This is a genomic window from Arthrobacter sulfonylureivorans (genome assembly GCF_047607445.1).
GTDB classification, from domain to species: Bacteria; Actinomycetota; Actinomycetes; order Actinomycetales; family Micrococcaceae; genus Crystallibacter; species Crystallibacter sulfonylureivorans_A.
The window spans coordinates 1-114340 of sequence record NZ_JBLKRT010000009.1; the positions used below are offsets into that span (position 1 = coordinate 1).

107 protein-coding genes and 1 pseudogene (1 of these 108 cut by a window edge) are annotated in these 114340 nt (G+C 67.0%); 71 read left to right on the forward strand and 37 right to left on the reverse strand.

Going from position 1 to position 114340, the window contains the following annotated elements:
* The 23 genes and pseudogenes from ACMX2H_RS05950 to glmM all read left to right on the forward strand — a co-directional run.
* Positions 1–203 (forward strand): annotated as a pseudogene (locus tag ACMX2H_RS05950) (EscN/YscN/HrcN family type III secretion system ATPase); the annotation flags it as partial.
* 2 nt (positions 204–205) lie between these two features.
* Positions 206–628 (forward strand): flagellar FliJ family protein, encoded by a 423-nt coding sequence (locus ACMX2H_RS05955; protein WP_414959617.1) that lies wholly within the window; start codon positions 206–208, stop codon positions 626–628.
* The gene (locus ACMX2H_RS05960) at positions 625–1548 is read left to right on the forward strand and encodes a C40 family peptidase (RefSeq protein ID WP_414959618.1); all 924 of its coding nucleotides are present in this window, start codon (positions 625–627) and stop codon (positions 1546–1548) included. Before ACMX2H_RS05955 ends, ACMX2H_RS05960 begins: the two co-directional genes overlap by 4 nt.
* Entirely contained in the window at positions 1545–3251 is a 1707-nt protein-coding gene (locus ACMX2H_RS05965) for a flagellar hook-length control protein FliK (protein ID WP_414959620.1), read from the forward strand. Before ACMX2H_RS05960 ends, ACMX2H_RS05965 begins: the two co-directional genes overlap by 4 nt.
* A 13-nt stretch (positions 3252–3264) precedes the next feature.
* Positions 3265–3801 carry a flagellar hook assembly protein FlgD gene (locus ACMX2H_RS05970; RefSeq protein ID WP_414959622.1) on the forward strand — a complete coding sequence of 179 codons (537 nt, stop codon included), beginning with the start codon at positions 3265–3267 and terminating at the stop codon, positions 3799–3801.
* Between the two features lie 90 nt (positions 3802–3891).
* Positions 3892–5088 (forward strand): flagellar hook protein FlgE, encoded by a 1197-nt coding sequence (locus ACMX2H_RS05975; RefSeq protein ID WP_414959623.1) that lies wholly within the window; start codon positions 3892–3894, stop codon positions 5086–5088.
* A 211-nt stretch (positions 5089–5299) separates the two neighbouring features.
* A complete protein-coding gene (locus ACMX2H_RS05980) occupies positions 5300–7174 on the forward strand; it encodes an HNH endonuclease signature motif containing protein (protein ID WP_414959625.1) in 1875 nt (624 codons plus the stop codon).
* Positions 7175–7461: 287 nt separating this feature from the next.
* Positions 7462–7779, forward strand: a complete 318-nt coding sequence (locus tag ACMX2H_RS05985; RefSeq protein WP_136784872.1) for a flagellar FlbD family protein — start codon at positions 7462–7464, stop codon at positions 7777–7779.
* Positions 7780–8601 (forward strand): motility protein A, encoded by an 822-nt coding sequence (locus tag ACMX2H_RS05990; RefSeq protein ID WP_136784871.1) that lies wholly within the window; start codon positions 7780–7782, stop codon positions 8599–8601.
* Positions 8598–9683: an OmpA/MotB family protein gene (locus tag ACMX2H_RS05995; protein ID WP_414959628.1), complete on the forward strand. Its 1086-nt coding sequence runs from the start codon at positions 8598–8600 to the stop codon at positions 9681–9683. Before ACMX2H_RS05990 ends, ACMX2H_RS05995 begins: the two co-directional genes overlap by 4 nt.
* 216 nt (positions 9684–9899) lie before the next feature.
* On the forward strand, positions 9900–10808 hold the full coding sequence (locus ACMX2H_RS06000) for a flagellar motor switch protein FliM (RefSeq protein ID WP_414959630.1): 909 nt from the start codon (positions 9900–9902) through the stop codon (positions 10806–10808).
* Positions 10805–11503, forward strand: coding sequence for a flagellar motor switch protein FliN (fliN, locus tag ACMX2H_RS06005; protein WP_136784869.1), 699 nt, complete (start codon positions 10805–10807; stop codon positions 11501–11503). Before ACMX2H_RS06000 ends, fliN begins: the two co-directional genes overlap by 4 nt.
* The gene (gene fliO / locus ACMX2H_RS06010; RefSeq protein ID WP_414959632.1) at positions 11504–12436 is read left to right on the forward strand and encodes a flagellar biosynthetic protein FliO; all 933 of its coding nucleotides are present in this window, start codon (positions 11504–11506) and stop codon (positions 12434–12436) included. It begins immediately after the preceding gene.
* Between the two features lie 2 nt (positions 12437–12438).
* A complete protein-coding gene (gene fliP / locus ACMX2H_RS06015; protein WP_414959730.1) occupies positions 12439–13302 on the forward strand; it encodes a flagellar type III secretion system pore protein FliP in 864 nt (287 codons plus the stop codon).
* A 2-nt stretch (positions 13303–13304) separates the two neighbouring features.
* Positions 13305–13580, forward strand: a complete 276-nt coding sequence (gene fliQ / locus ACMX2H_RS06020; RefSeq protein WP_136784867.1) for a flagellar biosynthesis protein FliQ — start codon at positions 13305–13307, stop codon at positions 13578–13580.
* The gene (locus tag ACMX2H_RS06025) at positions 13580–14338 is read left to right on the forward strand and encodes a flagellar biosynthetic protein FliR (protein ID WP_136784866.1); all 759 of its coding nucleotides are present in this window, start codon (positions 13580–13582) and stop codon (positions 14336–14338) included. Before fliQ ends, ACMX2H_RS06025 begins: the two co-directional genes overlap by 1 nt.
* Positions 14339–15517 (forward strand): EscU/YscU/HrcU family type III secretion system export apparatus switch protein, encoded by a 1179-nt coding sequence (locus ACMX2H_RS06030; RefSeq protein ID WP_414959635.1) that lies wholly within the window; start codon positions 14339–14341, stop codon positions 15515–15517. It abuts the gene before it with no gap.
* Entirely contained in the window at positions 15517–17571 is a 2055-nt protein-coding gene (locus tag ACMX2H_RS06035) for a flagellar biosynthesis protein FlhA (protein ID WP_414959637.1), read from the forward strand. The genes ACMX2H_RS06030 and ACMX2H_RS06035 overlap by 1 nt, the downstream gene beginning before the upstream one ends.
* Positions 17546–19036 carry a hypothetical protein gene (locus tag ACMX2H_RS06040; protein ID WP_414959639.1) on the forward strand — a complete coding sequence of 497 codons (1491 nt, stop codon included), beginning with the start codon at positions 17546–17548 and terminating at the stop codon, positions 19034–19036. The genes ACMX2H_RS06035 and ACMX2H_RS06040 overlap by 26 nt, the downstream gene beginning before the upstream one ends.
* Before the next feature lie 164 nt (positions 19037–19200).
* Positions 19201–19461, forward strand: a complete 261-nt coding sequence (locus tag ACMX2H_RS06045) for a carbon storage regulator (RefSeq protein ID WP_414959641.1) — start codon at positions 19201–19203, stop codon at positions 19459–19461.
* Positions 19462–19925: 464 nt separating this feature from the next.
* Complete coding sequence (gene rplM / locus ACMX2H_RS06050; protein WP_364644394.1) at positions 19926–20369, forward strand: 50S ribosomal protein L13; 444 nt, start codon at positions 19926–19928, stop codon at positions 20367–20369.
* Positions 20370–20406: 37 nt separating this feature from the next.
* Positions 20407–20901 (forward strand): 30S ribosomal protein S9, encoded by a 495-nt coding sequence (rpsI, locus tag ACMX2H_RS06055; protein ID WP_414959642.1) that lies wholly within the window; start codon positions 20407–20409, stop codon positions 20899–20901.
* 207 nt (positions 20902–21108) lie between these two features.
* Complete coding sequence (glmM, locus tag ACMX2H_RS06060) at positions 21109–22500, forward strand: phosphoglucosamine mutase (RefSeq protein ID WP_414959643.1); 1392 nt, start codon at positions 21109–21111, stop codon at positions 22498–22500.
* A gap of 24 nt (positions 22501–22524) precedes the next feature.
* Here glmM and ACMX2H_RS06065 read toward each other — a convergent pair whose 3' ends face one another.
* From ACMX2H_RS06065 to coaA, 4 genes are all read right to left on the reverse strand, one after another.
* Positions 22525–23505 carry an SMP-30/gluconolactonase/LRE family protein gene (locus tag ACMX2H_RS06065; protein WP_414959644.1) on the reverse strand — a complete coding sequence of 327 codons (981 nt, stop codon included), beginning with the start codon at positions 23503–23505 and terminating at the stop codon, positions 22525–22527.
* Between the two features lie 199 nt (positions 23506–23704).
* Entirely contained in the window at positions 23705–24103 is a 399-nt protein-coding gene (gene mscL, locus ACMX2H_RS06070; protein WP_414959645.1) for a large conductance mechanosensitive channel protein MscL, read from the reverse strand.
* A 64-nt stretch (positions 24104–24167) separates the two neighbouring features.
* Entirely contained in the window at positions 24168–24980 is an 813-nt protein-coding gene (locus ACMX2H_RS06075; RefSeq protein WP_414959646.1) for a M15 family metallopeptidase, read from the reverse strand.
* Between the two features lies 1 nt (position 24981).
* On the reverse strand, positions 24982–25959 hold the full coding sequence (gene coaA, locus ACMX2H_RS06080) for a type I pantothenate kinase (RefSeq protein WP_414959647.1): 978 nt from the start codon (positions 25957–25959) through the stop codon (positions 24982–24984).
* A 175-nt stretch (positions 25960–26134) separates the two neighbouring features.
* Between coaA and glmS the strand changes: the two genes are divergently transcribed.
* Both glmS and ACMX2H_RS06090 read left to right on the forward strand, forming a co-directional pair.
* Positions 26135–28036, forward strand: a complete 1902-nt coding sequence (gene glmS, locus ACMX2H_RS06085) for a glutamine--fructose-6-phosphate transaminase (isomerizing) (RefSeq protein WP_414959648.1) — start codon at positions 26135–26137, stop codon at positions 28034–28036.
* 240 nt (positions 28037–28276) lie between these two features.
* A complete protein-coding gene (locus ACMX2H_RS06090; protein ID WP_414959649.1) occupies positions 28277–28627 on the forward strand; it encodes a holo-ACP synthase in 351 nt (116 codons plus the stop codon).
* A gap of 3 nt (positions 28628–28630) precedes the next feature.
* Here ACMX2H_RS06090 and ACMX2H_RS06095 read toward each other — a convergent pair whose 3' ends face one another.
* Positions 28631–29194, reverse strand: coding sequence for a dihydrofolate reductase family protein (locus ACMX2H_RS06095; protein WP_414959650.1), 564 nt, complete (start codon positions 29192–29194; stop codon positions 28631–28633).
* Between the two features lie 193 nt (positions 29195–29387).
* Here ACMX2H_RS06095 and ACMX2H_RS06100 point away from each other — a divergent pair, with 193 nt between their 5' ends.
* On the forward strand, positions 29388–29774 hold the full coding sequence (locus ACMX2H_RS06100; protein WP_414959651.1) for a VOC family protein: 387 nt from the start codon (positions 29388–29390) through the stop codon (positions 29772–29774).
* Positions 29775–29798: 24 nt separating this feature from the next.
* Here ACMX2H_RS06100 and ACMX2H_RS06105 read toward each other — a convergent pair whose 3' ends face one another.
* Together ACMX2H_RS06105 and ACMX2H_RS06110 are read right to left on the reverse strand one after the other, a co-directional pair.
* Complete coding sequence (locus ACMX2H_RS06105) at positions 29799–30164, reverse strand: TfoX/Sxy family protein (protein ID WP_414959652.1); 366 nt, start codon at positions 30162–30164, stop codon at positions 29799–29801.
* Between the two features lie 9 nt (positions 30165–30173).
* Positions 30174–31853: a glycoside hydrolase family 10 protein gene (locus ACMX2H_RS06110; RefSeq protein WP_414959653.1), complete on the reverse strand. Its 1680-nt coding sequence runs from the start codon at positions 31851–31853 to the stop codon at positions 30174–30176.
* A gap of 290 nt (positions 31854–32143) precedes the next feature.
* Between ACMX2H_RS06110 and glgX the strand changes: the two genes are divergently transcribed.
* The 7 genes from glgX (at position 32144) to mgrA (ending at position 43428) form a co-directional block, all read left to right on the forward strand.
* Positions 32144–34522 (forward strand): glycogen debranching protein GlgX, encoded by a 2379-nt coding sequence (gene glgX, locus ACMX2H_RS06115; protein ID WP_414959654.1) that lies wholly within the window; start codon positions 32144–32146, stop codon positions 34520–34522.
* Positions 34519–36825, forward strand: coding sequence for a malto-oligosyltrehalose synthase (gene treY / locus ACMX2H_RS06120; protein WP_414959655.1), 2307 nt, complete (start codon positions 34519–34521; stop codon positions 36823–36825). The genes glgX and treY overlap by 4 nt, the downstream gene beginning before the upstream one ends.
* The gene (gene treZ, locus ACMX2H_RS06125; RefSeq protein WP_414959656.1) at positions 36822–38624 is read left to right on the forward strand and encodes a malto-oligosyltrehalose trehalohydrolase; all 1803 of its coding nucleotides are present in this window, start codon (positions 36822–36824) and stop codon (positions 38622–38624) included. Before treY ends, treZ begins: the two co-directional genes overlap by 4 nt.
* Before the next feature lie 9 nt (positions 38625–38633).
* Complete coding sequence (locus tag ACMX2H_RS06130) at positions 38634–39809, forward strand: DUF6226 family protein (RefSeq protein ID WP_414959657.1); 1176 nt, start codon at positions 38634–38636, stop codon at positions 39807–39809.
* A gap of 56 nt (positions 39810–39865) precedes the next feature.
* A complete protein-coding gene (locus tag ACMX2H_RS06135; RefSeq protein WP_414959658.1) occupies positions 39866–41518 on the forward strand; it encodes a bifunctional ADP-dependent NAD(P)H-hydrate dehydratase/NAD(P)H-hydrate epimerase in 1653 nt (550 codons plus the stop codon).
* Between the two features lie 338 nt (positions 41519–41856).
* Positions 41857–42279, forward strand: a complete 423-nt coding sequence (locus ACMX2H_RS06140) for a hypothetical protein (RefSeq protein WP_414959659.1) — start codon at positions 41857–41859, stop codon at positions 42277–42279.
* A 108-nt stretch (positions 42280–42387) separates the two neighbouring features.
* On the forward strand, positions 42388–43428 hold the full coding sequence (gene mgrA, locus ACMX2H_RS06145) for an L-glyceraldehyde 3-phosphate reductase (protein ID WP_414959660.1): 1041 nt from the start codon (positions 42388–42390) through the stop codon (positions 43426–43428).
* A 100-nt stretch (positions 43429–43528) separates the two neighbouring features.
* On the opposite strand, the gene ACMX2H_RS06150 is transcribed toward mgrA, so the two are convergent.
* Positions 43529–43930: a PLDc N-terminal domain-containing protein gene (locus ACMX2H_RS06150; protein ID WP_414959661.1), complete on the reverse strand. Its 402-nt coding sequence runs from the start codon at positions 43928–43930 to the stop codon at positions 43529–43531.
* A 425-nt stretch (positions 43931–44355) separates the two neighbouring features.
* Here ACMX2H_RS06150 and ACMX2H_RS06155 point away from each other — a divergent pair, with 425 nt between their 5' ends.
* From ACMX2H_RS06155 to ACMX2H_RS06165, 3 genes are all read left to right on the forward strand, one after another.
* Positions 44356–44772, forward strand: coding sequence for a hypothetical protein (locus tag ACMX2H_RS06155; RefSeq protein ID WP_414959662.1), 417 nt, complete (start codon positions 44356–44358; stop codon positions 44770–44772).
* Positions 44773–44858: 86 nt separating this feature from the next.
* Positions 44859–46028: an AI-2E family transporter gene (locus tag ACMX2H_RS06160; protein WP_414959663.1), complete on the forward strand. Its 1170-nt coding sequence runs from the start codon at positions 44859–44861 to the stop codon at positions 46026–46028.
* 39 nt (positions 46029–46067) lie between these two features.
* On the forward strand, positions 46068–46733 hold the full coding sequence (locus tag ACMX2H_RS06165; RefSeq protein WP_414959664.1) for a GAP family protein: 666 nt from the start codon (positions 46068–46070) through the stop codon (positions 46731–46733).
* A gap of 14 nt (positions 46734–46747) precedes the next feature.
* On the opposite strand, the gene ACMX2H_RS06170 is transcribed toward ACMX2H_RS06165, so the two are convergent.
* Both ACMX2H_RS06170 and ACMX2H_RS06175 read right to left on the reverse strand, forming a co-directional pair.
* Entirely contained in the window at positions 46748–47593 is an 846-nt protein-coding gene (locus ACMX2H_RS06170; RefSeq protein WP_414959665.1) for a class II glutamine amidotransferase, read from the reverse strand.
* 27 nt (positions 47594–47620) lie between these two features.
* A complete protein-coding gene (locus ACMX2H_RS06175) occupies positions 47621–48007 on the reverse strand; it encodes an SHOCT domain-containing protein (RefSeq protein ID WP_414959666.1) in 387 nt (128 codons plus the stop codon).
* A gap of 486 nt (positions 48008–48493) precedes the next feature.
* Between ACMX2H_RS06175 and ppk2 the strand changes: the two genes are divergently transcribed.
* Positions 48494–49306: a polyphosphate kinase 2 gene (gene ppk2 / locus ACMX2H_RS06180; protein WP_414959667.1), complete on the forward strand. Its 813-nt coding sequence runs from the start codon at positions 48494–48496 to the stop codon at positions 49304–49306.
* Positions 49307–49390: 84 nt separating this feature from the next.
* Entirely contained in the window at positions 49391–52159 is a 2769-nt protein-coding gene (locus tag ACMX2H_RS06185; RefSeq protein ID WP_414959668.1) for a cation-translocating P-type ATPase, read from the forward strand.
* Positions 52160–52203: 44 nt separating this feature from the next.
* Here ACMX2H_RS06185 and ACMX2H_RS06190 read toward each other — a convergent pair whose 3' ends face one another.
* Together ACMX2H_RS06190 and ACMX2H_RS06195 are read right to left on the reverse strand one after the other, a co-directional pair.
* Positions 52204–53478 carry a cation:proton antiporter gene (locus tag ACMX2H_RS06190; protein ID WP_414959669.1) on the reverse strand — a complete coding sequence of 425 codons (1275 nt, stop codon included), beginning with the start codon at positions 53476–53478 and terminating at the stop codon, positions 52204–52206.
* A 226-nt stretch (positions 53479–53704) separates the two neighbouring features.
* Positions 53705–54166 carry a DUF3817 domain-containing protein gene (locus ACMX2H_RS06195; RefSeq protein ID WP_414959670.1) on the reverse strand — a complete coding sequence of 154 codons (462 nt, stop codon included), beginning with the start codon at positions 54164–54166 and terminating at the stop codon, positions 53705–53707.
* A gap of 135 nt (positions 54167–54301) precedes the next feature.
* On the opposite strand from ACMX2H_RS06195, the gene ACMX2H_RS06200 reads away from it, so the two are divergent.
* On the forward strand, positions 54302–54934 hold the full coding sequence (locus ACMX2H_RS06200; RefSeq protein WP_414959671.1) for a TetR/AcrR family transcriptional regulator: 633 nt from the start codon (positions 54302–54304) through the stop codon (positions 54932–54934).
* Positions 54935–54938: 4 nt separating this feature from the next.
* Entirely contained in the window at positions 54939–57539 is a 2601-nt protein-coding gene (locus tag ACMX2H_RS06205; RefSeq protein ID WP_414959672.1) for an MMPL family transporter, read from the forward strand.
* A 40-nt stretch (positions 57540–57579) separates the two neighbouring features.
* Here ACMX2H_RS06205 and ACMX2H_RS06210 read toward each other — a convergent pair whose 3' ends face one another.
* Genes ACMX2H_RS06210 through ACMX2H_RS06225 form a run of 4 tightly spaced genes read right to left on the reverse strand, consistent with a single transcriptional unit; the run spans position 57580 to position 60005 of the window.
* Positions 57580–57891, reverse strand: coding sequence for an MmcQ/YjbR family DNA-binding protein (locus tag ACMX2H_RS06210; RefSeq protein WP_414959673.1), 312 nt, complete (start codon positions 57889–57891; stop codon positions 57580–57582).
* A 6-nt stretch (positions 57892–57897) separates the two neighbouring features.
* Positions 57898–58191: a hypothetical protein gene (locus ACMX2H_RS06215; RefSeq protein ID WP_414959674.1), complete on the reverse strand. Its 294-nt coding sequence runs from the start codon at positions 58189–58191 to the stop codon at positions 57898–57900.
* A 43-nt stretch (positions 58192–58234) separates the two neighbouring features.
* Complete coding sequence (locus tag ACMX2H_RS06220) at positions 58235–58666, reverse strand: hypothetical protein (protein WP_414959675.1); 432 nt, start codon at positions 58664–58666, stop codon at positions 58235–58237.
* 1 nt (position 58667) lies between these two features.
* Positions 58668–60005, reverse strand: a complete 1338-nt coding sequence (locus ACMX2H_RS06225; protein WP_414959676.1) for a family 4 glycosyl hydrolase — start codon at positions 60003–60005, stop codon at positions 58668–58670.
* A gap of 215 nt (positions 60006–60220) precedes the next feature.
* Between ACMX2H_RS06225 and alr the strand changes: the two genes are divergently transcribed.
* From alr to tsaD, 6 genes are all read left to right on the forward strand, one after another.
* On the forward strand, positions 60221–61531 hold the full coding sequence (gene alr / locus ACMX2H_RS06230) for an alanine racemase (RefSeq protein WP_414959677.1): 1311 nt from the start codon (positions 60221–60223) through the stop codon (positions 61529–61531).
* A 36-nt stretch (positions 61532–61567) separates the two neighbouring features.
* Positions 61568–62179, forward strand: a complete 612-nt coding sequence (gene tsaE, locus ACMX2H_RS06235; protein WP_414959678.1) for a tRNA (adenosine(37)-N6)-threonylcarbamoyltransferase complex ATPase subunit type 1 TsaE — start codon at positions 61568–61570, stop codon at positions 62177–62179.
* 138 nt (positions 62180–62317) lie between these two features.
* Positions 62318–62737 (forward strand): VOC family protein, encoded by a 420-nt coding sequence (locus ACMX2H_RS06240; protein WP_136784827.1) that lies wholly within the window; start codon positions 62318–62320, stop codon positions 62735–62737.
* A gap of 80 nt (positions 62738–62817) precedes the next feature.
* Positions 62818–63486, forward strand: coding sequence for a tRNA (adenosine(37)-N6)-threonylcarbamoyltransferase complex dimerization subunit type 1 TsaB (gene tsaB / locus ACMX2H_RS06245; RefSeq protein ID WP_414959679.1), 669 nt, complete (start codon positions 62818–62820; stop codon positions 63484–63486).
* Positions 63487–63521: 35 nt separating this feature from the next.
* Positions 63522–64049, forward strand: coding sequence for a ribosomal protein S18-alanine N-acetyltransferase (rimI, locus tag ACMX2H_RS06250; RefSeq protein WP_414959731.1), 528 nt, complete (start codon positions 63522–63524; stop codon positions 64047–64049).
* Entirely contained in the window at positions 64046–65113 is a 1068-nt protein-coding gene (gene tsaD / locus ACMX2H_RS06255; RefSeq protein ID WP_414959680.1) for a tRNA (adenosine(37)-N6)-threonylcarbamoyltransferase complex transferase subunit TsaD, read from the forward strand. Before rimI ends, tsaD begins: the two co-directional genes overlap by 4 nt.
* A 53-nt stretch (positions 65114–65166) precedes the next feature.
* On the opposite strand, the gene ACMX2H_RS06260 is transcribed toward tsaD, so the two are convergent.
* Entirely contained in the window at positions 65167–66756 is a 1590-nt protein-coding gene (locus ACMX2H_RS06260) for a chitinase (RefSeq protein ID WP_414959681.1), read from the reverse strand.
* Positions 66757–67002: 246 nt separating this feature from the next.
* On the opposite strand from ACMX2H_RS06260, the gene ACMX2H_RS06265 reads away from it, so the two are divergent.
* The gene (locus ACMX2H_RS06265; protein WP_414959682.1) at positions 67003–69303 is read left to right on the forward strand and encodes a glycosyltransferase family 2 protein; all 2301 of its coding nucleotides are present in this window, start codon (positions 67003–67005) and stop codon (positions 69301–69303) included.
* A 45-nt stretch (positions 69304–69348) separates the two neighbouring features.
* Here the strand turns inward: ACMX2H_RS06265 and ACMX2H_RS06270 are convergent, their stop codons facing one another.
* Positions 69349–70500 (reverse strand): glutamate--cysteine ligase, encoded by a 1152-nt coding sequence (locus tag ACMX2H_RS06270; protein WP_414959683.1) that lies wholly within the window; start codon positions 70498–70500, stop codon positions 69349–69351.
* A gap of 89 nt (positions 70501–70589) precedes the next feature.
* The gene (locus ACMX2H_RS06275; protein WP_414959684.1) at positions 70590–71852 is read right to left on the reverse strand and encodes a THUMP-like domain-containing protein; all 1263 of its coding nucleotides are present in this window, start codon (positions 71850–71852) and stop codon (positions 70590–70592) included.
* 144 nt (positions 71853–71996) lie between these two features.
* Between ACMX2H_RS06275 and ACMX2H_RS06280 the strand changes: the two genes are divergently transcribed.
* Together ACMX2H_RS06280 and ACMX2H_RS06285 are read left to right on the forward strand one after the other, a co-directional pair.
* On the forward strand, positions 71997–72176 hold the full coding sequence (locus ACMX2H_RS06280) for a hypothetical protein (RefSeq protein WP_136784821.1): 180 nt from the start codon (positions 71997–71999) through the stop codon (positions 72174–72176).
* A gap of 82 nt (positions 72177–72258) precedes the next feature.
* Entirely contained in the window at positions 72259–72858 is a 600-nt protein-coding gene (locus ACMX2H_RS06285; RefSeq protein WP_414959685.1) for a maleylpyruvate isomerase N-terminal domain-containing protein, read from the forward strand.
* 110 nt (positions 72859–72968) lie between these two features.
* Here the strand turns inward: ACMX2H_RS06285 and ACMX2H_RS06290 are convergent, their stop codons facing one another.
* The 3 genes from ACMX2H_RS06290 to ACMX2H_RS06300 all read right to left on the reverse strand — a co-directional run bounded on the left by ACMX2H_RS06290 (position 72969) and on the right by ACMX2H_RS06300 (position 76272).
* A complete protein-coding gene (locus ACMX2H_RS06290; protein WP_414959686.1) occupies positions 72969–74318 on the reverse strand; it encodes an MFS transporter in 1350 nt (449 codons plus the stop codon).
* 84 nt (positions 74319–74402) lie between these two features.
* On the reverse strand, positions 74403–75494 hold the full coding sequence (locus ACMX2H_RS06295) for a sulfite oxidase (protein ID WP_414959687.1): 1092 nt from the start codon (positions 75492–75494) through the stop codon (positions 74403–74405).
* Positions 75495–75525: 31 nt separating this feature from the next.
* Complete coding sequence (locus tag ACMX2H_RS06300) at positions 75526–76272, reverse strand: Crp/Fnr family transcriptional regulator (RefSeq protein ID WP_414959688.1); 747 nt, start codon at positions 76270–76272, stop codon at positions 75526–75528.
* Positions 76273–76405: 133 nt separating this feature from the next.
* On the opposite strand from ACMX2H_RS06300, the gene ACMX2H_RS06305 reads away from it, so the two are divergent.
* Positions 76406–76795, forward strand: a complete 390-nt coding sequence (locus ACMX2H_RS06305) for a VOC family protein (protein WP_414959689.1) — start codon at positions 76406–76408, stop codon at positions 76793–76795.
* A 33-nt stretch (positions 76796–76828) separates the two neighbouring features.
* Here the strand turns inward: ACMX2H_RS06305 and ACMX2H_RS06310 are convergent, their stop codons facing one another.
* The 6 genes from ACMX2H_RS06310 to ACMX2H_RS06335 all read right to left on the reverse strand — a co-directional run bounded on the left by ACMX2H_RS06310 (position 76829) and on the right by ACMX2H_RS06335 (position 83041).
* Positions 76829–78418: a DUF6297 family protein gene (locus tag ACMX2H_RS06310; RefSeq protein WP_414959690.1), complete on the reverse strand. Its 1590-nt coding sequence runs from the start codon at positions 78416–78418 to the stop codon at positions 76829–76831.
* Entirely contained in the window at positions 78415–79113 is a 699-nt protein-coding gene (locus ACMX2H_RS06315) for an ABC transporter ATP-binding protein (protein WP_414959691.1), read from the reverse strand. The genes ACMX2H_RS06310 and ACMX2H_RS06315 overlap by 4 nt, the downstream gene beginning before the upstream one ends.
* Positions 79114–79248: 135 nt before the next feature.
* Positions 79249–80007 carry an iron ABC transporter ATP-binding protein gene (locus tag ACMX2H_RS06320; protein ID WP_414959692.1) on the reverse strand — a complete coding sequence of 253 codons (759 nt, stop codon included), beginning with the start codon at positions 80005–80007 and terminating at the stop codon, positions 79249–79251.
* Positions 80004–81011: an iron chelate uptake ABC transporter family permease subunit gene (locus tag ACMX2H_RS06325; protein ID WP_414959693.1), complete on the reverse strand. Its 1008-nt coding sequence runs from the start codon at positions 81009–81011 to the stop codon at positions 80004–80006. The genes ACMX2H_RS06320 and ACMX2H_RS06325 overlap by 4 nt, the downstream gene beginning before the upstream one ends.
* Positions 81004–82035 (reverse strand): ABC transporter permease, encoded by a 1032-nt coding sequence (locus ACMX2H_RS06330; protein WP_414959694.1) that lies wholly within the window; start codon positions 82033–82035, stop codon positions 81004–81006. The genes ACMX2H_RS06325 and ACMX2H_RS06330 overlap by 8 nt, the downstream gene beginning before the upstream one ends.
* Before the next feature lie 55 nt (positions 82036–82090).
* Entirely contained in the window at positions 82091–83041 is a 951-nt protein-coding gene (locus tag ACMX2H_RS06335) for a siderophore ABC transporter substrate-binding protein (protein ID WP_414959695.1), read from the reverse strand.
* Positions 83042–83384: 343 nt separating this feature from the next.
* Here ACMX2H_RS06335 and groES point away from each other — a divergent pair, with 343 nt between their 5' ends.
* The 3 genes from groES (at position 83385) to guaB (ending at position 87176) form a co-directional block, all read left to right on the forward strand.
* Positions 83385–83681: a co-chaperone GroES gene (gene groES / locus ACMX2H_RS06340; protein WP_127511177.1), complete on the forward strand. Its 297-nt coding sequence runs from the start codon at positions 83385–83387 to the stop codon at positions 83679–83681.
* Between the two features lie 135 nt (positions 83682–83816).
* Positions 83817–85421 carry a chaperonin GroEL gene (gene groL, locus ACMX2H_RS06345; RefSeq protein ID WP_414959696.1) on the forward strand — a complete coding sequence of 535 codons (1605 nt, stop codon included), beginning with the start codon at positions 83817–83819 and terminating at the stop codon, positions 85419–85421.
* A 249-nt stretch (positions 85422–85670) separates the two neighbouring features.
* Positions 85671–87176 carry an IMP dehydrogenase gene (gene guaB, locus ACMX2H_RS06350; protein WP_414959697.1) on the forward strand — a complete coding sequence of 502 codons (1506 nt, stop codon included), beginning with the start codon at positions 85671–85673 and terminating at the stop codon, positions 87174–87176.
* Positions 87177–87231: 55 nt separating this feature from the next.
* Here guaB and ACMX2H_RS06355 read toward each other — a convergent pair whose 3' ends face one another.
* Entirely contained in the window at positions 87232–88065 is an 834-nt protein-coding gene (locus ACMX2H_RS06355; protein WP_414959698.1) for a hypothetical protein, read from the reverse strand.
* A 396-nt stretch (positions 88066–88461) separates the two neighbouring features.
* Between ACMX2H_RS06355 and ACMX2H_RS06360 the strand changes: the two genes are divergently transcribed.
* The 6 genes from ACMX2H_RS06360 to ACMX2H_RS06385 all read left to right on the forward strand — a co-directional run bounded on the left by ACMX2H_RS06360 (position 88462) and on the right by ACMX2H_RS06385 (position 98750).
* On the forward strand, positions 88462–89601 hold the full coding sequence (locus tag ACMX2H_RS06360; RefSeq protein WP_414959699.1) for a GuaB3 family IMP dehydrogenase-related protein: 1140 nt from the start codon (positions 88462–88464) through the stop codon (positions 89599–89601).
* 24 nt (positions 89602–89625) lie between these two features.
* A complete protein-coding gene (locus ACMX2H_RS06365; RefSeq protein WP_414959700.1) occupies positions 89626–91350 on the forward strand; it encodes a glycerol-3-phosphate dehydrogenase/oxidase in 1725 nt (574 codons plus the stop codon).
* Between the two features lie 71 nt (positions 91351–91421).
* Positions 91422–92315, forward strand: a complete 894-nt coding sequence (locus tag ACMX2H_RS06370) for an SURF1 family protein (RefSeq protein ID WP_414959701.1) — start codon at positions 91422–91424, stop codon at positions 92313–92315.
* Between the two features lie 5 nt (positions 92316–92320).
* Positions 92321–92815 carry a DUF3817 domain-containing protein gene (locus ACMX2H_RS06375; protein WP_414959702.1) on the forward strand — a complete coding sequence of 165 codons (495 nt, stop codon included), beginning with the start codon at positions 92321–92323 and terminating at the stop codon, positions 92813–92815.
* A gap of 126 nt (positions 92816–92941) precedes the next feature.
* Positions 92942–94531: a glutamine-hydrolyzing GMP synthase gene (gene guaA / locus ACMX2H_RS06380; protein WP_414959703.1), complete on the forward strand. Its 1590-nt coding sequence runs from the start codon at positions 92942–92944 to the stop codon at positions 94529–94531.
* A gap of 118 nt (positions 94532–94649) precedes the next feature.
* Positions 94650–98750 (forward strand): DUF4011 domain-containing protein, encoded by a 4101-nt coding sequence (locus ACMX2H_RS06385; protein WP_414959704.1) that lies wholly within the window; start codon positions 94650–94652, stop codon positions 98748–98750.
* Between the two features lie 45 nt (positions 98751–98795).
* On the opposite strand, the gene cpaB is transcribed toward ACMX2H_RS06385, so the two are convergent.
* The 3 genes from cpaB to ACMX2H_RS06400 form a co-directional block, all read right to left on the reverse strand.
* Positions 98796–99467 carry a Flp pilus assembly protein CpaB gene (gene cpaB, locus ACMX2H_RS06390; RefSeq protein ID WP_414959705.1) on the reverse strand — a complete coding sequence of 224 codons (672 nt, stop codon included), beginning with the start codon at positions 99465–99467 and terminating at the stop codon, positions 98796–98798.
* A gap of 116 nt (positions 99468–99583) precedes the next feature.
* Entirely contained in the window at positions 99584–99898 is a 315-nt protein-coding gene (locus ACMX2H_RS06395) for an FmdB family zinc ribbon protein (RefSeq protein WP_414959706.1), read from the reverse strand.
* Positions 99899–99980: 82 nt separating this feature from the next.
* Positions 99981–100604: a 5-formyltetrahydrofolate cyclo-ligase gene (locus ACMX2H_RS06400; protein WP_414959707.1), complete on the reverse strand. Its 624-nt coding sequence runs from the start codon at positions 100602–100604 to the stop codon at positions 99981–99983.
* Positions 100605–100671: 67 nt separating this feature from the next.
* On the opposite strand from ACMX2H_RS06400, the gene galU reads away from it, so the two are divergent.
* The 4 genes from galU to ACMX2H_RS06420 all read left to right on the forward strand — a co-directional run bounded on the left by galU (position 100672) and on the right by ACMX2H_RS06420 (position 104626).
* Positions 100672–101574, forward strand: coding sequence for a UTP--glucose-1-phosphate uridylyltransferase GalU (gene galU, locus ACMX2H_RS06405; protein ID WP_414959708.1), 903 nt, complete (start codon positions 100672–100674; stop codon positions 101572–101574).
* Between the two features lie 28 nt (positions 101575–101602).
* Positions 101603–102238 carry a GNAT family N-acetyltransferase gene (locus ACMX2H_RS06410; RefSeq protein WP_414959709.1) on the forward strand — a complete coding sequence of 212 codons (636 nt, stop codon included), beginning with the start codon at positions 101603–101605 and terminating at the stop codon, positions 102236–102238.
* A 103-nt stretch (positions 102239–102341) separates the two neighbouring features.
* Positions 102342–103304 carry a hypothetical protein gene (locus ACMX2H_RS06415; RefSeq protein ID WP_414959710.1) on the forward strand — a complete coding sequence of 321 codons (963 nt, stop codon included), beginning with the start codon at positions 102342–102344 and terminating at the stop codon, positions 103302–103304.
* A gap of 113 nt (positions 103305–103417) precedes the next feature.
* Entirely contained in the window at positions 103418–104626 is a 1209-nt protein-coding gene (locus ACMX2H_RS06420; protein WP_414959711.1) for an aminoglycoside phosphotransferase family protein, read from the forward strand.
* A 6-nt stretch (positions 104627–104632) separates the two neighbouring features.
* Here the strand turns inward: ACMX2H_RS06420 and ACMX2H_RS06425 are convergent, their stop codons facing one another.
* From ACMX2H_RS06425 to ACMX2H_RS06445, 5 genes are all read right to left on the reverse strand, one after another.
* Positions 104633–105301, reverse strand: coding sequence for a response regulator transcription factor (locus ACMX2H_RS06425; RefSeq protein ID WP_414959712.1), 669 nt, complete (start codon positions 105299–105301; stop codon positions 104633–104635).
* Positions 105286–106695 (reverse strand): sensor histidine kinase, encoded by a 1410-nt coding sequence (locus ACMX2H_RS06430; protein WP_414959713.1) that lies wholly within the window; start codon positions 106693–106695, stop codon positions 105286–105288. Before ACMX2H_RS06430 ends, ACMX2H_RS06425 begins: the two co-directional genes overlap by 16 nt.
* Positions 106696–106738: 43 nt before the next feature.
* The gene (locus tag ACMX2H_RS06435) at positions 106739–106945 is read right to left on the reverse strand and encodes a hypothetical protein (RefSeq protein ID WP_414959714.1); all 207 of its coding nucleotides are present in this window, start codon (positions 106943–106945) and stop codon (positions 106739–106741) included.
* Positions 106938–107291, reverse strand: a complete 354-nt coding sequence (locus ACMX2H_RS06440; RefSeq protein WP_414959715.1) for a hypothetical protein — start codon at positions 107289–107291, stop codon at positions 106938–106940. Before ACMX2H_RS06440 ends, ACMX2H_RS06435 begins: the two co-directional genes overlap by 8 nt.
* 145 nt (positions 107292–107436) lie before the next feature.
* Positions 107437–109179, reverse strand: a complete 1743-nt coding sequence (locus ACMX2H_RS06445; protein ID WP_414959716.1) for a tetratricopeptide repeat protein — start codon at positions 109177–109179, stop codon at positions 107437–107439.
* 215 nt (positions 109180–109394) lie between these two features.
* Here ACMX2H_RS06445 and ACMX2H_RS06450 point away from each other — a divergent pair, with 215 nt between their 5' ends.
* From ACMX2H_RS06450 to ACMX2H_RS06485, 8 genes are all read left to right on the forward strand, one after another.
* The gene (locus ACMX2H_RS06450; RefSeq protein ID WP_414959717.1) at positions 109395–110051 is read left to right on the forward strand and encodes an ArsR/SmtB family transcription factor; all 657 of its coding nucleotides are present in this window, start codon (positions 109395–109397) and stop codon (positions 110049–110051) included.
* On the forward strand, positions 110048–110308 hold the full coding sequence (locus ACMX2H_RS06455; protein WP_414959718.1) for a hypothetical protein: 261 nt from the start codon (positions 110048–110050) through the stop codon (positions 110306–110308). The genes ACMX2H_RS06450 and ACMX2H_RS06455 overlap by 4 nt, the downstream gene beginning before the upstream one ends.
* Positions 110309–110363: 55 nt before the next feature.
* The gene (locus ACMX2H_RS06460; protein ID WP_414959719.1) at positions 110364–110819 is read left to right on the forward strand and encodes an NUDIX hydrolase; all 456 of its coding nucleotides are present in this window, start codon (positions 110364–110366) and stop codon (positions 110817–110819) included.
* A 5-nt stretch (positions 110820–110824) separates the two neighbouring features.
* Complete coding sequence (locus ACMX2H_RS06465) at positions 110825–110956, forward strand: hypothetical protein (RefSeq protein ID WP_414959720.1); 132 nt, start codon at positions 110825–110827, stop codon at positions 110954–110956.
* Positions 110957–111004: 48 nt separating this feature from the next.
* Positions 111005–112117 (forward strand): ribosome small subunit-dependent GTPase A, encoded by a 1113-nt coding sequence (gene rsgA / locus ACMX2H_RS06470; RefSeq protein ID WP_414959721.1) that lies wholly within the window; start codon positions 111005–111007, stop codon positions 112115–112117.
* A gap of 139 nt (positions 112118–112256) precedes the next feature.
* Positions 112257–113318 (forward strand): ABC transporter ATP-binding protein, encoded by a 1062-nt coding sequence (locus ACMX2H_RS06475; RefSeq protein WP_414959732.1) that lies wholly within the window; start codon positions 112257–112259, stop codon positions 113316–113318.
* Positions 113318–114085: an ABC transporter permease gene (locus ACMX2H_RS06480; protein WP_414959722.1), complete on the forward strand. Its 768-nt coding sequence runs from the start codon at positions 113318–113320 to the stop codon at positions 114083–114085. Before ACMX2H_RS06475 ends, ACMX2H_RS06480 begins: the two co-directional genes overlap by 1 nt.
* Positions 114082–114340 carry the start of an ABC transporter permease gene (locus tag ACMX2H_RS06485; protein WP_414959723.1) on the forward strand. The gene runs 461 nt beyond the window's last position, so the window shows 259 of its 720 coding nt (coding positions 1–259); the start codon lies at positions 114082–114084; its stop codon lies off the right edge, out of view. Before ACMX2H_RS06480 ends, ACMX2H_RS06485 begins: the two co-directional genes overlap by 4 nt.

Genomic DNA, 114340 nt, shown 5'->3' on the forward strand with positions numbered 1-114340 from the left:
AGGTTCTCGCGGCCCGCAAGGCGGCGCAGGACCTGCTGGACGTGGGCGCCTACCAGGCCGGCTCCAATCCGATGGTGGATGCGGCCGTGCAGCACGAAGACGACATCAACCTGTTCCTGCAGCAGCGGATGGACGACCAAACGCCCGCCGCCCAGTCCTGGGACCAGCTGAACCGCCTGACCCGCACCCTCGGAGGTATGTAGAGATGGCTCGATCCTTCCCCCTGGCCGGACTGCTGCGGTTGCGCCAGCTCCAGCAGGACCAGGCTGCCGGCAACCTCGCCGCCGCGAACAACCGCGCCCGCGAGTCCGGTGCCCGGGTGGTGGCCGCCCGGAACGAGCTGGGCGAGATCATCAGCGAGGTCTCGGATGCTGCCACGCTCCATGCCGTGGCAGCCGCCCGGTCCTCCTCGCGCAGCATGCTGGCCGATCTGGAGAACCTGGACCGTGCCCGGCAGCACGAGGCCCAGCAGGCGCAGCAGGAGTTCCTCGCCGTGCGCATGCAGTCCGTGGGGTTGGAGAAGCTGGAATCCCGGCATGCCCAGGCCGAGGCAGTCGAAGAGCTCCGCCGCGAGCAGCTGATCCTGGACGAGTTGTCCATCGGCGCCCGGGGCGGTGACGGACGATGAGCATGACTGATGCCATGGGCCGGATCCAGCAGATCCAGTCCACCCTGACGCAGCTGGCCCAGCCGACCGTTGCCGCCGAGGCTGCGTCCGGCACCTCCGCCGGCAGCTCAACCGGGGGCAGCACGGCCAGCACCTTTGCCGACGCGCTCACTGCCGCGGCTCGCAGCTCCGCGGTCAGCGGTTCGACCGCCGTGGCCGGGAGCGCCGCGACCGGTAGTGCGGCCGAACTGATCGCCGCCACCGAGAAGTATGTGGGCCTGCCCTACGTCTGGGGCGGCAACGATGCCTCCGTCGGGCTGGACTGCTCCTCCTTCGTGCAGCACGCCTTCCGCGACATCGGCATTGACCTGCCGCGCGTCACCTGGGACCAGATGAAGGAAGGCACCCCGGTAGCCTCCATGGCCGATGCCAAGCCCGGCGACCTGCTCTTCAGCTTCGACGGCGGCCATGTGTCCATCTACCTGGGCAACGGCAAGGCCATCGATGCCCCGCAGCCCGGCGACACCATCAAGGTCCGCGACGCGTGGGAAAACGACTCCAACATCACCACCATCCGCCGCATCCTGCCCGATGAACCCACCGTCCAGGCCGCCGGCGGGTTGGGCGCCGCGGGCGGGTTGGGCGCCGCCTTTGGCGCTATTGCCGGTTCTGCGCCCGGCTCAACCGCACTGACCGCGGACCAGCAGCACGCGCTGACCGAACTGATCGGTGCGGCGCAGCTGTCCACCTCCACCGGGTTAAGCTCCATGCTCAGCGGCCAGAACGGCACCTCCGGAGCGATCAGCGCCATGCTGTCCGGCCAGACCGGTAACACCGGCCTTGCCGCCATGCTTTCCGGCCAGGGCTCCGCCGGTTCCGGACCATTGACTGATCTGCTGGCCACCGCACAGGCAGCCATGGCGACAGGACGGCGAGCATGAGCCTGCCGCTGAATTCTCTGCCTATCGCTGCCGCCGCGCCGTCCCGCGCCGGCAGCGCATCCGGTGCGCGGTCCTCCGGCTCCGGCTTCGAGTCCGCCATGCAGGACGCGCTCCAGCAGGGGGCTGCCTACAAGCCTTCCAAGCACGACGCCGCTGCCTCCACCGGGGGCCACAAGCCTGCCGGCGGGGCCACCGGGCAGACCGGATCTGCGCCGGCAGGGGCCGGCGCCGGTTCGGCACAGCCTGGTTCGGGAGCTGCTCAGCGAGGCGCCGGAACCGTGTCGGCTCAGCCCGGCGCCGGTGCCGAGCGGCCCGGCTCCGAGCGGCCTGAGGCCGGTGACAAGGCGACGACTGGGCCTTCCGCTGCCCCGTCCGGCGGTGCTCAGGCTCCTGATGGAACTGCTGCGCAGCCCGTCGATGCTCCGCTGGCCTGGCCGTTGGTGGGCGGCCACATCCTGCCCGCAGGCGACGTGCCAACCGGCGCTCTAGCCACGGGAGAAGCCGCGGGGACTGCGACCGTCCGGGCTGATGCGCTTGCAGGCCTGCCCGTGGGCACAGCAGGCGACGGCGGCACCGGTGACGGGGTTGCCACGCTGGCCGCTGCCGGCAGCGGGACCGGTGCAGCCGCTGGTGCCGGGACTCCTACTGGCCAGGCTGTGCCACAGGTTGGCGCCGGCGAGCCCGTTGCGGCCAACGCGGTTCCCGGCCTTGACCTCTCCGCACAGGGAGCCGGGAAAGCCGGAGCCCAAGGTGTGGGCACCGCAACCCCGAATGCCCTCGCCGCCGCCGGCTCAGCGGCCGTCACCGGTTCTCCGGCTGGTGGCGCTGCCTCCGCGGCACTCGCAACCAGCGCAGCCTCAGGGAGCGCGGCCGGCGTGACCGCAACCGCGGCCGTCGCGGGTGGCACTGGGGAATCACAAGACCAGACTGGGGCCCCACCCGCGCCAGGCGCCGCCCCGACCCAGCCACCGGCTCAGGCGACCGTTGCTACCCAGCTGCCCACCGGCGTCGTACTTCCTGGCCAAACCGGGCCTGGAACGGCGGCCCCAGCTGGAGCGGCTGCAGCACTCCCCGGGGCAACGGCCGCTGCTACGGCGTCGGCTTCCGCCACCAGTGTCCGCGCCGATGTGGAACAGCTGCCCGCCAACGGCCAGCTTCCGGTCGCGGCCCAGCCTGCCCCGGTGTCGCAGCCCGCGGCATCGGCTCCGACTGCGGCACCTGCTCCTGTCCCGCCGCACCAGCAGTTGCCCTTCACCGCGCAGGTGGCACGACCGCTGTTCACCCTGGCGCAGGCCAAGCCCGGTGAGCATGTGATGACCATCAGCGTCACGCCGGACAATCTGGGACCGGTCACGGTCCGTGCTCACGTGACGGGGGAGGGCGTGCGGGTGGAGCTCTTCGCTCCGAATGACGCCGGACGCGATGCCCTGCGCGCCATCATGTCCGACCTGAAGCGCGACCTCGCGTCCACCGGCATGAACGCCAACCTGGACCTGTCCAACCAGAACCGGCCCAACGATGCCCGCCCAGACATGCAGTTCGGTCCCGACGGCAGGCCCGCCGGCAGCCCGCAAGGCCAGGACGGCCGGCCGGGAGGAACCTCCGGAACATCCCCCGGAACAGGCACCGCCACGGACACCACCGATCCATCCGCCCTAAGACGTCCCTACGGGATTTCGACCAGCCTCGACGTGCTGGCCTGAGACAAGGAGAACCATGCCCACCGACTCAGTCACGCCCGTCGCGGCCACCGGGATGTACACCACGCCTCCCACCCGTGCGCCGAAGCAGACCATGGACGGCGAGATGTTCATGCACCTGCTGGTTACCCAGCTGCAGAACCAGGACCCGAGCTCGCCGATGGACACCAACCAGATGATCTCCCAGAGCACGCAGCTGGCCATGATGGAGAGCATCGCCACCATGACCACCACCAGCGAGGAGAACTTCTCGCTGCAGATGCGCGGTGTGGCCGCGGCGTTGGTGGGTCAGCAGGTGAGCTACTACGGCCAGGACGGCGCGCTGATTACCGGCACCGCCAGCTCGGTGTCCTACGCCGGGCCGGTCCCGCAGGTGATCGTCGACGGCAAGGAGATCCCGTTGGATCTGATTGCCGGGATCAACGCCGCCACGTCGGGGGAGCCAGGTTCCGGCGGAGCTGACGACGGCGCAGCCTCCTCGGGTGGATCGGGCACCTCCGGCGCCGACGCCTCGGGGACCAGCGCTTCGGGGACCAGCGGGGGCGCCGCCTGACTTGTTGTGTCCTAACTCCGCTTTCGCAAGCAACAGATTTTCCCAGTCACTGAATCACTCGTCCGTTCCACGATCCGAAAGGCGCTGATCATGCTCCGCTCGCTCTACTCCGGAATCTCCGGTCTCCGGTCGCACCAGACCATGCTGGATGTCACCGGCAACAACATCGCCAACGTCAACACCACCGGCTTCAAGGCCTCCTCGGTCCAGTTCCAGGACACCCTGTCCCAGATGACCCAGGGCGCAGGCGGCCCGCAGGCCCAGGCCGGCGGCACCAACCCGGCTCAGGTGGGTCTCGGCGTGCAGGTTGCCGGCATCTCCACCAACTTCACCCAAGGCTCCTCGCAGGCCACCGGCAAGGCCACCGACATGATGATCTCCGGCGACGGTTTCTTCGTCACCAGCAAGGGCGGCGAGCAGCTCTACACCCGCGCAGGGGCGTTTGAGCTGGACTCCACCGGGCGCTTGGTGTCGCCGGATGGCGCGATTCTGCAGGGTTGGATGGCAGTCAATGGGCAGATCCCGGTCGGCGGCCCCATCGGCCCCATCGACCTTTCCCCGGAGGCAATTTCTGAAGCGAAAGCGACCACCTCCGCAGAACTCACGGGCAATCTCCCGGCCGATGCGAAGGACGGCGACGCGTTGGTCCGCGACATTGAGATTTATACAGCTGATGGTACGAAGACGACTATGTCCCTGACCTTCACTCGCGTGAATGATGGAACCACGAACGGCTGGGCCGTGACCAACTCGAACGGCGGGGCAGCAGTGACCACGCTCGATCTTGCCGCTGACGGAACGCTGTCCCTCAATGGCGCCCAGAACGCCGTCGTCACACCAGCCGGCAACGTTGCCGTGGATCTCTCGACGCTGACCGGTTATGCCGGCATGACCACCGTCGGCTTCGAGAGTCAGGACGGCCGCGCCGCGGGCGCACTTGAGTCCTTCACGATGGCCAATGACGGAACCCTCATGGGCTCCTTCAGCAACGGCCAGCAGACTGTCGTTGGTCGTATCGCCTTGGCCAACTTCACCAACCCCGGGGGCCTCGAAAAGGCAGGCTCGTCGTCGTACCGCGCTACGGCCAACTCCGGCCAGGTTGAGCTGGGCACGGCAGGCACGGGCGGCCTTGGCACGCTGGCCGGCGGCTCGCTGGAAATGTCCAACGTGGACCTGTCCCAGGAGTTCACCAACTTGATCGTTGCGCAGCGTGGCTTCCAGGCCAACGCACGCATCATCACCACCTCCGACGAAGTGCTGCAGGAACTGACCAACCTGAAGCGCTAGCCCGGAGGCTTCAAGCCACCACCGAAGTGCAGCTGCCCGACCGTTCGCGGGCAGCTGCAGCGGCCGTCTGCACCGTTCGCAGGCGGCCGCTTTTTCTTTGCCGCGGGGGATCTCTTCCTCCGGCGTTGGTTGTCTTGCGGCCGTTCGACTATCCCTACACATTGGGTTGTTTCGATGGCGGGTCGAAAGTGTGTACGAATAAAATTGTGGTATGGCGCTTGCACCGTTGGACCGGACCGGGGAGTTGGAGGAATCCCTCGCCGGCGTGCGCGCGCTGCTGCAGGATATCGCCGCGTGTTTCACCGCTGAGTCCGGTTCGCTGAGCACCCGGGAGCTAGCGAACACGGTAGCAGCGGTCGAGGACGTTTCGAAGGTCGTGGAGTTCCTGCAGGCCGTCGGCGCCCACGCGGTGGAGCGTGCGGACATCGCCGCGAACGGGGAAACCGCAGCCAACACCGGCACCCTTGCAGACTCGCCGGATGCCGCCGGTACCGCTGTTGCCGCCGGTGCGGCGGGGTGGGCGGACCCAGCCGCGGCGATCAGTGCCGGCTCCGGAAACAGCGCCGGCGGTGGTGACGGGCCGGGTGCTCTTGACCCCGCGGGGCCAGACAACGCGGCGCCGGGCGGTGCGGGTCAGACGCAGCGGCGGCGTAAGACCGAGTTCCGGAACAACGCCGAATACCTGCGCTCGAGGCTGGGGATCAGCATCATCGAAGCCCGCCGCCGGATGCGGGTCGGCAAAGCGGTGACCGCGCCGGTGCGGTTCGACGGCGAACCCGGCACCCCGGCCCTGCCCGTGCTGGCGGAGGCGATGGCCGCCGGCGAAATCAGCGGTCATGCCGCGGCCCTGGTCACCGATTCGCTCGGCCGGGCCGGCCATGCCGCGCCCGACCCCGGGACGCTGGGAGCGATGGAAGCGTCGCTGGTCCGGCAGGCCGCCGAGACCGACACGGACACGCTGGCGATGGTCGCCAAGACCTGGGAAACAGCGGTCGACCAGGACGGTGCCGAACCCTCGGAGGAGGAACTGCGGGCCCGGCAGGGCATGTTCTACCGCGGCCGCCGGCGCGGACTGCACCAGTTCGTCATCAACACCACCGACGACCAATACGAAGCCCTCGCCACCGTGATGAACAGCGCCGCCAACCCCCGCCTCCAGTCCGACGCCATCGAAACCGCCGGCATGACCCCGTCCGAGAGCGGCACCAGGGAGACCAACACGACCGGCAGCCCGCGCGGCAACGGGACCACGGGAGCCGACCAGGCGTTCATGGCAGGCACGGCCGGTTCAGCCGAAAACGGGACCGCCGGGTCGGCAGGCGGCAGTGGCGCCAGACTTGGAACCGCAGAAACCGGGACCACCGATGCAAGCAAATCCGGCATCGACGATGGTGCCGCCCCGGACAGCATGGCCGCTGCGGATGGGGGCGGGGCGTCGGAGACCGATCCCGCCGGGGTGGATCCTGCGGTGGTTGCGGCAATGGATGACTTCACCCGGGCGCAGAAGCTGCTGGCCGGGCTGGTCGGTGCCTGCCGGATCGCGCTGAACACCGGCAGGCTCCCGGACTCCGGCGGGCACCGCACCCAGGTCATGGTCACCGCCGGCTACGAACAACTCGCCGGACTGCTCACCGGCGGCGGCAACGCGGTATTCAACGGCCCGGTCTCGGCCAAAACCGTGCGCCGGATGGCCTGCGACGCCGAGATCATCCCCGCGATCCTCGGCACCAAAGGCGAAGTCCTGGACCTGGGCCGGTCCCAACGGTTCTTCAACCGTCCGATCCGCCGGGCACTGCTCATCCGGGACAAAGGCTGCGCCTTCCCGGGCTGCACCATGCCCGCGTTCTGGACCGAAGCGCACCACATCGTGCCCTGGTGGGCCGGCGGCCGCACCGAAGTCAACAACGGCGTCTGCCTCTGCGGCCTCCACCACGACCTGATCGAGCAAGGCACCTGGAACATCACCGTCCGCGACGGCATCCCCTGGTTCACCCCACCCGACTACATCGACCCCGACCGCCAACCCCTGCGCAACACCTACTGGCAAACCCACATCCCACCCCAACCACGCTGCACACCCCAATAGAGTCGGCTCCGCCGGTGCCCCCTGCCATGGTGCGAAACGGCCGTCCGAGGGGATACACCGCCGACCAAGGGGAGGACAGGCCCACCCATGGGAGGGGCGCCGCCACCCACCGGCGCTTGAGCAGACGCGTGGCGCATTCCAATCAATAGGGATCAGAGGCTGTTCCGGCCCGTCCGAGCGGGGTGACACATCTGACAACCAGCCCGCTTAGCTAACCGCGGGGCACGCGCGGCCGAAGGTAGTAGGTAGCGGCTCACCGGAGCCCTCGAGAAACCTGGGATGGGCTGATGATCGTAGTAACGCGGCTGAATGACAGCCAGTTTGCGGTCAACCCTGACCTGATTGAGCGCATCCATGCGAACCCGGACACCACGCTGGTGATGGTGGACGGTGCAAAGTACATCGTCACCGAGACGTTGAGCCAGGTCATCGAGATGATCGCCAGCTACCGCGCCTACGTGCTGCATCTGGCCCGTGAGCTGCCGCCCTCAGTCCACCAGCACAGCCACCCCCAGCTCGGCCTTGTGCCCCCCGCGGCGCCGGCTTCCGGAGATGAATCCGGAGACTCCGGTAACACTGTGCCGCTGCGCCCTAGGAATACGTAAATGGATCCCGCAACACTTATCGGCCTCCTGCTGGCCTTCGGCTCGCTCTACGCGATGATCACCCTTGAGGGTGCGCACGTCGAGGCGCTCCTCATCCCGGCCCCCATGATTCTGGTCTTCGGCGCCACCATTGCCGTGGGTCTGGCGAGCACGACGCTCAAGGATGGACTCCAGGCGTTCAAGGCGCTGCCACGGGCCTTCACCGGCAAGGTTGCGAAGCCTCAGGTAGTCATTGACCGGGTGGTCGAGTTGGCCGAGAAGGCTCGCAGCGAGGGGCTGCTTGCGCTCGACGCGGAGGCCACCGAGGAGAAGGATCCGTTCATGCAGCGGGCGCTGCAGAACATTGCGGACGGCACCGACGGCGAGGAGTTGCGGATCCTCCTCGAAGACGAGATCAGCACGAAAGCCCGCGCCGATCGCCAGTCCTCGAAGTTCTACATGAGCATGGGCGGCTATGCGCCGACCATCGGCATCATCGGCACGGTCGTCTCGCTGACCCACGTGCTGGAAAACCTGTCCACGCCGGACACCCTCGGACCGATGATTGCGACGGCGTTCGTGGCAACGCTGTGGGGTCTGTTGTCCGCCAACTTCATTTGGCTGCCGATCGGCGGCAAGCTAAAGCGCCTGTCCGATCTGGAAACCGAGCGCATGACCCTGCTGATGGAAGGCATGCTGGCCGTACAAGCCGGCAGTCAGCCGCGTCTGCTGGGGGAGCGGTTGCGGGCCATGGTTCCTGCACATGAGATGGGCGCCGGCAAACCGGGCAAGGAAAACAAGTCCGGTAAGTCTGACGGCAAGCCAGAGGCCAAGGCGGCATGAAGTCACGGCGTCCGCGTCGGCCGCTCGAAGAAGAAGACGAGCACCCGGACGAGCGGTGGATGGCGTCCTACATGGACATGGTTACCGTCCTTATGTGTATGTTCATCGTCCTCTTCGCGATGTCCACGGTCGATGCGGCCAAGTTCCAGCAGCTGGCCAACTCTCTGGCTACCGGCTTTGGTGTGGTGCGGACCCAGACGGTCGATACGGCTGAGGGTGTAGTGGTTCCTCCGGAACTCATCGACGAAGACGGGCAAGGCTTCACCGCAGGCGACGCCGAGGAAGACACCGAAGGCGAGCAGAAGACCGATCTGGACCTGGCCATCGAGGAGGTCAGCGACCTGCGCAGCATCCAGGAGAAAATCACCAAGGGGCTGCAGGAAGAGAATTTGGAAAAGGCGGTGCGCTTCCAACTGGATGAACGCGGCCTGACCGTCCGCCTGATCGGCAGCGAAACGTTCTTCGAACCGGATTCACCCGTTCTCACGAGGCAGACCATCAGGATCCTCAATGTGGTGGGACCCGTGCTCAAGCCTGTTTCATACGAACTAAAGGTCGAGGGCCACACGGCGCAGGTGCGCCATCTGGACCCGGGGGCTCTGGACTGGGAACTCTCGTCCGAGCGCGCAGTGAATGTGCTGCGGCATTTGGTGGAGGACAGCGGCGTCGTGTCGAACCGGATCTCCGCTGTGGGCTTTGGTGAGTCCAGGCCGTTGAAGACCAGCGGGAGCGACGAGGACCTGGCGATGAACCGCCGCGTGGACATCGTGGTGCTCTCCGGCCAGCCCGAGGCCATCCGCAATCTGATGCCCGAGGTGCTCAAGGACCCGGCCGGTGCCGCCAAGGATGCTGCCGCCGAACGGGCGGAAGCGGCCAAGAAGGCTGCCGAAGCCGACGCGGCGGCAAAGGCTGCGGCCGAGGCCGAAGGCTCCGAAGGCAAGTCGGCCGAGCGGGTGGCCGGCGAGCCGGGCGCAGGAGGCTCCGGTGGTGGCGAAGTCGTGACCGGCGGCGATGGCAAGGTCGGTCCGGGCCCGAGCGCCACCTATTCACCGGCGCCCGGCGGAAAGTCCGACGATCACTGAGACGGGCGGGAAGTCCGACGGTCACATAGGCGGGCGGAAAATCGGGCAGTCGTTGACGGGCCCGCTGGCTGCTGAAGCCGGTTTGCCGGCTGAAGCGGGAGCGGGGCAGCAGTTGCCGCTGGCGCGTGCTCGCGTTGGGGAGCCCTGCGACAACCCAGGTGCATCACATTTCGCGGACTCCTAACGTCCGGGAAATCGCTGCCGATAGTGCCTGCTGTGACGGTCCAGGAACATGTGCAATCTAGCGCGCCCGAAAAGCCGGCCAGAGCCGTCGAAGTATACGACTTCCGGAGGCCGACCACACTGGCGCGCGAGCACTCGCGCGTGCTGGAACTGGCCTTCGAAACCTTCGCCCGCCAGTGGGGCACCCAGCTGACCGCAAAGGTCCGCGTGATCTGCACGGTGACCTCCGAGCAGGTCCAGATGCAGACCTACGACGAGTACGCGGCCTCGCTGCCGGCCAGTACCGCGATGGTGCTCTGCGCCCTGGATGACATCACCGGCAAAGCGGTGATCCAGTTCCCCACCAAGGCGGCGATGACGTGGGTGGACCACATGCTGGGCGGGAACGGCACCCACAACTACCCGGACCGCAAGTTCACCCAGATTGAACAGGCCCTGGTCAGCCGACTGATGGAAGATGCGCTGGAGGACCTGCGCTACTCCCTCGGCTCACTGCTGACCACGCCGATCAGCTTGGACCAGATCCACTACAACTCGCAGTTCGCCCAGGCGGCCGCCACGAACGACCTGATGATTGTGGCGACGTTCGAGATCCGCGTGGGCGATCTGGCCGCACCGGCCACGGTGGCCATCCCGGCCGAGGTGCTGCTGACCCAATTGCGCGACTCTTTCGCCCTAAGCAGCCCGGCCAACGCCCGCAAACTGCTCGAGACCCAGCTGGTGCAGATCCCCGTGGATGTTTCGCTGCAGTTTGCCCCCATGCGGGTCCGTCCGGGCCAGGTCCTTGACCTGTCGATCGGCGACCTGCTGCCGCTGCCGCACCCGCAGCACCGTCCGCTGGACGTCGCCATCAACGGCGAATGTCTGGCCCATGCCGCCGTCGGCGCCAACGGCAACCGCCTGGCCGGAGTCATTGTTACAACCGAGGAGAACGCCCGATGACACAGACCCAGACCCTGCAGGCTGCTGCCGCCGACGCGCTCCTGGGGCTGCTGCCCACCAACACCCCGCTGTACGCGGTCCGCCAGGACGAGGGCGGGCCGCTGCCCGGGCAGGTGGCCTCCGCCGTCGTCGGTTCCTTCGTGGGCGGAACGTCCGCCGATGTGGCGCTGGTGGTGGCCGATCAAGCCGCACTGGCCGCGGCCGCCGGTACGGATTCCCCACTGGTTTCCGCCGCGGACCTGCTGCGCCCGGCGCTGGAAGCGGCCACGTCGGTGCTCGGCGCCGGCGTGCTGGGGGAGGCCCACGTGGCCAACGCCGCAGCGTTGTTCTCCGACCCGGAAGCTGCGGTGTTCAAGCTCACCGGCGGAGACGGCGAGGCTGGCGGCTGGTTCGCCATCCGGCTGCGTGAGAATCATGCGGGCAACGGTGTGGACGAGTCCGTGCTGGCCAAGCTGGGGCGCATCAACAACGTGGAGATGGCGCTGACCGTGGAGATCGGCCGCACCCGGATGTCGGTGCGCGATGTGCTGAACCTGGAACCGGGCGGCGTGATTGAATTGGACCGCTCGGCCGGTGCCCCCGCAGACGTGCTGCTCAACGGCCGCCTGATCGCGCATGGCGAGGTCGTCGTCGTCGACCAGGACTACGCCGTCCGCATCACCAAGATCCTCGATGTGCCCGAAGGACTTCTCTAAATGGAGACCGTGGTCCTCGCACTGCGGGTAGCGCTCTCGCTGGCCGTGGTGCTCGGACTGCTCTGGGTGCTGCAGCGCCGCTTCAGCCGCGGCGCCCGCACCGGTGCGCGCAAGCTGGTGCGCGTAGTGGAACGTCAAACCATCGGGCCGAAGGCTTCGGTTGTGGTGGTGGACGCCGACGGCCAGCGCTTCTTGCTCGGCGTCACCGACCAGGCCGTTAATGTGCTCGACACCCGCGAGGCTCCGGCGGAGGAAGAAACGCAGCCCTCCCACCGGGCACCGCAGACCGCGTCGGACAGCTTCGCCCGGCTGCTGGAAGCGGCCACCGGCCGTGCCGCAGGCAAGGGCCACGCCGCAGGCCGCACTCCTGCACGTGCGATGGCCACTGACCGGGCAACAACCCAAACATCAGCCCAGTACGACGGCGGTGCCTCGCCGCGACGTGCCGCGGCGCCTGCCGTCGGTGCCGGTTTCACGGACGGTGCCCATGGCTCCGCTGCCGGTAACGGCCGGCCCGAAGGCATGGGCGATGCCGCCGGTCCTGCCAACCCGTTTGATGCCGCGGTGGCCGGCTATTCCGCAGCACCCGCTGCCGGATCCTTCGACCTCCCGCGCCGCGCGGCGCGTCGTGCCGCAGCGCAACCGCAACCGGTGGAGACGGAGACGTACGGCTACCACCAGTCGATGGACGAACAGGAGCTCGACGGCGCGGCGTTCGAAGAGCCGCGCCAGGACACGGACGTCATTCCGCTGCGGCACGCCGGGCTGTACCCGATCGACGGCGGGCGCCGTTCCGAGCGCACCGGCCGCCGCGCATCCCGGGCGGCCAGCTGGCAGGATCAGTTTCCGGACTCCCCGCTGGCAGGCTCCATCCTTTCTCCGTCCACGTGGAAGCAGACGGCCGAAGCCCTGAAGCAGGTCCGTTCGCGTTGAGCATCACCGGCACTCCGGCCGTCACGGCAGGCCGCTGGCCTCGTCTGGCCACCACAGCACTCCTGGCACTACTGCTGGCAGTGCTTTTTGCCGTAGCTGCCGCGCTCCTCAACGCTCCTTCAGCTTTCGCATCGCCAGTCGCCCCCGTACCGCCGATTGACCCGTTGGCGCCCACGGAGCCGGGTTCACCGGACGGTGACGGCGGCTTCTCGGTGGAGATCAACGGGCCCAACGGCACCCCGTCGTCGGCGGTCATCACGCTGCTGGGCATCACCCTGCTGTCGGTGGCCCCGGCACTGCTGCTGATGATGACGTCGTTCACCAAAATCTTCGTGGTGCTGGCGATGACCCGGAACGCCCTATCGCTGCCATCGATCCCGCCGAACCAGGTGCTCGCCGGGCTGGCACTGTTCCTGTCCTTGTTCATCATGTGGCCGGTGCTGACCCAAGTGAACGAGCTCGGTGTGCAGCCCTACATGGAAGGGACCGAGACATTCACCGACGCGGTCTCAGCCGCGGCCGCCCCGCTGCAGAACTTCATGCTGGCGCACACCCGGCAAGAAGACCTGGCGCTGATGATGCGGGCGGCGGACATGCCCAACCCGGCGAACCCGGAGGAAGTGCCGCTGCAGACCCTGATTCCGGCATTCATGATTTCGGAACTGCGTGCCGCGTTCATCATCGGGTTCGTGATCTTCGTGCCGTTCCTGGTGATCGACCTGGTGGTCGCCTCGGCGCTGATGTCCATGGGCATGATGATGCTTCCGCCGGTGATGATCTCGCTCCCGTTCAAGATCCTGCTCTTCGTGCTGGTGGATGGCTGGGGCCTGATCATCACCGCGCTGGTCGGAAGTTACGGTACCTAGCTGTGGATACAAACGCCGTCCTGGATATCGGCCTGCAGGGCCTGCTGATCGCCGCCAAACTCTCCGCCCCGGTACTCGTCACCGCGCTGGTGGTGGGCTTCGCCGTCTCCTTGGTGCAGTCCATGACGCAGATCCAGGAAATCACGCTCTCCTTCGTGCCCAAGGCGGTTGCCGTGGCGGTGGCACTGCTCATCTGCGGACACTGGATGATCTCCGAGATGGTCTCCTTCACCCAGGAAATGTTCGAGAAAATCCCCGGCCTGCTCGGCGGCGGATAATGAACATCCCGCTTGACCAAGCGTGGATCGAGGCCACCATGCTGGCAGGAGTCCGCATGGTGGCGTTCCTGCTCATTGCCCCGCCGTTTTCGTACGGAGCCATTCCGGCCCGGGTCAAGGCCATGCTCGGCGTCGGGCTGGCCCTCGCAGTGTCGCCGCGGGTGGTCAACGGGTACGAGCCGCTGGACACCGCCGGGTTTTTCGGCGCCCTGGTGCTGGAGATCCTGGTGGGCGCGCTGCTGGGCTTCCTGGTGTTCCTGGTCTTCTCTGCGGTGCAGTCCGCGGGCACACTGATCGACCTGTTCGGCGGTTTCTCGATGGCGCAGGCGTTCGATCCGCAGTCCATGGTCAACGGCGCACAGTTCACCCGGCTGTTCCAAATGGCCGCCCTCGCGCTGCTCTTCGCATCCGACGGCTACCAATTGATCATCGGCGGGCTGGCGCGCAGTTTCACCGCGCTGCCGCTGGCCGGGGGAGTGGACCTGACCGAACCGGTGCAGCTGATGATCACCGGCGTGACCCAGATGTTCCTGGCCGCAGTGCAGATCGCCGGGCCGCTGCTGGTGGTGCTGTTCCTGGCCGACGCCGGTCTGGGCCTGCTCACCCGCGTGGCCCCGGCGCTGAACGCGTTTGCGCTGGGCTTCCCGCTGAAGATCTTCCTGACCCTGATGCTGGGCGGCGTGGTGTTCGTGGCGCTGCCGCGGATCGTCTCCTCGCTGGCCGGCCAGGCCGTGACAGCGCTGACGGGGGTGGGCTAGGTGTCGCAGGAAACTTCCGAAGAACGGACAGAGCAGGCCACTCCCAAGCGGCTGAAGGAAGTCCGCCAAAAGGGCCAGCTCTCCAAGTCCCAGGACCTGACTGCCTGGCTGGGCATCGGCGCCGCGGCCGTGATGCTGCCGATGACCATTGACCGGGCCTCGCAGGCCGGCACCGACCAGATGTTCACCGTGACGCGGATGATAGCGTCGCCGGATCCTGGTTTGGTGGTCAAGGCGCTGGAGGACGGGCTGGGCACCATCATGTACACGCTCACGCCGATGTTCCTGGCCGTGGTCGCGGTGATCGTTGCCGGCGCGGCGCTGCAGGGCGGCATCCACTGGAAGAAGTTCAAGCCGGAAACCCAGCAGTTCAACCTGGTCAACGGGCTCAAAAAGGTGTTCGGCATGCAGGCGCTCTGGCAGGGCGTGAAGGCGCTGCTGAAGACCGTGGTGGTGGGGCTAGCCCTCTACTTTGTGGTGCAGGGGCTGGTGCCGGTACTGATGACCGCCGGCGGGCTCTCGGTTTCCTCACTGCTCGACGCCGCCGGCGCCGGCACCGTTGGACTGCTGCAGACGGCGATCATCGCCGGACTGATCCTGGCCGCACTGGACGTGATGGTGGTGATCCGGCGCAACCGGAAGAAGACCCGGATGACCAAGAAGGAAGTCCGGGACGAGAACAAGAACTCCGAAGGCGATCCGCTGATCAAGTCGCAGCGGCGCTCGCGGCAATTGGCGATGAGCCGGAACCGCATGATTGCCGCGGTAGGCGGCTCCGACGTCGTGCTGGTGAACCCGACGCACTACGCGGTGGCGCTGAAATACGAACCGGGCAAATCCGCGCCGCGCGTGGTGGCCAAGGGTGCCGGCATCATTGCGGCCCGCATCCGTGAGGAAGCGGAGACCACCCAGGTGCCGGTGGTGCGCGACGTGCCGCTGGCGCGGGCCCTGCACGCCGCCTGCGAGATCGGGCAGGAAATCCCGGTGGAGCTCTACAACGCCGTGGCCCGCGTGCTGGCCTTCGTGATGAGCCTGAAGGCCCGCGGCAGCTCGGCCAGCGCGGCTGCAGGCGTCCACACTATGGCGGAACCGGCGATGACCGATGCCGATGCTGCCGCCCATGCTGCAACCCCGCAGGGCCGACGCGCCCTGTCCCTACCGTCGCCTGGAGGTGACTGATGAACCGCAACCTCTCCAAGCTCGCTGTCCCCATGGGCGTGGTGGGCATCATCCTGCTGCTGGTGGTGCCCATCCCTGCCGGGCTGCTGGACGTGCTGATCATCGTGAACATTCTGCTGGCACTGGTGATCCTGCTGACCACCATGTTCGTGAAGAAGCCGCTGGACTTCTCCGTGTTCCCGTCGCTGCTGCTGGTGGCCACGCTGTTCCGGCTGGGCCTGAACGTGGCGTCCACCCGGCTGGTGCTGGGCGACGGGTACGCCGGACAGGTGATCGAGGCCTTCGGGCATGTGGCCGTGGGCGGATCGATCATCATCGGTGCGGTGGTGTTCCTGATCCTGGTGGTCATCCAGTTTGTGGTGGTCACCAAGGGCGCCGAGCGCGTGGCCGAGGTGGGCGCGCGCTTCACGCTGGACGCGATGCCCGGTAAGCAGATGGCGATCGACGCCGACCTCAACGCGGGCCTGATCACCGACGTGCAGGCCCGCGAACGCCGTGCGGCGGTATCCGCCGAGGCCGACTTCTACGGCGCGATGGACGGTGCGTCCAAGTTCGTCAAGGGCGACGCGATCGCCGGCATCATCATTATCATCATCAACATCGTCGGCGGCATTGCCATCGGCATGCTGCAGCGCGGCATGGAGATCGGCGAGGCGGTCAGCACCTACACGCTGCTGACCATCGGCGACGGCCTGGTCACGCAGATCCCGGCGCTGCTGATGGCCGTGTCCACCGGCATGGTGGTGACCCGTTCCAACGCGGATTCGGAGATGGGCTCGGACGCGTCCGACCAGCTGACCCAGTCCCGCCAGGCGCTGATGATCGCCGGCGGCGCGGCCATTCTGCTGGCCCTGATCCCGGGCATGCCCAAAATCCCCTTCATCCTGGTGGGCGCGTTCCTGATTTTCATGTCCCAGCGGCTCAAGGCATCGGAGGCGGCCAAAGCCAAGGACGACGACGCCGCTGCCGCCGAAGCGGGTCCCTCGGCTCCCGCTTCGGACACCACCGAGGACCTGATCGAGCAGATGCGGGTGCATGCGCTGGAGATCCAGCTGGCACCTGACCTGGTGGACCTGGTCTCCGGCGCGTCGGACGACTTGCTGGCCCGAGTACGGGCCTTGCGCCGGAAGATCGCAATGGAACTGGGCATTGTGGTGCCCCCGGTGCGCACCCGCGACAGCATCGACCTGCCGATGTCCACCTACGCGATCCGGATTGCCGGTGTGGAGACCGGCCGCGGCGAGGCCCCGGCCGGCAAGGTGCTGGCGCTGGGCGACAACCTGGACTCGCTGCCCGGCATCGCCACGGTGGAACCGGTGTTTGGCCTGGCCGGCAAGTGGGTGCCGGCGGAGATGCGGCACAGCGCGGAGATGACCGGCGCCACGGTGATCGACCGGGTCTCGGTCTTGGTGACCCACCTGTCCTCGCTGATCTCGGCCAACGCGGCCCGGCTGCTCACCCGCGAAGACGTGCGCGTGCTGACCGAAGGCGTGAAGACCGTGAACCCGTCCGCCGTCGACGAACTCACGCCGTCGCTGCTCTCGCTGGCCGAGGTGCAGCGGGTGCTGCAGGGGCTGCTCGCGGAACAGATCCCGATCAACGACCTGCCGCGCATCTACGAAGCGCTGGCGCTCAAGGCCAAGTCGTCCACCGATCCGGAGGGGCTGATCGAGGCCGCCCGGCAGGCGCTGGGGCCGGCCTTGACCGCGCAGTATCTGGACGGGCAGCTGCTGCGGGTCATCATGATCGACCCCACGCTGGAGCAGTCCATGCTGGAGGGCATGCGGCCGTCCGAGCTGGGCACGCAAATCCTGCTCTCGGCCGACCGGACCGAAGCCGTGCTGGCCTCGCTGCGGGAAGCGCTGGAAAAGGTGGAAGCCAACGGGCTCACCGCAGTGTTGGTCTGCGCGCCCGCGCTGCGCCCGGCCATCCGCCGCCTGGTCTCGGCGCAGGCAGGGGGACTTCCGGTACTGTCCTACCAGGAGGTCACCTCCGCAAATGTGAAGATCGAGACCGTGGGGGTAGTGCGTGTCGGCCAGACGGCTGCAGCTTAAGGGCGCTTCACTGCAGGAGCTCAAAGCCCAGGTACTGGCCGAGCACGGACCCGACGCGAAAATCGTCGCCGCCGAGAAAGTCACGGTCGGCGGCATCCGCGGCTTCTTCGCCCGGGAGCACTACGAAGTCACCGTGGAACTGCCTGCCCCGTCTCTGCGCGGCCAGCATGCGCTGGACCAGAAGGCCCGCGCCGGCATCGCTGCACTGCTGGCGGACGCCGAGCTCGCCGAATCCCAACTGCACGGCTCCCGGCTGCCCGGCAAGGCACCCGAACTGCAGGTGTCCACGCACACCGACCAGTTCGCGGTGATCATGGACAACCTCACGTTCAACACCGCCCGGCCAACCCGGTTGCCCAAGGGGGCCAAGCTGGAGGAGCCCGGGACCGACGTCGGCGCGCAGGGAATGGCGCGGCCGGCAGCGGGTAATCCGGAGGTGGCAACCCCGGAGGCGGGCACTTCATCGACTGTTATTGCGCCGACGGGCGGTGCCACTCCGATGGGCGCTGGAACGGCGGGTGCCGCACCGGCCGGTGCCACTCCAATCAGCGCTGGGCCGACAGGCGCCCCGAACGGTCCGGCACGACCCGGATTCGGCCGGCGCCGGACTGACCCGAAACCACAGCCCGACGACGCGTCAGAGTCAGCGGCGGCCGGGCACGGCCATGGACCCGATGCCGATGCAGCGAGACCTGCCGATGCATCGGTTGGAACTACCTCAGCGGCTAGCGCGGCGTCCACCACGGTTCATCAGAGCGCCCACACGGAGGCCGTCGGTCCGGCGCCACACCGCTCGGCGCTCGCGGATGGCGAGCAGGACGTGGTGGCAGGCACCGTCGTCGCCAGCGGTATCTTGCAGGCGGCAGGACCGAGGGAGCAGGGCGAGGCGAGACAGGTTTCGGGGCCCGGGTCGGCGGCAGTGCCGGATATTCCGGTGCCGCTCTACGGGCCCGGTGACCTGGTGCTGGTGATCGGGCAGGGTAGCAATGCCTTGGAGGCCGCCAACGCCATGGCCGCCGCCGCACCGGCCGTCAACGGCGCGCCGTCGGAGGCTGCCGACTGGATCTCCAGCGGCGGGAACATGGTCAGGATGGCCGGCGCACACGCTGCTGATGTCAGGCGTCCGGTGCAGGACCGCAACAGCGCCATCGGTGCCCGCGCCCGCGGGGTGGAAAGGGGACAGAGCGTCTTTGTGGCGTTTGGCTTGGGCAACACGCTGACGCCGTCCCTCCAGATGCTTTCGATCCTGCCGGCCCTGGGAGCAGACCAAATTTGGCTGGCTGTGGACGCCGGGCGCAAGGCCGAGGACACGGACCGCTGGGTTCAGGCCGTGCAGCGCGTTGTTGTTCCCGACGGTCTGGCCGTGACCGGAAGCCGGCTCACCAGCACTCCCAAGACCGTCAACACCCTGGGCATTCCTGTCGGCTGGATTGACGGCGCGCCGTCGGAAGCCGCCTGGCTCTGACTCCGTACCTTCAGCCTGGGCGTCGTCTGTCACCTCCGTGCAGGGACTGGAAACCTGCGGTAAAGATACTGCTGGACCTTGTCTTGCTTAATGGGTTTACCACCTTTACCCGCAGGCGCGCGTGGACCGGCCGAACCGCATTTTTCCTGCGATAGAGTTGATGGGTGCTGGTGCTGACACGAAAACCCGGAGAGCGGATCCTGATCGGTGACGACATTGTCATCACCGTGCTGGACGCCCGCCGCGATGGCGTCCGCCTTGGCATCGAAGCCCCGCGCGGAGTGAAAATCCAGCGCGATGAAGTGGTCCAGGCCGTCAGCGAAGCCAATGTGGCTGCCGCGCAGAGCGGGCCGGAAGCCGAGGAACGCATCAAGGCCCTTCTGGGGCTGAATACCGCCGGCAACGCCGATCCCGGCGGGAGTTGACCTCTCAGCCGGCCCACTAAGGGGCTTGGCGTCCACAGGCATCGCGTTTCCCAAACGGTGGCCATGTCGCGAAGCGCGGTGTGCGCCGACCGTGAAGGAAGTTCCGGGCGGGCCCGTGGGCACTCCGTAGGCTCTGCGCCCCTGGGTGCTCCGCCGGCTTGGGTGGTCGTTCGGGCAGAGCCTAACCAACGGGACCAACCGCCGTCGTTCTTAGTCTTTTTGACCTAAGCCGGGGCGGCAGGATAATCTTAATCGTCGTTGTGCGTGTCCAACCTCGATACGCTATGTCCGTGAGACGGCCCGGTTGCAGGGCCAACCTGATCCACGGAGATAGCCGAGACTCTCTGGGCCACTGGTTAGATTTCAGTCCTCACCTGAAGTTCCGGTAGCGCATCACCAACTTTGCGCGTGCGTTCTGTGAAGAACGCGCCGCTACCTAAGAACACCAAACGAAGGCAAAAACCGTGCGTACGTACACTCCGAAGCCCGGCGATATCAACCGCCAGTGGCACGTCATTGACGCCACCGACGTTGTCCTGGGTCGTCTTGCCAGCCAGACCGCAACACTGCTGCGCGGAAAGCACAAGCCGACCTTTGCTCCTCACATGGACATGGGCGATTTCGTCATCATCATCAACGCTGAGAAGGTTGCCCTGACCGGCGCCAAGCTCGAACAGAAGCGTGCCTACCGCCACTCCGGTTACCCGGGTGGCCTGTCCTCCGTCAACTACGCCGAACTGCTGGAAAAGAACCCGGTTCGCGCTGTTGAGAAGGCCATCAAGGGCATGCTGCCGAAGAACTCCCTGGCTGCCCAGCAGCTGTCCAAGCTGAAGGTCTACAAGGGTGCCGAGCACCCGCACGCTGCCCAGCAGCCGAAGACTTTCGAAATCACCCAGGTCGCCCAGTAGCGCCGGCCACCACTAGAAACTTAATTCAAGGAGAATCGTGGCTGAAGAGCTGAACACCGCTGCTGAGGGCGAAACCCTCACCAGCTACACCTCGGAGTCATCCGAGGCCACCGAGACCGTCAAGAAGGAACGTCCGGCCCTGACCGTCGGCGGAGCTGCCGTTGGTCGCCGCAAGCAGGCCATTGCCCGCGTGCGCCTGGTTCCGGGTTCCGGCAACTGGACCATCAACGATCGCGAACTGGCGAACTACTTCCCGAACAAGCTGCACCAGCAGGAAGTGAACGATCCGTTCAAGATCCTGGATCTGGAAGGCGCTTACGACGTTATCGCCCGCATCCACGGCGGTGGCCCCTCCGGCCAGGCCGGTGCGCTGCGCCTGGGCGTTGCCCGCGCGCTGAACGAGATCGACCGCGAGAACAACCGTCCGACGCTGAAGAAGGCCGGTTTCCTCACCCGCGACGCTCGCATCATCGAGCGCAAGAAGGCCGGCCTCAAGAAGGCCCGCAAGGCACCCCAGTACTCGAAGCGCTAAATCGCTTCGGAAGTCAGTGCTTCCACCGCGAGGCCCTGCAGCATCTGCTGCGGGGCCTCCCGGCCGTTTAAGCAGTTTGGCAGGCTGTTCCGTGCCGCAGCGGCTCAGGGATACCCCCGGCGGCCACCCGGCACGCTTGGCGACTTCACGTGGCGGTCGACACGTTGTGAAACGTCCCGGCCGAAGCCTGCCGTAAAATGATTCGCAATGTCTAGATTATTTGGTACCGACGGAGTCCGCGGCCTGGCCAACGGGTTGATCACTGCAGAGCTCGCGCTGCAGGTTGCGCAGGCCGCCGCAGTGGTCCTGGGCCACCGGCAAGTTGACAACGGCAAGCGCCCGACGGCGGTGATCGCCCGGGATCCGCGTGCCAGCGGCGAGTTCATCAGCTCTGCCGTCGAGGCTGGCCTGGCCAGTTCCGGCGTCGACGTGTACGACGCCGGAGTGCTGCCTACACCCGCTGCCGCCTATCTTGTGGGGGATCTGGACGCGGACTTCGGTGTCATGATCTCCGCCTCGCACAACCCGGCTCCGGACAACGGGATCAAGTTCTTCGCCCGCGGCGGACATAAGCTGCCCGACGAGGTCGAAGACGCGATCGAGCAGGAGATGTCGCAGCCGCGTGTCCGGCCCACGGGCGCGGAGGTCGGACGGATCCAGCGCTTCTCCGATGCCGAGGACCGCTACATCCTGCACCTGCTGCAGAGCCTGCCGGTCCGCCTCGAGGGCCTGAAGGTAGTCCTCGACTGCGCCCACGGCGCCGCCAGCGGTTGCTCGCCGGAAGTCTTCCGCGCCGCCGGTGCCGAGATTGTGGTGATGGGCGCCGAGCCAGACGGGTTGAACATCAACGACGGCGTGGGCTCCACTCACTTGGAGAAGCTGCAGGCCGCCGTCGTCGAGCATGGCGCAGACCTCGGGATTGCTCACGACGGCGATGCTGACCGCTGCCTGGCCGTGGACGAGCGCGGTGAGGTGGTGGATGGCGACCAAATCATGACCATCCTGGCGCTTGCCCTGCGCGAAGCGGGCCGGCTCAAGGACGACGTCCTGGTGGCCACCGTGATGAGCAACCTCGGCATGAAGCTGGCGCTGCAGGAGGCCGGCATCCGGATCGAGGAAACCGCGGTGGGCGACCGGTACGTGCTGGAGAACATGCGCGCCAATGGCTACTCGCTGGGCGGCGAGCAGTCCGGCCACGTGATCTTCTCGGACTATGCCACCACCGGCGACGGCGTGCTGACCGGCCTGCAGCTGGCCGCACGGCTGGCCAAGACCGGCAAACCGCTGTCCGAGCTGGCCCAACTGATGGTCCGGCTCCCGCAGGTCCTGATCAACGTCAAGGACGTTGACAAGACAGCCGTCACCACCAACCAGCCGCTTCAGTCGGCGGTCGAAGCAGCCTCCGCGCGACTGGGCGAGACCGGACGGGTGCTGTTGCGGCCGTCCGGCACCGAGCCCGTGGTCCGCGTGATGGTGGAGGCCGCGGACATGGCGACCGCGCAGGCCACCGCTGAGGAGCTGGCCCGGGCCGTGAAGCAGCACCTGTCGCTGGAGCCCGTGACGTCGACTGAGCCCACGTCTGTTCATCCCGGCGTCTGATCAGCCCGGCGCGGCGGCTGGCCGTCAGTGCCGGGCGTCGACCACCACCACTTCGTAGCTGTCCGCCGTCGGCGGGTTGCCGGTGTCGAACTTTGCGTTCACTACGACCAGCTTGTTGCCGAACAACGCGGCCGTGGTGGGCGTTTGGAAGGCGTCGCTGGTGATGACGGACCGGACGGTCCCGGACGCCAGCGTATGATCTAGCTCGATCCTGCTGACCCGGTTGTCGGTGTTCTGCACGGCCCACAGCCAACGGCCCTTCAGCTCCAACCCGTCGACGTTGGTGACCTTGACGCCGGCGATCTTGCGGCTGGCACCGGTCCGCGGATCGACCGTGTACAGGGCTGCGTTAGCCGTGTGGGACACGATCAGCATCCGTCCATGGTCTGCCGCCACGATACCGTTGAGGTTGAAGGCCCCGCTGAGCTCCGCGGCCGGTCCACGGAGCTGGAGCGTCTTGGGCTTGCCGAGCTGCCCGTGCTCGCCGATCGGCAGGAAGTACAATTCGTCGTCCACCGAGTTGGTGAACCAGGCTCCGCCGCGGCCGAGCGTCACGTCGTTGATGAATGAATGCGCCGGATCGTTCAGCTGGAAGTCGGCAACCGGCTTCCCGATCCGCGTGTTGTACACATACGCTTTGCCGGTGGGCCCGCCGGCGACGAACAACAGGTGCCGCTGTGTGTCCGCAGCCATGCCGACGGCGAAGCGTCCCTTGGGCGCGTCGATGAACTTCTCGGCCTTGCCGCGGCGCACGTCGCCGCGGAAAATATCGCCGGCGTACAAGTCCCCGGCATAAAAGGTGCTGCCGCGGCCCGCGGCGATACCTTCGGCGGATGTAGCATCGGGCAATTCGATGATCCGGTCCATCTGGTCGGACGATGAACCGTAGCTTTCTGATACCTGGCTGCCGGCCGAAGCCGGCTGTCCGGCCAGCAGGAGCGCGCTAGCCGTCAGCAGGGCGGCTGCCACTCGGGCGTAAAGGGAATGTCGCGCATCGTGTTGCATGGAGTTTCACCTGATTCTTCGGAGTCGGCGTCGGAGGTGTCCCCGGGCAGCCTCCCGCGGTGATGCTCACAGCGTACGCCGACCGGGCCGAAACGTCAGGCCCCGAAACGTCAGGCCCTCCCCGCATCCCTGAACTGGTCTGCGGAAAGGGCCTGGTGATGGCTGCCTGCCGGTCGTGGTGCTTCGTGGTGCTTGGTGGCTACATTCGGTTGCGCGCCTGCAGCGTGTCCCGGATCTCGGTCAGCAGCGCGATCTGCGGATCCACGGCCTCTTCCTCTTTGTTGATGCCCAGACGGCGGTTGCGCCGCGCGATCAGGTGGTTCATCGGCGTGACGACCACGAAGTAGATTGCGGAGGCAATGAGCAGGAAGTTCACTATCGCGGTGAGCAGGACCCCGAACGCCACTTCATTGCCGTTGAAGTTCCAGAGCAGGAAGCTGTTGAAGTCGGGCGAACCGGTCAGTCCGGCGATGAACGGCATCAGCACACTGTTGACCAGGGCGTTGACCACGGCGCCGAAGGCACCGCCGACGATCACGGCGACGGCGAGGTCAATGACGTTGCCCTTCATGATGAATTCTTTAAACCCGTTGAGCATGTCGCTAAATGTATCGTCCGATCGCAGCAGAAGGGCGTTCAAGCCGTCGGTTCATTCGAATTCGTCAGGAATAATCGGGTGCGGCAGGAAGCCCGAAATACTCCTCGAGCGATCCGATGCCGCGTTGGTCCATCTTCCCGGCCACTTTCTTGCCGACGTAACGCAGGTGCCACGGTTCGGGCGAATACCCCGTCACCTTTTCCTCCCCGGGCGAGTAGCGGATGATGAACCCGAAGCGCACTGCATTCCGAGCAGCCCAGGCTCCAGCGGCAGTGTCGGCAAAGCATTGCTGCAGGTTGCAGGCTCCCGTGATGTCGCCAATGTCCATGGACAAGCCGGTCTGGTGCTCGGAGTAGCCGGGGCGTGCCGAAATCATGTCAGCGGCGGCCTCGCTGCCATGCTGCAGGACCCAATGGTTGTAGGTATCCACCTGGGTGGCATAGGAACGGAATCCGCTGACCATGATCATCGGCGCCCCGTCGGCCGCGGCCGCGCTGAACATCTTCTCGGTGGCGTCAGCCACCGCATCGCGCAGCAAGGCAGACTCACCGCCGGTCCCGATGCTTACCGCCGGCTGGCGCAGGTCGTCGGGGTGGTAGTCCAACGGCACCAACGGCCGGCGCTTATTGACGACGACGCCGATGCTTGCCGGATCAGTGTGGTCCTCCCGGGCATCGGGGGCTCTACCGTCCTTCTTCTTCGTGGCTTTCGGGCTTTGGGACGGAACCGGCAGGGAAGTGGCGCCTTCCGACGGATCCGGCGCGGCCGCCGTCGTACTGGGGGAGGGCGTGGTTTCTTCGGGCGGAACGCAACCGGTCAGCAGGACCAGCACGGCGGCCAAGCCTGCCACGAGCACCGGAGCCCTCAGGAGCGCCATCTCAGGTTTTCCGCAGCAGCATTCTGCGGATCGAGTGGTCCGCGTCCTTGGTCAGCACCAGTTGTGCCCGGCCGCGTGTCGGCAGCACGTTCTCCCTCAGGTTCGGTTCGTTGATCCGGCGCCAGATGCCCAGCGCCGTCTCGGTGGCCTCGGTGTCCGTGAGTGAGGCATAGCGGTGGAAATAGGATTCCGGGTCGGCAAAGGACGTCCGCCGCAGTTTGTGGAAGCGGCTGACGTACCACTGCTCAATATAGGACGTCTTGGCGTCCACATACACGGAGAAATCGAAAAAGTCGCTCAGCGCCAGTCCAGTCCGGCCGTCCGCCCGCGGGCGCGCCGGAGCCAACACGTTCAGGCCTTCCACAATCAGGACATCCGGGCGGTGGACCACCACTTCCTTGTCCGGCACGATGTCGTACGTCAGATGCGAGTACCAGGGCGCACGGACTTCTTCGGCACCGGATTTCACCTCGGACACGAACCGCAGCAGCGCCCGCTGGTCATAGGACTCGGGGAAGCCTTTGCGTTCCATCAGGCCCCGCCGGGACAGCTCAGCATTCGGATAGAGGAACCCGTCGGTGGTAATCAGTTCCACGTTCGGGGTGTCCGGCCAGCGGCGCAGCATCTCGCGCAGCACGCGTGCCGTGGTGGACTTTCCCACCGCCACCGACCCGGCGACGCCGATCACGAACGGAGTCCGGCGCGTGGTTTCGCCCAGAAACGTGGTGGTGGCCTTGTGCAGCTCGCCGGCCGCGCCCACATACAGATTGAGCAGACGGGACAGCGGGAGGTACACCTCGCGGACCTCATCCAGGTTCAGGGCATCGCCCAGGCCCCGCAGGCGCTCAATATCGTCCTGGTCCAACGGCTGTTCAATCTCGTTGGACAGCCGGGACCACGTCTGCCGGTCCAGCTCAACGAATGGTGTGAAATTACTCTCACCGCTTGACGCCGTCGTCTTCGGTGTCGCATCAGTCACCTATGAATTGTGCCTGCTGCGGGTTTCAAATCCCAAAAGGCGCGCGACGGCGGCGCGCCGGGTTACGCCGCCGGCTCACTGCATGCGGGCTGAGGGTTAGGGCCCGTCTGCCCGGCGGACCGGCGGAGAGGGCGTGCTGTCTTTGGCCGGCCTGCGGGCAGGTACCCTTAACCCCATGTGTGGAATCGTAGGATATGTTGGCCGCCGCGACGGCGGGGCCGAAGTCAGCGTTGCTGACCACAGTGCCCTGGATGTTGTTCTTGAAGGACTTCGCCGCCTGGAATACCGCGGCTACGATTCCGCGGGAGTGGCGGTCATCTCGGAGTCCGGCATCGAAGCTCGCAAGAAGTCCGGCAAGTTGAGCAACCTGCTGGAGGAACTCGAGGCCGACCCGCTGCCCGAATCGCTGACCGGCATTGGCCACACCCGCTGGGCAACGCACGGCGGACCCACCGACCAGAACGCGCACCCGCATCTGGCCGACGATGACAAGCTGGCCGTGATCCACAACGGCATCATCGAGAACTTTGCCGAACTCCGCGCCTCCTTGCTGGCCAAGGGCTACACGCTGCGCTCGGAGACGGACACCGAGGTGGCGGCAGTGCTGCTCGGCGACATCTACCGTTCGCTGGTGGCCAAGGACCCTGCCACTGCCACGTTGGCCAAGGCCATGCAGGCGGCCTGCCAGCGGCTGGAGGGCGCCTTCACCCTGCTGGCCATCCACCAGGACCAGCCCGAGGTCGTCGTGGCTGCACGCCGCAACTCCCCGCTGGTCGTCGGGCTGGGCGAGGGCGAGAACTTCCTGGGCTCCGACGTTTCCGGCTTCATCGACTTCACCCGCCGCGCCGTGGAACTGGATCAGGACCAGATCGTCACCATCACTCCCGAATCCTTCGAGATCACCGATTTCCACGGCAATGCCGCCGAGGGAACCGAGTTCGAGGTCAATTGGGATGCCGCCGCCGCGGAGAAGGGCGGCTACCCGTCCTTCATGGAGAAGGAAATCAACGACCAGCCGGAGGCGGTTGGCCAGACCCTGCTCGGCCGGTACGACCTCAACGGCCGGCTGACCTTGGACGAGCTGCGGATCGACCCGGAGCTGCTCAAGGCGGTCAACAAGATCATCGTGCTGGCGTGCGGCACCTCGGCCTACGCCGGCCAGGTGGCGAAGTACGCGATCGAGCACTGGTGCCGGATCCCGGTGGAGGTGGAACTGTCGCACGAGTTCCGCTACCGCGACCCGATCGTAGATGCCAATACGCTGATTGTTGCCATCTCCCAATCCGGCGAAACCATGGATACCCTGATGGCCGTCCGCTACGCCAAGGAACAGGGCGCCAAAGTGATGGCGATCTGCAACACCAACGGGTCAACCATCCCGCGTGAAGCCGATGCAGTGCTCTACACGCACGCCGGCCCGGAAATCGCGGTCGCCTCGACGAAGGCCTTCCTGGCGCAGATCACCGCGGCCTACCTGCTGGGCCTGTACCTGGCGCAGCTGCGCGGGAACAAGTTCCAGGGCGAGATCAGGGACATTCTGGCGGACCTGGGCAAGATCCCGGCCAAGATCCAGAACGTGCTGGACAACGCCAAGGACATCAAGGACCTGGCCGCCCGCATGGCGGACACCAAGTCGGTGCTGTTCCTCGGCCGGCATGTCGGCTTCCCGGTCGCCATGGAGGGCGCGCTGAAGCTGAAGGAACTGGCCTACATCCACGCCGAAGGCTTCGCCGCCGGTGAGCTCAAGCACGGACCGATCGCCCTGATCGAGGACGGCCAGCCGGTCTTCGTGGTGGTGCCCTCGCCGCGCGGACGCAATTCGCTGCACTCCAAGGTGGTCTCCAACATCCAGGAGATCCGGGCCCGCGGCGCCAAGACCATCGTGATCGCCGAAGAAGGCGATGAGGCGGTCAAGGACTTCGCCGAGTTCGTCTTTTTCGTGCCGGAGACGCCGACCCTGCTGGCTCCGCTGCTGACCACCGTTCCGCTGCAGATCTTTGCCTGCGAGCTGGCCACGGCCAAGGGTTACGACGTGGACCAGCCCCGCAACCTGGCCAAGAGCGTCACTGTCGAATAAGAGGCAGTAGGCAAGCATGGCTACCCGCCTCCTCTTCGCAGCGCCCCGATCCCCGTACAACAGGATCGGGGACTGCTCCGTTCCCCGGCGCCCGGTGCGCGTGCGCCGGGCAGCGCTGCTGTTGCGCGTGCGGCTGCTGTCCGTGCCGCCGGTGCGGTGCACGCTCCGGTCCAACCCGGAGCCGGCGCTGTCGCCCAGATGCGCCCGCTCGCCGTGGGCGGTCCGGGCAGGGGCCGGGAAATGATCGTCGGCATCGGCGTGGACGTGGTGGAAGTCTCCAGGTTCCGCCGGCAGCTCCAGCGCACCCCGGCGTTGCGCGAGCGGCTCTTCACACCCGCCGAACGTGAGCTCAACACCAGGTCGCTGGCTGCCCGCTTCGCCGCCAAGGAAGCGATCGCCAAGGCTTTGGGCGCTCCCTCGGGCATGAACTGGCAGGACTGCACCATTTGTGTGGACTCAGGCGGGGACCCTTACCCGGAATTCACCGGCACGGTCGCCGCGGCGTCCGAGGCCAGGGGAGTGAAGTACTGGCACCTGTCGATGAGCCATGACGGTGATCTGGCCACTGCCATGGTGATAGCCGAAAGGTAGCGGTCAGCCGCCCGCTACCCGGTAGCGCAGGTAGACCACTCCATTGCCGAAGCGCCGCTCGTCCAGCAGTTCCAAATCCACTTTCACGTCCTCCGGCAGGAAGCGTTTCCCGCCCCCGACCACGACCGGCGAGACGAAGAACTGGCATTCGTCGACCAGGCCGGCCCTGAACGCATGGCTGGCCAGGTTCGGCCCGCCGATGCTCAGGTCTTCAGCCGCTTCGATTTTCATCCGGCGGACGGCTTCCGGGTCAAACTCCCGCTCGATCCGGGTCCGGGCGCTTGCGGCCTTGTCCAAGGTCCGGGAGTACACCACCTTGTCCTTCCGCAGCCACGACTCGGCGAAGTCGCGTTCCACCGGCGGAACCTCTGGGCCGGCCGGGACAGTCTCCCAGAACACCATCACTTCATACATCCGGCGGCCGAGAAGGTACGTTCCGACGTGGTTCTCCAGGCCATTCACGAACGAATGAACTTCGTCGTCGGGCATGCTCCAGTCAAAGTTGCCGTTCTTATCGGCAATGTAGCCGTCCAGGGACATGATGGCCGAATACAGTAGCTTTGCCACGCGGACTCCTGTGCTGATCGAACTGGCGGGCAGCGTTGTCCCATTGTTCCCGACCTAGTCCTTCGGGGGAACCTGTTCAGGCGGCCCCGCTTTAGGCGGCCCCGGGAACAGCTGAAGGCCCCATTCCAAGAAGACCGCGCGGTGTGTATCCTGCTGGCACTGGCAGCAGGCCATGATCGAAGGAGAATGAGCCGTGACAGCACCGGAGCAGTACGCCAGCGTCCGCTATCTTGTAGACGACGTCGATGCGGCCGTCGACTTCTACACCCACCATTTCGGCTTCACGGTCAGCATGCGCTCGCCCGCCTTTGCCGATGTGAGGCGCGGCCCGTTGCGGCTGTTGCTGTCCGGGCCGGCGAGCTCGGGCGCCCGGGCCACCCCGGCGGACTACGCAACGGCCGGCGGCAACCGCATCCACCTGATCGTTGACGACCTGCAGGCAGAGGTCGGCCGGTTGCACGGTGCCGGGCTGCGATTCCGCAGCGAACTGGTCGAGGGCCCGGGTGGCCGCCAGATATTGCTCGCCGACCCAGCGGGGAATCTGGTGGAGCTGTTCCAGCCGGCAGAGCAGCCTGGGTGACGCCGGCCCGCGGAGGTCGCAGCCTCAGCTGCCGCCAAGGCTTTTGACGTACGCATAGGCTTCGTCTGCGGCGCTGAGCCACAGTCGCTCGGTGGCTGGGGCGTCGTCGGCCACCGCCGGAAAAGCCACCCATTCCTTCATGGTCCGCTGTCCCATGATGACCGGTTCTGCCGCACCCGAAGCAACTGCAGCATCGGCGCGTTGCCGGGGAACCTTCACGATCAGGCGGTCGCCGTGGCCGAGGAACGCGAAAATTTTTCCACCCACCCGCAGGCCTGGACCGCGGAACATGGTGCCGCGTTCAACCAGCGGGTTATCGGCATACCGGCGGGCAAGAAGGTCAAGCAGGGCGAGGTTCTGGTGTCCGCTTGCTCCTGGCGGATCCGTCACATCATGCTCCTAGGCCCGAATGAAGATGGCGGAGGCTGCAGCGGATTCGACCATCAGGTCACTCATGCCGACCACCACATACCAGTAGGTGTGTCCTCGGGAGGTGCCCGTGTCCAGAAAACGCTCCGGGTTGCTACGGCGCCGGTGTACCCGCCGGAGGGCTCCGGCCTGGGAGGGGATGACGGCCGCCGCGGCGCCGTTGGATTCCCAACGGTAGATGGCATAGTGCCGCGGTAAGGTGCCGCTGGTGGCGCCCCGCCAGATGAGTTCGACGCCGGTGCCGTTCCATCGCGCGCTGGTGATCAGCGGTGCGTAGGGGCGTTGGGCGCCGAGATGGGACGTCACCGGAGTCATCGCCACCCGCCGGTAGAACTTGTTCTTCACCAGACCGATGCTGTTCAGCCGGTTGGCCCGGACGGAGGTGGCCGAGAAATAAACCTGCCCGCTGACTCCCGAGGTTGCCCGGCACTTGGCCGCGTGGTTGTACAGTTCCCGCGGGTTCTGCCAGGCGGTCTCCTGGCCGGCGACGCCCACTTTGTAGGCTCCCTCGCCAATGTAGAGCTTGCAGGGGGTGCCCTTGACTTGCGCCGCCCACCAATTCACCAAGGTGTTGTAGTCCGCTGCGGCATTGCCCTGGTGCCAGTAAAGCTGGGGGACCACGTAGTCAATCCAGCCTTGCTTCACCCAGAGCCGGGAATCGGCGAAGGTGGCGTCGTAACTCTGCAGTCCCGAGGTAGCCGACCCCCGGCTGTCGGTTGACGCATTGCGCCAGATGCCGAACGGGCTGATACCGAACAGCATCCGCGGCTTGGTGGCGAAGATTTTGGCGCTCAGGTCGCGGACGAAGGTATTCACGCTGCGCCTGCGGAAATCGGCCAGGCTCTCGCCGGCCCGCCGGTAGGCGTTGTAGGCGGCCGAGTCCGGGATGCTCTGCCCGGCGACCGGATAGGGGTAGAAGTAGTCGTCCAGGTGGATGCCATCGACGTCATACTTCGCCGCGACCTCTGCGATCACCTTGATGATGAAGCTGCGCACGGCGGGGATGCCGGGGTTGTAGTACCGCCGGCCGCCAAAGGCGAAGGTCCAGCTGGGATTCTTCCGGGCGGGATGCCAAGAAATCAGGGCTGCCGGATTGGTTGTCATGGAGACGCGGAACGGGTTGAACCAGGCGTGCAGGTGCAGGTTCCGTGCGTGCGCTTGGCTGATCGCGTAGGCCAACGGATCATAGCCCGGGTTCCGTCCCTGCGTGCCGGTCAGGTAGCGGGACCACGGCTCTCCCGCAGTGGAGGGCCAGAAGACGTCAGCGGCCGGGCGGACCTGCAGCATCACGGCATTCAGGTTCCGGTTGCGGGCCAGATCCAGCCAGCTGCGCAGCTCGGACTGCTGCACCGCCGCCGTCAGGCCGGGGCGGGACGGCCAGTCGATGTTGAGCACGGTGGAGAGCCAGAAGCCGCGGAACTCGTGCTTGGGCATATCCGTGATCCGGGCCGGTTCCCGGGCGGTGATGCGGTAGACCCTGTTGACGACCGCCGCCAGGCTCAGTTCGAGGGGGCCGCCGGGGCCGCTGGCGGTGACTGCCCGGGGAAGGGCGCCGAGCAAGCCTGCTGCGCCGAGCACGGTCAGAGCCGTCGCCGTGGTGAACTGGCGCCGGGAGACGACGCCGATGGATCCCGAATCGCCGCCAGTCATGGCCGCCCCCGCTTCACCAGAACCCGATAGTAGCTCAACGATACGCCCGCGGTGAGCCGGTCGACAGTAGTTCACACCGCTGTGTAGGACCGGTGGCGGCCTGCTGGCTGATCGGCCTCGAATGCAGCAGATGGCGGGCATTTCAGCGGGAGGGCAGCCGCCGGATTCCGCGCGGAGCCGGGCTCCGTCGTCGTGGGGCGGCCTTTTGGCGGGCAAACCGGGATATCCAATGTCACCGCCATGGGGTAAGAAAGGAAGAGGGATCCGCCATCGATGATCAGGAGTTGCGCATGGAAGTTTGGCCGGGAGACGCCTACCCGCTGGGGGCAACCTATGACGGCAACGGAACCAACTTTGCCGTGTTCAGCGAAGTAGCGGATGCCGTCTTCCTGTGCCTGTTTGACGACGACGGCGTCGAGCAGCGGATCAAGCTGAAAGACGTCGACGGCTACGTGTGGCACTGCTATCTGCCGCAGATCCAACCGGGCCAGAAGTACGGCTTCCGGGTGGAAGGGCCGTACGATCCCGGCCAGGGGCTGCGCTGCAACGTGAACAAGCTGTTGCTGGACCCCTACGCCAAGGCCGTCAGCGGCCAGATCGATTGGGCCCAGCCGCTGTTCGGCTACAACTTCGGGGACGAGAACTCCCGCAATGACGAGGACTCGGCGGAGCACATGATGCTCGGCGTCGTCGTCAATCCTTTCTTCGACTGGGATGGCGACCGGAAGCCGCGCACGCCGTACCACCGCTCGGTGATCTACGAGGCCCACGTCAAGGGCCTGACCCAACTGCATCCGGAGATCCCGGAAGAACAGCGCGGCACTTACGCCGGGATCGCCCATCCGGCAGTGATCGAGCACCTCAAGAAGCTCGGCGTGACGGCCATCGAGCTGATGCCGGTCCACCAGTTCGTCAACGACAGCACGCTCCAGGACAAGGGGCTGTCCAACTACTGGGGCTACAACACCATCGGCTTTTTCGCGCCGCAGAACACCTACTGCTCTTCCGGGGATACCGGTCAGCAGGTGCAGGAATTCAAGGCGATGGTCCGGGAGCTGCACCTGGCCGGCATCGAAGTGATCCTCGACGTCGTCTACAACCACACGGCGGAGGGCAACCATCTGGGCCCCACCCTGTCCTTCCGCGGGCTCGACAACGGAGCGTACTACCGGCTGGTGGACGACCAGCCGCAGTACTACATGGACTACACCGGCACGGGAAACTCACTCAATGTGCGCCATCCCCACTCGCTGCAGCTGCTGATGGACTCGCTGCGCTACTGGGCGTCGGAGATGCACGTGGACGGATTCCGATTCGACCTGGCCTCGACGCTGGCCCGCGAGTTCTACGATGTGGACCGGCTCTCGACCTTCTTTGAAATGGTGCAGCAGGACCCGATCGTGTCGCAGACCAAGTTGATCGCCGAGCCGTGGGACATCGGTCCCGGCGGCTACCAGGTGGGCAACTTTCCGCCGCTGTGGACCGAGTGGAACGGCCTGTACCGGGACACCGTGCGCGATTTCTGGCGGGGCGAGCCGTCCACCCTGGGCGAATTCGCGTCCCGCATCACCGGGTCGTCCGATCTGTACGAAGCCACCGGTCGCCGGCCGGTCGCCTCGATCAACTTCATCACCGCCCACGACGGCTTCACCATGCGGGACCTGGTGTCCTACAACGAGAAGCACAACGAGGCCAACGGCGAAGACAATAACGACGGCGAGTCACACAACCGCTCATGGAACTGCGGGGTGGAAGGCCCTACCGACGACCCGGAGGTCCTCACCCTGCGCGCCCGGCAGCAGCGTAACTTCCTTGCCACGCTGCTGCTGAGCCAGGGCGTGCCGATGATCGCCCACGGCGACGAACTGGGCCGTACCCAGCAGGGCAACAACAACGTGTACTGCCAGGATTCGGAACTGTCCTGGGTGGACTGGAACAACATGGACCAGCCGCTGCTTGAGTTCGTGGCCACGGTAAACCGGCTGCGCGCCGAGCACCCCACGTTCCGACGCCGGACGTTCTTCGACGGAAAACCGGTCCGCCGCGGCGAGGGTGAACCGCTGAGCGACGTCGTGTGGCTTACCCCGGAGGGGACCTTGATGGAACCGGAGGACTGGGGCGAAGCACTGGGCCGGTGCATTGGCATCTTCCTCAACGGCCAAGGCATCCGCGGACGCGACGACCGTGGGCAGCGGATCACCGATGAGCATTTCCTGATCTATTTTAATGCGGACGACGACGATGTGCCGTTCGTCCTGCCGCCGCGGGAATATGCGCCGGCGTGGGACATCGTCATCGATACAGCAGGCGGCGGGGACTCGACCGGCCCGCTGAAGGCCGGGGAGACCGCACCGGTGGCCGCGAAGTCCACCATGGTGCTGCGGGCCCACTCGCCGCAGGAAGAAGAACCGGACCATTCCGTGGCAGCTTCCGTGGCCGCCATGTCCGAAGCGGAGCAGGTGGCTGCCTCCGCGCAGGCGCCGGAACCCGCCGAGGAATCCGGGCAGGCGTCGAAACCCGCAACGGAATCCGCTCAGGCGTCGGAACCCGCAAACGCCGCGGAGCCAGAAACCGCGGCGGGACCGGACACCGACGCTGCGCCGGAGGCGGCCCCGGAATCCACCCCGAAGCCGGCCGCCAAGGGCAAGAAGGGGAAGCAAGACGGATGAGGGCCCCGGCGTCCACCTACAGATTGCAGATCAGGGAATCGCTCACGCTGTACGACGCGGCAGACCTGGTGCCGTACCTGCACAACCTCGGGGTCGACTGGGTCTATCTCTCGCCGCTGCTCAAGGCTGAACCGGGGTCCGACCACGGCTACGACGTAGTGGATTTCGGTGCGGTGGATCCGGCCAGGGGCGGCATCGACGGGCTGCGCGCGCTCTCCGCGGCCGCCCGGAAAGCGGGGCTGGGAATCCTGGTGGACATTGTCCCGAACCACATGGGCGTGGGCACCCCAGCCAACAACCGCTGGTGGTGGTCGCTGCTGGCCGAAGGCCGCGGATCACGTTATGCCGAGGCGTTCGACATCGACTGGGACGCCGGTGGCGGAAAGATCCGGATTCCGGTGCTGGGCGACGGTGACGAGGAACTGGATTCCCTGGAACTGGCCGACGGCGAGCTGCGCTACTACGAGAACAGGTTCCCCATCGCCGCGGGAACGGCCGACGACGGCGCTACCGCCCGGGAAGTCCACGAACGCCAGCACTATCAGCTGGTGAACTGGCGCCGCGCCGACGCCGAGCTTAACTACCGACGGTTCTTCGGTGTCAACTCACTGGCCGGTGTCCGGGTGGAGGTGCCGTGGGTATTCGACGAGTCCCACGCGGAGATCAAGCGCTGGTTCGACGAGGGCCTGGTGGACGGGCTGCGCGTGGACCATCCGGACGGGCTGGCGGACCCGAAGGGCTACCTGCAGCGGCTGCAGGAGCTAACCGGTGGCGCCTACGTGCTGGTGGAAAAGATCCTGGAGCCGGGGGAGACGCTGCCCGCAGACTGGGCCTGCGCCGGAACCACCGGGTACGACGCGCTGGCGGAAGTAGACCGGCTGCTGGTCGATCCCGACGGGCGGGAACGCCTGACCGAGGCGGCACCGGTCCAGCCGTACCAGCACATGATCCACGACACCAAGCGGGGAATCGCCGACGGCATCCTGCGTTCCGAGGTGCTGCGCTTGGCGCGGCTGGTTCCGGCCGAGGCCGGCGTCAACTTCGACCTCGCCGCCGATGCGCTCGCCGAACTGCTGAGCTGCTTTCCGGTGTACCGGAGCTACCTTCCGGTCGGCGCGGAGTATCTGGAGGAAGCTAGCATCGCGGCCCAGGCCCGCCGTCCGGACCTGGCCGAAGCGGTCACCGCCCTGCTGCCGCTGCTGCAGCCGGAGGGGATGCTGACCGAACTGGCGGTGCGTTTCCAGCAGACGTCCGGCATGGTGATGGCCAAGGGCGTGGAAGACACCGCCTTCTACCGGTACACACGGTTGACCTCTTTGAACGAGGTGGGCGCCGATCCGTCCATCTTCGCGGTGGAGCCGTTTGAACTGCACACACGGCTGATCCGCCGGCAGCAGGAGGCGCCGCTGGCGATGACCACGCTCTCCACGCATGACACGAAACGCAGCGAGGACACCCGGGCCCGCATCTCGGTGCTCGCCGAGCTGGCGGACCAATGGCCGGCGCGGCTGGCTGAGCTGGACCGGCTGGCTCCGTTCGGGGACCTGCCGTTCGCCGACCTGCTGTGGCAGGCGGCGCTGGGGGCCTGGCCGTTCAGCCGGGACCGTGCGCACGCCTATGCGGAGAAGGCCGCACGCGAAGCCGGCAACAGCACGTCGTGGATCGACCCCAACACCGGTTTCGAAAAGCAGCTGCATGCCGCTGTGGACGCCGCCTTCGACAACCCGCAGGTGAACCGACTGCTGGTCGGACTGGTGGAGGACACGACGGCTTTTGGCAGGAGCAACTCACTGTCCGCCAAGCTCATCCAGCTGACCATGCCCGGAGTGCCGGACGTCTACCAAGGGACGGAGTTCTGGGACCACTCGCTGGTGGACCCGGACAACCGCCGGCGGGTCGACTTCCAGGCCCGGCGCACGGCGTTGGAGAACCTGGACCGGGACGGGATGCCGCCGGTGGACGACAGCGCTGCCGCCAAGATGCTGGTGGTGGCCAGGGCACTGCGGCTGCGCCGGGACCGGCCCGAGCTGTTTACGGGTTATCAGGCCATGTCGGTGCGCGGTCCCGCCGCCGATCACGCCTTCGGGTTCGACCGCGGCGGTGCCATCACGCTGGCCACCCGGCTGCCGGTCCGGCTGAAGCGGGACGGTGGTTGGCGGAACACCGCCGTCGTGATTCCGCCGGGGCCATACCAGGACGTGCTGAGCGGGCGGAGGCACACTAGCGACGGCGAGCTCCAGTTGTCCGGCGTGCTGACCGAATTTCCGGTGGCGCTGCTGGTGCGCGGAGGGGAACAACAGTGAGCAGGGACTTTGCGGTGTGGGCGCCGCGGGCCGGAACGGTGGAACTGCAGGCGGGCGGCGCACGGCTGCCGCTGCGGGGGACCGACGACGGCTGGTGGCGGCTGGCAGACACCGCAGCCGTGCCCGAGGGGGAAGCGGACTACGGCTATCTGCTGGACGGCGAGGACAGGGCGCTGCCGGACCCGCGGTCCCGCCGCCAGCCGGACGGCGTGCACGGGCTGTCCCGGACCTTCGACGCCGGGGCGCACCCGTGGCAGGACCAGGACTGGGTTTCCCCGGGGCTGGGCGGGGTGATCTACGAACTGCATATCGGCACGTTCACCCCGGAAGGGACGCTGGATGCGGCCGCTGGCAAGCTCGACTATCTGGCCGGACTCGGCGTGGACTACGTGGAGCTGCTGCCGGTCAACGCGTTCAACGGAACGCATAACTGGGGCTACGACGGCGTGCTGTGGTTCGCCGTGCAGGAAAGCTACGGCGGGCCGGCCGCCTATCAGCGCTTCGTGGATGCCGCGCACGCCAAGGGCATCGGCGTCATCCAGGACGTGGTCTACAACCATCTGGGTCCCAGCGGTAACTACCTGCCGCGGTTCGGGCCGTACCTGAGCAGCGGCAGCGCAAATACCTGGGGCGACTCCGTCAACCTGGACGGGCCGGGCTCGGACGAAGTCCGCCGCTTCATCAAGGACAACGTGCTGATGTGGTTCCGCGACTACCACGTGGACGGGCTGCGGCTGGATGCGGTGCATGCCCTCCGGGACGAGCGGGCCGTCCACATCCTGGAGGAAATCGCGGCCGCGACGGACGCCTGCGCTGCGGAACTGGCCAAGCCGTTGTTCCTGGTCGCGGAGTCGGACCTGAACAATCCGCGGCTCATCGAGTCCCGCGGGTCGAACGGCTATGGACTGGCCGGGCAGTGGAGCGACGATTTCCACCATGCCGTGCACGTAAACCTCACCGGCGAAACCAGCGGTTACTACGCCGACTTCGCCGGACTGGGAGCGCTGGAGAAAGTGCTGCAGGACGGGTTCTTCCACGACGGCAGCTACTCCTCGTTCCGGGAACGGCACCACGGCCGGCCGATCAACAAGGAGCGGGTGGCCGCACACCAGCTGGTGGTCTGCACGCAAAACCACGACCAGATCGGCAACCGTGCCGCCGGCGACCGGCTCACCGGCAGTCTTGGCTACGGGCAGTTGGCGCTCGCAGCGGTGCTGAACCTGACCGCGCCGTTCACCCCCATGCTGTTCATGGGCGAGGAGTTCGCCGCGTCCACCCCATGGCAGTTCTTCACCTCGCACCCCGAACCGGAACTGGGCGAAGCGACGTCCGCGGGCCGGCTCAAGGAGTTCGAACGGATGGGCTGGGACCGGCAGACTGTGCCCGACCCGCAGGACCCGGGCACCTTCCGCAACTCAAAGCTGGATTGGACCGAGCCCGAAACCGGCGACCATGCACGGATGCTGGAGCTGTACAAGCGGCTGATTCGGCTGCGGAAAGAGCATCCCGAGCTCACCGACCCGGACTTCGCAGCGGTCTCCGTGCAAACGGACCAGGACGCAGGGTGGCTCATCCTGCATCGCGGCCCGTTCGCGATCTGCTGCAATTTCGCCGCCGAGTCCCGCGTGATCCCGGCGTCAGGCACCGTGGTGCTGGCTACCGACGACGGCGCTGCGTTCACCGCCGCGAGTGCCGCCGGCAGCGAGGCAGGGGCTGCGACAGACGGCACCGGGGCGTTTGACGGGCTGGTTCTGCCCGGGCACTCTGCCGCCATAGTCCGCAGCGAGGCCGCAGGCTAGGATCGGCTCATGGCTGCCGCAGAGGACTTGTTCGAAGGACCGCCGACAGGTCTACCTGCGCCGGTCCGTGCCGGGCGCGCACTCTACCGGCAGGAAGCGGAAGAGCCCGAGGTCCGGCACGTCGCAGGGTACGCACCGTTCCTGGAGTTCTGTTCCCGGCACAACCGGAATCCTGCCGATCTGGCCGCCAGCCCCGTCAACCTCCTGGAATTCCTCCACGTCCATGCCGCTGAACTCCTTGCCGATCCGCAGCTCAGCGGGGCGGCGGAGGTGTTCACCGGCAACACGATCGTCGCGCAGCGGGTGGACAGTCAATGGCGCAGGCTGGAGGGAGGCATCCTGGAGGCCGGCGACCATGAACTGAGCTTGGTGGTCAACGGAGTCTTGCAACGGTTGGACGCCGCCAATGAAGGACAGCTCCGGGAGTTCCTGACAACGGTCCGCGAGTGGGCCGAGACGGAACCGGAACCTTTGCCCCGGTTCGAGGAGCATGACGGGAACCTGCCGCAACCGGTCCCGCTGCCGGCGGGCTGGACTCCATACGTACGGCCGGACATTCCGGGGGAGGTTTACCGTGATGCGGACGGTGAGCAGATTCCGTACGGCGCCCGGTGGGGAAGCGGGGACGCGCCTGGCGGTTCCTACAGCGTCACCAGCAACACGGAACGCTTTGCCGGCCTGCACACCGTGGCCGACAGCCTGATTGACTATCTGGTCTCCACCTACGCAGCCAGCACCAGCGACGTCACGGCCGAAACAGAGGCCCGGATGCGCGGCCAAGTCAGCGTGCTCCGGGCAGTCCGGGTAGACCCCGCCAGCCCGGACGCCGCGCCCTTGGTCTTCACGTATACCGATTTCCCCGGCGTGTTGCTGCACAGCGGCCTGCTGCACAGCACACCATTTCCGTCCTGCGGCTGTGATGCCTGTGATGAGACCCTCGACTCCGAAGCCACCGGGCTGGAGCAGCAGGTGCTCGCCGTCGCGGCCGGAGGTTTTGCCGAGCGCTACCCCTTGGGACGCCACCGGCGAGCCGAATACCAGTTGGTACGGGTGGACGGCTCGGGCTGGGAAGGCGGCGGCGGCGAACCTTCCCACGACTACACCGAGGATCAACTCCTACGGGCGGAACGGACGCTGGAGTTGTTGCCCAACGGCTGGCAGCCCTGGCCGCTGCGGCAGCAGTAACCCCACCATCCGCCACACCGCTCGTTGCCCGCTGGCTGCTCGACCGAAAGGACCGCATGATCGAGGCCTGGACCCCGGACCAGATCCGCGCCGCCGAACGCCCGCTGCTCGACGACGGACAGGGCCCGGAACTGATGGCCCGCGCGGCAGCCGGACTGGCCGCCGGCATCATCGGCGAACTCAAACGCGTGACCGGCAGGGTCTACGGGTCCCGGCTGGTAGTACTGGCCGGAAGCGGCAACAACGGCGGAGACGCCCTCTTCGCAGCGGCTGCGGTGGCACAACGCGGTGCCATGACGACGGCGGTGCTCACCTCCGAGCGCGTGCACCCGGAGGCGCTGGCTGCTTTCGAACGGAGCGGCGGTCGGGTGATTCGGCTGGATTCGGCGGCTGCAGCCGGTGCACCGGTACCGGCGGACACGGTTCGGGCGGCGACAGAGGTCTGTGTAGCCGCGGATGCGATGGTCGACGGGATTGTGGGCACCGGCGCCGCCGGGGGACTGCGCGGTCCGGCACGGGAACTGGTGCAGGCGCTGCTGGATACCCACGAAGGCCTCCGCGGCGGGCCCCTGGTGGTGGCGTGCGACCTGCCAAGCGGTGTCAACGCCGAGACCGGCCAAGTGAACGGGCCGGTGCTGCCCGTAGACCTCACGGTCACCTTCGGCGGGGCCAAAGCCGGTCTGTTGCTTGATCCCGCGGCCGCGCTCGCCGGCAGAATCGAGACGGTGGATATTGGTATCGGTCATTTGCTTCCGGAGCCAGGGCTGCGGCGGCTCGAGGCGCAGGACCTGGCCACGCTCTGGCCGGTGCCGCGGCGGACCGACCACAAGTACACCCGCGGAGTGCTGGGCATCGCCGCTGGATCCAGCTCCTATCCCGGTGCGGCCCTGCTCGCGACCAAGGCGGCGTCGGCCACCGGGGTCGGAATGATCAGGTATCTGGGGCCTTCGGAGGTGTGCCGGTTGATCAACCTGCAGACACCCGAGGCCGTTTGTTCGCAGGGAACGGTGGCGGATTCCAGGGTCCAGGCTTGGCTGGTGGGTCCTGGAACAGACGGGGACCAGAATCAGCGCGAGCGGGCTCGGGACGCCATCGCTTCCGGTCTGCCGGTGGTCGCCGACGCCGGCGCCTTCGACGTACTTCCGGCCGAGCTGGGACCGCACGTGGTCCTGACCCCGCACGCCGGCGAACTGGTGCGCATCCTGGAAGCTCAAGGCGTCGCCACCGACCGACAACAAATTGAGGCCTCACCCGCCGAATTCGCCGCCCTGGCCGCCGGTCTCACCGGTGGCACCGTGCTGCTCAAGGGAGCGGTAACGGTGATCGCCGCACCGGACGGCGTTCTGTTCTGCCAGCACGACGGGCCCGACTGGCTGGCTACAGCCGGATCCGGCGACACCCTAGCCGGGATCCTCGGCGCCCTTGCAGCGACCGTCCGCACGGAGCAATTGGAGGCGGCCGGATTCACGGAGCCGGAGCACTGGGCGGTGGTTGCCGCCATGGCGGCCTGCCTTCACGGATTGGCCGGGACGGAGGCAGCGCGACGGGACAATGCCAAGTCCGCAGCCGACCCGAGCCCCAAGGAGGCAGGTCGCGGATGGTGTGCACCGCCGTCGTCATTCGAGCGGGGCCGACCGCTGGCGGCATCCGATATCAGCGCGGCGGTACCTGAAGTGGTGGGCCGGATTATCGCCGATCGCAACCATTAGCCGCACGGTGGCAGGACGGCGGGGACGGGACGGCGTCGGGTTTATTGGGTGCCGGAAAAGTGGCACCACAGGGTATCCGCCGCTACCCGTTTCGACTACTCTGAATGCACGTGTTATCCACACCGAAGGGGCACGGTGCGGAGCATAGGAGGCAGGATCCTCCGAGGGACGGCAACCTCAGGTAGACACAGATGGGCCGGGGGCAGCCCCGTGGTTTTATCCGGCGCCAGTGAGCGGCAGCGGCGACAGGAAAGCCGGGGGCCCGCCGAGCCGCTCTTGATGACAGGCGGACGCGCCATCCGCGTCCGGGCCCACCGGAAATCACGGAAGCACTAGTGATGAAAAGTTCAGCAAAATGGCGTGCGTGGTTGATGATCGCCGGCGTACTCCTGGGACTGCTAGCCAGCATGGGCGTGGCAGCTCCAGCCGGTGCCAGCAGCGTCGCCGCGACGTCTTCACAGTCCCAAGCGGACAGAGGTGACAGAGGCAGGAGCGACGCCGACCTGTCGCTGCGCATCTTCCGTAATGGCGACTACCGGGTACGGGGCACTGACTACGATGCACGCCGCGTCCATGTCTGGATTGTCAACGTTTCCCGGGACCGGGTCGTTGATGAGTTCTATGCCCGAACCCATCATGGCGACTTTACTGTCCGTGACGACGGCTTGCGGTGCGACCGCACCTACAAGGCCGTTACCTTCAGCCGCAAAGACGGCTGGGTGTCGAGCAACAAGGTCCGTTTCCACTGCGACCGCTACTAGCAACTCGCCGCTGAGGTAAGGAACCCTATGGTGGGGAGGACGGGATGTCCCGCCCTCCCCACCGTTTTGCGGTCGGCACCACTGGGTGCGCGATGGCATGATGAGGGGATGGCGTTTGAAGCTGCACAGAACCGGTACCAGAACATGCCCTACCGCCGGGTGGGACGAAGCGGCCTGCAATTGCCCGCAGTCTCGCTGGGGCTCTGGCACAATTTCGGCGACGACAAGCCGCTGGAAGTTCAACGCGCCATCCTGCGCCGGGCCTTCGACCTGGGCGTGACACACTTCGACCTGGCCAACAACTACGGTCCGCCCGAGGGCAGCGCCGAGACGAATTTCGGCCGGCACATGCGCGAGGATTTCCTGCCGTACCGCGACGAACTGGTGATTTCCACCAAGGCGGGCTACCTGATGTGGCCAGGTCCCTACGGCGAATGGGGTTCGCGTAAATACCTGCTGTCCAGCCTCGACGCCTCGCTGAAGCGGATGGGTCTGGACTACGTGGACATTTTCTACAGCCACCGGCCGGACCCCAACACGCCGCTGGAAGAGACGATGGGCGCGCTGGACCAGGCGGTCCGTTCCGGCAAGGCCCTGTATGCCGGCATCTCCTCCTATACGGCCGAACAGACCCGGGACGCGGCCCGCATCATGCGCGGTCTCGGCACGCCTCTGCTGATCCACCAGCCGTCCTACTCCCTGCTGAACCGCTGGGTGGAAGAGGGCAGCCCGAGCCTGCTGGAAGTGCTCGACGAAGAGGGCATGGGGTGCATCGCGTTCTCGCCGCTGGCCCAAGGGATGCTCACCGACCGCTATCTGAAAGGCGTTCCGGAGGACTCCCGCGCGGCACAGAACAAGTCGTTGTTCCCGCAGATGCTCTCCGAAGAAAACCTGGACCGTGTCCGCGGGCTGAACCGGCTGGCGGCGGACCGCGGCCAGTCGCTCGCGCAGATGGCCATCGCCTGGACGCTGCGCGAGCAGTCGAAGGGCGCCCCGGTGACATCGGCGCTGATCGGAGCGTCCAGCGTCGCGCAGCTGGAGGACAGCCTCGCCGCCGTCGCCACCCTCGATTTCACGGACGAGGAAGCTGACGCCATCAACCAGTTCGCGGTGGACTCCGACATCAACATCTGGAAGCCGAAGAGCTAGCCCGTGGACCACCTATGCCGTGCGCGCCTTCACCCGGTTTGATGCCTGACGCCGCGGCTGCTGAGGAGACGAGAGCGGGGAAACGTCCCAGCGTGCTTCGCTAGGGCACGCGGAGGCCATGGAGAGCATGCTTCTTGATCGCCGCGTATTCATCCGCTGTGATTGTCCCGGTGTCCAGCAGCGATTTGGCCTTGGCGATTTCGTCGGAGGGGCTGGTCCCCGCGACATCCCCAATGTATTTGTCGACGGCTTCCTGGGTGTGCAAGGCACGTTCTTGGCTTCTCTCGGCCATCCCTCTTCCGCGGGCGATGATGTAGACGAGCACCGTCAGGAAGGGGAAGAAAATCAGAAAGACAATCCATACAGCCTTCCACCAGCCGTTGAGGGACCGATCCCGGAACAAATCGGCGACGACGGAAAACAGCGTGATGAGGTAGGCGATAAACGCGACGGTCCAGAAGAGGAACCAGAAGAAGTCCCAAAAGTTGTCCCAAATGTCCACGACGGTCCTTTCGGTTGCGCCCGCGGAGCCCAGGGCCGGGATGCAATGTCCTGCCACGAATCCTGGGTTCTAGGCTTAAGGATCACCGTCCGTGCCAGGGGGCACCTCATCCATTGCGGGTGAGGTAGCGGCCGGTAGGCATCCGCCAGTGCGGCCATCGAAGCGTGATTCTCTGCGGGTCTGAACGCTGGGTGTGGAATTGCGCTCCTCGTCGGCGTGAGCGCCGCCGTCGTACTCCTGATCTGGGGCAGGCTGCTGCCTGGATGATCGCGTGAAGGCGGAAGTTCCCGCAATCTCTCTGATCCGGGGAGCCTGAATTCACCCCGGTTGGGTGAAGTCTGCCCCGACGGCCAGGCTCAGACTTGATGTGTCTGACAGCGGCCGTCTACCGCCCGGTCCAACCGGTATCCAGAGAGGAACGATCCATGTCGAAACAACATTCGATTCTGACAGGAACTGCCGCCTTAGGGTTGGCCGTGGGGATGCTCGCGGGCTGCTCTGCCAGCCCCGAGGAAAATGTTGCGAAAGCATGCGGGGCCTCCGATGCCTTCGCCGCCGCCCTGCAGAACTTCCGAGAGACCCTGACGCCGGACGCCACCCTCGACGAAATCCGCTCGGCCCGGGAAGAGGTCAGCAATACCTACAACGATCTCAAGGGGGCGACCGCCAACGTCGCCAAAGACCGCACTGATGCACTGGCCTCCGCCACGGACGAGCTTAAGGCTGCCGTAGACGATATCCCCGATGACGCCACTGTGCGGCAAGCGGTCGATTCCTTGAAGAACGAAGCAGCCAACGTCGAGACCGCTCGCAGCGGTGTAGCGAGCGAACTCAACTGCTAGGGTCGTACCCCAGATCTGTCGACTCCGTCCCCTTCTGACAACACAGTGGCGCCCCTAGACTACGACTAGCGGCGAAGGAGGGGGCAATGCAACCTGAATCATCCGGGCCCGAACCATCCGAACCCGTCCCTCGCTCCGGCATTCCGCGCGCAACCACCATCCTGCTGGCACTCGCCGGCGCAACCGTGGCGGCTTTCGGGATCGCCGCGATCCAGGGGATCTTCACCCCGGTCTTCCTGGCCTTAGTGATTATCATCTGCGTGCATCCGATGAGGCGCTGGATGCAGCGGCACGGTGTCCCACGGGGAATCGGTACCGGAACTACCATCGCCGCGGGTTTCGCCGTCCTGATCGGCCTTTCCGTTGTCTTGTTGGCCGCTCTTGCGCAGTTCTCGGCGCTGCTGCCGCAATATGCTCCCCAGTTGCAGCAATTGGGCGAGTCCATCGCCCAATTGCTGGAGTCCGCGGGATTCGGGTCTGAACAGGCACAGACCGTGCAGCAGGCCCTCACCCCCGGCCGCATCATCGAGTTCATCACCGGCTTGTTGGGGAACATCACGGGCATGATCGGCGTCCTGGTCATCATCCTGACGATGCTCATCTTGATGGCGGTTGACGGAGGCCGGATGGCCGCTTTGCTGACCCACCTGCAGCCCCACCGGCCGGCAATGGCTACTGCCTTCAGCGGCTTTGCTGTTGATGTACGCCGCTACACGGTGGCAACTACTATCCTGGGCGCCGCGCAGGGCCTGTTTAACTGGCTCGTCTTGTTCCTCTTGCAGGTCCCGGGCGCGATGGCCTGGGGGGTGTTGTCGTTCATTTGCAGCTTCATCCCCAACATCGGCTACTTCATCGCGATCATCCCGCCGCTGGTCTTCGGGGCATTGAGCGGAGGCTGGCCCGTTGTTTTCGCCGTCATCGTGATTTACGGCGTGATCAACAGTGTCATCCAATCGATCATCCAGCCCAAATACATTGGCAATGCAGTGTCGCTCAGCGAGACGCTGACCTTTGTCTCGGTACTGTTCTGGGCCGTCATTCTCGGCCCAGTCGGTGCCATCCTCGCCGTTCCGCTAACCCTGCTGGTCCGCACGATCCTTCTCGACTCGGACCCATCCAAGGTCTGGCGTCGGGCCTTGACGGGGGACAAGAAGGATATCGAAGCAGCACTCAAGCTCGAAGACGACGCCATCCGCGCCCGCCGGGCACGGAGACGACCGGACCGCCCGCACCGCGATGGCACGCAGCAGGAATGATGTCCCGCCACGCAGCCCTCCGAGCGGGGTGAGCCGCTAGTGCTGGCCCTCTTAGTCAGCCTTGTGCCGGTCGCCGTAGCCGGGGCGATGAGCACAGTGCCGGCCAGCATCACCATCATTATCCTGCTGTCGTCGCATCCACGACGGCGTGCCCTGGCCTTCCTGATTGGTACGATCACCGGTTCGGTCGTGATCGTCGGTCTGTCCTCGGTCGGGCTGGGTATCCTGTCGAACATCCCGAGGTGGAGCGAGGATGAGTTCCAGGCCGCACTGGGTTTGGTGATCGGAGCCTTTCTCATCGGCTATGCGGTGTACCTCTTGAGGCGGAAAGGTACACGGGAGAGTGCCATGCTGGGCAAGATCACGGCCAAGTTTCAGTCTGCTCGCACGTGGGAATTCATTGGGCTCGGCCTGGGGCTGAACCTTCGTCCGAAGGCACTCGTGTTGGCGGTGACCGCCGGTGCGCTGATCAGCGTCCAAGACCCGTCACCAATAGCACGGACCCTACTGGTTCTCGGTTATGCAGTTCTCGCCCAGTCGGCTGTCGTCGTGCCGATTCTCTACTGGGTACGATCTCCGGAACGAGCCGAAGGGCAACTGGCGGCCGTCTATGCCTGGCTGCAGCGCAACGGCCGGTTTGTGACGGCAGCGACAATACTCGCCATCGGCGCCTTTATCGCAGGCTACAGTCTGCTCCAGGCCTAGTTCCAAGAGAACCCTCAAGAGGTCGCTGCGGCTGCATCTGTTGGCCTGAATGGATGGAAGTCGACTTCGCCGTCGTGCACAACGACGCTGGTTGCCTCCGGTACTTCTTGCCACGCTCCGAGCAGGTCGCCCAAGGGTTCAGACACTACCAGCCGCGCATCGTCGGACAGCTGCTCAAGCATGACGTTGCCGGGATAGTGCGTCCGGAGCGTTGTGACGTCCGTGCTGTGAAAGAGGGTCCGTGAGCGGCCTTCGCTGGAGTAGCGGAAGGCCCAGGTGGAGTCACCGTCGGTGGTCGCCACTGTCATCTGCAGCGGGTAGTCGATGCCGTGGCTCTTGCCGACTCCTTCGATGTGCGCAACCGCGGCAGCGACTGCTGCGGGCGGATCCTGCTCCAGTCCGTAGGTGAGAGCAAGCATAAAGAACACCTCGGAGTCCGTTGATCCTTGGATCAGGGGAAAGAGGTCGGGCCGGACAGCCATGGCGAGGTCCCGCTTGATGGCCGGAAAATCCCGGATGAGCCCGTTGTGCATCCACAGCCAGCGTTCGTGGCGAAACGGATGGCAGTTCGTCTGCTGGACCGCCGAGCCAGTGGAGGCGCGGATATGCGCGAAAACCCGGCCGGCGGATGCATGTGACGCGAGCTCCCGGAGATTGCTGTCGTTCCAGGCGGGTTCGGTGCTTCGGAAGATACCCGGTGTGGGCAGAGCACCATACCAGCCGACCCCGAAGCCATCGCCATTTGTGGTTTCGGCCCCCAACCGTGAGTGCTTACTCTGCACGACGAGTGAATTGGCCGGTTTGAACAATAGTTCGTCCAAGGGCACAGGCGATCCCGAATACGCCAGCCAGCGGCACATGGCTACCTCCTCTGGGCGTAAGCCGTTTTACGCAAGGACGCGGGTCTTGATTTTTGCGTAGTCGCTTTCCGTAATGGTTCCGGAGTCCAGAAGTGCTTTAGCCCTCGCGATTTCCTCGGTGGGACTGGATCCGGCGACGTCACGGATGTACGACTCGGTGTACTCCTGATTAAGGCGTGCACGTTCTGCTGAACGTTCCGTCATTCCGCGGCCCCTGGCGATGAGGTAGATCAAAGCCGTGAGGAACGGTACGAAGATCAAGAAGATCATCCATAGCGCTTTGAGCCAGCCGTTAAGGGTGTTGTCGCGGAAAATATCGCCAATGATCATAAATACCGCGATCAAGTAGGTTGTGAAGGCGAAGACCCAAACAAACCACCAGATGATGCTCCAGAAGTTCTCCCAGAAATCCATCGGAAATCCTGTTCATTATGTTGGTCCATGACTGGATATTGTGGCCCGGAGGTGCTTTAGCTCCTCTCTCAGCCGGACCCGTCGGAAGCCGATGCGCCTCCGATAACTAGAAGCCAGTATCTTCCGGCTTCCAAACCGGGCACCTCATCCGGCAAGGGTGAGATTCTCCGGCTGGTTCAGCGTCCTTTCGGCGCTCTTGGGACGCGGGTAGAACGTCCCTTATGCCGGCCCGGAATGATTGGGCAGGCTGCCCCTCTGGCATGGACGTTGGCTGCGCATCGTTCTCGGCGGCTCGACTTGCGGCTACACTTCGTTCAAGTGGCTAGGCGCCGCTGCACAGGTTGAATCTTGCGAGAAGTTTCGCCACGGGCACAGGGGTAACCCGTGGCTGGGAGCCCCCAAGCGGGTCACCGGGAACCTGCGGGGAGTGCTCACGGACAGCGCCCGGGCGATTGCGTCGGATGACCCGACGGAGGGCTGGCGGCCATGGGCAAGAGCAAAAAGCAGAACAGTGCCGACGATAAACCCAGGATGAAGCGGCGGGAGTTCGAAAAGCTCGTAGAGCCGCTGCATGGAGAATTGGTGGCCATGCAGGAGTGGGTCAAGTCTTCAGGAGCCAAAATCGTCATCGTCTTTGAAGGCCGGGACACGGCGGGCAAGGGCGGCGTGATCAAGGCGCTAACCAGCCGCGTCAGCCCCCGTGTTTTTCGGGTCGTGGCTTTGCCAACGCCCACCCCGCGTGAGAAGTCGCAGATGTATGTGCAACGGTATGTTCCGCATCTGCCGGCAGCGGGAGAGGTCGTCATCTTCGACAGAAGCTGGTACAACCGGGCCGGGGTGGAACGGGTGATGGGTTTCTGCAGCGACGAAGAAGTGAGGAGGTTCCTCCTGACGGCTCCAACCTTCGAGCGAGCCATGGTGGATTCGGGCATCACCTTGCTGAAGTACTGGCTCGAGGTTGATGCCGAAGAGCAGACCTTGAGGCTGCAGAGCCGGATCGATGACCCGCGCAAGTACTGGAAGCTCTCGGACTTGGATTTGAAGTCCTACAGCCGGTGGTATGACTATTCACGTGCCCGGGATGAGATGTTCCGTCAGACGGACACTGCGTGGGCCCCTTGGTTCGTGGCTCACACCAACGACAAAAAACGCGGGCGGCTCAACGTCATGAGCCACATCCTTGACCAGATCCCGTATGAGCCGCTTAAACAACCGGACGTCACGCTTCCCAAGCGGCAAAGACCGGGCGACTACGAAGAACCGGCGTATCTGCCGCGTGAGATCCCGGAGCCTTACTGATTGTCGCCCTCGGGCAGTCCCCTGCACCGGCAGGTTCCCTGAAAGGACGCGACCACAGGCCGCGCAAGAGCAAGGACGATTGCTATGTCTCTTCCGGAAACAACCGAAACTTCTGCAGCCGACCAGTGGTACGCGCAGGCGCCCGAGGCGGTGGTGGCCAAGCTCGGCACGAATGAGCAGGCAGGGCTTGACACCGCTGAGGCGGACCAGAGGCGGGCCCGGTACGGGCCTAACTCGATCGCCGCCGAGCGGCCGCCCTCACGCTGGGCGATCGCGCTGCGGCTGCTGCGGGATCCGATGAACCTGATGCTAGTAGGGGTTGTCATCGTGAGCCTGATCATTGACCAGGTTGCGGTCGCTATCATCGTGGCCTTGCTGGTGATCCTTAATCTGGTGCTGGGAACCCAGCAGGAGCTGAAGGCTCGTGCCAGCGTCGATGCCCTGGCCAAGATGCAGATTCCGCAGGCACGCGCCGTAAGGAACGGTTCCCTGGCCCAGCTGGACGCCACAGACCTCGTACCGGGGGACATCGTCAACCTGGAGGCCGGCGACTTGGTGCCCGCGGACGGCCGGCTGCTCCGGTCCGCCACGCTGGAAACCCAGGAGGCCGCGCTGACCGGTGAGAGCGCGCCGATCGCGAAGGACCCCAAAACGCTCGAGGCGGCCGACGTGTCACTGGGCGACCGCACCAACATGGTTTTTCAGAACACCGCCGTCACGCGGGGAACAGCGACGATGGTGGTGACTGCCACCGGTATGCAGACCGAGATGGGAAAGATCGCTTCGATGCTTTCGTCCGTGGACCCGGGAAAGTCCCCGCTGCAGCGGGAGCTTGACGGACTCACCAAAGTGATCGGCATCATCGCCTGGTCCGCGGTCGCTATCATCATCATCATCGGGGTGATCCGCGGGCAGGCCGTCGGGACGGTCCTGCTGGTGGGCATGTCGATGGCAATCGCGGCCATTCCGACCGGCATGCCGACGTTCGTGCAGGCGATGCTGGCCTACGGGGCCAAGCAGTTGGCCGAGCACAAGGCAGTGGTCAAGAACCTCAGCGACGTCGAGACGCTGGGTGCCACGAGCGCGATCAACTCGGACAAGACCGGCACCCTGACCATGAACCAGATGATGGTGCGGCAATTGTACGTCCGGGGCACGTGGTACAGCGTGCAGGGAGAGGGCTACTCCAAGACGGGGGCCATCCGCCAGACGGCCGGCGAGCCGGTGCCGGACTTCACCCGACTGGCGTACGGGCTGTGCCTGGACAGCGATGCCACGGTTTCCGACTCTGGCGAGGTGATCGGTGACCCCACGGAGGCCGCGCTGGTGGTGCTGGCCGCCAAGATGGGTGTCGATGCTGAACATACGCGCCGGGCCTACCCCCGTATCGCGGAGGTACCCTTCGATTCGGCGTACAAGTTCATGGCGACATTCCACAACCTGCCGCTCGACGGCGAGCCGCACTTCGTCGAAATGGTCAAGGGCGGCCCGGATGTGGTCCTGGCACGGTGCAGCATGGCCCTGCTGCCCGAGGGGGAGGTTGCCATCGGTGACGTCCGTGATGACATCACGCAAGCCAACGCGTCCCTGTCGCAGAAAGGTCTGCGGGTCCTCGCCTTCGCCGTGAGGAGGCTGGACGGCCGGGAAGCCGAGGTGGCCCAGGATCCGATGAAGTTCGTTGACGAGCTCACCTTCGTGGGCATGGTTGGCATCATCGACCCGCTGCGCTCGGAGGCGGCCGCCGCCGTGCGTACAGCGCACGAGGCGGGCATCGAAGTTCGGATGATCACCGGCGACCATGCGGTCACCGCCTCCGCCATCGGAGCCGAACTCAGGCTGGGTGCCGGGGCAATCAGCGGCGCGGAAATCCAGGCGATGTCCGATGCGGACCTGCAGCGGGCCCTGCCCGGACTCCACGTCTTCGGGCGGGTGACACCCCAGGACAAACTGAGGCTGGCCCGGCTCATGCAGCAGGGCGGCGCCGTCGTCGCCATGACCGGCGATGCCGTGAACGACGCCGCTGCGCTCAAGCAGGCGGATGTTGGCGTGGCCATGGGCTCGGGGAGCGAGGTGACCAAGCAAGCCGGAAACCTGATCCTCACGGATGACAACTTCGGCACCTTGGTGACGGCGATCCGGCTGGGCCGCAGCATCTACGACAAGATCGTGTCATTCGTCCGGTACCAGATGTCCGCGCTGTTCGCGCTGGTGCTGCTGTTCCTGGTCGCCAGTGTCTTCAACATCAACGACGGCGTTGCCCTGTCTCCGACGATGGTGCTGTTCATCAACTTCTTCATCACCATTTTCCCGGTGATGGTCATCATGACCGATCCTCCGGCCCCGGATTTGATGTCCAGACCGCCGCGGGACACCACGCAACCGATCACGAACGGCAGTGCCGTCACCCAGTGGCTGGTTTACGGGGTGGTCGGATTCGCAGTGACGTTCGCGGCCCTGCTGCTGGCTCCGGGGCCGATGAGCGCCACCGAACCCAACGTGCCGTTGACGATGGCGTTCGTGGTGCTCGCGCTGAGCTCCGTCTTCGGCAGCCTGGCCAAGCGGCGCGATCCGGAGTCGGGTCTGGTGGCGCCGATCATCAATGCGCTCAAGATCCTCTCGATCCCGGTGCTCTTCACCGTGGCAGCGGTGGAGATCGGCTTCCTGCAGGACCTGCTGCTGACAACTTCGCTGAGCGGTGGCCAGTGGCTGGCCTGCATCGGCCTGGCACTGATCGTCCCCATCGTCGTCGAACTGGATAAGGCAATCCGCCGCGGTCAGGCACACCGCAGGAGCACGGTCGAGCCTGCCCGCGCCGACGGCGGCGGGATCGTCGTACCGGCGACGATCACGTGAAGATATGGGCGGTGACGCCACCGATGCGGGTGCGTTCCACCGGCCTACGCCGAACCGATGCCGTGTTGGCGTCGCCGGCGAGGCATGATCACCGGCACGGTCTCCTCCGCTGCCGGATGCTCGACCGGGCGGCTCTCATACCAGCTTCGGTACGCGGCGGAGAGCGGGACCGAGGTCAGGCCGTGAACGACGACGCTGAGCGCTACCGTGACAACCACAGTGGTGAGGATGACTTCCGCGTCGGGGATGCCGCGCTCCAACGCGAGCAGCGCGAACACCAGCGAAGCCAGGCCCCGCGGACCGAACCAGCCGATGAAGGCCACCGTCGGGCGTTTGACCCTGCGGCCGGCGAGGGCAATCGCCACGGGAATCATCCGCACCACGGTTAGGCTCAGTGCGGCATAGAGAAACACTTGCCAGGTAATGTGCGGGATCGCCAAGGTGAAGGCCAGCGCGCCGAATCCGATCCACGTCATGGAGGCGAGCAGGGCCCCTGACTCTTCTGTGAACAGGTTGACGAGCGAGCTGCGGGCGCCCGAGACGCTTCCGAAGGCGATGCCACCGGCGAAGGCGGCGAAGAATCCGCTGCCGCCGAGCAGCGCGGCGATGGTGTAGGCCAGCAGTGCCACTGCCAACGGCGCGATCTGCCGCCAGTCGGGGCTGATCCATTCCCTCCGATCGGCGATGCCGTACAGCAAGCCACCCAGTAGGCCCGCACTGAGGCCGGCGGTGAGACCCCAGCCGATCTGTGCGGCCATGTTGCTGGCGACCGCCCAGGTAACCCCTGTCTCGAGTTCGGCGTTCGCGATCTCAAGCGCGACGAGGAAGAAGGGCACCGCGAGGCCGTCGTTGAAGCCGCTCTCCACGTCGAGCGCCTGCCGCACGCGGACGGGAACCGCTGGATCGGCGACCACCTTCTGGCCGAGAGCCGCGTCCGTGGGGGCCAGAATCGTCGCCAGCAGCACCGTGGAGGCCAGTGGAATTCCGGGGAAGACGAGTGCCCTCACCCCAACACCGGCCAGCATCGTGAGCGGTAACCCGATCAGTAGGGGGCGGACGGGCCAGCCCAGCTCGCGACGGAGCGAGCGAACGTCGAGCCGGGTGGCATCGCTGAACAGGAGCAGGACGAGCGCGATCTCGGCAATCAGACCGATTTCAGAGGACTCCAAGGAGGCATCGAGCAGGCCCAGGGCCGACGTGCCGACAACAAAGCCAACGACGGTGAAGAACAGGGCCGAAGTGACCCCGCGCCGGTCAAGCGGCCCAGAGAACGCGCTCCAGAGAAGGATGATCGTCAGTACCGTCGTCGCCGCTACCATGCGGGTCCTGCTCTCGATCGTGAGCGTTGCTACCCGCCACCGGGGCGGATCCCAAAAATGCCGGCTTCCTTGGCGCTCCCGGAGTGGTTCTCACGGCCTGCTGAGTGGTGGCCGGGGAATCGCAGCACCATCCCATCAGGACCCACCCGCTCCGGGCTTGAGCAGATGCTACCGGCTGCTGGGTCGTCGTTCCAGACTCCGTCCTCACCCAATGTTCGTCGGGTGGCTACGCGAACCAGGTGTCCGGCGGGCCCATGTAGAGCAGGAAGCTGAAGACAGCGGCTACGGCGACCAGGACAACGGCGATAGCTGCCACCGGGCGCGCCAGCACGACGGCCTGGAGCCGCTCAAGGAAGCCACGCGGTTTTTCCCCGCCGGCGCCGAGCCGCCAGACGTTGCCGAGGAGTCCGTTGCGGTCCATGGACTTTTCCACCGGAATGGTCGCATACGGGATGGCTGCGGAGACTACCGCCAGGACGCCGCGGCCGGCAGTCCACTTCTGGTTGACCCAGGTGAAGCAGGTGCTGACCACGTAGCAGAGGAAGACGAAGCCGTGCAGGCCACCGGCGATGCTGACCACCACACGGGCCTCCGGCGCCAAGGCGCGTACCAGCAAGGCGGTCAGCAGCAGTGTCCAGGTGACGGCTTCGGCGAAAGCAACGGTGCGGAACAGGGTGCGCGGCGACATGCAGGTCCTCGGATGGCTGGGGTTCGGGGAGCAGACCCGGAGCAGGGTCCCTTCAAATTTAGCCCAGTTTCCGGAGCCATCCGTGCACGGTGGGCAATTTTGCATGGTGTGCAAGTTTGGTTCTATGCTGAACCGGTGAGTACAGAAAGCGCGGTGCAGCCGGAAGGCCGCCGCGAGAAAAACAAGGTGGCAACCCGGGCTGCCATCACCGCGGCCGCTTTGCGGTTGGCCCGCGAGCAGGGTCCTGGCGGTTTCACCGTGGACCAAGTGGCGGCAGAAGCCGGCGTCTCGCGGCGGACTTTTTTCAACTACTTCCCCTCCATCGAGGCGGCCGTGACGTTGCCGGTGGAGGAGTTCCTGGAAGAGTCCTTCGCCCGGCTGGACGAACGGCCGGGTGACGAGCCGATCATGGACGCGGTGCTGGCCACCTTCGGCGGGGACATCAGCCAGGACCGGCTGGCGCTACTCTGCGAGATCTACCAAATGGGTGCAGACGACGCGCAACTGGAACGCATGCAGCTTCAAATCTGGAGCCAGGCGAAACAGTCGCTGGAAGACGGGTTGCGCCCCCGTTTGCCGGCGAACTCGGGTGAACTGATGGTCACCGCGCTCGCTGGCTCGCTGATCGCGTGTGCCCAGGCGGCCATGCGGATGGCAGCCAACCAAGCCCCCTACGGCGAGGCGCCTCCGCCGTCGGCCTTCCGGCAGCAACTGCTCGAGAGTCTTGACCTGCTGCGTAGCGGCTTCAACACCAACCACAAGGACTAATCGCATGGCTTCACTGCTCTATCGACTCGGCAAGCTGGCCGCCCGCAAGCGCTGGTGGTTTGTCTCTGCGTGGCTGGTGGTCATGGTGGCCGTCGGCGCATCCGTCGCGGCCTTCATGGGCACACTGTCCAACAGCTTCACCATTCCCGGCACCCCCGCCCAGGCAGTCGCGGACGAGCTGCAGGAGAAACTGCCGGACGCCTCCGGCGGTCTCGGCACCATTGTCTTCACGACGGCGGACGGCACGGCGTTCACTGCAAAGCAGGAGAAAGCCATTGCCCGGATCTCCGCCGACCTGACTGACCTGGGCGCCGTCAAACGAGCCACGGACCCGGTGGACCTGCAAACGTCGTTGGACGATGCACCGCAGATGATTGCCGACGGCGAAGAGGAACTGGAAGCGGCGGCGCAGCAACTCGACGACGGCCGGGCCGAACTGGACGCGGGCAAGGCGCAACTGGAGCCGGGGTTGCAGCAAGTGCAGGCCGCCGAGGCGCAGATCGAGCAGCTTGAAGCCGCCGGCCAAACCGCCATGGCCGAGCAGGCCCGGGCCCAGCTGGAGCCGCAGCGGGCCCAGCTGGAAGCGGCGCAGGAGCAATTGGACCAGGCCGAGCAGCGGCTGGAAGACGGCCAGGCAAAGTATGAGTCAGGGGTCGCTGATCTGGAAGCGGCCAAGCTGCAGCAGCAGTCGTCGGAAGGGCTGCGGTTCGTCGCGGAGGACGGTTCGGCCGCCTTCGTGCAGGTTCAGTTCGAACAGGACATGATGTCGGTGTCCAAGGAGGACCGCGAACAGGTCCAGCAAGTCACTGAAGCCGGCCTAGTGCCCGGGCTGCAGGCGGAGTACAGCAAGGACATCGTCGAAGACATCTCCAGCCTCTTCGGTGCGGCCGAGGTCATCGGCATCGCGGTGGCCGCCGCCGTGCTGGTGCTGATGCTCGGCACGCTCCTCGCCGCCGGGCTGCCGCTGTTGATGGCACTGGTCGGCGTCGGCGTCGGCGTGGGCGGCACCATGGCCCTGAGCAGCGTTGTCGAAATGAGCTCGGTTTCCCCGGTGCTGGCGCTGATGTTGGGGCTGGCCGTGGGCATCGACTATTCGCTGTTCATCGTCAACCGCCACCGCACGCAGTTGCTGTCCGGTGTTCCGCTGTTCGAGTCCATCGGCCGAGCCACCGGAACCTCCGGGAACGCGGTGCTCTTTGCCGGGCTCACGGTGATTATTGCGCTCGCCGCACTGGCGGTGCCGGGGATCCCGTTCCTCACCGTGCTGGGACTGGCCGGAGCAGCGACGGTGGCCGTCGCCGTCGTGGTTGCTTTGACGCTGACCCCGGCGCTGCTGGCCATCATGGGCCGGCGGATTCTGTCCAAGCGGGCGTGGGCCAAGGCCGGGCTGGCCGGCCCGGTGGCCGCCGGGGCGGAGAGCTCAGCACCGGGACGCGAATTCCACAACGATCCGAAGCGCAGCTGGGGCAAGTCGGTGACCAAGCACCCGTGGCTGGCGCTGATCGCCGGCGTGGCAGTGCTGGGCGTGATGGCCGTGCCGGCCGCCGAGCTGCGGCTGGGCCTGCCGGACGGCAGCTCGGAACCGGCAGACTCGACGGCCTACCGGTCCTACACCCAGCTGGGCGAGAATTTTGGCGAGGGCATCAACGGTCCGCTGATCGTTGTGGCCGACCTGCCAGCCGGTCTGGAAGGGGCCGAGACGGACGAGACCCTGCTGCAGCTCTCGCAGGAACTGCGAGCCATGGACCACGTGGCAGCCGCCGTTCCGACCGGAACCAGCGACGACGGCCGCACCGCGGTGCTGCAGGTCATCCCGGAGGAAGGCCCGGCTGCCGAGAGCACCGAGGATCTGGTCCACAACCTGAGAGCGGAGACTGCCGCGCTTGAGGAGAGCACCGGCGTCGGGATTTCCGTCACCGGTCAGCCGCCGATGCAAATCGATGTTTCGGACAAGCTTGCGGACGCCATGCCGGTGTACCTGGCCATTGTCATTGGGCTCTCGCTGATCCTGCTGCTGCTGGTCTTCCGCTCCATCCTGGTGCCGCTGCTGGCCACCGCCGGTTTCCTGCTCTCGCTGGGTGCCAGCTTCGGCGCCGTCGTGGCGATCTACCAGTGGGGCTGGCTGGGCAACCTGTTCGACGTGCATGACCCGGGTCCGATCCTGAGCTTCCTGCCGATGATCATGATCGGCGTGCTCTTCGGACTGGCGATGGACTACCAGATGTTCTTGGTCTCCGGCATGCGCGAATCCTATGCGCACGGTGAAGACGCCCGGGCGGCCGTGGTCAGTGGCTTCAACCACGGCGCCAAGGTGGTCACGGCCGCGGCGATCATCATGGTCTCCGTTTTCGCCGGATTCATCTTCTCGCACCTGACCATGGTCCGGCCGATCGGCTTTGCCCTGGCTCTCGGTGTACTGCTGGACGCCTTCGTGGTGCGCATGACGCTGATTCCGGCGGCCATGCACCTGTTCGGCAAGGCTGCCTGGTGGATGCCCCGGTGGCTGGACAGGATCCTGCCGGACGTGGACGTGGAAGGCGCCAAGCTGGTCCAGCAGGTGGGCAAGCCGGAGCAGGCCGCGACCGAGGCGGCCGGAGTCCGCTAGGCGCCGCGACCCGAATCCTGCCGGAGGCCGGCACCGTCCCTTAGGGGAGGTGCCGGCCTCCGGCGATCCTGAACGATTCGTCGAGCAGTTCTTCAAGTTCGGCCGGTGAAACCTTGGCCAGGTGCAGGAGCACCAGTTGCGGCGACCGCTCATGGTGCGGCGTCCAGAAAAACACCTCCGGTGCCGTGCCGGCCAGCGCCTCGCGTTCCTCGGTTTTGACGGTCAGCACGCCCGGCTCCCAGATGCGGGCCATCAGCGTTTTCGCGAACCACGCCGGCTGGCCCCAGCTGGGCCGTTCCGTGACCCCGGGCAGGGCCAGGCAGAGCCGGCGAGCATCGTCCTCGGTGGGCATTGTCCCTTACCTTCCGTCGTCCGGGTCGTCGCCGTCGGCTGGTTCCTCTGCCTCCGGATCGTCGCCCGGTGTGGGTTTGTCGCCGGGCGCCGGGGCCGGTGCAGGCGCCTGCTGTTGCCGCTCCTGTTCCATCCGCGCTTCATAGCGGCCCGGGGCGAAGACCTCTTCCATGGCGCCGAACGCCCCGGAAATGCCCGCAGACCCGGGAAAGCCGCGCCAGGGACGGGACGCCATGGCCACGGTGGCGGCGATGATCAACGCCACCAGCCCCACCGCGATCAGACCCCCGACAAAGTCCATGAGGTGATTATCACCCGGGAAGCCACCGGGCGGGAGGGCTCCCTCAGGCGGCATCCCGGTGATGCGGCAACCTGGCTGCGCGCTGCAGTGCTACCGCCGCCGTCGCGGCCGCCAGGGCCGGGAGGTAGAACCATCCCACGCTCGCGATGGCCAGCACGATGAATCCGAGCAACAGGATGGTGCAGCCGACGGCGGTCCACCAAACCGCCCGGCGGGGCACCAGTAACGGCAGCAATGTCAGCAGCAGCGGGACAGCGAGCGGAATAAGGACCGTGGGCGGATGGGTCTGCAGCAACGTCAGTTGCTCGACGGTGTGCTCCGGCGGTGTCCCGGGGGAGCTGCCCACCGTTTCCTCTGCCATCACCGGCAGGAGCGCTGCAGAAATGCTTGCGGCCGCGGCCAGCAGGAAGGCCGCAACCTGGAGGACTGTCGGAAGTCTCGACGGGGGACCGCCGGGGTCCGGCGCCTGCTCCATCTCAGTTCCAGCGGTATCCGTGGGCCTGTTCGTAGGCCGCAAGCAGCCGGTGGGCCACGTGGCCGGAGGTGATCAGCGGGTGGATCATGAAGGCCCGCAATGCGGCGGCGCGGTCGCCCTGTCCGCCGCGGACCACCTCCTGCTCGACGGCCTTGACCTGGGTCATCAACCCGGCCTGATGCAGGGTCAGCGGTTTCACCGGCAAAGGGCGGGCGCCGTTCGAATCGACGACCGACGGCACTTCGATGACGGCGTCGTCCGGCAGTTGCGGGATGGTCCCGGCATTGCGGACGTTGAGGATCTGCTCACTGCGCTCGCCGGTCAGCAGGGCACGCATCGTGTCCAGGGCGACGTGTTCGTAACCGCCGGCGGCACGGTCCTCCTCATCGCGGGAAACGCCGATCTCCCGTGCCTCGGACAGATAGCTCTCCTCGCGGCGCCGCAGCGCGTCCTCCCACTCCGCGTACGGAGTCCCGGAGGCCTGCAGCCTGGCGTACAACTCCTGCTGCAGTTCGTGGATCGACTCGCCGCGGGTCTGCGTGGCGCCGGCCAGCGCCATCGTGGCTTCGCGGCGGAAGTAGTAATAGAACAGGTAGGCATTCGGGATCACCCCGAGGACCTGCAGTTCCCGGGTGCCGAAAATCCGGCCCTCTTCAAACGACTGCAGCCTGCCGGGATCGGCGAGCAGCCCGGGAAGCAGGTCACCGCCGTCATGCTCCAACCCGCGCAACCAGCCCAAATGGTTCAGGCCCACGTAGTCCACGCCCGCCAAGGAGCCGCGGCGCAACGGGGCGCCCGCGGCCTTGGCGGAGCGCCGGACCAGCCCGAGGGGCGTGTCGCAGATACCGATCACCCGGTGGCCGAGCACCGGCAGCACGGCCTCGGTGACCAGCCCGGCGGGATTGGTGAAGTTGATCAGCCACGCGTCGGGACTCAGCTCACGCAGCCGCCGGGCAATCTCCAGGGCAGCGGGAACCGCCCGCAAGCCGCAGGCAATGCCGGCCGCCCCGGTGGTTTCCTGGCCCAGCAGGTTGACCCGGCTGGCGATGCGTTCGTCCTGCGTCCTGCCCTGCGTGCCGCCGGGACGGATGGCGGAGAAGACGACGTCGGCCCCGGCCAGCGCTTCGTCGAGCGTGCGGGCGGATTCAATCCGGGGCGGCCGGACGCCGCGGGGCAGCGGAGCATCGGCCAGCACCCGGGCGATCGTTTGCTGCCGGCCGGCGTCCACGTCGTGGAGCACCAGCCGGTCCACGAGGCCCGCCGCTGGTCCCTCGGCCAGCGCGCGATAGACCAGCGGCACGCGGAACCCGCCGCCGCCCAGAATGGCAAGTGTTGCCACTGCTTCCCCCGAACATTGACTTTGGATAACAAATCGGCGGACCCGAACCCGGGACGCGCCCCTAGCTTGTATTGTGCCAGCTAGGGCCAACCCTGCATCCTCGCCGCTTGACCGCGCGCCCGGCCGCAGAATCCTGCCGGGCTGGCCCCATGCGGTGCCACCGCTCCGCGTAACCCTTCAGCTGGAAAGCAAGCTTCGGATGGGAGAATGGATCCGTGAGCTCTACATCGTCACCGCTGCCCTATGACCGCCAAGCCGTGATCAACCTGGACGCGATCCGCGCCAACGTGCGGCATCTGCGCGAAATCGCAGCGCCCGCCCGCGTGATGGCCGTGGTCAAGGCGGACGCCTACGGCCACGGCGCAGTACCGGTGGCCCGCGCCGCGCTGGAGGCCGGTGCCGGCTGGCTGGGCGTGGCGCACTTTACCGAGGGCCTGGCGCTGCGCGAAGCGGGCATCGATGCCCCCATCCTGGCTTGGCTGCACACCCCGGATACCGACTTCGCCGCCGGCATTGAGGCGGGGATCGACGTCGGCGTTTCCGGCTGGGAGCTGGAGCCGGTGGTCGCGGCCGCCCGGCAGCTGGAACGGCCGGCGCGGGTGCACCTGAAGATTGACACCGGTCTGGGCCGCAACGGCTGTCCGCCGGCGCTCTGGGAGGACCTGGTTAACCGGGCCGTGGAGTACCAGGAACTCGGGCTGCTGCGGGTGGTGGGTGTGTTTTCCCACCTGGCCGTCGCCGACGAACCACACCGGCCGGAAACAGACGATCAAGTGGACCGCTTCCGCGAGGCGGTGGCGGTGGCGGAAAACGCCGGGCTGGATCTGGAAGTCCGGCATCTGGCCAACACGCCCGGCACGCTCAGCCGTCCGGATGCCCACTTCGACATGGTCCGCGTTGGCCTGGGGATCTACGGGCTGTCGCCCTTTGAGACGCAGACCCCCGAGGAACTGGGGCTGGTGCCGGCCATGACGCTGCGCGGGCGGGTGGCCAATTGCAAGCAGGTGCCCGCCGGTCAGGGTGTCTCCTACGGGCTGAACTACCTGACCACGGAGCCCACCACGCTGGTGCTGGTGCCGCTGGGCTACGCCGACGGGATCCCGCGCAGCGTCACCGGGGTCCAGGTGGCCATCGGCGGCAAGCGCTACGACCTGGTGGGCCGGGTGGCCATGGACCAGTTCGTGGTGGATTTAAGGACCAACGACGCCGGCGAGCTCCTCGGTGAGGAAGTGATCCTTTTCGGCCCGGGGCCGGACGTTCCCGACGCCCAGGACTGGGCGGTCGGCGCCGGCACCATCAACTACGAGATTGTCACCCGGGTGAGCCCTCGCGTGCCGCGCTACTACACCGGCACCGCCGATGAACAGGACGACGGCGGGGAAGCGGCTCCTGTGGCGGTAGCCGAAGAACTCACCGCGTCCGCGGCAGAACAGGCCGCTGCAGCCGCCCAGGTCCGCGCTGCGCTGGCCGCGCCGGACGAGCGGAACACGGACAGCGCCGGGGACGCCGGCGCGGTGCTGGCTTGAGGAGGCTGGCATGAGCGGTGGCATGAGGGAGCCGGCATGACGGGCGGGGCGGGCCAGCCCGGAGCGGCGGATGTGGCCCGGGAACAACCGGCCACACCGGTGTGGGAGCGCGAATTCCACGTGGGCTCCGCGGAGGAGACGCAGGCGCTCGCCGCCCGGCTGGGCAGGATCCTGCGGGCAGGCGACCTGGTGGTGCTCAGCGGGGAACTGGGCGCGGGGAAAACCACCTTCACCCAGGGCCTGGGCGAGGGACTCGGCGTCCGCCCGGGCATCATCTCGCCCACTTTCGTGCTGGTGCGCAGCCATCCGAGCATGAACGGCGGCCCGGACCTGGTCCACGTGGACGCCTACCGGCTCGAGTCCGACGGCGAGATCGATGACATCGATCTGGAGAACACGTTGGATGAGGCTGTGACCGTCGTGGAGTGGGGCCGCGGCCGCGTGGAGCACCTCTCGGACAGTTGGCTGGACATTTCACTGGTGCGGCCAAGCGGAGCGGACGTCGTGAACCGCCCGGCGGAAGGCGCCGCGGGCACCTCGGCGAGCACCGGCGTCGTGCTGGATTTTGAAGATCCCGACGACGGCGAGCCCCGGCTGATCCGGATGGCGGCCTACGGTCCTCGCTGGGCCGCCTACATCTTCGCCTGACGACTGAGGATCTGCATCGGAGGCCTTCTCCGGCGCGATTTGCCGCAACCGGAGGCGCTGCGGGCGGCCCGGTCTTCACTGCCTCGGGGCGCAGGTCCATAATCGTTGGCGACAGCAGACCGGCGAGGAGGCCAACCCATGGACACTGCGCTGACCCCGTACCTGGGATTCCGCGACCAGGCCAAAGAAGCGATGACCTTTTATCAGTCGGTGTTCGGCGGCGAATTGACGCTTAACACCTTCGGCGACTTCCACGCCAGCGATGATCCGGCCGAGACCGACAAGATCATGCACTCGCAGCTGGCCACCGAGCGCGGCCTGGTGCTGATGGCAGCGGACACGCCGAACAGCATGGACTTCACCCCCGGTTCCAGCCATTCGCTCTCGCTGAGTGGCGACAACGAGGCAGAACTGCGCGGTTACTGGGACAAGCTGATCGATGGCGCCAACATCACTGAACCGCTGCAACAGGCGCCCTGGGGAGACACCTTCGGCATGTGCACCGACAAGTTCGGCGTGCACTGGATGGTGAATATCGCCGGGCAACCGCCGGCCTGAGCGGTCCGGCAAACCGCGGCCCCCACGGGGCGCCGGAGCCGATGAGAGGGGCCATGGACTCCCTCAAGTAAAATTGATGCGTGCTGATCCTCGCCCTTGACACCTCCGCCATCGCCAGCGCCGCGCTGCTGACCGGACAAGGAGAGACGCTGGCCGCCTTCGCGACCGAGGACACCCGCAGCCACGCGGAGGTACTGGCCCCGGGAATCGGCAAAATCATGACGACGGCGGACGTCACCGGCGTGGACATCGACGCCGTCGTGGTGGGCGTGGGCCCGGGACCGTTCACTGGCTTGCGCTCCGGCATTGCCACGGCCCGGTCGCTGGCCTTCGCCTGGGGCAAGCCGCTGCACGGTGTGATGAGCCTGGATGCCATTGCCGTGGATGCCGCGCCGGATGCCTGGCGGGCCGGCGTGGACGAGTTCGTGGTGGCCACCGATGCCCGGCGCAAGGAAGTGTACTGGGCGCGCTACCGCAGTACCGGCGGCAGGCATGAACTGCTCGACGGCCCGCACGTCAGTGCGCCGTCCGCCGTCCCGGACCTGCCGGCCTACGGCATGGGCGCCGGGCTGTACCCGGAGCAGCTGCGCGGCGTCACCGAGTACAGCGGCACCCAGCCTACGGCCGAAGCGCTGGGCCGCACCGCCGTCGCCAAGCTGGAAAAGGGGTTGGACCTGTTGGACACCGCGCCGCTGTACCTGCGCGAATCGGACGCGAAGGTCCCCGGACCGCGGAAGCGGGCACTGTGACCGCCGGCGCGCTGCCCGCAGGCCAGATCAGGGCGATGACCGAGGCCGACATTCCCGCGGTGGATGCGCTGGAGCGGAAACTGTTTCCGGCCGATGCGTGGCCCACCGAGATGTTCTACGAGGAATTGGCGCAGGACACCCGCAGCTACTACGTGGCCGTGGATGCGCTCGGCGAGGTGATCGGCTATGCCGGCCTGATGTGCGTGCGGCCGATCGCCGATGTACAGACCATCGCCGTGGTGCCCGAGCGCGAGGGGCAGGGGATCGGCACCCGCCTGCTGGCCTTGCTGATCGAACAGGCCGCGGAACAGCGGGCGGAGGACGTGCTGCTGGAGGTGCGCGCGGACAACCCGCGGGCGCAGCGGCTCTATCGCTGGTTTGGCTTCGAGCAGATCCACGTGCGCCCGCGCTACTACCGCGGCGGCACCGACGCGTTGATCATGCGGCTGAAGCTCAAGGATTGGACCGGCCGGCCCGGTGCCGACCAGCCCGGTGCCGGCCGGGACGCTGCGGGGCCCGCCATACCGGGCGAGCAGCCGGAAACCATGGAGGAGACCCGATGAACCGCACCCAACCGCTGGTCTTGGGGATCGAATCCTCCTGCGATGAAACCGGAGTCGGCATTGTCCGTGGCGATACCCTGCTGGCCAACACCGTTTCGTCCTCGATGGACGAGCATGTTCGTTTCGGCGGCGTGATCCCGGAGATCGCCTCGCGCGCCCACCTCGACGCATTCATCCCCACGCTGGAGCAGGCCCTGGACACCGCCGGCGTCACCTTGGACGAAGTGGACGCACTGGCCGTCACCTCCGGACCCGGGCTGGCCGGCGCCCTGATGGTTGGCGTTTGCGCTGCCAAGGCGCTCTCGCTGGCCACCGGAAAGCCGCTGTACGCGATCAACCACCTGGTGGCCCACGTGGGCGTCGGCGTACTGGACGGGGGAGTGCTGCCGGAGAACCTGGGGGCGCTGCTGGTTTCCGGTGGCCACACGGAGATCCTGCGCGTGCGCTCCCTGACGGACGACGTGGAACTGCTTGGCGCCACCATCGACGACGCGGCCGGCGAAGCCTACGACAAGGTGGCGCGCATCCTCGGCCTGGGGTACCCGGGCGGACCGGTGATCGACAAACTGGCCCGCGAGGGGGATCCAAAGCGGATCCGTTTCCCGCGCGGACTGACCCAGCCCAAGTACATGGGGTCGGCAGAGGAGCCGGGACCGCACCGCTACGACTGGTCTTTCTCCGGCTTGAAGACGGCCGTGGCCCGCTGCGTGGAGCAGTTCGAAGCCGCCGGCGAGCCACTTCCGGTGGCCGACATCGCGGCGTCCTTCCAGGAAGCGGTGGCGGACGTGATCACCGCCAAGGCCATGCTGGCCTGCACCGAGCACGGCATCAGCAACCTGCTGCTGGGCGGCGGCGTGGCGGCCAACTCGAGACTGCGCGCGCTGACTCAACAGCGCTGTGCCGAGCATGGCATCTCGCTGCGGGTGCCGCCGGTGTCACTGTGCACCGACAACGGCGCGATGGTCGCCGCGCTCGGCGCGCAGGTGGTGATGGCCGGCGGCCAGCCGTCCGGCATCGAATTCGCTCCGGATTCCTCGATGCCGGTCAGCAGCGTGCACCTATAAAACGGGATCCGCCGCGGTTCGGGCGGTGGCTACTTCCCGAGGCCGGCGAGCAGCTATTTCCCGAGGTCGGCGAGCAGCGCGGCCACTTCTTCGTTGGTCAGGACCAGCCACGGCGAGCCATCCGCTCCCTGCAGGGCGGCTTCGGGGCTGTCGCCCTGGGTCCACCACTTGGCTTCGAACACCCGGCCTTCGAGTTGGACGCGATCGGTCTTCAGGTAGACGGTGCCGATCTTCCACTCCGGGAAGGTGCCGGCCGGGGCGGTGACCACAGGTTGCGGGGTTTCGCCCGGCAGCACCGGCCCGATCAAGGTCCACGGAGTCACATCTTCGGAGGCGGTGGGATCGTCGGGCACGTCGCCGCGCGTCCACCATTTGGCCTTGTACACGTTGCGGTGCCAGACTACGCGCTCGTTGGCCACGTAGGCCGCCTCGCTGGTCCAGATCGGATAGGGGCTGGTCGCCGGATCGTCCACGATGTCGGCGTCGGACGCAGTAGGGGGACCGGTCGGCGCAGGGGCAGCGGTGGCATCGTGGCCCGGCTCGCTGACAGACCGTGGCAGCCCGCCCAAATTCTGGCCGAGCACGGCCGCGTAGCTGATCCCTTGCTGTTCCACGCCGCTGCAACTGTCCGACACCTTGGTGACGTCCCCGTAGTTGGTGCTGCAGGTGGTGTCGCGGTTCAGCGACCACATGGACATCCGCCCGACGCCGACCTCGGTGGCGAAGGCGTTGAGCCCGGCGGCATCGTCCACGGTGAAGATCTCGCCGGGCACGTCGTTCTGGCCGATCATCGGGGTCAGGCCGATCTTGCTCCAGACGGTCCGTTCGCCGGATTCCAAACCGGCCTCGCGGTAGGCGGTCTGCAGTTGGACGTGCGCCGACCGCGCCGCCTGGATGGAGGCATCGAGCATGGTCTGGTCCTGCTGCCGGCTCTGGCCATAGTCCATGGTCATCAGGTTGACGCCGGCCAAGGGTACCTTGGCGGCGAGCATTTGTTGGACCGTGCGGACGCCGTCCTCGGTCAGGCCATGCGGGGCGACCGGCAGGGTCAGCCAAATCTCCAGGTCCTGGCCGGCCGCTTCCCGCTCCGCGGCCAGTTGGGCCATCACCGTGGCGCGGCGTTCGCCGGCCGTGACGTCCGTGAGGTTCTCGCCTTCGATGTCCAGGTCGATGGTGTCCACGGTGTAGCGCTCCAGCACTTGGCTGTACGCCCGCTTCAGGGCAACCGGATCGGTGCAGGCACTGGCCAGTTCCAGGTTGAGCAGGCCGCCGAAGGAAATGCCCACGTGGCCGCCGGTTTCCGCGAGCCGTGCCACCCTGCGGTCCAGGTCCATGGTGGCTTGGGCCTCATCGAATCCGTAGAAGCCGCCCCAGGACGGGGTGCAGGGGTTTTCCGGGTCCGCCACGATGAAGGAGAGGATGACGCTGCGCTCTGCCTCGCTGGAGGGGTTCTCGAAGCTGTAGAACGGGGTGGCCGTAGCGTCCACGTAGCCGGCGAACCAGGAAGCCTTGCCCGCAGCAGCACGCGCATCAGTGAACTGTCCCCAGCCAACCCCGGCCGCGGCCACGAGGGCCGCTGTCGCGGTGATCAGGACGCCAAGCCGCAGCCAGGACAAGCGGCGGCCCGGAAATCTCTTCGACATTGTTCTCCCCAACTACGGGAATCCGCTCCGGAGCCCGTGTCTGTACGGTAACAGGTAGACATCTGATGACGACACGCCTGAAGGAGTGGCGTTAATCACGTTTAAACGTTGTATTATTGTCTCGGGGAAGCCCCTAGACTAAGGGGCACCGGCGCCCGTTTCGCCGGCCGAGGATCCACTAGGGCAGAGCACCACGGCTCTGCCCTTTTTTCGTCCTGTTTGTTGGGGGTTTTCATGCTGGACACTATGCCTGCAGCTCAAGCCGAGCCGCTCGCTTCCGCCGCCGATCCGGCGCCGAGGCGCCGCCAGTGGGGTGCCGAAAAGCGGTCGGAACCGATGTCCATCGTGCACCCCAAGCCCACCGGCCGGAAGATCGTCCTGGGGCGGCTGGGGATTATCACCACCGTGACGGCCTGGATCGTCTACGTGGTCACCACCATCCTGCGCCAGTTCGCCAACAACCCGGGCGCGGGCTTCCGGTTTCAGCTGGAAGCTGTGTCCTATCTGGTGGTGGTGACGTTCCTGACCTTCTCCGCCCTGATGTATTTGCTGGCCCGGCAGGGGGCCATGTACCGCTTCCGCGACCACCAGCGGGTTCCACGCGGGGAGCTGGACCGGCACTTTTCCCGCTACGACGGCGGAGTGACCGTGCTGGTGCCGTCCTACGCCGAAGAGCCGGAAGTCGTCCGGTCCACGCTGTGGTCGGCAGCCTTGCAGGAATTCCCCGACCTGCGGGTGGTGCTGCTGCTCGACGACCCGCCGTTCCCCACCGATCCCGCCGTGCTCCAACGGCTGGAGCGCACTCGGGCCCTGCAAACCGAGATCAGCGACAGGCTGCGGGTCCCGGCCAACAGGGCCAACGCCGCCCTGGCGGCATTCCGCAATGGCGACCACGCGCCGTCGTCCGATCTGCAGCGCCTGATCAGCGAGTACACAGCCGCCGCCACCTGGCTGGAGGAATTCGCCGAGGCCGAGCGCATCGAGGACCACGTTGACGAGTTCTTCGTGGACCTGGTGGTCATGGGCTTGGCCCGCGAACTGCGCCTGGTGCTGCTGGCGCTGGAGGCGGCCGCCGCACAGTCGGCTGAGCTGGCCCCCGAACGGATTGAGGAACTGCACCTGCGGCTGGTGCGGACCTTCAGCGTGAAGACGGAGACGTTCGAGCGCAAACGCTATGCCAACCTCTCGCATGAGGCCAACAAGGCGATGAACCTGAATGCCTACATCTCCCTGATGGGCCAGCGCTGGGCGGTGGAGGACGCCGCCGGCGACACGCTCCTGCGGCCAGTGCCGGACGGCGAGGACGCGGACCTTGAGATCCCCGACAGCCGCTATCTGCTGACCTTGGACGCCGATTCCCAGCTGCTGCGCGACTACTGCCTGCGGCTGGTGTACTTCCTTGAGTCCCCGGGGAACGAGCGCATCGCCGTCGCCCAGACGCCCTACTCGGCCTTCCGCGGAGCTCCCACCCGGATTGAGCGGGTAGCCGGCGCGACCACCGACATCCAGCACATCCTGCATCAAGGTATGACCTACTACGGTGCCACCTTCTGGGTGGGCGCCAACGCGGTGATCCGCAAGGAGGCGCTGGAAGACATCGTCGAGGTGGAGACGGTGGGCGGCTTCGAGATCCGCACCTACATCCAGGACCGGACGGTCATCGAGGACACCGAATCAAGCATCGACTTGGGCGCGCACGGCTGGAAGCTGGCCAACTACCCGGAGCGGCTGAGCTACAGCGCCACCCCGCCGGACTTTGGCTCGCTGGTGGTGCAGCGGCGGCGGTGGGCCAACGGCGGTCTGCTGATCCTGCCGAAGCTGTGGTCGCAGCTGGTGGAGCGGCGCCACCGGCACGAGCGGATCCTGGTCCGCGAAGTGCTCATGAAGGTCAACTACATGGCCTCGATCGCCTGGGCCAGCTTCGGCCTGGTGTTCCTGCTGGCCTATCCGTACGACAGCCGGCTGCTCAGCCCGGTGGTGTTTATTGCGGCGCTGCCTTACTTCCTGGCCATGGGCAGCGACCTGCGCGACTGCGGCCACCGCTTTGGCGACATCTTCCGCATCTACGGATTCAACTTGGTCATGCTGCCGGTGAACCTGGCCGGCGTTTTCAAATCGATGCAGCAGGCGTTGACCGGCGAAAAGATTCCGTTTGTGCGAACGCCCAAGGTCAAGGACCGGACCGCGGCGCCTGCCCTGTACGTGCTGATTCCCTATCTGATGGTGGCGTTCTCGCTATTCACGTTCTACCGCGACATCATGGCGCAGAACTGGGGCAATGCCGCCTTCGCCGCCCTCAACGCGACGCTGGCAATCTACGCGATCTATTCCTACATCGGGATCAAGAATTCGCTGGTGGATATGGTGCTGGGGACCATCGGCTGGCTCTACGTTGAACCCAAGAAGCCGAAAACCGCAGAGCCCGTGGTGATTGCCAAGACGCCCGAAGAGGTGGACTACAGTTCCATCCTTTACCACGGCGACCGGCGGCTGAACCGCGACCTGCGCGGCAGCCACGACCGGCGGCGCCGAGCAGCCGGGCTGTGATGCTGCAGGAAGGTCACGGCACTGCCTGACGGCGCGCCTATCCCGTCAGTGGTCTGCGCGGCGTAGCTGGCTGACCACATCGAGCACGACGGCGCGCAGGTCGCCGTCGTGCTCTGCCGCCACCTGGCGCTGGCGCTGGTAGCCGGCACCGCCGTCGATGATTCTCTCCACGTCGGCCAGTTCTTTGCTGCAGCCAAGCTTCCGGGCCACCGGTTCCAACCGGTTCAGCACGTGCTCGCGCAGGTGCTCGGTGACCGGCATTTCCTTGCCGGCGGCGTTGAGGATGATGATGGCGTCCATGCCATAGCGGGCGGCGCGCCACTTGTTCTCCTGCACATGCCACGGTGGCATGGTGGGGATGGCCCAGCCGTTGTCCAATGCGGTGGAGAACTCGTCCACCAGGCACTGGGTGAGGGCGGCGACGGCGCCCACGTCCTGCAGCGTCGACAGCCCGTCGCAGACCCGCATTTCGATGGTGCCCAGCGCGGGAACCGGCCGGATGTCCCAGCGGATCTCGCTGATGGTGTCGATCACCCCGGTGGTGAACATGTCCTGGACGTAGTCTTCGTACAGCGCCCAGCTGGGGAACTGGAACGGCAGGCCAGCGGTGGGCAACTGCTGGAACATCAGCGCGCGCTGCGAGGCGTAGCCGGTGTCCTCTCCGGCCCAGAACGGGGATGACGCGGAGAGTGCCTGGAAATGCGGGAAGTAGTTGAGCAGCCCGTCCAGCACCGGCAGCGCCTTGTCCCGGTGGTCCAGGCCAACGTGCACATGCACACCGTAAATCACCATCTGCTGGCCCCACCACTGGGTGCGGTCGATCAGCTTGGCGTAGCGCGCCTTGTCCGTCACCGGCTGCGACCGCGGGGCGGCGAACGGATGGCTGCCGGCGCAGAACAGCTCCACGCCCATCGGGTCGGTGACGTCCCGGACCGCGCTCATCGCGCTGCTCAGGTCGGCCTTGGCCTCGCCGACGGTGCGGCAGACCCCGGTCACCAGCTCAACGGTGTTCAGCAGCAGCTCCTGCTTCACATGCGGGTGCTCGTCGTCGTCTTTCAGCTCAGGGTGGCCGGCGCGGACAGCATCCAGCACCTGCTCGGCCACGGAGACCAGCTCGCCGGTTTCTGCGTCTACCAGTGCCAGCTCCCACTCGACTCCAAGAGAAGATTGGGCGGACTGGGCAAAATCGATGTTCAAACGCTGCTCCGTATCTGGCGGTACCGGCTGCCGCCGGACATGCACGTCTCGCGCAGAACGGGCGGCGACACTGCTTTGATTCTAATGTGTCAGGGCCTGGCTGTGCGCTCGCGGCTGCGGCCGCCCGCGGAGGGGACGGGCTCGACGACGATCGCCACCCGGTCCTCGCCGATCCTGGTCAGTACCAGCGTCGCTTTGTTCGGACCCTTGCCGGAACCTGTCAGCAGGGTTTTGCGCAATTCGTCCGGGGTGACCGAGGTACCGCGCTTCTTGATCTCCAGGGTGCCGATCCGGTTGGCCTTGACCCACGCCTTGAGCTTCTTGACGTTGTACGGCTTGACCTCCAGCACCTTGTACGCCCGGGCGAACGGGGTCTGCTGCAGCTGCGGAGCACAGATGTACGCGATGTGCTCATCGAGCAGGTGGCCCTCCAGGCCGCGGGCCAGATCGGCCACCAGCCCGGCGCGGATCACTGCGCCGTCGGGCTCATACAGGTAGCCTTCGGCCGGACCGGTCTCCACGTCCTGGTGGGCAGGATCGAAGCTGACGGCGCTGGTGAGTTCAGCGGTTCCGGCGGCCCCGATCACCAAGGCTGCACGCCGGACGCCGGGCCGGGCCAGCGTGTTAAACCACAACGCTGCCTCAATCACGTCGCCGTTGACGGATACCCATTGGACCTCGCAGTTCTCCGGCAGCGCGTCGTGGGGAATGCCCGGACCCATTTTGACGCCCACCGGCAGGCCCCGGTCCGCGAGCTGCTCAACGAAGGACAAGGGCGGCGAGAATGCCTCCGGATCGAAGATCCTGGTGGTGCCCGACGTCGTGGTGGTCCGCCGGGCCGGATCCAGCCACACGCCGTCGACTCCGGTCAGGTCAACGTCTTCGGCTTCGGCGTTGACCACCGTGGCGTCAGGCCAAGGCATCAAATTGATCGTGGCCACGGCGGCGGTGGTCTCATCACGTTCGACGGCGGTGACCCTGCGGTCAAGGGTCGCCAGCGCCATCGAGTCCGCGCCGATGCCGCAGCCGAGGTCAGCCACGTGTTCCGCACCGGCAGCCTGGAACCGCTGGGCGTGCAGGGCTGCGATGTTCAGCCGGGTGGCTTGTTCCAGTCCGGCCTGGGTGAAGAGCATCTTTTCCGCGAACGGGCCGAATTTTGCCGCGGCTTTAGCCCGCAGCCGGGATTGTGTCATCGCGGCGGAGACCAGTTCCGGGGAGTGGCCGGCCTTGCGCAGCTCGGTTCCGGTGTGCAAGCTCTCCGCTTCGGAGTACGGGCCGAGCGAGTTCAGCAATTCCCAGCCCTCCGGAGTCAGAATCGGGGCGATGCTCTCGGCGTGGGTCTCGGGTGCCATGGTTTCAAGCCTAGTGCAGCCGATTCAGGCCCGAGCACGGGCGGCCGGACCGTCTTACGAGCGGTTATGGGTAGTTCTCCCCATGGCCGGACGAGCGCGGCGTCCGTAGGATCGAAGGAAGCTTACTGTGAGGAGGCCCGGATCATGTCAACACCCTTGGACTGGAGCGACATCGATACGGATGCTTGCCAGGCGGAAATCGAAGCGGAACTGGGCGAGTTGATCGCGGCCAGCAATCGTGCCCACCGCGGATGGCAGGCCCTGTGGGAAGAGGTCGCCGTCCCTGTGCCGGCGTGGCGGAGGGACATGCGGCGCCTGGCCTGAGGGACACGGCAATCCTGCCTGGACTGTGCCGGGCGGCACCAAAGCGCTGGTCGTGAACAGCGGCCGGCCGTAGCATGGGCGCATGATTCAATCGGCGGCAACTTTCCTGTCCGCGGGCCGCTACTTCCGGGAAGTTTTGTCCAACGTGCCGTCTACCGCGTGGAACGCGCCAGGACTGGATGACTGGACCGTGCGGACCTTGGCCGGACACGCCAGCCGTGCCCTGTCCACGGTGTTGACATATTTGGGGCGTCCGGCTGAAAAGGTCCAGGTGGAATCGGCCGCCGACTATTACCTGGCCACCGGACTGGCTGATGACCCCGGTGTCACCGAGCGGGCCATCGCGGCAGGCAAGGACTTGGGCGCGCACCCGGTAGATATGGTGGACCGGTTGCTGGCCCAGTTGGAGAACACGCTGCCGCTGGCCGAAGACCGGATCATCGAAACGGCTGCCGGCGGAATGCGGTTCAGCGACTACCTGCCAACCCGGATCTTCGAGCTGGCCGTGCACACTTTGGACCTGTCCCGCGCGTGTGGCCTGGTGGCCGAGCTGCCCAGCGACGTGGAACTGGAAGCCGGCCGACTCGCCATCCAGATCGCCTCCGAACGCGGCGACGGGGCGATGGTCCTCCTGGCGTTGACCGGCCGGACCATCCTGCCGGGCGACTTTTCCGTGGTGTAGTCCTGCTGGGCCGGGGCTGGCTCAGGGCGTGGGTGCAGGGGGCTGCGGTCTGGGCTTGGGGCGTGGGGGCAGGGCCTGCGGCCCTGGCCCGTGAATTGCGGCCCGGGCGCCTAGGGGCGGTTGCGGATGCCGACGGCGGAAACCGCCCCGCCGGCGAACAGCATCAGGGCAGCGGCCAGCGCGGCGCGGCGGAAACCTGCGTAGTCAAGCAGTCCGCCGGTAATTGCGCCGGCGACGGCAATTCCCAACAGCCCGGCAATGCGGGCCACTGCGTTGTTCACCGCGGAGGCGATCCCGCTGCGTTCCGTCTCGATCGCGCCGAGCACCGCTGCGGTCAGCGGGGAGACGGTCACCGCCAGGCCAAGACCCGCCAGCAGCACCCCCGGCAGGATGTGCTGCCAGAAGTCCAGGGGCTCATGCACGGACAACATGAGCAGAAATCCGGTTCCGGCCAGCAGCGGTCCCGCGGCCATGAACAGGCGCGGCCCGTAACGGCCCGAGAGCCGGCCGAACCACGCGGCCAGCGCGAGCGAGAGGATGCTCATCGGCAAGACCGCCAGGCCGGCGGCGGTAGCGCTGAAACCGGCGGCCTGCTGCAGAAAGACCGGCAGCGCGAACATCCCCAAGGACAGGCCGGCGTAAATTCCCACCGTGGCGATGTTGCCGACGCCGAAGTTGCGCACGCGGAATATCTGCAGCGGCATCATCGGGTAGGAGACTCGGCGTTCCCACCACAAAAAAAGTCCCAGGCTGATGAGCCCGGCGGCCAGCGGAATGAGCACCCGTGGGTTTGTCCAGCCGAGCCGTTGCTGTTCGATCAGCGCGAACACCGCTCCGGCGAGCCCGGCGGCGGCCAGGCACGCCCCCAAGGCATCGATGGGTGCCCGAGGCTCCTGCCGGGGCGGATCGGCCAGCCGGGCCATCAGCCATAAGGTGGCGGCGATGGGCAGCACGTTCACGGCAAAGACCAGCCGCCACCCCAGCGTGTCCACCAGCAGGCCGCCGAAGACCGGGCCGATGACGAACGCGGTGCCGGTCCAGCCGGTCCAGATACCGATCGCCCGGTGCTGGTCCCGGCCAACGAAAGTCAGGGTGATCAAGGCCAGCGAAGCCGGCACGAGCAGCGCCGCGCCTGCGCCTTGGACAATCCGGGCGGCTATCAGGGCGGCGGCAGCCGGCGCCGCCGCGCAGGCCAGCGAAGCCACCCCGAAGACCATCAGCCCCAGCCTGAGGATCCGGATCCGGCCGAACATATCGGACAGGGCGCCGGCCACCAGGATCAGCGAGCCGAGGGCCAGCAGGTAGCCGCCCACCACCCATTGCTGGACAGCCAGGCCGCCGCCCAGCTCACGGTCAATGGCCGGCAGCGCCACGTTGACGATCGAGGCGTCGAGGAAGGCCACGAAGGAAGCCAGAATGGCCACCAGGAGAACGGTGGTCTCGTTGGACCTTTTCCACAAAGCCTCAGGCTGGGGATGTTCCGAGCGGGCTGGCGGGCCGGGCGAAGCCATGAACCGGAATACTACCGCGTCCGGAAGCTACCTTCACGGACGGACAGTCACCGTCACCGTCTGCACGGCATTGTTGCCCATGCCCAAATAGTTCCATTCCGGCTCCAATGGCTGGACCTGGCCGAGGGCATCCATCGCCCGGCAGCGCAGTTGATGCCCGCCCGCTTCCGCCTGCCAGCGGAAAGTCCAGCCGCGCCAAGCATATTCGCCGTCCGGCGGGTCCAGTTGCGCCTCAGACCACACGCCGTCGACGGCGACCTTGACCTGCTGGATGGGTGCCCTGCCGGACCAGGCCCTGCCGCGCAGCCGCACCGGGCCGGCGTCCACCAGCCGGTTGCGAGTCATGAAGTCCGGGATGCCCGGCGGGACCATCAGCGCACGGACCTTGATCCGCGTTACCGGGTCGCCGGGATCGGTTTCGCTGCGGTTGTAGCGGTAGGAGGACATCTGCTGGAATCCCGTATACGGGACGGTGCTGGCCTCGATGCCGGTCAGCCACTTCACGCTGGCCATCCCGTACCAGCCTGGCACCACCAGCCGCACCGGGAAGCCGTGCTGCGGTGGCAACGGCGCACCGTTCATGGCGTAGGCCAGCAATACGTCCCGGGACGTTGCCTCGGAAACTTTCAGGCTCCGTGCATAGCTCTGCTCTTCACCGCCCTGGACGCCCCGGTCCGCGCCGGTGAAAACCACATCCACCGCTTCCGGGTCCACGCCGGCCTCAGCGAGCAAGGGGGCCAGCGGTGTGCCGGTCCAATCGGCGGTGCCGACTCCGCCGTAGATCCAGGGCTGGCTCACGGGCCGGGGTTTGATGAGGCTCCGGCCGTTGCCTGCGCATTCCAAGGTGACGGCCAGGGTGCGCTGTTCGCGGGCCTGCAGTTGGGCCAGGCTGAACTCCAGCGGCCGGTGCACCGCACCGCCGATCCGCAGCCGCCAGGCACCGGCGTCGATAAGCGGGACATCGAAATGAGTGAGCAAATAGTGCAGGCCCGCCGGCGTACGGTCGGCGGTAAGCATCTCCAGCGGCATCGCGTGATTGCGGGACGCCAATTGCAGTTCTTCTGCGGTCAGCGGCACGTCGGTCACGGGGCCTGACTGCGTTGCCGGTGTGGGTAGGGTCTTCATAGGTCCAGTGTCGGGAGCTACCCGGACGGTGTCAGGAACCTGGGTTCCAGATGGCCAGCTCCGCCAGCCTTCCCGTCTCAACAATCACTATCCGGTCCCGCTCGGTACGGACCACCCCGGCTTCGCGCAGGTCGCGCAGAATGCGCACCACCACTTCGCGGACCGAGCCGACTGCCTGCGCCAGTTCCTGCTGCGTGGTGCGTACGGCCAGCTCCGACCCGGCAGCTGGCATCGGCGGCACGGCCAGTTGGCCGACGTCGGCACCGGCGGCCAGGTCCAGTAGGTGCCGGGCGACCCGCTGCCGCACCGAGGTAAAGGCGCTGCCGGGAATCTCGGCCATAAACCCGAGCACGCGTTCGCTCAGTTCGCGCAGGAAGGCGTGGGCCACCGGCAGTTCGCGCGCCGCGGCGCCACGTACCCGCACGGGGGAGAGCCGCACCAGTTCGGTGTCGGTCAGCGCCACTCCGCTCACCGGCAGGGCGAAGTCCGGTGAGAACAGGGAAACCACCCCCATCAGCGACCCGCGGCGGCAGTAGCGAACCGTGATGGTTCGCCCGTCCGGGGCCGTGGCATAGAACTTCAGCAGCCCGGAGACCATCAGCTCCAGATGGGGGTCTGCATCGCCTTCACGGTGGGTGACAGTGCCGGCCGGCACCCGGACCAGGGTGCTGCCGGTCAAGAGGTCGCCCAGCAGCGGCTCGGGCAGGCTGCCAAGTGGCGAGGCGGCAATTGCCTGCAGTGCCGAGACGTCCGCGGTCCACGCCGGGTCTTGTCCCATGTCGGCCTCCGTCAATACCCGCGGCCGGACCTGCGGCGGGTCCTGGTTCCATGCTAGCGGCGCGGAGCCCTGTTCTGACCGGTGCCGCTGTGCCAGTCTGGAAGTGCCCGCCCGCGAAGCGAAGGAGACCATCATGGACAGCGCCGGGTTTACTCCCAACCATGCTTTCAGCGGCTTCAGCGTCAATGACATCGCCGCCGCCAAACAGTTTTATGGCGGTACCTTGGGCCTCAAGGTCGCCGATGGACCCATGGGGATCCTCGAGCTCCATCTGCCCGGCGGCGCCCGGGTGATCATGTATCCGAAGCCGGACCACGAACCGGCAACGTTCACGGTCTTGAATTTCGCCGTCGACGACGTCGAAACCGCGGTGGACCAACTCAACGGCCGTGGCGTGCAGACCAAGATCTACAACAATCCGGACCTGCCCACCGACGACAAGGGCATCATGCGCGGCAACGGCCCTGACATCGCCTGGTTCAAGGACCCTGCCGGCAACATCCTCTCGGTGCTTAAGGAATGACGGCGCGGCTCGTCGGCAGTCGGGGCCCGGGGACTACTCCGCGCGCGTTCCCCACCACAGGCAGTAGGCGCTGGAGCCCGCTTGGACCAGCAGCAGCCACCACGGTACGACGCCTGATATCACAGCGATCAGGGCGGGCAATAAGGCGAGCACCGCGAAGTCCGGACCTCGGATGAAACTGGCCTCGACGCCCGCGGGCATAAGCAGGTTGGAAGTGCTGCCGCCGGGGCGGGTCCAGTCGGGCCGCGGCTGAAACGCGGCCCGACTGGCCGCACCGGCCAAACCGAGTCCGGCCAGGATTCCGAGCACGGCCAACGCCGGGCCACCCGCGCCCATCACTGCCAGCAACCCGAAGGACACCAGACCCCAAACCGCCAGACAAACGGCGGGAAGTACAGCATGGGCGCGCCGTGCCTGGACGGGAGCCAAGGGCAGAAGGCTTTCAAGGACCGGTCTGGCAGCGTGCGCACGGGCAACGAAGGCGCAGCCGGAGGCGGCCGCCCAGCCACAGCCCAGCAGGAAGCCAACCATGACGATGGAGCTGCCGACACCGGCGATGCAGCCAACGGCAGCCGGAGCCAGCGCCATCACGCCCACATGACGAACCTTGCCGGGGGAGCGGAGAAAGGCGACGACGTCGGCGCGTACCAGCACGGCCGAGGGCGAGGACGGTGGGGCAAGGCTGAGACGGAACCGGCGGCGCACCCTGCGATGACCCAGTGCCCGCTCCAGCTCACGGAAGTCGCCGAAATACAGCGCGCCGGCGGCGTGGCCGGAGACACCGCCGCTGGCGGTCAGCTCGGCGGTCGAAAGCGACCGGAGCAGGAAATAACCGCAGCAGCCGCCAACCAGGACCAGGACGGCTGCGGCCCACAGCGGCCAGATGCTGCCGTGGACCACCAGCAGCGGCCAACCGGAAGGCAACAACAGCAAAGCTTGCCCGGGAAACGACGCAAGACCTCCGGACAGCAGCGGCAGGAGCAGGACCACTAGGCCAACGGCACTGGCTATCCCGGCAACCCGGGCTGCCGTCGGCTTCCCGGCCAGAGCCTGCGCAAGCGCTGCGGCCAGGTAGAGCGCCGCGCCGACGGCCGCCGCCGCGGCGCTGCCCAGCAGCACCGAGGCCGCCCCGTGCGCAGGCCCCGCCAACGCCGCCAGCGGGACGAAAACAAGACCGGCCACCAAGGCTGTTCGGAGCATCCGGCCGGCTGCCGGCCGGGCCAGTGCCCTCCGCCGGTTTATCGGCAGGCCCAGCCACCAATACGCCTGGGCAGCGGTGGCCGAGACCGGGCCCAGACGCAACAGCAGCAGGAAGCCGCCGGAAGCGGCCAGCAGCAGGACGGCCGCGATAGCCGTCTGCGCCGGAACCTGGGCGAACCTGTCGGAGATCACGCTTCGCGTCAGCACCGATCCGGCGTTGACCAAGAGTTCTTCCCGAATGCCGTACAGCAGGGCCCCGGCGTAGGAAAGCAGCACGACTGCGCCCAAAAGTGTCTGGTACACGTCCGCAAAGATGCTCCACCGACTCTCCAGCGGATGCCGTGCTGCCGCAGCCCGGGAAAAGGACATCGGATTGAAGCGCACGGCCCCGGCTGTACCAGCGGCGGAAGGAAGCTGGCTCACCCGGAAATCAACTCGGCCGCGCGTTCCGGCGCAACGAAAGCTACGTCGTCGCCATCCAACACCGCGCAGCGGTCGGCTGTGGCGGCCAGCAGCAGCGGATCATGCGTTGCCAGCAGGATCGCCGCCCCGGCGCCGGCACACCCGACGATCCGCTCGGCCAAGCGGCGGCGCATCGTCTGATCCAGCCGCTGCTCCGGTTCATCCAGCACCAGCAGCGTGAACGGGCGGATGAAGGCGGAAGCCAGCAGGAGCCGGCGCTTCTGCCCGGAGGAGAGGGAATGCGGGAAGTCCTCGGCATGGCTGTCCAAGCCAAAAAATCCAACTTCACGGCTGACGGCCGCAGACGGGTCATCCAGTCCGTGCCCGAGGGCGATCAGCAGCAGGTGCTCACTGACCGTCAACGCCGGGAAGAAGGCATCGTCGTCGAAAACCGTGGCGACGCTGCGGCGGTAATGCAGCGATCGTTCGTCCGCGGGCACTCCGTCAAGTTTGATGCTGCCGGCCACCGGTTCTTGACGGCCGCTCAGCGTCCTCAGCATGGTCGACTTGCCGGCTCCGTTGGCGCCGGCCAAGGCCAGCACCTGCCCCGGATTCAGGTCAGCGCTGAACTGGCCGCACACCGCGGATCCGTCGTAGCCGGCCATAACCGATTCAGCCTGCAGCCGCGGAAGTTGTTCCTGAGACCTGGAGGTCACTGAGTCGCCGTCCCTTTCGCTGCCGGGTCCTTGTGCTCAAACCCTATAGGGCAGCATGAAGGATGGCCCAGAGCGGGCTCGCAAGTTGCCGGCGGTTTGCTGCGAACGAACGCCTACAGTGCCGGAAACAGCCGTTCAGGCGAAGTAGACGCCGATCCGGTTGCCGTCGATTTCCTCGATCCGAATGTCGATCTCGTAGACATCGCGAAGGACTTCAGGATGCATGATCTGCGCCGGGGAGCCCTGATGGATCAGCCGGCCGGAGCGCATGGCGATGATGGAGTCGGAGTAGCAGGAGGCGAAGTTGATGTCATGGATGACCAGCACCACCGTCTTGCCCAGCTCGTCGGTCAGCCGGCGCAGCAGCCGCATCATTTCCACCGAGTGCTTCATGTCCAGGTTGTTCAGCGGCTCGTCCAGCAGCAGGTAGTCGGTGTCCTGCGCCAGGACCATGGCAATGAAAGCGCGCTGGCGCTGGCCGCCGGAGAGCTCGTCCACGAACTTGTCCGCCATCGAGGTCAGGTCCAGATACTCCAGGGCCTGGTCGATGTGCGCCTTGTCGGTGGCGGTCGGCCGGCCCTGGTTGTGCGGGAAGCGGCCGAAACCGACCAGGTCGCGGACGGTCAGGCGGACGGTCAGCTGGTTGTCCTGGCGAAGGATGGCCATTTTGCGGGCCAGTTCCTTGCCCGCGGTGTTGCTGACGTCCAGTCCGTCGATGGTGACGGCTCCGGCATCCATCGGCAGCAGCCGGGAGACCATGGACAGCAGCGTGGACTTGCCGGCCCCATTGGGCCCGATGATCGAGGTGATCCCGCCGTCCTTGATGTAGCAGCTGACATCGTCCACTACCGTCTGCGTGCCGTAGGTCTTGGAGACGCCGGAGACGTGGATCATTTGACGGAGCCTTTCAACAGCAGGGCGATAAACAGGAGGCCGCCCGCGAATTCGATGACAATGCTCAGCGCGGTGTCGAAGCTGAACACCTGCTCGAGCACCAGCTGGCCGCCGAGCAGCGCGATTGCGCCCAGCAGCACGGCGATGGGCAGCACGTAAACATGGCGGAAATGCGAGCAAATCAGATAGGCCAGGCTGGCCACCAGCAGGCCAAAGAACGTAATCGGACCGACCAGCGCGGTGGAGACGGCCACCAGGACGGCGCACACCATCAAGACCGTGGTCACGGCCCGCCGGTGGTTCACGCCCAGGTTCAGAGCAGTGTCCCGTCCCAGCGCCAGCACATCCAGCTCCCGGCGCATCCGCCAGACCGGGACGCTGGCGGCGGCAACTGCCAGCGCCGAGACGGCCAGCAGCAAGCCGTCCACGTTATTGAAGCTGGCGAAGAACAGGTCTTGCAGGATGATGAATTCGCTCGGGTCGATCAGCCGCTGCAGCAGCGAGGAGATGCCGCGGAACATCGTGCCGAACACGATGCCCACCAGCAGCATCAGGTGCAGGCTCTTGCCGCCGCCGGTGAACAGCCAGCGGTAGAGCAGGAAGGAGAAGGCGACCATCAGCGAAACTTCGATCACGAAGCGAGCCGGTGCGCCCATGCTCAGCAGCGCCTGGCCGCCGATGGCGAAGGTCAGCCCGGTCTGGATCAGCATGTAGAGGGCATCGAAACCCATGATCGACGGCGTCAGGATCCGGTTGGCGGTCACCGTCTGGAACAGCACCGTGGACACACCCACGGCGTACGCCACCAGCAGCATCGACCCGATCTTGATCGCCCGCCGGGGCAGGATGTAGCCCAGGTTGCCACGCAGGTCGATGGTCATGAACACGGCAACCAGTACCGCGGTGAGGAGTCCCAGCAGGATGATCCAGGTCCGTGGCCGGACGGTCTTGACGGTGCGGCGCTTGTGCTGCGTCAGGGCGGCGGGCAGAACCGTGTCAGCCATTTTTGCGGGTCCTCAGCAGCAGGTACAGGAAAATGGCGCTGCCGACGGCGGAGACAATGACGCCCACGGGGATTTCGTAGGGGAACCGGATGGTGCGGCCGATGATGTCGCAGAGCAGCACGAAGCCGGCGCCGAACACGGCCACCCAAGGGACCGCGCGGCGGACGCTGTCGCCGAACACCAGTGAAACCAGGTTGGGCACCACCAGGCCCAGGAAGGGAATGGCACCGATGTTGACCACCACCACGGCGCTGATCAGCGAAACGATCACCAGTCCCAGGGTCATCACCCGGCCGTAGTTCAGGCCCAGGTTGGTGGAGAATTCCTGGCCCATGCCGGCCATGGTGAACCGGTCCGCGCATAGATAACCGACCACAGCAAGGACCGCGACGATCCAGAGCAGCTCGTAGCGGCCGCGCAGCACACCGGAGAAGTCGCCGATCATCCAGCTGTTCAGCGACTGCAGCAGGTCGTACCGGTAGGCAAAGAAGGTGGTGACAGCCGCGATCACGCCGCCCAGCATGATGCCCACCAGCGGCACGATCAGCGTGTTGCGCAGCGGGATCCGCCGCAAGACCAGCAGGAACAACCCGGTTCCGGCCGCCGCGAACACGGTTGCCACCGACATCTTGGCCAGCAGCGATGCGCCGGGGATGGCCACCGTGACTACCAGGATGCCCAGCGAGGCCGACTCCACGGTGCCCACGGTGGACGGCTCCACGAATTTGTTCCGCGCCATGAGCTGCATGATCAATCCGGCAATGCCCAGTGCCGCACCGGCCAGGATGACGGACAGGGTCCGCGGCAGCCGGCTGATCCAGAAGATGTCCCAGGCGGTCTGGTCACCGGAGAGCAGCGCCGGCAGGGAGACATCGCTGACCCCCACGAACATGCTGGCACAGGCCAACACAACGACGGCGGTGCCCGCCCAGGCGAGCTGCGCACCGGTTCCCCGGGGACGCGAACGCCGGGCTGGGGCGGCAACCGGAGCCGGAGCTGGGGTGGAAATCGTGGAGGAAGCCATAGGTCGGGCCACCGCGCAGGCCGCCGGCTTCGCAAGCCGGCGGCCGGACGGGGGGCTACTTCGTGATGGCTGCCTGGACGGCGCTGATCATGGCGTCAGTGTTGTTCAGGCCGTAGCCCACCAGGTACCAGGAGGCTGAATCCAGGTAGGTGATGCTGTCGTTCTTGGCGGCCTTGGTGCCGTTGACCAGGTCGTTGTCCAGAACCGCCGAGGCTGCCTCGCCACCGGATTCCCCGATAGCCGAGTCGCGGTCGATGACGAACAGGTGGTCCGGGTTGGTCTTGGCGATGAATTCGTGCGAGATCGCTTCGCCGTGCGGGCCTTCGGACTTCACGTCGGCGGCGGGCTGCACACCCAGGACATCATGCACGATGCCGAAGCGGGATCCGGCGCCGTAGGCGGTCATTTCGCCGCCGCTGGTCATCAGCACAAGGCCGGTGCCGGCGTCGGCAGCTGCGGCCTTGGTGTCCTCGATCTTGGTGTCGAGGGCGGCGAGCTTGTCGTCGACTTCGGCTTCCTTGTCGAAGATCTGGCCGAGGGTCGTGGAGACTTCCTTGAAGCTGTCGACCGGTGCGGCGGCGTCGACGCTCAGGTCGATGGTCGGGGCGATCTTGCTCAGCTCGCCGTAGGATTCAGCGGTACGGCCGGAGATGATGATCAAATCCGGGGCGCCCTCGCTGATCGCCTCGAAGTCGGGTTCCTTCATGGAACCGATCTTGGTGTAGCTATCGTCGCCGTACTGTGCCAGCGACTTCGGGTACACGGCCTCCGGCACGCCGTCCACCTCGACCCCCAAAGCCGTGAGGCTGTCCAGCGCGCCCAGATCGAAGGTGTAGACGGTCTCCGGGTTTACCGGCACCTCGGTGGTCCCCGAGGCATGCTCAATGCTGATCGTCTCTGCACCGGCGTCTGCTGCGGCATCGGTCTGCTGACCGCACGCGCTCATAGCGAGCATGGAAACAGCTGCGGTCATGACCAGCAGGCCGGACTTCAGGGGGTTTTTCACTGACACTCCATTGTTCGTCAAGCCGGATCCGAGGAGGCTCCGGCATTAGGCAACATAAACGTTTGCTATTTGCGCGCACTGTGAAAACTATCGGGTTAGGTAAGCCTTACGCAACTTCGTTGCCGGCTAAAACTGTCTCGCGACGTCATGTGCGGGGCGGCAGGAGACCTGACCCGCCGCCTGTTGGCACTCGCCTTGACCGAGTGCTAACCCGTCTCATAGAGTCACTGTTAGCACTCTCCCTGTGCGGGTGCTAATACAAGGAACCGCCTGCCGGCACCGCGACGACGGCAGACATCTCCTTGGCCCACCTATTCGTAGCTCATGAAAAGGAGAGAGCCGAGTGTCGGTCTCCATTAAGCCTCTTGAGGATCGTATTGTTGTCCAGCCGCTCGAAGCAGAGCAGACCACGGCCTCCGGCCTCGTTATCCCGGACACCGCCAAGGAAAAGCCGCAGGAAGGCAAAGTTGTCGCGATTGGCCCCGGCCGCGTCGATGACAATGGCAACCGGGTTCCCGTCGACGTAGCCGAGGGTGACGTTGTCATCTACTCGAAGTACGGCGGAACCGAGGTCAAGGTCGGCGGCGAAGAGTACCTGGTGCTCTCTGCCCGCGACGTGCTGGCCATCGTCACCAAGTAAGTCCACCAGCTTCAGTCCGGCGGCCCGGGGCGCGCGCAGTCGACGCCCGCGGCCGGAACCACGGACAACCGAAATGCCCCGGCTGCCGCTGTATTGCAGCGCAACCGGGGCATTTCGCGTGAAAGGAACAAATTCATGGCAAAGCAGTTGGAGTTCAACGACGCGGCCCGCAAGGCGCTGGAAGCCGGCGTCGACAAGCTCGCCAATACCGTCAAGGTCACCCTCGGTCCGCGCGGCCGCAACGTGGTCTTGGACAAGAAGTGGGGCGCCCCCACCATCACCAACGACGGCGTGACCATCGCCCGCGAAGTGGAGCTCGACGATCCGTACGAGAACCTCGGCGCGCAGTTGGCCAAGGAAGTCGCCACCAAGACCAACGATGTCGCCGGCGACGGCACCACTACCGCTACCGTGCTGGCCCAGGCCCTGGTCAAGGAAGGCCTGCGCAACGTGGCCGCCGGCGCCGCACCGGGTGCCCTCAAGCGTGGCATCGAGGTGTCGGTCGAGGCCGTCGCCGCACGCCTGCTGGAGAACGCCCGCGAGGTTGAGGACAAGGTGGCCGAGGTCGCCACCATCTCCGCCCAGAGCCCCGAGGTCGGCCAGCTGTTGGCTGAAGCCTTCGACAAGGTGGGCAAGGACGGCGTCATCACCATCGAAGAAGCCTCCAGCATGGACACCGAACTGGTGCTCACTGAAGGCATGCAGTTCGACAAGGGCCTGCTGTCGCAGTACTTCGTCACCGACCAGGAGCGTCAGGAGGCCGTCCTCGAAGACGCGCTCATCCTGATCTCGCAGGGCAAGATCTCCACGGTGCAGGAGTTCCTGCCGCTCTTGGAGAAGGTGCTGCAGGCCAACAAGCCGCTGTTCATCATCGCCGAAGACGTCGACGGCGAAGCCCTGTCCACCCTGGTGGTCAACAAGATCCGCGGCACGCTCAACGTCGCCGCGGTGAAGGCGCCCGGCTTCGGCGACCGCCGCAAGGCCATGCTGCAGGACATCGCGGTGCTCACCGGCGCCCAGGTGGTCTCCGCCGACCTCGGTCTGAAGCTGGACCAGGTGGGCCTTGAGGTGCTGGGTACCGCCCGCCGGATCACCGTCACCAAGGACAACACCACCATCGTGGACGGCGCCGGCTCCGACGCCGATGTGGCGGACCGTGTGGCCCAGCTGCAGGCAGAGGTGCTGCGCACCGATTCCGATTGGGACCGCGAGAAGCTGCAGGAACGCCTGGCCAAGCTGGCCGGCGGCATCGGCGTGATCAAGGTCGGTGCTGCCACCGAGGTCGAAATGAAGGAGAAGAAGCACCGGATCGAGGATGCAGTGTCCTCCACCCGCGCTGCTTTGGAAGAAGGCATCGTGGCCGGCGGCGGTTCCGCCCTGGTGCACGCTGCCCAGGCTCTGGACACCGACCCGAACGTGCTGGCCCTTGAAGGCGATGCCGCCACCGCCGTCGGGCTGGTTCGCCGCGCGTTGGTCCAGCCGCTGCGCTGGATCGCCGAAAACGCCGGTCACGAGGGCATGGTCGTTGTCTCCAAGGTGGGCGAGCAGGACGTCAACAACGGCTTCAACGCCGCCACCGGCGAGTACGAGGACCTGTTCGCCGCCGGCATCATCGACCCGGTGAAGGTGACCCGTTCGGCGCTGCGCAATGCAGCCTCGATCGCAGCCCTGGTGCTGACCACCGAAACCCTGGTGGTGGAGAAGCCGGCCGACGAGGACGAGCACAACCACCAGCACTAACCGCCGGTAGGGTCGCCGCGCGCGGAGATCCACGGTAGCAACAGCGCAGAGGGGATCAGGCCAGGCCTGGTCCCCTCTCTGCTGTCCGGATCAGGGCCCGGGAGCTCCGCCCGCCGTTACCTCCACCACATCCACAGCGGGCAGAAATACCCGGCGCGTCGGAAACGTTTAGGATGTAACCAACCTCAGGAGCCGGTCTTCTGGATCGTGCCCGGAGGCCGCAACCGGTATCGCTCGAAAGGCCCTGCAGTGTCCGAAGAATTCAATCCGTTCGCTTTCGAGGGTCTGACCTACGACGACGTTCTCCTGTTGCCCGGCCCCACGGATGTCATTCCGTCCGAGGCCGACACCAGCTCACGCCTGACCCGTCGAATTACCGTGCAGACCCCGCTGCTCTCCGCGGCCATGGACACCGTGACCGAATCCCGGATGGCTATCGCCATGGCACGCCAGGGTGGACTCGGCGTGATCCACCGCAATCTCTCCATCACCGACCAGGCCGAGCACGTAGACCGGGTCAAGCGCAGCGAGTCCGGCATGATCACCAATCCGGTGACCATCGCACCGGACGCCACGCTCGCCGAACTGGACGAGCTCTGCTTCAACTACCGCGTTTCCGGCCTGCCGGTGGTGGACTCCGAGGGCAAGCTGCTGGGCATCTGCACCAACCGCGACACCCGGTTTGTGCCCCGCGCCGATTACCCGACCACCAAGGTGCACGAGGTGATGACCTCGATGCCGCTGATCACCGGCAAGGTGGGCATCAGCCGCGCCGACGTGATCGAACTGCTGGGCAAGAACCGGATCGAAAAGCTGCCGCTGGTGGACGACGCCGGCATTCTGCAGGGCCTGATCACGGTCAAGGACTTCGACAAGGCGGAGCAGTACCCGCTGGCCACCAAGGACGACGACGGCCGGTTGCGCGTCGGTGCCGCCGTCGGCTTCTTCGGTGACGGCTACGAGCGTGCGATGACCATGATCGAGGCCGGCGTGGACGTGCTCGTGGTGGACACCGCCAACGGCCACAGCCAGGGCGTGCTGGACATGATCGCCCGGCTCAAGAAGGATCCGGCCGCGGCCCACGTGGACGTGATCGGCGGCCAGGCGGCCACCCGCGAGGGTGCGCAGGCATTGGTCGACGCCGGCGCCGACGCCATCAAGGTGGGCGTCGGCCCCGGCTCCATCTGCACCACCCGTGTGGTGGCCGGGGTGGGCGTCCCGCAGATCACGGCGATCTACGAATCGGCCAAGGCGGCCATCCCGGCAGGCATTCCGGTGATTGCCGACGGCGGCCTGCAGCACTCCGGCGACATCGGCAAGGCCCTCGTCGCCGGTGCGGACACCGTGATGCTCGGCTCGTTGCTGGCCGGCGCCGCCGAGTCCCCGGGCGATCTGGTGTTCGTCAACGGCAAGCAGTTCAAGGCGTACCGCGGCATGGGCTCGCTGGGTGCCATGCAGACCCGCGGCAAGAACACGTCCTTCTCCAAGGACCGCTACTTCCAGGCCGACGTGCCGGACGACGAGAAGCTGATCCCCGAAGGCATCGAAGGCCAGGTTCCGTACCGCGGCCCGCTCTCAGCCGTCGCGCACCAGCTGGTGGGCGGCTTGCGCCAGACCATGTTCTACACCGGCGCCCGCACTGTTGCCGAGCTCAAGGCCAAGGGCAAGTTCGTCCGGATTACGGCGGCCGGCCTGAAGGAATCCCATCCGCACGACATCATGATGACCGTGGAAGCACCGAACTACAAGCGGTAGTCCCACAGCTCGCGACGGCGCCGTTCCCCGGACCAGGGGAGCGGCGCCGTCGTTGTTAAGGAGCGGCGGGCGGCGGCATCGGGGGAGCGACGGCGGGCTGCGACCAGCCGCGGGTATGGATGGGACAGCGCATCGGGGCGTGGACACGGGCGTTCCCGCGGCCGCCGACCGCGAGGCGGCTGAGCCAGCGGAGCCGACGTCGGAAGATCAGAAGCGCGATGACCAGCAGGGCCGCCGTGTCGGGCCAGCGCGGCGCCGGCCAGTTATCCGGGGCGGGCGGATACGCCCCGTCGGACAGCCCGGCGGCTCGTTCGAAGTGGTTGCGGGAGGAGGGGAACAGCGCTCCGTCGATGATGTAGGCCGCCGGGAAGGCGAACGGGCCGGCCAGCACGTTGCCGACGGCCCACTGGTCGATGTGCCGGGATTCGTGTTTGGCGAGATTCGCCTCCTCGGCCCGGCTCTGGGACATGTTCGGGCCGTAGCGGACGTACTGGCCCTCGTCGCCGATGCCATACCCGTAGACGCTCAAGGGGCCCCACGGGGCTACCGGCGGCATCCACGCAACAAACACGTCGCCGAGCATTGTTCCGCCACCGCTGGTTCGCGGCGGAGGCCAGAACTTGACCCACAGCGACGGCCCGGAGCACGTGTCCATCGCCAGGCTGCGCCCGGTCAGGACTCCGACGCCGCTGATCGGGGCGACCAAAATATTGCGGGCGATGCGCCAGGGGGCCGGAGGCGAAACCTGCAGATACGGTTCAGGCTTGATCCGCCCGTCGGCAGTGATGTGGCTGTGGCAGACGATAGGCGGGGAGAACGAATCCACGGCGCGGGCTGCGGCTCCCGCAACGAGCAGGGCCGCCACCACGTAGACAGCGATGCCGCGCATCCGCTGATGCAAGGCGCAGACGGTACAGGACGCGGCTCTCCGCACGCGGCGCGACCGAAGGAAGGGCAGCGACCAGACCAGTCCGGCGATGCCAAAACACAGGGTGGACGCCACGCCGCCTGCGAACGGCCGCGAACGCTTTACGGACCGCCGGATTCTTCCTTCCATGACTGCCCACTTCCCGCTCCGGCTTCCTGCGGCGGGCAGCCGGCAACCGTGAAGGGAGCGGGCCTCCGGTGCGCGTGCCTGCCGTGCGGCAGGTCGAGCGTACCGCCTGCGTGGGGGTGACGCCAGCAGTCGGAGGAGGGGCGGCCGGCAGCCAGCGCAGCAGTCGGCGACGGCCCCTTCCCTGCCCGTCATCGGTGAAGCGTTCCAGCAGTGGGATAACCTAGAGCCGTGACTTACGAGATTGAAATTGGCCGTGGCAAGCGTGGGCGCCGAGCCTACTCCCTCGATGACGTGGCGATCGTCCCGTCGCGCCGGACGCGCGATCCGAAGGACGTCTCCGTCAGCTGGCAGATCGACGCGTACAAGTTCGACGCGCCGGTGATCGCGGCACCGATGGACTCGGTGATGTCACCGGCCACCGCCATTGCACTGGGCAAGCTCGGCGGCCTCGGCGTGCTCAATCTCGAAGGCTTGTGGACCCGGTACGAGGATCCGCTGCCGGTGCTGGAGGAAATCGATGCCCTGGGCACGGAGAGTTTCAACCCGGCCGCCACCAAGCGGATGCAGGAGCTCTACTCGGCGCCGGTCCAGCCGGAACTGATTACCTCCCGCCTGGCCGAGATCCGCGAAGCCGGCGTCACCGTGGCCGGCTCGCTGACCCCGCAGCGCACCCAAGAGTACTACAAGACGGTACTGGCCGCCGGCGTGGACATCTTCGTGATCCGCGGCACCACCGTCTCCGCAGAGCACGTGTCCAAGACGCAGGAGCCGCTGAACCTGAAGCAGTTCATCTACGAGCTGGACGTGCCGGTGATCGTCGGCGGCGCCGCCGGCTACACCCCGGCCCTGCACCTGATGCGTACCGGTGCCGCCGGCGTGCTGGTGGGCTTCGGCGGGGGAGCGACCACCACCACCCGCCGCGCGCTGGGCATCCACGCCCCGATGGCGTCGGCGATCTCCGATGTGGCCGCCGCGCGGCGGGACTACATGGATGAGTCCGGCGGCCGCTATGTGCATGTGATCGCCGACGGCGGACTGGGCTTCAGCGGCGACATCGTCAAGGCCATCGCCATGGGCGCCGACGCCGTCATGCTCGGTTCCGCGCTGGCCCGGGCCGAAGAAGCCCCCGGCCGCGGCTGGCACTGGGGCCAGGAAGCCCACCACGACGAGCTGCCGCGCGGAGACCGGGTGAACGTGGGCACCGTGGGCCCGCTGGAACAGGTGCTGCACGGGCCGTCGAACCACACAAACGGTACGTCCAACCTGGTCGGAGCACTGCGCCGGTCGATGGCCACCACCGGGTATTCGGACCTGAAGGAGTTCCAGCGCTGCGAAGTGGTGCTGGCACCGATCCAGCCCGGCGACTGACCCCGACCCAGGAAGGCTGAGCCCATGACCGACGGTGCACTGAGTCCCGCAAGCCGCGAGCAGTCGCTCGCCGCCTTGCGCGGCACCGTCGAGCGCGGCGCCGAACTGGACGTGCTGATCGTCGGTGGCGGTGTAGTAGGTGCCGGCGCGGCACTGGACGCGGTGACCCGCGGGCTGGACGTGGGCATCGTGGAGGCGCGGGACTGGGCCTCGGGAACGTCGTCGCGCTCTTCCAAATTGATCCACGGCGGGCTGCGGTACCTGGAGATGCTGGACTTCGCCTTGGTGCGGGAGGCGCTGCAGGAGCGCGGGCTGTTGCTGGAGCGCATTGCGCCGCACTTGGTCCGGCCGGTGCCGTTCCTGTATCCGCTGACCAAACGGTTCGTGGAGCGGCCCTATGTCGGCGCCGGTGTGGCCCTGTACGACGCCCTGGCGGTGGCCTCCGGGCGCGGCCGCGGAGTGCCCTTCCACAAACATTTGTCCCGGCGCGGGACCCACCGGGCGGCCCCCAGCCTGAAGAAGGACGCCATGGTGGGGTCCATCCGCTACTACGATGCGCAGGTGGACGACGCCCGGCTGGTGGTGAACCTGGTCCGCACGGCCGCAGCGTTCGGAGCGCACGCGGTCAACCGGTTGGCTGTCATCGACTTCTTGCGTGAGGGCGAGCGCGTGGTCGGTGCCCGGGTCCGCAACCAAGAAGACGGCAGCGAATTCAATATCCGTGCCAAGCAGGTGGTCAATGCCACCGGTGTGTGGACGGACGAAACCCAGGCGATGGTGACCGAGCGCGGCCAGCTGAGCGTGCGCGCGTCCAAGGGAATCCATCTGGTGGTGCCGCGGGACCGTTTCCAGTCCACCGTGGGGCTGATCCTGCGCACCGAAAAATCCGTGCTGTTCGTGATTCCCTGGGGCCGGCACTGGATCATCGGCACGACGGACACCGACTGGGACCTGGACAAGGCCCATCCCGCGGCCTCGTCCCGGGACATCGACTACCTGCTCGACCACGTCAACCAGGTGCTGCAGCGCCCGCTCACCCGGGAAGACGTCGAAGGCGTCTACGCCGGGCTCCGGCCGCTGCTGGCCGGTGAAAACGATTCCACCGCCAAGCTCTCCCGCGAACATGTGGTGGCGCACCCGGTTCCCGGCCTGGTGGTGGTGGCCGGCGGCAAGTACACCACCTACCGGGTGATGGCCAGGGACGCCGTGGACGAAGCCGCGCGGGCGCTGGACGAGCGGGTGCCGCCCAGCTGCACGGACACCATCCCGCTGCTCGGCGCGTCCGGTTTCAAGGCCGCGTGGAACAAACGCAGCCGCACCGCGGACCGGACCGGCATCCACGTGGCCCGGGTGGAGCACCTGCTCAACCGCTTCGGATCGATGGCCGGGGACGTGCTGGACATCATCACCGAGCGGCCCGAGCTGGCCGAACCGCTGCCGGGTGCCGACGACTACCTGGCGGCCGAGGTGGTTTATGCGACCACGCACGAGGGAGCCCGGCATATCCACGACGTCCTCACCCGCCGGACCCGGATCTCCATCGAGGCCTGGGACCGCGGCGTCTCGGCCGCACCGGTGGTCGCCCAGCTGATGGCGCCGATCCTGGGCTGGAGCGAGGAGCAAGTGGAACGCGAAGTGAAGCATTATCTGGCCCGGGTGGAGGCAGAACGGCTCAGCCAGGAGCAGCCCGACGACGTCTCCGCAGACAGCGCCCGGATGGGCGTTGACGACATCGTTCCGCTGGCCTGAGGGAGGCGGAACCGCCAGGCGGAACGCGGCGCGGATTCGTTTTCTACAAGCATGCGAAGTACCTTTAAAGGGTGCTCAAGACTGCCCTGAAACCCCGCTGGATAGCGGCTCTGGTGCTTGCGCTGGCGCTATCCACGGTGTTTGTGCTGTTGAGCCAGTGGCAGTTTTCCGCGTCCCAAAGTGAACCGCCGCCGCCCCCGGGCGAGACGGAAACCGTCAAGCCGCTGACCGATGTCTTCGAGCCCGGCATCCCGATGATGGCCACCACGGCGGACCAAATGGTCAGCGTGGACGGCAGCTTCGTCCCCGGCGCCCAGGTGCTGGTCCAAAACCGGCTGCAGGACGGTGACAACGGCCTCTGGGTGGTGGACGCCTTCGCCGTGGACGGCGTCAAGCAGCTCGGCGAAGACGTGGTCATCCCCGTGGTGCGCGGCTGGATCAAGGATCCGGCGGATGCCGTTCCGGCCCCGGACGGCGAGGCCACCCTCGTCGGCCGGCTGCTGCCCACCGAGGCGCCGCTCTCCGGAGCCCGGCCGGCCGGGCAGGTTGCCTCCCTCTCGGTGGCCGAGCTGATCAACCGCTGGGACGTGCCGAGCTACTCCGGCTTCGTGGTCGGTACCGGTTTGACCGTTGCCGGCAAGGATCTGGGCACGGCGACCGACGGCACTGCCATGCAGCCGGTGGTGGTCGGACCGCAGCCGCAGGAAACGCCGGTCAACTGGATGAACGTCTTCTATGCGGTCGAATGGGTGGTCTTCGCCGGCTTCGCCATTTTCCTCTGGTGGCGGCTGGTGGCCGACGACTACCGCCGCGATCTGGAGGACGCCGAAGACGCGGCCGCAGAAGCCCGCTCCGCTGCTGAATCCGAACGCGGCGGCGCGGCCGGCCCGGCCGTACCGCATTCCGGTGACCTGGACGGCGCCGACCAGACCAAACCCAGCAACACACCCCACGCAACGAGGTAGTCCACGTGACAGACAACGCTCCAGACCGTTCCGCCGCGCCGACCCAGCGCCCCGCCAAGCGCCGCTTCGCCGGAACGCACACGCAGATCCGCTCCGCCCTGACGTTCTACAAGATCACCTCCTACATCACCGGCATCATGCTGCTGCTGCTCTGCGCGGAGATGGTGCTGCGCTACGGCTTCAACTTGTTCCTCTTCGCCGGCGCAACCAACACGCTGACCGGGGAGACCTTCGCGCTCGGCCTGGCGCAGGCCGAACCGTCGGTGATCGAAGGCATGAACCTTTCCATCGCGGTGCTGGTGGCGCACGGCTGGCTGTATGTGCTCTACCTGATTGCCGACTTCCGGCTTTGGTCGCTGATGCGCTGGCCGTTCACCAAGTTCGTGCTGATTGCCCTGGGCGGCGTGATCCCGTTCCTGTCCTTCATCATGGAGCGCAAGGTGCACCGCGAGGTGGAAGAAGAACTGACCGCCCACCCTGAAGCCGCCAAGCGCTACTGACCAAACCAGCCACCGGCCCCAGGGGAGCAGCACGACGGCGGTGCGCACCGCCGTCGTGCCTTAACTCACGCTGGGAAGCCCGACGTCAAAGTGCGTGGCCCCCGGCACGGCGACTATCCTGTAGGGGTGACTACTCCTCCCCCCGCCACTACGGACCACCGGCCTGTCCTCGTTGTTGACTACGGGGCCCAGTACGCGCAGCTGATCGCCCGCCGCGTACGCGAAGCCAACGTGTACTCCGAAATCGTTCCGCACACCTTCACCACTGAACAGCTGATGGCCAAGAACCCGGTGGCCATCATCCTCTCCGGCGGCCCGTCCAGCGTGTACGCCGAGGGCGCGCCCCGGGTCGGCGCCGACCTGTTCGAGACCGGCGTCCCGGTGTTCGGCATCTGCTACGGCTTCCAGGCCATGGCGAATGCTTTGGGCGGCACGGTGGCGAAGACCGGCCTGCGCGAATACGGCGCCACTGACGCCACCATAGTGGGGGAGGGACGTTCCATCCTGGCCGGCATCCCGGCCTCGCAGAACACCTGGATGAGCCACGGCGACTCGGTGCAGCAGGCACCCGAAGGCTTCGACGTGCTGGCCAGCACGGCTGGCGCACCGGTAGCGGCCTTCGCGAACGAGGAAAAGAAGCTCTACGGCGTGCAGTGGCACCCGGAAGTCAAGCACTCTGCGCACGGCCAGCAGGTACTGGAGAACTTCCTGTTCCGCGGCGCCGGCCTGGAGCCCAACTGGACCACCGGCAACATCGTGGAAGAGCAGGTGGAGCGCATCCGTGCCCAGATCGGCGATTCCCGCGTGATCTGCGGGTTGTCCGGCGGGGTGGACTCCGCCGTCGCCGCGGCCTTGGTGCAGCGCGCCGTCGGCGACCAGCTGACCTGTGTCTTTGTTGACCACGGGCTGCTGCGCGAGGGCGAAGCCGAGCAGGTGGAGCGCGACTTCGTCGCCGCCACAGGCGTGAAACTGTACGTGGCCAACGAGCAGCAGCGCTTCCTGTCTGCGCTGGCCGGAGTCACCGATCCGGAGACCAAGCGCAAGATCATCGGCCGCGAGTTCATCCGCGCCTTCGAAGCAGCCGAGAAGGCCGTGCTGGCCGAGGCCGCCGCCGAAGGCGAGTCGGTGAAGTTCCTTGTGCAGGGAACGTTGTACCCGGACGTGGTCGAGTCCGGCGGCGGCGAGGGCGCCGCCAATATCAAGAGCCACCACAACGTGGGCGGTCTGCCCGAGGACCTGCAGTTCGAACTGGTCGAGCCGCTGCGCACGCTGTTCAAGGACGAAGTCCGGGCCGTCGGCGCGCAGCTGGGCCTGCCGGCCGAGATCGTCGGCCGCCAGCCGTTCCCCGGCCCGGGTCTGGGTATCCGGATCATCGGCGAAGTCACGCAGGAACGCCTGGACCTGCTGCGCAAGGCCGACGCGATTGCCCGGGCGGAGCTGACCGCTGCCGGCCTGGACCAGGAAGTCTGGCAGATGCCGGTGGTTCTGCTGGCGGACGTGCGCAGCGTGGGCGTGCAGGGCGACGGCCGCACCTATGGCCATCCGATTGTGCTCCGTCCGGTCTCCTCCGAAGACGCGATGACCGCCGACTGGTCGCGCCTCCCGTACGACCTGCTGGCCAGGATCTCCAACCGGATCACCAACGAAGTGGACGGGGTCAACCGCGTGGTGCTCGATGTGACGAGCAAGCCGCCGGGAACCATCGAGTGGGAGTAGCCACAACGGGCAACCGCTGCCTACCCGCCGCGCAGCCGCGGGTACACTGCACAGCAAATTCGCTGAGGCAGTGTTGCGGTCGCCCGTTTGGCGTTTAAAGTCCGATACCTTGATTGACATGCCGTTGTGGTCGAGGCAAGTTGCCGAGAGTGAAGTGAAGGGGGCAGCCGTGTCGCTGGCCAGCGTAGCCGAGGCTGCTGAAGACGTTGTGGCATCGTGGCTGGAGAACCTGGGCGATGTGGCCGGGTCCGACACCTTGCTGCGGTTTGCCCCGACGTCGTCGAACAGCATCGACCTGACGCATGCCCACCCGTCCGGCCTGGCCCAGTTGCTGGCCGGTCGCCGCACCCGGCTCTCCACCCTGTTGCGCGATCCGAACCAATACGCGGCTGCGATGCGCACCGCCCGCAGCTTGCGGGCCAAGATCCTGGAGCTGGGATCCGAACGCGGCATCGACGTCGGATATCTCGCCGCGGGGACAGCGTCCTGGCGGGTGCCGGAGGTCGGCCGGTCCGAGGCACTCAATGCCCCGGTGATGCTGACGCCCATCGCCCTGACCGTGCGTCCCAGCCAGGACGACTTCGAGCTGCAGTTGGCCGACCGAGCCCGGCTGAACCCTGCCCTCGTCCGCCATTTGTCCGCCGAGCAGGGGATCGGTATCGACGCCGAGGCGACCGCCAGGTTGGCCTACGGCACGGCCCGCCTGGATCCGCACCCGGTGCTGGAACGGCTGCGCCTGCTCACCGCCGACGTGCGGAACATGACCATCGAACACCATTTCCTGGTCTCCACGTTCGCCGATCTGGAAGCCGTGACCGATCCGGTCCTGATCGATGCCGGACACCCGGTGATCCAGGCCCTGGCCGAAGCAGGCGCCGGATCCGCGGAAGCGCAACCCGCCGCTCACGGTCTGGGCGCGGTGCCGGTGCCGGAGGTGGACCTGCCGCCGATCGATGAACGCGATCCGCAGGACGAGTTCCTGCTGCTGGACGCCGACGCGGCGCAGCAGCAGGTGCTGGATTTGGTCCAGGCCGGTCACTCGCTGGTGGTTTCGACGCCGCCGGGGACCGGGCAGACCCAGACCGCACTCAACGCCGCGGCGGCGCTCGCGTACGAAGGCAAGAGTGTGCTGGTGGTCGCGGAGCGGCGCGGCACGCTGAACGAATTCGCGCAGCTGCTGGACACCGTGGATCTGGGGTCGCTGGCGCTGCAGCTGAGCGCAGACCTGACGCCCGACCAGCTGCGCCAGACGCTGATCCGCGCGATCAGCCGCAGCGAAAAGGCGCAGGAGCCGCAGCTGGGTAAGCTGCACGCCACGCTCACCGACCACCGGCACAAGCTGCTGGACCATGTGAAGTCGCTGCACAATGTGCGCACCCGCTGGCGCTGCTCGCCCTACCAGGCGATGCAGTCGCTCGCAAAGCTCACCTCGCTGGATCCGGCACCGGCGACCACCGTCCGGTTGAAGCGGTCGGTGCTGGACAGCATCACCGACCGGGCCGAACTCGCGGCCCGGCTGGTCCGCGCGGCCGAACTGGGCAGCTTCAGCAAATCCGCCACCACCAGCCCGTGGTTCGGCGCCAAGCTGCTCAACCGCAAGGAAACAGAGGACGCCCACCAGCTGGCCTCCGACCTGGCCAAAGATGTCCCGCAGCTGCGCACGCGCATGCACAAGGTGGCCGAGCATTCGCAGATCGCCCTCGCCGGGACCTTCCGCGAGTGGGGCGAGCAACTGCAGCTGCTGGTGGAGGTGCGCGGGAGCCTGGACAAATTCACCCCGGACATCTTCGACCGGCCGGTCACCGACCTGATCTCGGCAACCGCGCCGAGCTCCTGGCGGCGGGACCGTGGGATCGAAATGAGCTCGATGACCCGCTCCCGGCTGCGCAAGGTCGCCAAGGAATACATCCGCCCCGGCGTGCACATCTCGGACCTGCATGAGTCCCTTTTCGAGGTGCAGCAGCAGCGGACCAAGTGGGCCGACTACGCCACGTCGCAGCGCCATCCGGCGGTTCCGTCCGGCCTGGCCGACCTGAACAGCTTTTACCGGGACGTGGCCGCAAGGCTGCAGAAGCTGGCCGCCCTGCTGGCCCCGGTGCCGGAAGACGACCGTGCGCTGGCGGCGATGCCCGACGGCGAGCTCCAGGAACAGCTGGATGCGCTGGCCGCGGACAAGGAAACACTGATCAACCTGCCCGAACGGACGCTGCTGCTGGAGCAGATGCGCGAACACGGGCTGGGCGAGCTGCTGGACGACTTGGCCGAACGCCAAGTCGGTGCCGAGCAGGTTGGTGCTGAACTGGACCTTGCCTGGTGGCAGTCGGCGCTGGAAGCGATGATCAGCGGCGACGACTACCTGGCCATGTCGGACGGCGACAACCTTCGCAAGCTCGAAGCCGTCTACCGGCTCGCCGACAACGCGCACATCGCCTCCGGGCCCGGCCGGCTGCGCTGGGAACTGGCACAGAACTGGAAGCATTCGCTCAAGAGCAAGCCCAAGGCCGCGCACCGGTTGCGCGACCTGCTCAAGTCCGGCGAACCGACGCTGGCCGCGCTGGGACAGCAGTCGGAATCGCTGGTGTCGGCGCTGCTGCCGATCTGGACCGCCTCCCCGCTGGTGCTGCCCCTGCTGCTGCCCGAAGGCAAGCACTTCGACGCCGTGATCGTCCTCGACGCCGAGGTCACCAGCCTGCCCTCGGCTCTTGCCGCGATCTCCCGGGGGCACCAGGTGGTGGCCTTCGGCGACGGCGAGCTGGGTCGCGCTGCGCCCTTCGAAGTCAATGTGGACCGCCGCGATGATCCGGTCACCGGCGAGGGCCCGAAGCCTCTGACCAGCTGCTTCCACGCGCTGTCTGAGGTGCTGCCGGTGGTGCGCCTGACTACCGCGTACCGTGCTGTGGACCTGGACCTGACTCGTGCGTTGAGCGACAAGTTCTACGGGGGATCGCTGTCCCGGCTGCCCGCTGCGAGCTCCATCCGCGGCGGTGGCCTGGAAGTCGAATACCTGCCGGACGGCACCGGCATGCCCGGCGCCGGACACGAAGGTGTGGAGAGCGTTCCGGCTGAACTGAACCGCGTGGTGGACCTGGTCTTCGAGCACATCAGCCTGCGGCCGTCCCGGTCGCTGGCGGTGGTGACGGCCAGTGCCCGGCATGCGGCCCGGGTCGCTGAGGCCATCCGGCTGCAGCTGCCCAACCACCCCTCGGCCACGAGTTTCTTCCAACGCCGTCAGGAGCCCTTCCGGGTGGTTCCCGTGGAACGCGCCTCCGGACTGGTCCGGGATGATGTGATCTTCTCGCTGGGCTTCGGCCGGACGCCGCACGGCCGCGCAGTGCACGACTTCGGGCCGCTCTCGGCGGCCGGGGGACGGGCACTCTTCGCAACCGCGGTGACCCGTTCCCGGCATTCGCTGCACGTCCTCAGCTGCTTCCGCCCGGAGGATCTGGACCCGGAGCGGCTGCGACATGGAGCGGTCGATTTCCATGACCTGTTGGACCGTCACCTCGGCGACGGGCGTTTCCGCGCGTCCGAACTCTCGCCCGGGATCGACGACCCGCTGGTCGCGGACCTGGTGGAGCGTGTCCGCAGCCGCGGCGCACGCGTCTGGGACCACTATTACGGACTCATCGATATTGTGGCCAGCACGGGCACGGTACAGTATTCGCCGGATGTTGAACCGACGCTTCCGGTGGCTTTGGAATCGGACGGCACCCCTGCCTACCGGGAATTGACCGTCCGGGAACGCAGCCGGCTGCGCCCGCAGCAGTTGGAACGGCTCGGCTGGCGGCCACTGACTTTGTGGACCATCGAGGTGTTCACTGATCCGGAGAAATGCGCGGACCTGATCGGAGGCTACTTGGGACTGCAGAAGCCGGAAGAGCCGGTCAACAGGAACGGCCGTTCGGCCGCCGCTTCGGGACAGCCGGAGCACGCGGCAGGAAAGCCGGAGCACGCGGCGGTAAAGCCCGAACATGCGGCCGAGCATGCTGGACAGGCACCGTCCGCGTCCGGAACGGATGCTGCGGCAGAGGCTGAAACGGAGGCTGCGGCCGAGGCACAGGAGGCCGGCCAGGACGGCTTGCGGCCCCGCCGCGCCAAGCGCAGCCAGTCCCCGGCGCTCCCCACCAAGGCAGCCGAAGACGACCCCCGCGCCTGGGGCGACCAGGACGAGGACCGGGACGCCTGGCTGCGCGAGCAGCGTCCTCCGCACTGGGGCTAAGCCGGGAAACCGGTGCCTGAGGAACCGGCGGCCCGGCCCGGGCTGTCAACCGACGAGCACCAGGAAAATGTTGCCCCGGCTCGAAGCACCAGCCAGGTTGGTGGCGTCGGACGGTGCCGCAGCCACTACCACCAGCCCGTCAGGCTCCTGGGAGCCGAGCAGCGTCGGTGAGGCACCGCCGTCGTCGGCTTTCCAGAGCACCGGGACGGCGCGTGCCAAGACCGTCGATCCCGCGGGCTCATCGAATCCGTTGCCGCTGCTGAGGACGATGTGCACCAGTTGGCCGGGGGAGACCAACTGGACGGTGGAGGGGTCTGCGGGACGAACCGGCACGGCCACCGTTCCTTGGGGCGCTCCCGACAACAGGCCAGGCCCGACGATGGAGGTGTCGAAAACCGGCGAACCCGCCCGCAGGGCGGTGGCCAGGCGCTGGCCGACCAGCGGCCGGGTGCTGGCCGCGCTGCCGGCCGGAACGGCACCTTCCGGCAGCTGGGCCAGGGCGAGGTCTGCCGCGGACAACACGGTGCCGGCCGGAAGATCCGCCGCGGCGACCACCACGGCGTCGGTAGGCGGCGGCGCGGGGGTGAAGTGATGAACCACCAGGGCGGCAGCGGCGCAGAGCAGCAGGGCGGCCATCAGCCGGTAGTGCCGGCGGAGGATCCTCCGTGGCATTAGGGCAAGGCGGGCGGTGCGGCTGGGTGCTGCGTCGTGGGGCATGCAGCCACGCTACGACCAGCGTCCCGTGCAAAGCAGCAGGCAGGGCAGCGCTGTGGACACAGCGCTGCCGCTGTAGAGGTGTGTAGGAAAAGCGGCGGTCGCCCGTCCGCGGCTGCTTAGCTGGCGGCTGCGGCAGGCGCCGGAGCCGAGGCAGCGGCGGGCTTGGCCGGTTCTGCGGCAGCGGCCGGCTTGGCGGCTTCCGTACCACCGTTTGAACCGGAGGAGGCCGCAGGAAGGGAGCTGGCCTTGGAGGTGTCGCGGGAGTCCGTGCGGTAGAAGCCCGAGCCCTTGAAGACGACGCCCACGCTGTTGAACTTCTTGCGCAGGTTGCCGCCGCATTCGGGGCAGACGGTCAGCGAATCATCGCTAAAGGACTGCTGGATATCGAAGGCGTGGGAGCAGTCTTTGCAGGCGTAGGCGTACGTGGGCACTGTGGTTCCTCCTGAAAACTCGGCCTGGAGCAGAACGGTGCCTGACCCAAAAGCTGGCACTCACATGCTCCGAGTGCCAATTCTACACCCTCCGGCTGCCGAACCAGGTCCAGCCGTCGGGAGTCACCACGCCGTCCAGCGGAGCATCGAGTGCAGTGAACTCGAAGGTGCCGGCGGGCACGAGTTCGTCGGAGTAGAAGAGCCCCACAACCCTCGGGCGGTCGGCGCCGTCGGGCAGTGAGGCCAGGAAGCGGTCATAGTAGCCGCCGCCTTGGCCCATCCGGTTGCCATCGGTGTCTACGGCCAAGCCGGGAATCAGCAGCAGCGGAAGTCCGGCCATGATCTCCGGCCCAAAGCGCTCTCCCACCGGCTCGTCCACCCAGGCCCGGGGACTGCGTGCCAACTCCACGCCGGTGAACCAGCGGGCCCAGCTGAGCCGGTAGCCCGGTTCGCAGATGGGGACGACTACGTGGTAGCCGGCGTCTTCCAGGGCAGGCAGCAGCGTCCGGGTCGACGGCTCAGAACCGACGGAGAGGTACGCGGGAACGGTGGTGCCGGCCGGGATCTTCAGCTGCTGCAGGCCATCCAGCACCTGCTGCGCGAAGGCGCTTCCGGCCCGAAGCCGGTCCTCGGCCGGGCGCTCGGTGCGGCGGGTGCGGAAGAAAGCACGGGCCGTGTCCTTGTCCATGCGGGTCAGCTTCTCCATGGCCGCCATCTTAATTCCTTTCCCCGCAATCGGCTTGCCGAACAGCTTCGTTCGGTACTCTGAATCCATGACGTCTCACAGTGCGGTACGCAAAGCAGTCATTCCGGCCGCCGGCCTGGGAACCCGTTTCCTGCCAGCCACCAAGGCGATGCCCAAGGAGATGCTGCCCGTCGTGGACAAGCCGGCCATCCAGTACGTGGTCGAAGAAGCCGTCCGCGCCAACCTGAGCGACGTCATGGTGATCACCGGACGCAACAAGCGGCCGCTCGAGGACCACTTTGACCGGGTTCCCAATATCGAGCAGATCCTGGAAGAGAAGGGCGATCTGGAAAAGCTCGCCGCGGTTCGCGCTGCCTCGGAACTGGCGGACATCCACTATCTGCGCCAAGGCGACCCGCTGGGGCTCGGCCATGCCGTGCTGCGGTCGCGCCAGCATGTGGGCCACGAGCCGTTCGCCGTGCTCCTCGGCGACGACCTGATCGACGAACACGACAACCTGCTGACCCAGATGATCGAGGTCCAGCAGCAGACCGGCGGCTCCGTGGTCGCCCTGATGGAAGTGGACCCGGCGCAGATCAGTGCCTATGGCTGCGCCGACATCACCCCGGTGGGGGACGGCAGCTACGTTCGGATCAACGAACTGGTGGAAAAGCCCGCGCCCGGCGAAGCTCCGTCCAATCTGGCCGTAATCGGCCGCTATGTACTGCACCCGGCCGTCTTTGACGTGCTCGAGGAGACGAAGCCGGGCCGCGGCGGTGAAATCCAATTGACCGATGCCCTTGAAGTGCTGGCCGGCAGGGACGGCGACGGCGGAGGCGTCTATGGCGTGGTCTTCTCCGGACGCCGTTACGACACCGGCGACAAGCTGAGCTACCTCAAAGCAGTGGTGACAATAGCCTCCGAGCGGGAGGATATCGGCACGGAACTGCGGGGCTGGCTGAAAGAGTTCGTCGACGGTACCTGCGACTGAGCGCCGCTCGACCGCAAAAGATTTTCACATGGCTTATGGCGCGGCGATCTGGCCGGCGACACTGGAGTGCGGGGATTTGTCGCTGCGCCCCATCCGCTACCGGGACAGGCACGAGTGGATGGCGGTCCGGCGCCGCAATGCACGCTGGCTGGAGCCATGGGAGGCCTCGAACCCGGCTCCGGGCGGCTATCTGCCCGCGTTCTCCGAGATGGTCCGCTCCCTCAAGCACCAGGCGCGGATGGCCATGGCGCTGCCCTGGGTCATCACGGAGCTGCAGCCGGGAAGGCCCAAGCCGGCGCTGATCGGGCAGCTCACGGTCTCCGGCATCACCTGGGGGTCCGCGATGTCCGCGACCCTGGGTTACTGGGTGGATGAGGCATGCGCCGGACGCGGGATAGCGCCGACGGCGGTGGCCATGGCTACCGACCATTGTTTCCAGACGTTGGGGCTGCATCGGATGGAGATCAATATCCGGCCGGAGAACCGGGCCAGCCTCCGCGTGGTGGAGAAGCTCGGTTTCCGGGACGAGGGCCTGCGTCCGCGGTACCTGCATATCAACGGCGCGTGGGCGGACCATCGCAGCTTTGCGCTCACCGCCGAGGAAGTTCCGGGTGGCCTGCTGGCCCGCTGGCTGGAGCACGGGGACGTCGGGTTGACGCCATAAGGACGTGGGGCTGACACCATAAAGCAGCGCAGGGCGGAATCGTTATCCGACACACCGTGAAGAATGCCGCACCCGGCATGCTCAAGCTCATACGGTTTTGAGAGTGGACATTCAGAGCTCTGTGATCTTGGCGGTCATCGTCGGGCTGTGGTTTGTCTGGGTAGGACCGTACCTGTTCCGCGGAGGATTCCGGCCCGCGATGGCTGAACCGGCGGCGGGGCACGCAGCAGCACCACTAGTTTCAATACCCGCAACCGCCTCCAGCGGCAACCAGGGGATCATCATGGAATACAACGCACAGCCGGCACCGTCGACGTCGTCGTCCGTGCAGCAGCCCTCCCGGCAGTCCGCCGGGCAGCCCCAGTTCCGGATTCGCTACGGCCGGACCGCCTTGGCACTCACCGGAGTTGTGGCCTTGGTGGTCTTCGTTGCTGGCGGTGTCCTTGCCCTGGCTGGCGCTGCTTCGGGCCAGATTCCTGGCTTCGCGCTGCTGGCGGCCGTCGCCGTCGTCGTCATCCTGCGCTCACTGGCCATCCGCGACCGCAAAAACCGTGCCGCGGCGCGTGCCGACCGGGCGGCCCGCGCGGCATCGGCGTCGCAGGCCGCCGGCGTGAAGACGCCCGCCCGGCCCACCCAGCTGTTCGACGGGGCCGCCACCGACCAGCCGGCGTCGGAAACCGCACCAGCGGAACCTGCGCCGTTGACGGCCGCCGAACTGCGCGAGCGAGCGTTGAAGGTTGCCGCAGAGGCCGGCGATACGGTTGCGCCGGCCACGACGTCCGGGACGCCCTGGCAGCCCGTGGATGTACCCAAACCGACTTATGTGGCCGCCGCCAAGGCCAACCGTCCGGCGCCCGCTCCGCTGCCAGCCCCGGAAATCAAGAAACCGCAGGTCAAGACCTCGATCAAACAGACTGTAGCCCAGCGGACCGAAGAGGCTGCCGCACAGCGGAGCGCAGAGGCCGCCGGCCAGCACGCCGAGGCCACCCCGGCCGAGGCCTCCGGCCAGGCACCCGCAACCAACCGGTTGAACCTCGACGACGTGTTGCAGCGCCGCAGGGCCTGACCTGCCCCTGAAAGCGACCGCGGCCTGCCCAACCGGGCGGGCCGCAGTACTTTCTGGTCCGCCTTCCGTGCCCGTACCGAGCGGCGGAGGCCGCAATGGTGTGCAATGGAACCATGGAGTCACCACAACCGGACGTGATGGCGGCAGAGACCGCCGGGATCGACCTGCTGGAAAGCCCCGGGATGCGCGAGCCGCTGGAGCTGGCCGTCGCCACGCTCGGCGGCAGCGTCCAATCCTGGCAGTTGGCCAAACTGCAGCACCGCCCGGGGGCCGGCGCGACCGGCATCTACACCGTGCGGCTTCGGGGCAACGACGGCGGCGAGCGGACCGAGTACGTCTGCGTCACCACCGCCGCGGTGCCCGAATGCGGCCTGCCGCTGGTGCGCCTCGACGGCGGAGCCGTCCCGTTGACCGCCTGGCTATACCCGTCCGACCCGGTGCTGGTCGGCTTGCCGGCGGCCTGCGACCCTGCTGCAGTAGGCCGCAGTGTCTTCGGCGGCGGAGGAGCGGAGCTGCGGATGGTCAGCTACCGGCCGCTGCGCCGGGCCGTTCTGGAAGCGGAACAGGGCGGCCACAAGGTCTTTTTGAAGGTGCTGCGGCCGGACCGGGCGGTCCAGTTGCTCCGCCGGCACCATCTGTTGACCGACGCGGGCCTGCCGGCTCCGGTTGCCACCGCCGGCCCTGCGGACGGCGTAGTGGTGTTGACGGAGGCGACGGGAACTCCCTTGGCCCGGGCCATCATGAACGACGGCGCCGCGGCCCTGGCACCGGAAACCCTCCTCGACCTGCTGAAGTCCCTCCCGCCGGGCGTCGTGGAGCTCTCACGGCGTCCGGCGTGGGCCGAGCGCGCCGCCGACTACGCGAAGGCGGCGGCTGCGGTGCTTCCCGACGAGCAGGACCGGATTTTTGCCCTCGCCGGCCGGGTAGAAGAGCTGCTGGCCTCCACCGATGCCGGTCCGGTGGTCCCCACCCACGGGGACTTCTACGAAGCCAACCTGATGGTGGACGGCGGCCGGATCACCGGCCTGATGGACGTGGACTCGCTCGGGCCGGGCCATCTGGTGGACGACCTGGCCTGCTTCCTCGGGCATCTGGCCGTGCTGCCGGCGGTTCACGCCGGCTACGTGCACGTGCCGGCGGCCCTGGAACGTTTCGCCGCGGTCTTCGACACCGTGGTGGACCCGGCCGGGCTGCGCGGCCGGGCAGCCGGCGTGGCGCTGTCGCTGGTCGCCGGGGCCAAGACCGCCGGCGAGGGGCACGATTGGCAGCAGGACGCGCTGCAGCGGCTCGCCATCGCCGAGGGGCTGGCCGCGGAGGCCTGAGCCGGCCTAGGCGTCCGGCACCAGCCGATAGCCCATGCCCCGGACGGTAGCGAACTTCTCCGCCCCCAGCTTGTTGCGCAGATAGCGGACGTAGACGTCCACCACGTTGGATCCGGGATCGAAGTCATATCCCCAAACCCGGGAGAGCAGCTGTTCGCGGCTGAGGACCTGGCCCGGGTTGCGCAGGAACGCCTCGGCGAGGGCGAACTCCCGCGCGGAGAGATCCACCTCCCGGTCGCCCACGCTGGCCCGGCGGGTCCGCAGGTCCAGGCTCAGGGTGCCGCTGCTCAGGCTGGCCAGGTCAGCCGGCTGCGCCTCGGTCCGCAGCCGCAGCCGTACCCGGGCCAGCAGCTCTTCGAACCGGAACGGCTTGGACATGTAGTCGTTCGCGCCGTTCTCCAGCCCGGCGACCGTGTCATCCACCGAGCTGCGGGCGGTGAGGATGATGACCGGAGTGTCGTTCCGGCCCTCGCGCAGCCGCCGCAACACGGTGAAACCGTCCTGGTCCGGCAACCCCAGATCGAGGATGACCAGTTCGAAGTCTCCGGTCATGGCCAGTTGGTAGCCTTCCCGGCCCGTGCCGACCACGGTGGGCACATAGCCGGCCGCCTTCAACCCCTTGGCCACGAAGGAGCTAATCCTGTCCTCGTCCTCGATGATCAGAATCTGGCCCACGCTGTTAACTCCTTGTCCGCGGCCTCCTCCGGCCGCCCGGTGATCACGATGGTGAAGGTTGAGCCGGCGCCCGGGGCGGAGGCCAGTTCCACGGTGCCGCCGTGCGCTGCCGAAATGGCGCTGACGATGGTCAGGCCCAAGCCCGACCCTTCTGCCCGTGTCCCGTTGCTGCCCCGGGTGAAGCGGTCAAAGATCCGGCCTTGGTCCTCGGGAAGGATGCCGGTTCCTTCGTCCCGGACCCACAGCCGCAGTTCGTCGCCCCGCGCGGCCGATCCGATGGCCACGGTGGAACCGGGCTCGGAGAACTTGGCGGCGTTGGCCACCAGTTGGAGCCACGCCTGGGTGATCCGCCGGCTGTCGAGCGGCCAGCGGATTTCCGCGCGGGCATCGACCATCCACCGGCGCTCACCCAGGGCGCGTGCCTTGTCCAGGACGTCGTCCGTCAGCTGGCCGACTTCCACACCGGCCAGGCTGACGAAACCCGGGCGCTCTGCCTTGGCCAGCAGGACCAGATCGTCCACCAGCAGGCGCATCCGGTCCAACTCGTCCAGCGCGATTCCGCGAACGGAGTCCACATCGGCCGGGTCGTGCGAGTCCTGCAGCTCCAAGTGTCCCTGCAGGATGGTGATTGGGGTTCGCAGTTCGTGCCCGACGTCATCGAGCAGCTGTCGCTGCGCCGTCATCGACCCCTCCAAGCGGTCAAGCATGTCGTTAAAAGTGCGGGACAGTTCGGAGATGTCGTCGTTGCCGCTGACCGGAATCCGCTGGGTCAGGTCCGCGTCGGTGATCTGCTGTGCGGTTTCGCGCACCAGCCGGACCGGGGCGAGTAGCCGTCCGGCCAAAAGCCAGCCGACGCCGCCGATTAGTACCAACGAACCGAAACCGATCAGCGCGTAGGTAACGAAGATGTCTCCCAGTTGCCGCAGTTCGGCGTCATAGTCGTAAGCCAAAACAAATGTGCTCTGGGCCGGGTCCGACGACAACTGAACGGGCACGGTCACCACCCGGTAGGCGGTCAGCGGCGTCCGCACTGTCGCCAGCATGACCCGGTCGGACACGCCGGTCTGTGTGCCGAGGCGGGCCACCAGTTCGGCATCCTGCTCCAGCCGCAGCTGGACGGAGGGACTCGCGGTGTAGGTCACTTGCCCGTCGACCAGGCCGAGCATGCCTTCGTTGGTTGCCGGCAGGGTCCGTTGCATCGCGAGGAAGACCAGCCGGCTGGCTTGTGTGAAAGGTTCCCCCGTTTCCGGGTCGATGCCCGTTTCGGCCAGCGTCTTGAATTCGGTCACGCTGCGCTGCAGCGAATCGTCGATGCGCTGGACAATGTGTGCCCGCTGCAAGGCGAAGGCAACCGACCCGGCAACCAGCAGACCCAGCGCGGAGAGTGCGAGCACGGCGGCCAGTATCCGTACCCGGACCGAAAGCCCGCCGGGAGGACTATGCACGGCCGCCGGAATGGCCGGTGCCGGAAAGGGCGGAGCTGGAAGGCCCGGTGCCGGAATGGCCGGCGCTGGAATGCCCGGCGTCGGAATGCCCGCCTGCACAGCGGTCGGCACGCCCGCCGGACCAGCCGGCGTCGGCGTGGTGCCGGGGCCAGTCCCGCAGATTGGCCGGTGCAGCCGCACCGGCTCGGGTATCAGTCATCGTCGTCGCCGTCGTCATCCCCATCATCATCCCAAGAGTCATCGTCGTCATCGTAGTTCTGCGGTGGGGCGGGCTGGACCGGAACCGGCTGGCTCGCTTCTTCCGGCCGAGGTGCCGACGGAGACGGGGACGCCGTCGGGGTGGCGGCGGGTGACGGCGGTTCACTGGCTGCCGGGGCCGGACTTTTAGCCGGGGTGGGCGAGCCAGTCTGCGTGACGCTGATCGACGGGCCCAGATCTGTGGAGCCCGGATCGCGCAGCGCGGCTGCCAGCGCAGCACCGCCGACGCCCAGCCCGAGCAGCACGGCCAGTGTGACCAGAACGGTGCGGATGGCTATACGGGGCATGGCACCAGTATCCATGGCGCAGATGAGACAAAGATGAGAGCCTCGCCGAGGCCCCGGCAGTGCAACGCGGGCGGCAGCCGCACCCCGGTCCCGGGCGGCGCGGGGAGAAGGCTCTTCGGGGCGGGCCGGCTGGCAGTCCGATCGCTCAGTCGGTGCCGTCGGCCGCGGCGTCCGCGGCGCGACGGGCGATGTCCGCTTCCACCGTTCGGCCCAGGTCGTCGAGCGCAGAGGCCAGCCCCAGGTGGGCCGCGACCCGGAGCGTGCGGCCGACGTCGGGCTCTTGCAGCACCAGTTTAAACATCGGCACGGCGTCATCGGGGCGGCCCATCTCGGCCAGCACATGGGCGGCGAAGAGTTCGGAATTTCCGGCCGAGGCTGCGTCGTCCGCGGCCGAGTAGAGGTCGGCCGCGTGCAGCGCCGCCGAGACCGCCCCGGTGCCGTCCTCCAGCGCCCACAGTCCCCGGGCCCGCGTGTCGCTGTAGTCCGCCTCGTACCAGTGCGCCCCGTACTCGCGAGCCAGGCTGATCGCCTCGTCCAGGGCCGTCAGCCCGTCCGGGTTGCCGGCCTCGCACAACGCGTGGCCGAGTGCATGCAGCGCCTGCGGCAGCGCAGCGTCGTCGTCCTCGGCCTTGCGGGCGGCGGCCACGGCCGCCTCGAAGCAGACCAGCGCGTCCTTCTCCCGGTCCTCCCGGGAGAGCAGCGTGCCGGTCGCCAGCAGCGCGCGTGCCGACTCGCCGAATTCGCCGCCGCGGCTGAACTCGGCCACCGCGCGGCGCCAAGAGTCCAGCGCCTCGGCGGTGCGCCCGGCGTGCCGGTGGGCATGGCCCATGCTCATCAGGGCGCGGGCCACCTGCGGGTGCGGTGCCTTGGTCTGCTCCAGCCGCTGCAGCAGCTTGGACAGCACCTCGCCGGCAAGCTCATACTCTTCGGCCTCCAGCAATTGGTTGCCCAGCGCCAACCGCAGGGTCAGCTCTTCCTGGACTTCGCCGCGTTCAGCTTGGACCACCGCAGCCTGCCAGGCCAGCACGGAGTCGTCATAGTCGCCCATCCCGGCACACAGCCGCGCCAGCACCACGGCCGCGCTGATCGCGCCCTTCCGCACGCCGGCTGCAGCGTAGAGTTCCAGCGCGGTCAGCGCCTCCTCCAGCCCGGCCGCACCCTCGCCGCCGGCGGCATTGGCCTTCAGCAGCCACATGCTGGCGGTGGTGGCGCGGTTGCCCGGCAAGGCCAGCATCCGGTCGGCTGCCGCGGTGGCCCGTTCCGGCTGGTCGGCCTGCAGGTAAGTATTGGCCAGATACATCAGGGCACCGGACAAACTGTCGGTCCGGCCGGCGCGTTCATAGCCGGCCACCGCGTCCTCCAGCAGCGTGATCGCCCGCTTCGCCTCACCCCGCTGGGAACGGACGACGGCGATGGCCAGCTGCACGTCCGACGTCACCGACGCGGGGGAGTGGGAGGCCAGCAGGTGGGCCAGTTCGGCCTCCAGCAGCGGCAGGTCGTCCTCGCCCGCCTCGCGGAACAGGACGGTTCCCAGCCGTTCTCCCGCGGCCGCTTCCGCCGCCAGCCCGTGCCGCCGGAGCAGGGCAATCCGCGCTTGGAGATAATCGAGGGCCTTCTGCTGGTCTCCGGACAGCTGGTCGAGCGCAATCAGAACCGAATACAGGCCCAGCCGGACGTCCAGATCGGCATCGGTGGACCGGGCCAATCCGGCCTCTGCCAGTGCCCGGGCGCTGGCATGGTTCTCGGCGTAGGCCGCCTCGTACGCGCGGTCCAAACAGTCCCGGGCGGCTGCAGGGAACCGTGCCGGATCGGGGCCGGCGTTCTCCAGCACGGCACGCAATCGGTCGGCGATCAGGCCACGCGGCCTGGTGGCCGCGGACTCAGGCACGGCGGCCCCGCTTCCGCAGCGCTGCGCCGTGGAACCTTGTTGCCGCATTGCCCATGGTCTCAGTTCTAGCGGCCAACCGAGGTCGGCGCAATGCCCTGCTGAGTGCGTGCCAAGCCGTGGCGGTGATGGCCATCCGCGTACTCCGCCGATTATGCAAAAGATCCATTGCAAAGAAACGCTTGCAAAGAACTCTTTGCACCAGTAGGGTTGTCCTCATGGAACAGGACAGGAAGCAGCAGGCGGCCCCGGCCAGCGATCAGAGTGACCGCCGGGTGGATGTGGTGTCGCTGAAGGCTCTGGCCCACCCGCTCCGGATCCAACTGCTCAACGTGTTGTCCCAATACGGTCCGCACACCGCCAGCGGTCTGGCGGAACGCCTCGGGGAGTCCAGCGGGGCCACCAGTTACCACCTGCGCCAACTGGCCAAGCACGACTTCGTCCGCGAGGTCGAAGGCCGCGGAACAGCCCGCGAACGCTGGTGGCGGCGCACCCCTGGCAGCCTGACGATCAACGCCGGCGAGCTGGGCGACAGCCCGGCGACCAAAGAGGCCGCCCGCCTGGTCACCCGGGAATTCGAACGTAGCCGGGCGGACCTTCTGGCCGATTTCATGGCATACGGGAGTGACCTGGTGCCAGAGGAATGGCTGGAAGCGTCGGTGGTCAGCACCATCAATGTCCGGCTGACCCGGGAACAACTCGCCGATCTTGCCGAACAAGCCTCTGATTACGTCCGCAAACTGGCCGCACCGTATCTGGACCAGACTGCGGAGAGCACCGCCGGCAGCCGCCCGGTACAGCTCCATTTCAACGCTTTTCCGATCCTCGACGTCCGCTCTGACCGGACGCCCGCACAGACCGAGAGCCCATCATGACCACCTCCGTTCACTCCCAGCACTTCCGCCCGGCGTCGTCCCCCGGCTTCGACATCCGGACCTCCGCCTTTGAATCGTTCCTGATCCACTCCGGCCGTGCGCTGGTGATGGCCGGAGAGTACCGGGCGCGGCGCAAGGCCGCTCTGGCCCGGTTGACGCCGCCACGCCATGTTGCCCCCGCCATCCTGCTGCAGGCCCACGAAGCCCTGCGGACGGATGCCCAGGCGGCAGCGCAGAGCGGTATCCCCGCCGGCTAGCTGTACTTAGACAGCTAGCCGCTGCCCGGCAGCGCTGCGGCCCTAGACTGAAGGGGTGGAGTTCGATACCCGGGTCGCCGCCTACGGTGTGATCGTCGCCGATGGTGCCGTGCTGCTGGCGCGTTGGACCGGCGCTGGCTGGCCGCGTTGGACGCTGCCCGGCGGCGGTCTGGAATACGGCGAAGACGCCGCCACCGGGGCAGTCCGGGAGATCCGCGAGGAGACGGGCTATTCAGCCAAACTCCACGACCTGCTGGGCGTGGACAGCAAACACATCCCGGCCGAGAAGCGGCTGAACGGTCACCGTCCGCTGCATGCCTTCCGCGTCATTTACTCGGCCACGGTCATCGACGGCGAACTTAAAGACGAGGCTGACGGTTCCACCGATCTGGCCCGGTGGATCCCGCTCCACCGGGTCCCCTCGCTGGACCGCGTTGACCTGGTGGATCTGGGGCTGAAACTCCTTTTCCCGGACGGTGTGCCGGCAAGCCATTCCGCTCACGACCGCTGAGCGCTATGCTGGTCCGGTTGCCGGGCCGCACGGGTCTGCTGGGACTGATCAAGGAGGTGGGTGTGATGACTGTTATTGCCGCACATCCCGAAGCCATCTCCAGCCCAGCCTCCGACCGGCGCTCCAGCCGCGACTAGCCGCCGGAACATCCGGCCCGGGGGCCTCAAGTTTCCGAGGTAACCGTCGTGTCCGACCAACCCACACAGCATTCCCTACTGCACAGCTACGGCTACACCGACCGCATCGCCGCGCTGTTCAGGAACCAATTCCCCAACCCCCGACTCCGACCTGCCCGCGTGGTGCGCACCGATCGGGGGCGTGTCCTGCTGGCAGCCGACAGCGGTCTGCTGCACCTGACAACCGCAGGGCTGCCGCAGCCGCCGGCCACCGGCGACTGGGTGGCGTTCGACGCCGGCCGCCCGGCGTCCGCGGGCGGCCCGGCCATCGCCGGGCTGCTGCCGCGATTCTCCGTACTGTCCCGCAAACAGGCCTACGATCCGCTCTCAACCGCACAGATCCTGGCTGCCAACATGGACATCATTGGCGTAGTGGTGCCCTTCGACCGGCCGCTCTCGGCGAACCGGCTGGAACGGACACTGGTTGCCGTATGGGATTCGGGCGCCGCGCCGCTGGTCATCTTGACCAAGGCGGACCTCAGCGGCCAGCACGACGAGGTCGCCGCCCAGATCGTGGAACAGGCCGCCGGCGCCGAAGTCCTGGCCACCAGCGCGGAAACGGGCGATGGCATAGACGCCCTGGCCGGTCATCTGGGCGCGGGCCGGTCGATGGCCTTGCTCGGACCGTCCGGGGCAGGCAAATCCAGTCTGATCAACGCCCTGGTGGGCCGGGACGTGCAGGACGCCGGAGCAGTACGCGCCGGCGACGGCAAGGGCCGGCATACCACCACGGCGCGCGAACTCATTCCGCTGCCCAATGGAGCAGTGCTGATGGACACCCCCGGCATCCGGGGCTTCGCCCTCTGGGACGCCGAAGACGGGCTGGGGACGGTGTTCGGCGATATTGAAGAGCTCGCCGCCGATTGCCGGTTCAACGACTGCTTCCATGAGACCGAGCCCGGCTGCGCGGTCCGGCAGGCGCTCGCCGACGGCAGCCTGGAGCGGCGTCGCTGGGAGAGCTACCGGAAGATGGGACGGGAACTGGCCAACCTGCATCTGCGGCAAAACGTGGCGGAGCAGCGGCGGTCCGGCCGGCAGTTCGCCAAGCTGGCCAAGGCTGCCGCGCAAGCCAAGGACTACCGGGGCCGACGGGAACCACGTGCAGGCGGGCCGCGGAGGTGATTAGACTCAGAGCCAGCACTTCTGCGGGCCCGCCGGCCGCAGGATCTCCCACGGAAGGTTCAGCATGACCGAGCCCATACAGCCGACTGCCCTTCCGACTGACCGGTCGGCCGGAGTCGCCACGGATGGGGCGCGCCCGATGGTCGAGTTCCGTAACGTCACGAAGACCTACGCGGGACAACCGGCCGTCCAGGACCTGACCCTGGACATTGAACGCGGTTCGATCACCGTTTTCGTGGGACCCTCGGGCTGTGGCAAAACCACCTCGCTCCGGATGATCAACCGGATGGTGGAGCCCACCGCGGGGTCCGTGCTGGTGGACGGCCAGGATGTTTCCGCCCAACCCGCCGCAGCCCTGCGCCGCTCCATGGGCTACGTCATGCAGTCGGCCGGGCTGCTGCCGCACCGCACTGTCCTGGACAACGTGGCCACGGTCCCGCGGCTCAACGGCGTGCGCCGCGCTGCGGCCCGGAAGCGCGCCGAAGAACTGCTCGACGTCGTCGGGCTGGCGCCGGAGCTGGGCAGCCGCTATCCGGTCCAGCTCTCCGGCGGCCAGCAGCAACGTGTCGGGGTGGCCCGGGCGCTCGCGGCTGATCCGCCGATCCTGCTGATGGACGAGCCGTTCAGCGCGGTGGATCCGGTGGTCCGCGCCGAACTGCAGCAGGAATTGCTGCGGCTGCAACAGCACCTGGCCAAAACCATCGTGTTCGTCACCCACGACATCGACGAAGCGACCATCCTCGGTGACAAGCTGGCTGTCTTCGCCACCGGCGGGCGCCTGGCGCAGTACGGCACGCCGGAGGAAGTCCTGCGGGCACCGGTGGACGAGTTCGTGGCCGGCTTCGTCGGCCGGGACCGCGGCTTCCGCTCGTTGTCTTTCAACAGCGCGGCCGGCCTGGCCCTGCTGCCCGCCACCACCGCAACCGCAGACCGGATTGCGCAAGCGCCCCGGGAGGGCTGGCTGTTGCTGACCAACGACGGCGGCGGACCGGCGGGGTGGCTGCCTCCGGGAGAGCGAGACCCGGCAAAGGCACTGATTGGGGGATCGCTGTTCACGCCCGGCTCCAGCCTGCGGCAGGCATTGGATGCGGCGCTGTCCTCGCCCTCCGGGGCCGGGGTCGCCGTCGATGCCGCAGGCCGCGTTGCCGGACTGATCGACCCCGCCGCCGTGCTGCAGCGGTTGCAGGCGGACGGCAGCTGATGGACTGGTTCCTGGCCAACTTTCCCTATGTGATGGAGCTGAGCGGGCTCCATTTGTTCCAGGCTGTGCTTCCGCTGGTGCTCGGGCTGGTGGCGTCGCTGCCGCTGGGCTACCTGGCCTGGCGGATCCACGCCGTCCGCGGACTGATCTTGTCCCTGTCGTCGGTGCTGTACACCATTCCCTCACTGGCCCTGTTCGTGATCCTGCCGGTGATCTTGGGCACCGGCATCCTGGAAATGTCCAACCTCATCGTCGCGCTGACCGTGTACACGGTTGCGCTGCTGGTCCGCGCGGTGGTCGATGCGCTGGAATCGGTGGACGACGGCGTCCGGCAAGCCGCGTCGGCAATGGGCTACCGGCCGGTGCGCCGCTTCTTCCATGTGGATTTGCCGCTGTGCATTCCGGTGCTGGTTGCCGGCCTGCGGGTGGTGTCGGTGAGCAACATATCGGTGGCCAGCGTGGGCGCGCTGATCGGTGTCCCGAACCTCGGGTTCCTGTTCACTGACGGACTGCTGCGCAACTTCATGACCGAAATCTTGGTCGGAATTTTCATGACCCTGGTGCTCGCGGCGCTGATGGATGCGTTCCTGGTGGTGCTGGAGCGGGTACTCACACCGTGGCTGCGCCGGCGCAGGGCTGACGGCGGATCCGCTGCGCTCCCCGGCGCCGGACCCGGCGGCGAGTCGGAATCGGGGGACGGCCCAGCGGCGCAGGAAAGCGGCCCGGAACAGCGGCCCGATGCTGCACAGGCGGCGGTGCGCGGATGAATCTCTTCGAACAGACAGCAGCATGGTTCGCCGATCCGGCCAATTGGACTGGACCGGCCGGCATCCCGGCCAGGCTGGCCGAGCACCTGTTCTACAGCGGCCTGACCCTGGTGATTGCGGCGGCCATCGCCGTGCCGCTGGGATTGTTCGTCGGCCACACCGGGAAGGGCCGCGTCGCCGTCGTCGGGCTGGCCAGCGGGCTCCGGGCCTTGCCAACACTGGGGCTGCTGACGCTGTTCGTCATCCTGATGGGCC

Coding starts and splice junctions, on each gene's coding strand:
- ACMX2H_RS05955 (WP_414959617.1), top strand. CDS start 206: ATGGCTCGATCCTTCCCCCTGGCCGGACTGCTGCGGTTGCGCCAGCTC.
- ACMX2H_RS05960 (WP_414959618.1), top strand. CDS start 625: ATGAGCATGACTGATGCCATGGGCCGGATCCAGCAGATCCAGTCCACC.
- ACMX2H_RS05965 (WP_414959620.1), top strand. CDS start 1,545: ATGAGCCTGCCGCTGAATTCTCTGCCTATCGCTGCCGCCGCGCCGTCC.
- ACMX2H_RS05970 (WP_414959622.1), top strand. CDS start 3,265: ATGCCCACCGACTCAGTCACGCCCGTCGCGGCCACCGGGATGTACACC.
- ACMX2H_RS05975 (WP_414959623.1), top strand. CDS start 3,892: ATGCTCCGCTCGCTCTACTCCGGAATCTCCGGTCTCCGGTCGCACCAG.
- ACMX2H_RS05980 (WP_414959625.1), top strand. CDS start 5,300: ATGGCGCTTGCACCGTTGGACCGGACCGGGGAGTTGGAGGAATCCCTC.
- ACMX2H_RS05985 (WP_136784872.1), top strand. CDS start 7,462: ATGATCGTAGTAACGCGGCTGAATGACAGCCAGTTTGCGGTCAACCCT.
- ACMX2H_RS05990 (WP_136784871.1), top strand. CDS start 7,780: ATGGATCCCGCAACACTTATCGGCCTCCTGCTGGCCTTCGGCTCGCTC.
- ACMX2H_RS05995 (WP_414959628.1), top strand. CDS start 8,598: ATGAAGTCACGGCGTCCGCGTCGGCCGCTCGAAGAAGAAGACGAGCAC.
- fliN (WP_136784869.1), top strand. CDS start 10,805: ATGACACAGACCCAGACCCTGCAGGCTGCTGCCGCCGACGCGCTCCTG.
- fliO (WP_414959632.1), top strand. CDS start 11,504: ATGGAGACCGTGGTCCTCGCACTGCGGGTAGCGCTCTCGCTGGCCGTG.
- ACMX2H_RS06025 (WP_136784866.1), top strand. CDS start 13,580: ATGAACATCCCGCTTGACCAAGCGTGGATCGAGGCCACCATGCTGGCA.
- ACMX2H_RS06035 (WP_414959637.1), top strand. CDS start 15,517: ATGAACCGCAACCTCTCCAAGCTCGCTGTCCCCATGGGCGTGGTGGGC.
- glmM (WP_414959643.1), top strand. CDS start 21,109: ATGTCTAGATTATTTGGTACCGACGGAGTCCGCGGCCTGGCCAACGGG.
- ACMX2H_RS06065 (WP_414959644.1), bottom strand. CDS start 23,505: ATGCAACACGATGCGCGACATTCCCTTTACGCCCGAGTGGCAGCCGCC.
- mscL (WP_414959645.1), bottom strand. CDS start 24,103: ATGCTCAACGGGTTTAAAGAATTCATCATGAAGGGCAACGTCATTGAC.
- ACMX2H_RS06075 (WP_414959646.1), bottom strand. CDS start 24,980: ATGGCGCTCCTGAGGGCTCCGGTGCTCGTGGCAGGCTTGGCCGCCGTG.
- glmS (WP_414959648.1), top strand. CDS start 26,135: ATGTGTGGAATCGTAGGATATGTTGGCCGCCGCGACGGCGGGGCCGAA.
- ACMX2H_RS06090 (WP_414959649.1), top strand. CDS start 28,277: ATGATCGTCGGCATCGGCGTGGACGTGGTGGAAGTCTCCAGGTTCCGC.
- ACMX2H_RS06110 (WP_414959653.1), bottom strand. CDS start 31,853: ATGACTGGCGGCGATTCGGGATCCATCGGCGTCGTCTCCCGGCGCCAG.
- glgX (WP_414959654.1), top strand. CDS start 32,144: ATGGAAGTTTGGCCGGGAGACGCCTACCCGCTGGGGGCAACCTATGAC.
- treY (WP_414959655.1), top strand. CDS start 34,519: ATGAGGGCCCCGGCGTCCACCTACAGATTGCAGATCAGGGAATCGCTC.
- ACMX2H_RS06130 (WP_414959657.1), top strand. CDS start 38,634: ATGGCTGCCGCAGAGGACTTGTTCGAAGGACCGCCGACAGGTCTACCT.
- ACMX2H_RS06135 (WP_414959658.1), top strand. CDS start 39,866: ATGATCGAGGCCTGGACCCCGGACCAGATCCGCGCCGCCGAACGCCCG.
- ACMX2H_RS06140 (WP_414959659.1), top strand. CDS start 41,857: ATGAAAAGTTCAGCAAAATGGCGTGCGTGGTTGATGATCGCCGGCGTA.
- mgrA (WP_414959660.1), top strand. CDS start 42,388: ATGGCGTTTGAAGCTGCACAGAACCGGTACCAGAACATGCCCTACCGC.
- ACMX2H_RS06155 (WP_414959662.1), top strand. CDS start 44,356: ATGTCGAAACAACATTCGATTCTGACAGGAACTGCCGCCTTAGGGTTG.
- ACMX2H_RS06160 (WP_414959663.1), top strand. CDS start 44,859: ATGCAACCTGAATCATCCGGGCCCGAACCATCCGAACCCGTCCCTCGC.
- ACMX2H_RS06170 (WP_414959665.1), bottom strand. CDS start 47,593: ATGTGCCGCTGGCTGGCGTATTCGGGATCGCCTGTGCCCTTGGACGAA.
- ACMX2H_RS06175 (WP_414959666.1), bottom strand. CDS start 48,007: ATGGATTTCTGGGAGAACTTCTGGAGCATCATCTGGTGGTTTGTTTGG.
- ppk2 (WP_414959667.1), top strand. CDS start 48,494: ATGGGCAAGAGCAAAAAGCAGAACAGTGCCGACGATAAACCCAGGATG.
- ACMX2H_RS06185 (WP_414959668.1), top strand. CDS start 49,391: ATGTCTCTTCCGGAAACAACCGAAACTTCTGCAGCCGACCAGTGGTAC.
- ACMX2H_RS06190 (WP_414959669.1), bottom strand. CDS start 53,478: ATGGTAGCGGCGACGACGGTACTGACGATCATCCTTCTCTGGAGCGCG.
- ACMX2H_RS06195 (WP_414959670.1), bottom strand. CDS start 54,166: ATGTCGCCGCGCACCCTGTTCCGCACCGTTGCTTTCGCCGAAGCCGTC.
- ACMX2H_RS06205 (WP_414959672.1), top strand. CDS start 54,939: ATGGCTTCACTGCTCTATCGACTCGGCAAGCTGGCCGCCCGCAAGCGC.
- ACMX2H_RS06210 (WP_414959673.1), bottom strand. CDS start 57,891: ATGCCCACCGAGGACGATGCTCGCCGGCTCTGCCTGGCCCTGCCCGGG.
- ACMX2H_RS06215 (WP_414959674.1), bottom strand. CDS start 58,191: ATGGACTTTGTCGGGGGTCTGATCGCGGTGGGGCTGGTGGCGTTGATC.
- ACMX2H_RS06220 (WP_414959675.1), bottom strand. CDS start 58,666: ATGGAGCAGGCGCCGGACCCCGGCGGTCCCCCGTCGAGACTTCCGACA.
- tsaE (WP_414959678.1), top strand. CDS start 61,568: ATGACGGGCGGGGCGGGCCAGCCCGGAGCGGCGGATGTGGCCCGGGAA.
- ACMX2H_RS06240 (WP_136784827.1), top strand. CDS start 62,318: ATGGACACTGCGCTGACCCCGTACCTGGGATTCCGCGACCAGGCCAAA.
- rimI (WP_414959731.1), top strand. CDS start 63,522: ATGACCGAGGCCGACATTCCCGCGGTGGATGCGCTGGAGCGGAAACTG.
- tsaD (WP_414959680.1), top strand. CDS start 64,046: ATGAACCGCACCCAACCGCTGGTCTTGGGGATCGAATCCTCCTGCGAT.
- ACMX2H_RS06260 (WP_414959681.1), bottom strand. CDS start 66,756: ATGTCGAAGAGATTTCCGGGCCGCCGCTTGTCCTGGCTGCGGCTTGGC.
- ACMX2H_RS06265 (WP_414959682.1), top strand. CDS start 67,003: ATGCCTGCAGCTCAAGCCGAGCCGCTCGCTTCCGCCGCCGATCCGGCG.
- ACMX2H_RS06275 (WP_414959684.1), bottom strand. CDS start 71,852: ATGGCACCCGAGACCCACGCCGAGAGCATCGCCCCGATTCTGACTCCG.
- ACMX2H_RS06280 (WP_136784821.1), top strand. CDS start 71,997: ATGTCAACACCCTTGGACTGGAGCGACATCGATACGGATGCTTGCCAG.
- ACMX2H_RS06285 (WP_414959685.1), top strand. CDS start 72,259: ATGATTCAATCGGCGGCAACTTTCCTGTCCGCGGGCCGCTACTTCCGG.
- ACMX2H_RS06295 (WP_414959687.1), bottom strand. CDS start 75,494: ATGAAGACCCTACCCACACCGGCAACGCAGTCAGGCCCCGTGACCGAC.
- ACMX2H_RS06300 (WP_414959688.1), bottom strand. CDS start 76,272: ATGGGACAAGACCCGGCGTGGACCGCGGACGTCTCGGCACTGCAGGCA.
- ACMX2H_RS06305 (WP_414959689.1), top strand. CDS start 76,406: ATGGACAGCGCCGGGTTTACTCCCAACCATGCTTTCAGCGGCTTCAGC.
- ACMX2H_RS06320 (WP_414959692.1), bottom strand. CDS start 80,007: ATGATCCACGTCTCCGGCGTCTCCAAGACCTACGGCACGCAGACGGTA.
- ACMX2H_RS06325 (WP_414959693.1), bottom strand. CDS start 81,011: ATGGCTGACACGGTTCTGCCCGCCGCCCTGACGCAGCACAAGCGCCGC.
- ACMX2H_RS06330 (WP_414959694.1), bottom strand. CDS start 82,035: ATGGCTTCCTCCACGATTTCCACCCCAGCTCCGGCTCCGGTTGCCGCC.
- groL (WP_414959696.1), top strand. CDS start 83,817: ATGGCAAAGCAGTTGGAGTTCAACGACGCGGCCCGCAAGGCGCTGGAA.
- ACMX2H_RS06355 (WP_414959698.1), bottom strand. CDS start 88,065: ATGCGCGGCATCGCTGTCTACGTGGTGGCGGCCCTGCTCGTTGCGGGA.
- ACMX2H_RS06365 (WP_414959700.1), top strand. CDS start 89,626: ATGACCGACGGTGCACTGAGTCCCGCAAGCCGCGAGCAGTCGCTCGCC.
- ACMX2H_RS06385 (WP_414959704.1), top strand. CDS start 94,650: ATGCCGTTGTGGTCGAGGCAAGTTGCCGAGAGTGAAGTGAAGGGGGCA.
- cpaB (WP_414959705.1), bottom strand. CDS start 99,467: ATGCCCCACGACGCAGCACCCAGCCGCACCGCCCGCCTTGCCCTAATG.
- ACMX2H_RS06400 (WP_414959707.1), bottom strand. CDS start 100,604: ATGGAGAAGCTGACCCGCATGGACAAGGACACGGCCCGTGCTTTCTTC.
- galU (WP_414959708.1), top strand. CDS start 100,672: ATGACGTCTCACAGTGCGGTACGCAAAGCAGTCATTCCGGCCGCCGGC.
- ACMX2H_RS06410 (WP_414959709.1), top strand. CDS start 101,603: ATGGCTTATGGCGCGGCGATCTGGCCGGCGACACTGGAGTGCGGGGAT.
- ACMX2H_RS06420 (WP_414959711.1), top strand. CDS start 103,418: ATGGAGTCACCACAACCGGACGTGATGGCGGCAGAGACCGCCGGGATC.
- ACMX2H_RS06435 (WP_414959714.1), bottom strand. CDS start 106,945: ATGACTGATACCCGAGCCGGTGCGGCTGCACCGGCCAATCTGCGGGAC.
- ACMX2H_RS06440 (WP_414959715.1), bottom strand. CDS start 107,291: ATGCCCCGTATAGCCATCCGCACCGTTCTGGTCACACTGGCCGTGCTG.
- ACMX2H_RS06450 (WP_414959717.1), top strand. CDS start 109,395: ATGGAACAGGACAGGAAGCAGCAGGCGGCCCCGGCCAGCGATCAGAGT.
- ACMX2H_RS06455 (WP_414959718.1), top strand. CDS start 110,048: ATGACCACCTCCGTTCACTCCCAGCACTTCCGCCCGGCGTCGTCCCCC.
- ACMX2H_RS06465 (WP_414959720.1), top strand. CDS start 110,825: ATGCTGGTCCGGTTGCCGGGCCGCACGGGTCTGCTGGGACTGATCAAG.
- ACMX2H_RS06475 (WP_414959732.1), top strand. CDS start 112,257: ATGGTCGAGTTCCGTAACGTCACGAAGACCTACGCGGGACAACCGGCC.
- ACMX2H_RS06480 (WP_414959722.1), top strand. CDS start 113,318: ATGGACTGGTTCCTGGCCAACTTTCCCTATGTGATGGAGCTGAGCGGG.